This is a genomic window from Arthrobacter sp. NyZ413 (assembly GCF_049390645.1).
In the GTDB taxonomy this organism is placed as follows: Bacteria; Actinomycetota; Actinomycetes; order Actinomycetales; family Micrococcaceae; genus Arthrobacter.
The window spans coordinates 3,260,042-3,374,009 of the sequence record NZ_CP155434.1; the positions used below are offsets into that span (position 1 = coordinate 3,260,042).

The window sequence follows — 113,968 nt, forward strand, 5'->3', positions numbered from 1 at the left end:
GGCCTGGGTGATATCCGCCGCCGTGTCTTCGCCAAGCGGGCAGTACCCCTTGGTGATGGACGTCAGGCTCCAGTCGTTCTTCGCGGCCATGGTCAGGAGCGGCGTATTCAGCACGTGGGCGTGCGAACTGCCGATCACCACCACGTTCTTCTTTCCGTTCTTGATCCCGTTGGTGCAGATGTTGACGAACTCCTGCGGATCCTTTGCGGTTGTGCAAGGCGTCGGGAACATCGGCCAGTCGGCGTCGATGGCGGTCATGGCCGGAACCAAGGGAACGCTCCGATCCGGGGTGTAGACGTACTGCCCGCCGACAGCCGCCGCGCCCGGGTTGCGGGCATCCATGTTTGCGAGCAAGGTCCGGTTGGTCTGCTCGATCTGCAGCGGCCATCCGGTCAGCGGCAGGAGCGCCACGGTTCCGACGGCGACCAAGGAGACCAGGCTCCGGCGCCGGTTGGCCTCAGGCCACTTCCACTCACGCCACGGCTTCTCGATGAACCGCGTAGTCAGGACAGCCATGATCATGGCGGCAATGATGATTGCGGTTCCGGACAGCCAGCCCGCGTGGGTCTTTCCCGACCACGCCAGGTAGATGACCAGCATGGGCCAGTGCCAAAGGTACAGCGCGTACGAGTTATTGCCCATGCGGACCAATGGCTTCGAGCTCAGGAACCGGTCCACCCCGAACCGGCTCCCGGTCTGGCCCGCGGTAATCAGGCAGGCGGCCGCAAGGGTGGGCCAGAGGGCCACCCAGCCTGGAAACACGCCTTCGACATTCAGGATGAGCCCGCAGCTGAGCATGGCCACGATCCCGACCCAGCCGAGGACGATCCTGACGGTCCGGGAAAACTTCAGTGAAGGCAGGAAGAGTGCCAGCAATGTTCCAAGGGCGAATTCCCACAGCCGTGCCAACGTCGAGAAGTACGCGGAAGCCTGATCGGAAGCGGTGAATACCACGGAATACACGAGCGACGCGAGGAAGATCAGCCCGAAAATGTAGCGAAGAAGGGGTATGTAGGCGAGCTTGAAGCGGCGCGCGAGCCACGCAACTCCCACAAAGATGATGGGCCAGATGATGAACACTTGCCCTTGGATGGAGAGCGACCAGAAGTGCTCCAACGGGCTGGCCGAGCTGTGGTCAGACGCGTAGTAGTTGACGGCCTGGGACTGCAGCAGGAAGTTCTCTACATAGAAGAGCGAAGCCCAGCCTTGTTGGATGGTGTCCATCCAACGGGTGGCCGGCATGAAAAGGTAAGTCGCCGCGAGGGTTCCAATGATGACCGTGACGGCTGCTGGCAAGAGCCGGCGGAAATGGTGCAGGTAGTGCATCAGCAAGGCTGTATTTTGCCCGGCGGCGTACCGCCGGGTGAACTGGCCAGCCATGAGGAATGCCGAGACGAGAAGGAAGATATCCACGCCACCGGAAACCCGGCCGAACCAGATGTGGTACGTGACAACCATGAGCACGGCGACGGATCGAAGTCCCTGGATCTCTGGTCGGAACGTTGATTTCGCCGTTGTTTTTGCCGTCCCGCTTTGGTGCCGGGCCGGCACCATTGCGCGCATGGTTGTCAAAGTCTTGCCTCCAGGGTCCTACACGAACCGTCAATGTTACTGATTCGTAATCTTCATCGTCAATTTACGCAGCTCTATTGGCCAACGACTCCCCATCCATTACGACACAGCTTTCTGGGAGCTTGCGGAACGTTCTCTGGGCCAAAGCCGGTAACGACGAAGGCCCGGCCCCGAAAAAATCGGGGCCGGGCCTCGTGTGCCTTGCGGCCGGGTTTAAGCCGGAATTAGTGGCTGTGGCCTGCGTGCTCGTCTTCCTCCGCGGCCTTCTCAACAACCAAGGTCTCGGTGGTGAGAACCAGGGCAGCGATGGACGCCGCATTGCGGAGTGCGGACCGGGTGACCTTGACGGGGTCGATCACGCCGGAACCGATCAAGTCCTCGTAGACCGCGGTCTTGGCGTTGAAACCGTGGTTGGCTTCAAGCTCGGCGACCTTGGCGACAACGACGTAGCCGTCGAAGCCGGCGTTCTGGGCGATCCAGCGCAGCGGCTGGGTCAGCGCGCGGCGGACAATGCCGACGGCGGCTGCGGCATCGCCTTCGAGGGCCTTGACGGCTGCGTCCTCGTCCAATGCCTTGAGGGCGTGGATGAGGGCCGAACCACCACCGGAAACGATGCCTTCTTCAAGGGCGGCACGGGTGGAGGACACGGCGTCCTCGATGCGGTGCTTCTTTTCCTTGAGTTCAACCTCGGTGGCGGCGCCAACCTTGATGACACCGATGCCGCCGGCCAGCTTGGCAAGCCGTTCCTGCAGCTTTTCCTTGTCCCAATCGGAGTCCGTGCGGGCAAGTTCAGCACGAAGCTGGGCCACGCGGGCTTCGACGTCCTCGGCAGTGCCGGCGCCGTCGACGATGGTGGTGTTGTCCTTGGTGACCGTGATGCGGCGGGCGGTACCGAGAACCTCCAGGCCGACCTGGTCCAGGGACAGGCCGAGCTCAGGGGAGACAACCTGTGCACCGGTCAGCGTGGCGATGTCCTGCAGCATCGCCTTGCGGCGGTCGCCGAAGCCCGGAGCCTTGACGGCAACGACGTTCAGGGTGCCGCGGATGCGGTTCACGATCAGCGTGGACAGGGCCTCGCCGTCGATGTCTTCAGCGATGATGAAGAGCGGCTTGGCTGCCTGCAGCGCCTTCTCCAGGAGCGGCAGGAATTCCTGCAGCGAGGAGATCTTGCCTTGGTTGATGAGGATCAGCGCGTCTTCCAGTACGGCTTCCTGGCGTTCCGCGTCGGTGACGAAGTACGGGGAAAGGTAGCCCTTGTCGAACTGCATGCCCTCGGTGAGGACCAGTTCGGTCTGCGTGGTGGAGGACTCTTCGATGGTGATGACACCATCCTTGCCGACCTTGCCGAAGGCCTCGGCGAGGAGTTCGCCGACCTCATCGCTCTGGGCCGAGATCGCGGCGACGCTGGCAACCTGGGTGCCTTCGACTTCGCGTGCGTTGCTCAGCAGGCGGGCTGCGACGGCCTCGACAGAGACCTCGATGCCACGCTTGATTTCGCCCGGAGCTGCTCCGGCGGCAACGTTGCGCAGGCCTTCCTTGACGAGGGCCTGGGCCAGGACGGTGGCGGTGGTGGTGCCGTCACCAGCGACGTCGTTGGTCTTGGTGGCGACTTCCTTGGCCAGCTGGGCGCCAAGGTTTTCGTAGGGGTCGTCGAGTTCGACTTCGCGGGCGATCGTCACGCCGTCGTTCGTGATGGTGGGGGCGCCCCACTTCTTGTCCAGAACGACATTGCGGCCGCGCGGGCCAAGGGTCACCTTGACGGTGTCGGCGAGCTTGTCAATGCCTGCCTCGAGCGAGCGACGCGCAGCGTCGTTGAACGCAAGCTGCTTAGCCATGGTTTTGTCCTTTCAAGACGGAAAACCCGCACCGCTGACCAGGCGGAAGAACTTCCGGCTCAATCTGCGGTGCGGGATCCAGGGAATTACTTAACGACGATCGCCAGGACGTCGCGGGCGGACAGGACGAGGTACTCGCTGCCGCCAGTCTTGACTTCGGTTCCGCCGTACTTGGAGTAGATAACAACGTCCCCAACGGTGACGTCTACAGGCACGCGGTTGCCGTTGTCGTCGAAGCGGCCGGGGCCGACTGCAACAACTTCGCCTTCCTGCGGCTTCTCCTGTGCGGTGTCCGGGATGACCAGGCCGGAAGCGGTGGTCTGCTCTGCTTCGAGCGGGCGGACAACGATGCGATCCTCGAGAGGCTTAATGGAGACCGACACTCGGATCTCTCCTTTACGTGAGGTAGTACGTGGACTATCAAACCAGGGGTGCCGTGGCGTGCTTACCGTCGTCGCGGTGCCGGTAAGTACCTTGCGGCATGATTAGCACCCGCCTAGGGAGAGTGCTAATCAAGACTCTATGTAAGCATTAGCACTCGGTCAAGGCGAGTGCCAGATTTTCGTCGTGGGTGAAAGCCGCGGGCGCCCCGCGAAGGCGAGCGGCACTCAAGCAGCTCAGCTGCCGGTGAGGTCGTCGAAGTCCACGTCTTCGCCGTCGTCGTACTCTTCTTCGCCACCTTTTCCGCGGTTCAGGTACAGCACCACAGCGCTGGCAAGGGCGACGACGCCGGACACCACGAGGCCCACAATCGTCCACACGCGGACACCGGAGTAGGTGTCCCGGATCTCGCGGGCTTCTTCGGTGGCGTCTTGGACGCTCTTGCCCGTCATGGAATACGCCGCGGCGTTGAAGGAATCCAGGAAGAAGATAATCACCAGCAGCGCGATGCAAATAACGGCGATCGCGGCTCCGGCAATGAGCGCTGGCCGGGCATACTTCGAAAGATTGCCGGCAGGGGGTCGTTTGTCGGGAACCGAGGGAGATCCATTGGCGTCGTCAGGCAGGCGTACTGGGTTGTCTTCCATGCAATCAACCCTATCGGCCTGAATCGCCCATGAACCGCCCACGCTCCATGTGACAGGCGGCCACTAGGCTTGTTTCCATGGCTGACACACCCCCGGACCAGATTGCCCCCTTGCTCACCACGGAAGGCTGGGAATTGCTGGCATCGCTGGGACCGTACAGTGACAGCGAAGCGTTCGCCCTCAACGCCCGGCTCCGCAAGGAAGGGCACTCCCCCGAACTCGTGGCCGCCGTCCTCACCCAGTCAAGGCTTCGCACGCGCGCCGAGGCCAAGTTCGGCGAGTTCGCCCGGCACATGCTCTTCACCCAGGCCGGGTTGGAACAGGCCACCCGGCTCAACGTCGCCGCGCGCCACGCCGAGCGGTTCGCCAAGGCCGGTTCGCGGCATATTGCCGACCTCGGTTGCGGGTTGGGGGCCGACTCGATGGCAATGGCTTCGATGGACCTCTCGGTAACGGCAGTGGAGCTGGACGAGACCACCGCGGCTTGCGCCACGATCAACCTCATGCCGTTCCCGCACGCTTCGGTGGTGCATTCCGATGCGACCTCGGTTCCGCTCGACGGCGTCGACGGCGTCTGGCTCGATCCCGCCCGGCGCACCACCTCGTCCTCGGGAACCAAGCGGATCTGGGATCCGGAAGAGTTCTCGCCGCCCTTTTCCTTCGTCGAGTCGCTGGCAGCCTCCGGCAAGTCCATCGGCGTCAAGATGGGTCCGGGCATGCCGCATGAATCGGTTCCCGCCGGCTGTGAGGCGCAGTGGGTCTCGGTGGGTGGAGATGTCACCGAAGTGACGCTGTGGTTCAACGACGTCGCGCGCCCCGGCGTCCGGCGCGCCGCTTTGGTCCTCGGCCCCCGGGGCGCTGCCGAAATCACCAGCGGCGAGGATTTCGACGGCGGCCCGGTGCCCGACGTCGGGCCTGTTGCGGGCTACCTCTACGAACCGGACGGGGCGGTCATCCGGGCGGGACTCGTGGCCGACGTCGCTCTCCGCCTGGGCGGGCACCTCGTGGATGAGCACATTGCCTACATCTGTGCGCCGGATCTCGTGGAAACGCCGTTCGCACGCGCCTACAAGGTGTTGGAAGTCATGCCGTATAACGTCAAGGCACTCAAAGCCTGGGTCAAGGACAACGGCATCGGCGTCTTGGACATCAAGAAGCGCGGAACGTCCGTCACTCCCGAGGAGCTGCGCAAGCAGCTCCTTCCAGGGGGAAAACCGGCCGGCAAGGCTTCGGCAAAAGCCCGCGGCAGCAAAACAGCCACCCTGGTCCTCACCAGGATCGGCGAGGAGCGGGTGGCTGTTGTGGTGGAACCGGTTGCCGCGGACTAAGCCCCGTCCTATTGGGCCCGGGTGAACTGCTCGGCGGCAGCTACTTGCTCAGGCGTCGGCGTCACGCCTGTGTAGAGGACGAACTGCTCAAGCGCCTGGATGGTTGCCACTTCGGCGCCGCTGATCACGGTCTTGCCCGCTGCACGCCCGGCCTTGACGAGCGGGGTCTCCGCAGGGAGCGCGACGACGTCGAACACCACGTTCGCGACCGCCACCGCTTCCTCGGTAAAGGAGAGCGAATCGGCCTCGGGGCCGCCCGCCATCCCGATCGGGGTGACGTTGACGAGAACGTCGGCGGTCGAGTCCCCTACCTCTGCCTGCCAGCCGAATCCGTAGAGTTCGGCCAACGACGCGCCGGACTCTTCATTGCGGGCAACAATGGTCACCCGCGAGAAGCCGGCGTCCCGGAAGGCCGCCGCAGTGGCCTTGGCCATGCCACCCGAACCGCGCACTAGAACCGATGATGCGGGATCGATGGCGTTGCGTTCGATCAGCTGGGCGATTGCCGTGTAGTCGGTGTTGTATGCCGTGAGTACCCCGGAATCGTTGACGATGGTGTTCACCGAGTCGATCGCGGAAGCCGAGGCGTCCATCCGGTCCACCAGGGCGATGACGTCTTCCTTGTAGGGCATTGAAACAGCGCAGCCCCGGATGCCCAGCCCGCGCACGCCGGCGATCGCATTCGCGAGGTCCGTGGGAGCGAAGGCTTTGTAGATCCAGTTCAGGCCCAGTTCCTCATAGAGGAAATTGTGGAAACGGGTTCCGTTGTTGCTTGGCCGGGCAGAAAGCGAGATGCAGAGCGTCATGTCTTTGTTGAGGATCGGCACGCCGGAGGCTCCTTCATGTAGCGGGTTCTCTGCCCAGCCTAGACGGGTCTAGCCTTGGCGCGCCTTGAAGCGGGGATTCGCCTTGTTGATGACAAAAGTGCGGCCTCGGCGGCGCACCACCTGGGCGCCCGGGATTTTCTTGAGGGCCCGCAACGAATTCCTGACTTTCATGGTTTCTCCTTCGATGGTGATTGGATGTGGATGGTCGGGGTTGGATGTGGATGGCCAGGGCAATAGCTATGGGGCCGCTTCAAGGCCGAACACATCGACAATGCCCGCGAAGCCGCGCCGCATCTCGTCGTCGGTCAAAGCGCACCCATCCAGCAAGGACTGGATCTCGGCGGCATCAACATCCTCTTCCCGGCCGGTGACGGCCAGTACGGTGCCGCGATCACCAAAACGGGGATGCCAGTCAAGGACGGCGTCGACGTCGTGCATCCCCTTTCCTGTTCGGGAACCCGTCTCGCCGCAAACCGGTTCAGCAGGGGCATCCGCGAGCCACTTGCCCGTATTTTCAAGCCAGACCCGCGGACCGATCCCTTGGACGGCGATCCGGCTCGTAGATGCCGAGGCGATCCACAAGCGCCCTCGCATCCAGTGGGAGCCTTGCGCAAGGCGGGGCAACGCCTCTTGGAAGCGCCCGGGATGAAGGGGGCGTTCGACCTTGTGTAGTTCGGTCCGGAAGCTGCCTGTTCCCTCCTCAAGCGGCACCCTCACGGTACCCGGACGGACCCGGGCGAGCGCCTCGGCGCCGTCGTAGCAGCCAGGCCGGAAGTCGCCGTCGCTCGCGCAAACAGCAGCGTGCGGCGCGAGTTGCCCAAGGAGTTCCAGCCCTTGGGCCCACGCCCCGCTCGAGTCCGGGTGCAGCCCCGAAAGTTCGGCTCCGAGACCGGGATGCACCATCACTGTGTCCGCATGGGCCAATTCGCCGATGAGGAATTCCCCGCTGGTGCGCTCGTCTTCCGGCATGGCCGTGAAGCCGGATTCGAACAATGTGTGCTTGTCCCAGATGTGCTCGTCCAATTCCGAGGCATCGATCGCGACTACGGCGTTGTCCACGACGACGGCCTGGCCCAGTTGGCGCTGAAGTTCGGCTATCGCTAAACCTGCGGAAACTCCGGGAGGCAAGCCGAGGACCATATGGTCGTGGCCAAACGAGGCAAGGCGTTCCGCCGTCGGCACCACGTCCAGGCGAACCGTACAACTAAGGCAGCCGTGCTCCAGGACAGCTTGCTCCTGCTCCAACAGTTCACCGTTGCGGAAAATCCGCCGAAGGACAATGGGCTCCGCCAGGAGGTCGTGCAGCACCACCACGGAATCACGATGGGTCCGTCCGAGCTTCACCGCAGCAGCCTCTCGGCAGTGGCTATCCAGGGAACTGACAACAGAAAAGTGCATGGCAACATCATAAATAAGAATGATTCTCATTTGCAAGCTGTGTAGTATGTCATCGCGCATCCTCCGCCCATGCTGTGCCACGACAACGCTGCATTAGACTTGAGCCAACCGCTGACGGCCCCACGGCGGGCACCGCTCAGGGCGTTGTGGCATAAACCGAGGGGACCTACGTGCAGATTGATTTCGCTCCATCCAAGCAGTCGACCTTGGGGGTGGAATGGGAACTGGCGCTCGTCAATGCCCGCACCGGCGAATTGGTCTCGGTCGCCAATGAGGTCCTGCGGGGCGTGGCTGCCCGGCACCCCGACCTGAACGAAGACGACGAACATCCCCATATCAAGCGGGAACTGCTCCTCAACACCGTGGAGCTCGTGACCGGGGTGTGCACCACTGTCAAGGAAGCCAAGGAAGACCTTGCGAGGTCACTACAGGCAGTCAGGGAAGTCACAGACCCCATGGGCGTCGAGCTCTTTTGCGCCGGAAGCCACCCCTTCAGCCCTCCGCAGCTCCAGCCGGTCACGGACAAAGAGCGCTACGCCAAACTCATTGACCGCACCCAATGGTGGGGACGGCAAATGGTCATTTACGGTGTGCATGTACACGTCGGGCTGGACAAGAAGGAAAAGGCCCTGCCCATCCTCGACGGCCTGGTCAACTACTTCCCCCACTTTCAGGCGTTGTCGGCGTCCAGCCCGTTCTGGGGTGGTGAGGACACCGGCTACGCGTCGCAGCGCGCACTCATGTTCCAGCAGCTCCCCACTGCGGGCCTGCCCTTCCAGTTCCCCAGTTGGACCGAATACGAGTCCTATGTGCAGGACATGTTCACCACGGGCGTCATCGACACTCTTTCGGAGATCCGTTGGGACATCCGGCCTGTCCCGACGTTGGGCACCATCGAGATGCGCATTTGCGACGGCCTGGCCACGCTTGAGGAAGTCGGTGCGATCGCGGCGCTGACCCAATGCCTCGTGGACGAGTTCTCCACCATCCTGGACAACGGCGGCAGCATTCCCACCATGCCGCCGTGGCACATCCAGGAGAACAAGTGGCGCGCTGCCCGCTATGGCATGGAGGCGATCATCATCCTTGACGCCGAGGGCAACGAGCAACTTGTCACCGATCACCTCAAGGAGACCCTGAAAAGGCTGGCTCCCGTTGCCGAAAAGCTCGGCTGCACGGAAGAGCTTGCCGACGTCGAAAAGATCATCGAGCGTGGCGCGGGCTATCAACGCCAACGCCGCATCGCCGCCCAGCACAACGGCGATCTTCAAGCGGTTGTCCTGGACCTCGTCCAGCAGATGCGGTCCGTCTCGCCGTAAACGCGCTACCCAAACCGCTCTGCCGCCGTCGGGGGCTATGCCGCGCCTAGACCGAAACGGTGGTGACCGGCAACGACGAATCAGGCGCGAAGGCGACGCCGCTCGGGTCGATTCCCGCCATGACGAGCTGGGCGCCCAAGGCCGCAACCATCGCGCCGTTATCCGTACACAAGGACAGGGGCGGCACGTGCAACGTGATTCCCGCGGCGTTGCAACGCTGGCCCGTCAGTTCCCGAAGCCGCGAATTGGCGGCAACGCCACCGCCCAGCAGCAGTTCCGTAATTCCGTTCTCCCGGCACGCAAGGATGGCCTTTGACGTAATGACGTCCACCACGGCTTCCTGGAACGCAGCCGCGATATCGGCCACCGGAACGTCCTCCCCTCGCGCCTCGAACTGTTCAACGCAGCGCGCTACGGCGGTCTTAAGCCCGCTGAAGGACCAGTCGTAACGGTGGGGGCCGGGTTCCTCTTCGGTTCCCATGTACTTGGGTTGCGTCAGTCCGCGCGGGAACCGGATGGCTTTGGCGTTTCCCTGCTTGGCGAGCTTGTCGATGGCGGGGCCGCCCGGATAGCCCAGGCCAAGGAGCCGAGCCACTTTGTCGTAGGCCTCGCCCGCGGCGTCGTCGATCGTGGAGCCCAGCATCTCGACGTCATCCGTGATGCGCCGGATGCGCAGGATTTCCGTGTGTCCGCCGGATACCAGGAGTGCGCCAAGGTTCTCCGGCAGGCGCCCGTCCGCGCCGAGCCCGGCAACGGCGAGCCCGTCCGCGCCGAGCCCGGCAACGGCGAGCCCGGCACCCGCGAGGCCGGCTGCGCCGCCGCCGGCGGGAGCACCGCCGTCGGGATTCCCTGCGGCGGGCTTGCCGTCAAGGAGTCCGACGCCGACGTGTGCGACGAGGTGGTTGATGGCGTACAGCGGCTTGCCGGTGGCGACGGCGAGCGCCTTCGCCGCGCAGACGCCCACCATGAGCGCTCCGGCCAGGCCCGGTCCGGACGTCACGGCAATGGCGTCGATGTCCTCCAAGGTCACCCCAGCCTCGTGCAAGGCTTCCTGGAGGGTCGGTACGAAAGCGTCAAGGTGCGCGCGGGAGGCGATTTCCGGAATCACTCCGCCGAAACGGACATGCTCATCCATCGAGGAAGACACCGTGTTGGTGAGCAAGGTGGTGCCTCGGACAATCCCGACGCCGGTCTCGTCGCACGAGGACTCGATACCCAACACGAGCGGCTGATGGATGTTGGGCTTGTTCACGCTGGGTTTCCTCCGGTCAATGTGAGCCGCATGATGAGGGCAGCGGCGCCGTCGCGGTAGTAGCGCGGCCGGACGTGGATCTGTTCGAATCCGAACCGCAAGTACAGGGACTGGGCCCGTGGGTTGTCGGCGCGAACCTCGAGGAGGACGTCCGCCGCGCCGCGCCGCCGTGCTTCCGCGATGAGTTCGCTGAGGATGGCCGAGCCGATTCCCTTGCCTTCGAATTCGGGTACGACGGCGATCGTCTGGATGTCCGCGATCGGCTCGATGCACATGAGACCGGCGTACGCCACGATGTGCCCGTCGACTTCGGCCACTACGTAGCGGCGGGTGTCTACCTGCGCGAGTTCATCGAAGAACATCTGCAGCGGCCACGCGTCGATCGGGAAAAGTTTGCGTTCCAGCAGGTCGACGGCGGCAACGTCCTCGGCGGTCATGTCCCGTAAGGTCACGCCGTCGAGTTTGGGATGGGACGATGCTGTCACAGTGCACGCTTCCTGGGGCCGGGTACTTGCGCGTCGGATTCACGAAGGTACAGCGGGGTGGAGTCCGGCAGGGTGTTTCCGGCTGCCAGGAGGGCCATTGCGAACTGCCCGAGGGAGGCCGCGTCCGGTTGGGTGGTGCTGAAATCCTCGTTCGCGTTCACGACGTCCGCGTAAATTCCCGCACCCGCCCCGAACACCGGGAGGTCCGGCAGTTCGGAGGCAAATCCGACGTGCGGACCATCGACGAGTTGCGGCAATTGACCTTGCTCGAGCGTGTAGCGCGCCCAGTAGACCTCCTTGCGGCGAGCATCGGTAGCCACGAGGAACTCGGCCTGCGCTTCGGTTGACTCGGCCACTTCCAAGGCGATCGCGTCCAGGCTGGTCAGTCCGAACAATGGCTTGTTCCAGGCAAAGGCCAGCGTGCGGGCGGTCGCGATGCCGGATCGAAGGCCCGTGAACGGTCCCGGGCCTACACCCGTCACGATCAGGTCAATGTCCGTTCCAGTCACGCCGGCATCGCTCAGCAGTTTCTCGATGCCCGGTGCCAGGACTTCTGCATGGCTTCGGGTGTCCTCCGTGGCGAAGGATTCCACGACGCCTTCCATGGCGTCGTCCGAAATGAGGGCCGCGCTTGCCACGGCCGAGGTGTCAATGGCCAAGATCAGCATCGAACATTCCTTCCAGGATGGCGGGCACGGTGCTCCATCGCGGGCCGAAGCCGCGGAAAACGATGGTGCGCGGTTCGTCGTCGTCATCGGGGTCGAAGTCGAGCACGGCGTCCGGCCCTGTCGGCCCTCCTGCCGTAGCCGAACCGCCCGGCCTCCTGTGCATTTCGATGTCCAGGCGGCTGTCCGAGAGGTGTTCCACCCGCTCGCGCCCCCACTCGACCACCGTGACGGAAGTGTCCATCGTGTTTTCGAGGTCGATGTCGTCGATTTCGGCGGCCGAAGCCAAACGGTAGGCATCGACGTGGACAAGGTCCGGGCCACCGGGCCTGGGTCCGTCAGGCAAGTTGGGATGGATGCGCACCAGGACGAAAGTCGGTGAAATGACGCCGGCACGGACACCAAGGCCCTCGCCGAGCCCCTGGGTGAAGGTGGTTTTCCCGGCCCCCAGTTCGCCCGTGAGCACCAGGAGGTCGCCCGAGGCGAGTACCCCGGCGAGCGCCGAGCCCAACGCGTGGGTTTCTTCCGCCGTCGCGACCCTGACTTCGCGTTCCCACAGGGCCCCGCTCACGGCCGGTCCGCTTCCGGTGCTTCGTTGGCGTAGATGCGCGGCACGCGCGGGCTGATGCGGGTGACGATCTCGTAGTTGTTGGTGCCGGCCGCCGCCGCCCAGTCGTCCGCCGTCGGACCGCCGTTGGTGCCGTCGCCGAACATGACTGCTTCAGCGCCGCGCAGGCCGGCTTCAGCCTGTCCCACACCGCCCAGGTCAATGACCATCTGGTCCATGGCGATCCGGCCCACTACGGGGTAGGTGATCTCGCCGACCTGCACGGGACCACCGGTGGCGACGCGCGGCACCCCGTCTGCGTAGCCGAGCGGAATCAGGCCAAGAGTGCTCGGCCTCGGCGTCCGGTAGTTCAATCCGTAGGAAACGCCTTGGCCTTCGGGGACCTGCTTGCAATTGGACACGAGGGTCCGCACGGTCATGGCCGGGCGCAGGCCCAATTCCGCGGAGTTTTGCCCTTCGAACGGAGACAAGCCATAGAGTCCAAGACCGACGCGGACCAGGTCGAAATGCGTATCCGGGCGGGACAGTGTGGCGGGTGTGTTCGCAAGGTGCCGGACTTCGGTATCGACGCCGGCGTCCTCGGCCACGGCGATGGCCTCCCGGAACGCTGCCAACTGCTCGTCGGTTTCCGGCCGGTGCGGCTCATCCGCAACCGCCAGGTGGGAGAAGATGCCGACGACGCGAAGGAGTCCCTCGTCCTGGTATTCCATGGCACGGCCCACCAGTTCGTCCCACTGGTCCATCGTGGCGCCGTTCCGGCCAAGGCCGGTGTCCACCTTCAGGTGGATCCGGGCGGGGCGTTCCTGCTCACGCGCGGCCGCAACCACGTCCTCCAATTCCCAGCCGGAAATACCGATGTCGACGCCGGCGGCGACTGCCGCTTGGAAGTTGCTTTCCGTGGTGTGCAGCCACGCCAGCAACGGGGCGTCGATACCTGCGGCACGAAGCGCCAAGGCTTCCGAAATATGCGCGACGCCGAGCCACCGGGCTCCCGCGTCAAGGGCTGCGCGGGCCACCTGGACGGCACCGTGCCCATAGGCATCCGCCTTGACGACGGCCATGACGTTGGCGGGAGAGGCGATCGCGACGAAATGGCGCACATTGTGCCGTACGGCATCCAGGTCGATGACGGCAGATCGTTCCAAGACCGTTGCCGAACCCGATGTCGTGGCGGGCTCGAAACTGGCTGCTGCTTCGTAAGTCACCCAACGATTCTAGTGCCGCGCCAACGTGCGAACTGACGGGAGGCACCTGGTACCGCCGCAGCCACGCACGCGGCTCACGCGCCTGGCTCACGCGTCGGAACTGTGGGCGATTGTCGCCGTCGCACGCCGCTGGGCGCCGGCGGGGATACTGCGCACGATGTCCTCAAGGAAAGCGAACCGCCTGAGCCACTGGCTGGACTTCCGCTCCGGCCTCGCGTTCGCACGGTGCCACCAATCCGCGATGTCGCCCCAGCCGGGGGCGGCCAGGGAGCCTCCCACCTCCTGCACCGCGAGCGAGGCGCAAAGGTTCGCGAATCGCAGCCGGTCCCCCAGCGGCCAGCCAGCGAGGGAACCGACGACGAACGCCGCACCGAAGCAGTCCCCTGCCCCGGTGGGATCATAGGCGGTCACCGGCAACGACGGCACCCATTCCTCTTCGCCGGTTTCTGAGTCCACCGCCATGGCACCCTGGGCGCCCAAGGTCACCACGGCAACGGGAACGCGGTCGGCGAGCGCATAGAGCGCGGACCACGGATTATCCATACCTGTGAAGGCCATCGCCTCCCGCTGGTTGGGCATGAACGCGTGGAAATTGCTGAGCTGTTCCAGCCGCCTCGGCGACCATTCCCCCGTCGGGTCCCATCCGGCGTCGCCGAACAACTTCACCCCGGCTTTCCGCGCTGCGAGCATCCACGGTTCGGGCTCCTCGCCGAGGTCCGCGACGGCGGCGAGCGCCTTGGGCGGTTCGCCGATCAGTTCCGAGGCGCTCATCGGGGCCGGATGGCCGTGAGTCACCATGGATCGGTCGTGGTCCACGCACATGGAGACGGTGACCGGGGAGTGCCAGCCTTCGAACCGGCGGGACAGGGAGAGGTCAACGTGCTCCTGGGTTTCGAGGATCCTCCAATTGAAGTCCCCATAGCCGTCGTCTCCGAACGCGGCTGCAAGGCTCGTCCGCAGCCCGAGGCGCGCCGCGGCTATGGCTTGGTTGGCCACCCCGCCCGGGCACGTACCCATACCTTGGCTCCAGACTTCAGTCCCCGGTTCCGGCCCATGGTCCAGCCCCGTGAAAATGATGTCCTGGAACACAGTTCCCGTCAGGAGCAGATCACAGCCACCGTCTTCGCCGTCGTTCGTTGCCGCGCGGACCGCGGCAAGGGGATCGAATCCAGGCCTGGGCATTGCGTCCATGCACGGCAGACTACGCCGAGGCCGCCCGTTTGGATAGGCGGCCATTGGGCCGTGTGCAGGAATGGTTGCTTAGTCTGCGGACCTGTTTCCCGAATTTTTTGGCCATACACGACAGCTGGCCTGCGACGGAACCGCGTCAACCGGAGATCCTCCACCGGGACGCCTCGAAAAGGATGAGTTTTGACTGTCCGTCGTCGGCCGTCACGCCACGGATCTCCGCGAATCGACCTCTTGGGCGGAAGCCCAGAGCCGCGTGCATTCTGATGGATGCCCTGTTTTGCTCGTTCGCGAAGTAATAGACGATAGGCGAACGATCCCAGACCCATTCCATCCTCGCCTTGGTAAGGGCCGAACCGGCTCCCCTTCGCCGCAACCCCGGCGTGACGACAATCCCTCCCAAGTAGTGGCCTGCAGGCGCATCGCCCTCAGGCTCACTGTGGAAGTGCGTCTTCGCCACGCCGACGATCTCGCCATGTTCGACCACGACCAGCACGATTCGGTCATTCATCGGGGCGAGCATCTCTTCGGTCCACCGCGGGCGATCACTGGCACCGCAGACAGTGTTCACGGCACCCAAATCATCGATGGTCGCCTCGCGAATCTGCATTCGAACAGTGTATTGACCGCACACCTCACGTCAGAGAGCCTAAGCGCATGGCAACTCGACTAATTCGAGCATCGCCGGCACGGCAGCCGTGATGGCGAATCGGAACCTCAGCGCGCACGAGACCTTTGAGTAGCGCGCCAACTGCTGGTCGACGGATCGGAGGACCCATGAATTGCTGTGTCGTCGGGGGTGGCCCCGCAGGCATGATGCTCGGCTACCTTTTGGCCAGGGCCGGGGTCGAGGTCACCGTGATCGAGAAGCACGCTGACTTCTTCCGCGATTTCCGGGGCGACACCATCCACCCGGCCACCACCGATCTGATGGCCGAACTCGGCCTCCTGGAGGAGTTCATGGCTCTCCCGCATACCGAGGTGCCGGAACTATCCATCGGCGTCGACGGCAAGGTTTACGGCCTTGTCGATTTCAGCCGGTTGCCGACGCGTTGCCGGTTCATGGCCTTCATGCCGCAGTGGGACTTCTTGAACTTCCTTGCCGAGAAGTCGAAGCAATATCCGAACTTCCGCCTCAGCATGAGCAGCGAAGCAACAGATCTGCTGTGGCGAGGCGGCACAGTGACAGGCGTGCGCCTCGGCGACCGCTGCATCACCGCCGATCTCACGGTTGCCTGCGACGGCCGCTTCTCCGTGCTGCGGGAGGCATCCGGGCTGCCGGTGCGGGAGTTCCCAATGCCCGTGGATGTGCTGTGGTTCCGTGTGCCCCGTCGCCTCGGGGCAGCTCCTACCCTCGGCTATCTCGGCGGCGGCCAGGTCGTGCTCACCATTGACCGGGGAGAGTACTGGCAGTGCGGGGCCATCATCGGCAAGGGAACGATCGGGCAGGTCAGGGATGCCGGACTGGATGCGTTCCGGAAAAGTATTGCCAGCGCCGCGCCTTTCCTTGCCGAACCCCTTGCGACGCTGCTCGACTGGGAGCAGGTCAAACTGCTCTCGGTCCGCGCCAACAGGCTGCGCCGCTGGTACTGCCCCGGCCTGCTGTGCATCGGTGACGCCGCGCACGCGATGGCACCAGTCGGTGCCGCCGGAGTGAACTACGCAATCGCCGACGCCGTGGCGACAGCCAACGCGCTCGTCCCACCGCTGCGCACCGGCACCCTGACCACGGCAGACCTGCACCGCGTGCAGCGCCGCCGGGCTCCGGCCGTACGCACCGCGCAAACGCTGCAACGCCAACAGACGGCGAACCTGGTCCGCCTGGCCGGACCACGTCCGCCCCTGGGGTTGATCCGCGCCATCGACAAACTGCCCCCGGTCAAACACCTCCTCGGGCGGTTGATCGGCCTCGGTATCCGCCGCGAGCACATCCGCTTCGACCAAGCATGACTGCGGGGCCCGACCATTGACGCCATCGCGGTTGGCCCCTGTTATTCGAACCATCCCTCACAGGACCCCGCCGGAGCGCTGACCCAGTGCTTTTACAGGAAGACGCGGCGACTCGCCTGCTCGGGACTCAGGGACAATTCTTACCAAACGCAACTTCGATAGTTAACCGCTTGGTGTTCATTTGCACGTTGAGCGGTTCGCGCCGGCTCCTTGAGGGAACGAGGGCCGCGTTATGGAGGCCAACAAGGTGAGTGCGATCATGAAGCGGTCTGTAGTTAGAAGCCATATCCGGTGTTCGGCTTCCGTCGCCATGGTCACCCTATTGGTCCGCGAAGCCGGCATTCCCACCGGCCCGTTCCGGGAGCCATTCGCGATGACGAGCGATGAGGCGGAACCGGATCTGGTCGCCCGGGGCCTTGAGCAATTTCGAGTTTCGCGTTTGCGCTGGGTGACCTTTGGCCGGATCTGTGCGGCTTTGGTGGTTCTGTTCGGCATTGAAGGCGTGCGCTCGGGCTCCGGCTGTGGCGCCGCCGATCTCAGGAGTAGTCTTTTCGCTGAGGTGTCACCGAAGTCGGGTTGCGCTGATTCATGGGTTCGAGGAGGTCGGTCGTGTCGTTGATCCGCCGCGTAGCTTTCCTTTCGCTCCACACCTCCCCCATGGAACAACCCGGTTCCGGCGATGCCGGCGGAATGAACGTGTACGTCCGCGCGCTGGCCATCGCCCTCGCCGACCTCGGAATAGAGGTAGAGATTTTCACGCGTTCGACGGCGGCCGGGCAGCCCGCCGTCGAACACCCGCACCCGGGGGTCTGCGTCCATAACGTTCTGGCCGGACCGCCCCGGAAGCTCCCGAAGGAAGAGCTTCCGGAGCTCCTGCACGCCATGGTCGCCGAAATAGAGCGGATCCGGCAGCGCCAGCCGCACGGACGCTACGACGCGATCCATTCGCACTACTGGGTATCCGGTGTTGCCGGCTTGGAGCTGTCCGCCCTGTGGAACGTCCCGCTGATCCACACCATGCACACCATGGCGAAAGTCAAGAACCTGGTGCTGGAATCCGGCGAGCAGCCCGAACCCCGGCGGCGCGAGGAAGGCGAGCAGCGGATCGTGAACGGGGCCGCACGCCTTGTCGCAAACACCCCGGCTGAGGCCCAGGAGCTCGTTTCGCATTATGACGCGGATTTCGACCACATCGATGTTGCTCCTCCGGGCGTTGACCTCTCGGTGTTCACCCCGGCGTTCCACGCACGGTCCCGCACCGAACTGGGAGTCCGCGCCGGAAGTTTCCATCTCCTGTTCGCAGGGCGGATCCAGCGGCTCAAGGGACCCCAGGTCTTCATCGCGGCGGCCGGCATCCTCCGCAAGCGCAGGCCGGACATCGACCTCGAACTCACCATCCTCGGAGCGTTGAGCGGCGCGAAGGACTTCGACCTGAAGTCCTTGATTTCCGATGCGGGGCTCGAAGACGTCGTGACCCACCGTGCGCCCGTCAAGGCACCGACCCTGGCTGGCTGGTTCCGCTCGGCAGACGTCGTGGTCATGCCCTCGTTCAGCGAATCGTTCGGTCTGGTTGCCCTGGAGGCCCAAGCCTGCGGGACTCCGGTGGTCGCCACCAACGTGGGCGGGCTGACCCGGGCCATCTCGAACGGACGGACCGGCATATTGGTGGATGGACATGATCCGTCACGCTGGGCGGACGCCATCGAGGCCCTCTACGACGATCCCCGCACCCGGGAGGACATGGGCCGCGCCGCCGCCGTGCACGCCGAGGCCTTCGGCTGGCAGCGGACCGCCGCCGTCGTCCTCGAGAGCTACCAAGCGGCCATCGGCCCCGTTCTCGTCCGCCACACCTGACCCCCGCTCACATCTCGCGCCCTTCACGGCAACGCCCGCGCACGTCTGGCGGCACGCCTGATAGATTGTCGCGCACAGTGTTCGGCACGAAGTTGAGGACAAGGATGTCTGAAAACAAGATCTTGAGCGACCTTGAAATTGCCCGCAACGCGGCCCTGCGTCCAATTGAGGAGATTGCTGAGCGTGCGGGGATCAATATCGATGCCCTCGACCGCTATGGTCGCTTCAAGGCGAAGATCGATCCCGCGAAACTTCGGCTCCCCCACGGCAAGGATCCCGGCAAAATTGTCCTCGTCTCGGCCATGTCCCCTACCCCGGCCGGCGAGGGGAAATCCACAACCACCGTGGGGCTCGCCGATTCGCTGGCGCGCGCCGGGCACCGCGTCATGATCGCCCTGCGCGAGCCGTCCTTGGGACCGATTCTCGGCATGAAAGGCGGAGCGACCGGCGGTGGCTACTCGCAGGTCCTGCCGATGGATGAAATCAACCTCCATTTCACAGGCGATTTCCACGCGATTACCTCGGCCAACAACGCGCTGATGGCCCTCGTCGACAATCACATTTTCCAGGGCAACGAACTCAATATCGACCCCCGACGCATGAGCTTCAAGCGCGTCCTGGACATGAACGATCGGTCCCTGCGGGAGGTCGTCATCGGTTTGGGCGGTCCGGCGCAAGGCGTTCCTCGACAGGACGGGTTCGATATAACCGTGGCGTCCGAGATCATGGCCGTCTTTTGCCTCGCCACGGACCTGAACGACCTTCGCGAGCGCCTGGGACGCATCACTTTCGGATACAACTACGACCGGCAACCGGTCATCGTTGCGGACCTCGGAGTCCAAGGGGCGCTGACCTTGCTCCTCAAGGAGGCGATCAAACCGAACCTCGTGCAGACCATCGCGGGAACTCCAGCATTGGTCCACGGAGGCCCGTTCGCCAACATCGCCCACGGCTGCAATTCGCTCATCGCCACCCGGACGGCGCAGCGGCTGGCTGACATCGTAGTCACGGAAGCCGGATTCGGGGCAGACCTCGGCGCCGAAAAGTACATGGATATCAAAGCCCGGATCGCGGACGTGGCTCCTTCCGCCGTCGTGGTCGTGGCGACCATCAGGGCACTGAAGATGCAAGGCGGCGTCCCCAAGGATCGTCTCAAGGAGCCGGACATCGAGGCGCTTGCCGCCGGAATCGAGAACCTCAAACGGCACGTTCACAACGTGGAGAAGTTCGGCGTCACACCGGTTGTCGCGATCAACAAATTCGCGACGGACACTCCTGAGGAACTCGACTGGCTGCTTGCGTGGTGCGCCCGCGAAGGGGTGCGCGCTGCGGTGGCGGATGTTTGGGGCCGGGGCGGAGGGGGCGACGGCGGCGACGAGCTCGCGGCGATGATCGCCGAAGTGGTGGCGGCAGCATCGCCGTCGGATTTCCGGCATTTGTATCCGCTCAGCCTGCCTGTGGAGGACAAGATCCGTACGATCGTGCAGGAAATTTATGGTGCCGACGGCGTCGAGTTCTCTGTTCCCGCGATCAGGCGCCTGGCAGACATCCGAAGGAACGGCTGGGACCGAATGCCGGTGTGCATGGCGAAAACGCAGTATTCCTTCACGGACGATGCCTCGCAGCTGGGCGCTCCCAAGGGATTCACGGTGCACGTTCGGGAGCTGATTCCCAAGACCGGGGCCGGCTTCATCGTCGCGCTGACCGGCGCCGTCATGACGATGCCAGGCCTTCCCAAGGAGCCGGCGGCGATGCGCATGGACGTCGATGAGCAAGGCAACCCGGTTGGCCTCTTCTGACGCCGCTCACGTGTTTCGGTAATTTCTCGAACGCCCGCTCACTTATGCCGGTAATATCCGGAACGCTCGCTCACCCGTAACACCTTTTGACCGGACGCTCGCTCACATGACCTGCCGCGCCCGGTTCCAGTCTGCGCGCACCAGCATTGGCCTGTGGATAACTTCTGCACGCAGCCAGCGGTTTGGGTAACAATGCGGGTATGCAGAAACCCTTTGCCCTTCCGCCCGAACTTCTGTCCGGACCGTTCACTCTGCTCGAAGCCCGGGCGCAAGGCGTCGGTCTCGACCAAATTCGTCGTGCCGGCGTCGCCGCTGTCAGCCGAGGCCTGTATCGTCCGGCAAACTGGGATTTCGATCTGGAGGGCGCTGCCCGCGCACTTTCGGCCGCGACGCCTGGCGCCTGGATCTCCCACGTGACGGCCGCCCGGCTTCGCTGTTCCATGCTCCCACCATGGCTCGCCGACTCGACTGAGCTTCACCTCAGCAAGCCCCGATCCCTGCCCGGTGTTCGCCGCAAAGGAGTGGTTGGGCACAGGCTAATCGTGGCCGAAGGCGAAGTCGAATCCGTGGACGAAATCCTTATGAGCACGCGATCACGCACCTGGCTGGACTTGGCGAAGATGCTGCCATTGAACGACCTCGTGTGCATGGGTGACGAACTGATTCGCGTGCCTCGGCCAGAATTCGAGGGCCGGGCTGTTCCATTCGCGACCATCGATGAACTCCGCGCCATGGTGGCCCGGCATCCAAATTTGCAGGGAGTCGTTCGTGCCCGCGAAGCGCTGGATTTGATGCGGGTGGGATCCGACTCCGGTCCCGAGACCCTGCTGCGCCTGGCAATGTTCGATGCAGGGATCCCCGAGCCCGAGCTTCAAATCAAGCTTCGAAAAGCCGACCCGTTCTCGCCCTCGGCCGACTTGGGGTTTCGGCAGCGACGCGTCGCCATTCAGTACGACGGCGCCCATCACCTCCGAGAGGCCCAGTCCCTCAGCGATCGACGCCGGGATAAGGCGTTCGAAGCGGCCGGATGGACCGTGCTCGTGTTCCGCAAGGACGATTTGGAAGACGGCTTCAAGGAAGCAACCAGGAAAATCAAGAAGACGCTGCGTTCTGCGTGGGTGGATCCCGCCGTCGCATCGGGTTTTGAACAGGCGGTCTAGTGATGCCGGACCTTGCCCCCTCGTCCGCCCTGACCGGGTCCGGTGATCAGCCGGTTTATTCCAGCATCAGGGATCAAACAGCGGACGCCCGCCCACTTTGGAAGTGAGCGGGCGTCTTAGAAAAACCCGACAACGTGAGCGGGCGTCTTAGAAAAACCCGACAAACGTGAGCGGGCGTCTGCAGGGGTTAGCGCTCGACGTCTCCACGGATGAAGGCCTCGACCTTTTCGCGGGCGAGGTCGTCGTTGAACTGCTCCGGCGGGGACTTCATGAAGTAGCTGGAAGCCGAGAGCAGCGGGCCGCCGATGCCACGGTCCAGGCCGATCTTCGCGGCACGGATCGCGTCGATGATCACGCCAGCGGAGTTCGGGGAGTCCCAGACCTCGAGCTTGTATTCGAGCGAAACCGGGGCGTCGCCGAAGTTACGGCCTTCGAGGCGGACGAAAGCCCACTTGCGGTCATCGAGCCAGGCGACGTAGTCGGACGGGCCGATGTGGACGTCGTCGGCGTGCAGTTCCGCCTCGACGTTGGAGGTCACTGCCTGGGTCTTGGAAATCTTCTTGGACTCGAGGCGGTCGCGCTCAAGCATGTTCTTGAAGTCCATGTTGCCGCCGACGTTCAGCTGGTAGGTACGGTCCAGCGTGACGCCGCGGTCTTCGAAAAGCTTGGCCATGACGCGGTGGGTGATGGTCGCGCCGATCTGGCTCTTGATGTCGTCGCCGACGATCGGCACACCGGCCGCGGTGAACTTGTCGGCCCATTCCTTGGTACCTGCGATGAACACCGGCAGGGCGTTGACGAACGCGACACCGGCGTCGATGGCGCACTGCGCGTAGAAATGGGCAGCGTCCTCGGAACCTACGGGCAGGTAGCACACCAGGACATCGGCCTTGGCTTCCTTCAATGCGGCAACAATGTCCACCGCTTCTTCGGGTGCTTCCACAATGGTCTCGCGGTAGTACCGGCCCAAGCCGTCCAAGGTGTGTCCGCGCTGGACCTTCACGCCGAGCTTGGGGACATCGGCGATCTTGATGGTGTTGTTCTCGCTGGCGCCGATCGCGTCCGCGAGGTCCAGGCCAACCTTCTTGCTGTCGACGTCGAACGCCGCGACAAACTGGACGTCGTTGACGTGATACTTGCCGAACTCGACGTGCATCAGACCTGGAATCGTGGCCTGGGGGTCGGCGTCGCGATAGTAATGGACACCTTGGACCAGCGAAGCGGCGCAGTTACCTACACCGACAATGGCCACACGAATCGGATGTGAAGACACGGAACTCCTTTGAGAACTAACCTCAGGTGCCTTGCGCGTCAGTACCTGAATGTACGACGGCGTCTTAAAGGCACAGCGCCATTCGGCGCTCCTTGCATTGTAACCAACCCGGGAGGGACCGGCTTTGTTCCCGGCCGGCCCTCCCGTCATTTAAGTTACGCGTCCTGCTTCTGGGCCCACAGATTGATGTCTGATTCGACGGCGAACTCGTCGATTGCCGTCAGTTCCTCAGCGGTGAACTCGAGGTTGTCGATGGCGGACAGAGTATCCTCCAACTGCGCGACGCTGGATGCGCCCACCAGCGCGGATGTCACGGGCGACCCCTTGGGCTGTTCGCGCAGGATCCACGCGATAGCCATTTGCGCCAGGGTTTGTCCGCGTCCGGCGGCGATGGCGTTCAAACCGCGTACCCGGTCCAGCTTCTCGTCAGTCAGGGCGGACTCTGAGAGGAAGCGGGACTTGGCCGCGCGGGAGTCCGCCGGTACGCCGTGCAGGTAGCGGTCGGTGAGCATGCCCTGTGCCAGCGGTGAGAACGCGATGGATCCCGCGCCCACTTGGTCGAGCGCCTCGTAGAGGTTCGGCGAACCATTTTCGGTCCAACGGTTGAGCATGGAGTAGCTCGGCTGGTGGATGAGCAGGGGGGTGCCCATTTCCTTCAGGATCCGGGCAGCCTCAAGCGTCTGTTCCGGGGTGTAGGACGAGATGCCGGCGTAGAGCGCCTTCCCCGAACGGACGGCGTGGTCCAGCGCGCCCATGGTCTCTTCGAGCGGGGTCTCGGGGTCTGGACGGTGGCTGTAGAAAATGTCGACATAATCGAGCCCCATGCGGCTCAGCGATTGATCCAGGCTGGAGAGCAGGTACTTGCGGGATCCCCATTCCCCGTACGGACCGGGCCACATGTAGTAGCCGGCCTTGGTGGAAATGATCAGTTCGTCGCGGTACGGCTTGAAGTCGTCCTGGAGGTGGCGTCCGAAGTTGGTTTCGGCGGAACCGTCCGGCGGACCGTAGTTGTTGGCGAGGTCGAAGTGGTTCACGCCAAGGTCGAAGGCACGGCGCAGGATGGCGCGCTGCTCGTCGAATCGCTTGTCGTCGCCGAAGTTGTGCCAAAGTCCCAGTGAGATGGCAGGGAGCTTGAGACCGCTGCGTCCGATGCGGCGGTAGGGCATGGTTTCATAGCGGTTTTCCGCAGCCGAATAAGTCATACCCACCATCCTGCCACCGCCACCGAAGCGATCCGTTCAATGTCCGTCATGTGGGCACCGTCACGTGAGGCGTACGACGGCGGCGCTCTCGCCCGGGAGGGTCAGCGTCGCATTCACGACGGCGGCAGCAGGGTCCGTGGCGAGCAAGAGTTCGGCACTCATTGCCCGTTCGAGAGGGGCCGTGCCGAAGTTGTAGGCCACCTTCACGTCACCGCGGGTCAAGACCAGCCATTTGTCCTCTTCGCTGAAGGCGACATGGGTGTCGGTGAATCCGCCTTCGGCGAGTTCCGGCGTCGAACGCCTTAAGGCAGTGAGGTCGCGGTACAGCTCAAGAAGCCGGGCGTGGTTGCCGTCCTGGATTTCCTCCCACTTGAGCTTCGAGCGGAGGAAAGTCTCCGGATCCTGCGGGTTCGGCACCTTGGCGGGATCCCAGCCCATCCGTTCGAATTCCTTGAGCCGGCCCTCGGCCGTCGCTTCAGCCAACCAAGGCTCGGGATGCGATGTGAAGAACTGCCACGGCGTCGAGGCACCGAATTCTTCCCCCATGAAAAGCATCGGAGTGAACGGGGAAGTCAGTGTCAGTACGGCAGCCAGCGCGAGCCTGCTATAGGACAACGTGGCGCTGAGGCGGTCACCCGCGGCCCGGTTGCCGATCTGGTCATGGTTCTGGTTGCAGACAACGAGCGCGGCCGGGTGCGCCAAGCCCGTACGGATCGGACGTCCGTGGTGGCGTCCGCGGAAGCTCGAGTAGCTTCCGTCATGGAAGAACCCGTGTTCCAGTACCTTGGCCAGCGCGGCCACCGTGTCGAAGTCCGCGTAGTAGCCGGCGGTTTCGCCTGTGAGGTTGACGTGCACGGCGTGGTGGAAATCGTCGCTCCACTGTCCTTCAAGCCCGTAACCGTTGACGTCGCGACGATAGAACATGCGCGGATTGTTCAGGTCCGACTCGGCAACCAGCGTCCTGGTGATGCCTGTTTCGGCCTCAATGCCGTCCGCGAGGGCTGCCAGGTCTTCCAGGATGTGGACGGCCCGCTCGTCACGGAGTGCGTGCACGGCGTCGAGTCGCAGGCCGTCGACGTGGAAATCGTCCAACCACATGGCGGCGTTATCCAGGATGTACTGCCTGACTTCGTCGGAGCCCGGGCCGTCCAGGTTGATCGAATCGCCCCAGGTGTTGCCCTCTCCGGACTTGAGGTAGGGCCCGAATTTCGGCAGGTAGTTTCCGCTCGGTCCCAGGTGGTTGTACACGACGTCCTGGATCACTCCAAGGCCGGCAGCGTGGGCAGCGTCGACGAATCGTTGATACGCTTCCGGTCCCCCGTAGGCTTCGTGGACAGCGAACCAAAGCACGCCGTCGTACCCCCAGTTGTGAGTGCCGTTGAAGGCATTCACCGGAAGCAGCTCCACGAAGTCGATCCCGAGTTCGGCGAGGTAATCCAGCTTCCCGGCGGCCGCGTCAAGCGTTCCCGCGGGAGTGAAGGTACCGATGTGGAGCTCATAGATGACTGCGCCACCAAGCCCGCGCCCAGGCCACTGTGAGTCTTTCCAGGAGTAGGCGGCGGGGTCGAAGGTGCGGGACAGCCCGTGCACCCCGTCCGGTTGGCGCTGCGATCGTGGATCGGCAAACGGACCCTCGCCGTTCACGAAGTAGCCGTAATCCGTACCCTCGGTCCGCGGAACATCGGCCACCCACCAACCCGAGGCGCGTTCCTCATCCGGCCGCATGTCATGTTGCTGACCCTCCGCTAGCAGCGAGACGGTCTCTGCCTGCGGCGCCCATACCTCGAACGCCCTGCCTGTGTTGGTTTTCTGGGCCATCGCTCCCTCAATCGTCTGGTCCGGTCATTCGCATGGTCTGGTCGATAGCGTGGTCTGGTCGATCGCGTGGTTTGGGCTTCGCCCCGGCCGCTAGGGCTTACCCGGCTGGTTCGTCGGCACCAACAAGGCCACCGGATAACTCCGGAGGAGTTTTTCGACCGGCAATTTGCCCGCGGGATAGCTGTTACCCGTGAATTCGTCCCGGGCATCGTGTGCAAGGTTGATGTAAGTGTCTTGCCACCCGCCGCTTTGTTCGAGCTTCCGCGGCAGCCTGGTGGCAACCGTAATGGCGCCGCCCAAACCGCCTGCTGCCCCTCGTTCAAAGGCGATCACGTGATCAGCCGCTTGCCCCTCGGCCTCGACGGGACTGTAGCCGCCGAAAAGCTCCGGGCGGTCACGGCGCAGGCGCAGTGCCCGGGACGTGACCAGGAGCTTGGCCATCTCATTCCGCGTTTCGGTCTCCGCACCGGCGTCGAGCGCGGCAAGCGCAGTCCTCCGCCGTTCGAAGTCCACCGGGCGTCGATTGTCCGGGTCCGTGAGAGAACGGTCCCAGAACTCCGTCCCTTGGTAGACGTCCGGCACGCCGGGCATCGTCAGTTGGACAAGCTTTGCGGAGAGCGAGTTGGACGCACCGTAAGGGTCCAAGAGGGCAACGAACGTCTCCAGCCGGGCGGTGGCCTCCGGCACGTCGAACACGGCGTCGACGGCGGAGATCAGCTTCGTTTCGAACGTCGCGTCGGGCTCGGTCCAGTTGGTGGAGTTGCCGGCTTCCCGCGCTGCCTTGATGACGTAGCCGTGCAGGCGTTCCCGGCTGGCGGGCCAAGCACCTGCGACAGCCTGCCATACGAGGACGGCGAGTGGCCCGTCAGGGATCGGTGCCAAGGCCTGCATGTAGTCCAGGAACGCTTCCCATTCCGGGACGGACTCGGCGATGGCTGAGATCCTGGCGCGCGTGTCTTCGCTGCGCTTGGTGTCGTGCGTCGTCAAGGTGGTCATCGACAGGGGCAACCGCTCTTGGCGATGGGCCATCCGCTCGTGGAAACCCCGGACCGGAAGCGCGAATTCGGTGGGATCCGCTCCGACCTCGGTCAGTGTGCCAAGACGGGTGTAACGGAAGAACGCGGTGTCTTCCACCCCTTTGGCCATGACCATGCCGGAGGTTTGCTGAAAGCGGCGGCCAAGTTCACGCTCGGCATCAAGCAGCAACGGGAGCAGGCCCTTTAGGACCGGTTCCAGTTCCGGCCTGGCCTCGGCAGCGTGTTCGACTGCCTCCACCAGGACGTCCTTGCCGTACGGCAGGTAGCTCCGATAAACGGTGAAGCAAGCGATGATTTCGGAAAGTGCTTCAGCAACCTCCGGCCGTGGCAGTTCCACGGACTCCGGGACGAGCCGGGCGAGCCGCAGGATCTCCGAGTGCAAGATCCCGTCCGTGATGCGCCGCTTGGTGCCGTGGATCATTTCGGAATAGTCGGCCGCCGTGCTGGTGCCGCGGAGCCGCGCGTCCAAGGCATCAAGCTGGGCTTCGGCGTCGGGATCCACGAAAAGGCGGTCGACGTCGGCGAGCGCGTCATAGCCGGTGGTGCCTTCGCAATCGAAGGCCTCCGGGAGTTGCTCGCCGGGCTCGAGGATCTTCTCCACGAGGACATAGGATCCGCCGCTCGTGTCCTTGAGGCGCGCGAGGTAGCCCTCCGGATCGGCGAGCCCGTCCGGGTGGTCAATCCTCAACCCATCCACAAGTCCTTCGCTGAACCAACGGGCAATTTCCGCGTGGGCTTCGCCGAACACTTCAGGGATCTCCACCCGGATTCCAGCCAAAGTGCTGACCGCGAAGAAGCGCCGGTAGTTCAATTCCGAGTCGGCGCGGCGCCAATCCACGAGTTCGTAGTGCTGGCGCGCATGGACGTCACGCGGGTCGTCACCCTCGGTGAAGGTGCCTTCGGCGAGCGGGAACCGGTGATCGTAGTAGCGCAATTCGCCGTCGACTACTTTGAGCTGGTCAACGTCTTCCGCACTGCCAAGGACGGGAATCCGGATCTTTCCGCCACCAAAGTCCCAGTCGACGTCGAACGCCTCCGCGTAGCGGGACGACTGGCCATCCTTCAGGAGGGACCACCACCACGCGTTTTGCGGAGGCGAGGCCACGCCCATGTGGTTGGGAACAATGTCGACCAGCACGCCCAGTCCGGCGTCCCGGGCCGCCCGGGACAACACGGCCAGGCCTTCGGCTCCTCCGCGGGATGCGTCAACCGTGGAAGGATCCGTGACGTCGTACCCATGGTCCGAGCCTTCCTCCGCGGTGAGGATGGGCGACAAGTACACCCAATCCACCCCGAGGTCCCGGAGATAACCCGTGAGTGCCGCCGCTTCCTGAAGGGTGAACGATGGCCGGATCTGGAGCCGGTAGGTGGAGGCCGGTGTCTTCATGCTCCCCCGTTCTTCGGCGTCCGCGGTTTTTTGGTCCGCTTCGGAGCGGCGGCAGGCTTGGATTTCGGCTCGAGCTTGGACTCGCCTTCGGCCGCGGCCCCACCTTCCGGCTCGTCCTTAGCTTCGGCCGCGGCCCCACCTTCCGGCTCGGGCTTGGCTTCCGGCTCAGGCTTGGCTTCCGGCTGCGGCTTCGAGCGGGCTGCCTGCGTGGACGCTGCCGGTGTGGCGGGCGCCGGGATGGTTGGCGCCGTCAACGATGCCGTTTCGGGAGTGGTTGATTGCGTCAACGCGGCAACGGACGCGGCAACCGAGTGGTCCGGTTCGATGTCCGGAGCCGTATGCGCCCGTAGGACAACGAGGGACTTGGCTCCAACACCAAGCACGCTCTCAGCCGGAACGGGCTCGGTATTGGCCCCCTCGCCGGCGGTGTCGATGATGATGTCCCACGCCGGTGCATACTCATCCGAGGGAACCTTGAAGCCAACTTCGTCGTCATGCGCATTGAAGTACAGGAGGAAGTTGACGTCCGTGATGCGGCGGCCTTGGCTGTCGCGCCCGCGGATGCCGTCGCCGTTCAGGAACACGCCCACGGAGCGGCCGAACCCGCTATCCCAGTCCGACGGCGTCATAGTGGTTCCGTCGACATCGAGCCAGACGATGTCCGGAAGCCTCTCACCCTCGCCACGCAGTACAGGGCGCCCGTCAAAGAAGCGGCTGCGGCGGAAAGTGGGGTGCTTTGCCCGCAACGCGCTGACTGCAGCCGTGAACTCCACGAGGGGTTGGTCCACGTTTTCCCAATTGATCCAGGTCAGTTCGGAGTCCTGGCAGTAGCCGTTGTTGTTGCCGCGCTGCGTCCGTCCGAGCTCGTCGCCGTGCAGCAACATGGGGACGCCTTGCGAGAGCAACATGGACGCGATGAAGTTCCGCTGTTGGCGGGCTCGGAGGGAAAGGACCGACGGGTCCTCGGTGGGACCCTCCACGCCGCAGTTCCATGAGCGGTTGTGGGATTCGCCGTCGTTGTTGTCTTCGCCGTTCGCCTCGTTGTGTTTCTCGTTGTAGGAGACGAGGTCGGACAGCGTGAAACCGTCGTGGGCCGTGACGAAGTTGATCGATGCCACCGGGCGGCGTCCCGAGTGTTCGTAGAGGTCTGCCGAACCGGTCAGGCGGGAAGCGAACTCGCCCAGCGTCGACGGTTCGCCGCGCCAGAAATCGCGCACGGTATCGCGGTACTTACCGTTCCATTCGGTCCATTGCGGCGGAAAGTTGCCTACCTGGTAGCCGCCGGGCCCGACGTCCCACGGCTCAGCGATCAGTTTGACCTGCGACACCACCGGGTCCTGCTGAATGAGTTCGAAGAAAGTGGACAGTTTGTCCACGTCATAGAACTCGCGTGCAAGCGTCGAGGCGAGGTCGAAGCGGAACCCGTCAACGTGCATCTCGGTGACCCAGTAGCGCAACGAGTCCATCAGCAACTGGAGCGAATGCGGACTGCGGACGTTGAGGGAGTTACCGGTGCCCGTGTAGTCCATGTAGTGCTTGAGGTCGCCCTCCACCAAGCGATAGTAGGCCGAGTTGTCGATTCCCTTGAAGGACAGCGTGGGGCCGAGGTGGTTGCCTTCGGCGGTGTGGTTGTACACGACGTCGAGGATGACTTCGATGCCCGCAGTGTGCAAGGACCGCACCATGGCCTTGAAGTCCTGGACCTGCTGGCCGGTGTCCCCTTTGGAGCTGTAGCTGTTGTGCGGGGCGAAAAAGCCGATGGTGTTGTAGCCCCAGTAATTGTTCAGGCCTTTGTCCTGGAGGATGCCGTCATTGGTGAACTGGTGGACGGGCATCAGTTCAATGGCCGTGACACCAAGCTTCTTGAGGTGCGCGATGACGGCAGGGTGCGCCACCCCGGCATAGGTGCCGCGCTGTTCTTCCGGAACTTCCGGGTGCATCTGGGTGAGGCCCTTGACGTGGGCTTCGTAGATGACCGATCGGTGGTACGGAATCCGGAGTTGCTGGTCGCCGGCCCAGTCGAAGAAGGGGTTGATGACGACGCCCATCATCATGTGTGGCGCGGAATCCTTGTCGTTTCGGGAGTCCGGGTCCCCCATGTTGTAGGAAAAGAGCGCCGGATCCCAGTCGATCTGCCGGTGGATTGCCTTGGCATAAGGGTCCAGGAGGAGCTTGTTGGGGTTGAAGCGTTGGCCGGCGGCGGGATCGTACGGTCCGTGAACACGGTATCCGTATTTCTGCCCCGGCTGGACGTGTGGCAGGTAGCAATGCCATACGTACCCGTCGACTTCGGTGAGCGTGAAGCTCATTTCGTCCCCATCGTCGTCAAAGAGACACAACTCCACCTTTTCCGCCTTCTCGCTGAAGAGCGCGAAGTTGGTTCCCGTGCCATCGAAGGTGGCCCCCAACGGGTACGCGGTTCCTGGCCATATGTCCATGTGTTCTCCTTCACTTGACGGATAACTTGCTCACAGCCTAGCGAGCTACTACGACATTTGGAGAAACGCGGTGGACTATGTGGACACGTAACCGTGGATAACCCGGAAGATTCCCGGAACCTCGCGGGCAACGGCGGCAGCGGTTGTCGGACCGTCCCCCGAGGCCGCATTTCCGGCCATCCCATGGATGCTTGCACCGACGGCGGCAACAGCGGCCCAGCGCTCCTCGGGGCCGATTCCGAGGCCGGCGAACGGGCCATCGTCGTCAAGTCCGGACGCCGCGTAGGAGGCCGCAAGAGCCCCGAGGATCCCGCCGAGGACGTCTCCGCTACCGGCCGTTGACAGCCACGGACTACCTTCCGACTGAGTGAAAACCGGGCCGGACGGCGAAGCGATGAGCGTCGTGGCGCCTTTGAGCAAGACCACGGCACCGGTGTGTTCGGCCGCGAGCCGGACAAAGTGCAGGGTCCGGGATTCGACGTCGTCACGCGTCACCCGCACTTCGCTGCGCCCTAGGAGCGAAGTGAGCTCGCCTGCGTGCGGGGTCAGTATCCAGTTGGGCGGGCAGCGTTCCGGAAGCAATTCGAGGGCTCCGGCGTCGACGACGGCGGGCTGGCCGCCGTCGTACGCGGCCTGCAGCGCGTCCTTGGCGCGCTGCAATTGATCGGGACCGTCCAGCCCTGGACCAAGGAGCCAGGCCTGAACCCTGCCGGGCTCGTCAGGCTCCCAAATGACCTCCGGGGTCCTGGCCAGCACTTGCCGGGCGACAGTTTCCGGGCCAAGGTACCGCACCATTCCGGGTCCGGACACCGACGCGGCTTGGACAGAAAGCGCGGCCGCGCCCGTATACCGGGCTGAGCCGGCCACAACGCCTACCACTCCCCTCGTGTATTTCTGGGCCCGGCGTCCGGGAAGCGGCAACAGTTTGGCGAGATCGTCAACCGTGAGCCGCCGCAGGGCCGGAGATGGAAGGTGGTCTTCAATGCCGATCTGCACAACGTGTACCCGGCCGGAACAGCCTTCGCCGGGGTCCGCCAGCAATCCGGCTTTGGCTCCTCCGAAAGTCACAGTGAGCCTTGCGGTCAGGACAGGCCAATGGACCTCGCCTGTATCTGCATCCACCCCGCTCGGAACATCACACGCCACCACGAGCGCCGGATGGAGTTCCTGCAACGCCGCCACCAGTTCCGCCGCGGGACCGTTGAGGCCGCCCCGCGCCCCCGTACCGAGGATGGCGTCGATAACCACAGCGTCACCGGCGGTGGCCACTGCGAGCTCTTCGATATTCGCGTCATCCAGGTGCTGGACCCGGCCGCCGGCGGCCTTGAAAGCAGCCAAGGCGTCGGGGTGGGCCGAGCCCGCGGTGAGTACCGCCGTCGTACGCATTCCGCGGCGCGCCAGCATTGCGGCGGCAAAAAGGCCGTCACCGCCGTTGTTGCCCTTGCCCGTGAGTACCGTGACGCTTGAGCCGTAAATTCGGCGACCGTCCGCGCGGAGTTCGCGGACAACGGCGTTTGCCAGCCCGTGCGCGGCCCGCTGCATGAGAACAGCGCCCGCACCGGCACCAAGAAGCGGTTTCTCCGCTGTCCTGACCTGTGTACCGGTGTAGGCGCTGATCATGGTGGCTAGTCTTCGGCGATGACCATGGCCGTGGCGATTCCGCCGTCATGGCTCATGGAGACATGCCAGCGCTTCACGCCTTTCGCGTCTGCGACGGCCAAAACGGTGCCCTTGACCTGGATGGTCGGCCCGTTCTGGTCCAGGCCGATCCAGCAGTCCTGCCAATTCATGCCCGCTGGAGCCCCCAGGACCTTGGCCACGGCTTCCTTGGCGGCGAAGCGCGCAGCCAAGGAACGCGTATTAAGCTCACGCTCGGCCGGAACGAACAAGCGATCCCGGAGTCCCGGAGTGCGCTCGAGTTGGCGCCCGAAGCGCTCAATGTCTACGACGTCTACGCCAATGCCAACAATCATGCGGCTATTCTACGGTCACGCTCTTGGCCAGGTTGCGAGGCTGGTCCACGTCGTATCCCTTGGCCTTGGCCAGTTCCGCCGCAAAGATCTGCAACGGGACCGTGGTAAGCAGCGGCATCAACAAGGTGGGCGTCTGCGGAACATAGAACACGTGCTCCGAGTAAGCCCGTACCGCTTCGTCGCCCTCTTCAGCGATGACCAGGGTCCGTGCGCCCCGGGCGCGGATTTCCTGGATGTTGCTGACCACTTTCGCGTGCAGGGAGTCGCGGCCACGAGGCGAGGGAACAACCACGAAAACGGGCTGCCCTTCATCGATGAGGGCGATCGGGCCGTGCTTCAGCTCGCCTGCGGCGAAGCCCTCAGCGTGGATGTACGCGATTTCCTTGAGTTTCAAAGCGCCTTCGAGTGCCACCGGGAAGCCCACATGGCGGCCCAGGAACAGCACGGATTTCTCGTCCTTCATGCTGCGGGCCAGTTCGCGAAGCGGGCCGGCGCCGTCGAGGATCTCCTGGATCTTGGCCGGAACCTTGCCGAGGTCCGCGAGGACGTCCTTGATCTGGCCGCTGAAGATGTTTCCGCGCAGCTGGGCGAGGTAGAGGCCGAGCAAGTAGGCTGCCGTGATCTGGGCGAGGAAAGCCTTGGTGGAGGCAACCGCGATCTCCGGACCGGCGTGGGTGTAGAGCACCGCATCCGATTCGCGGGGAATGGTGGAGCCGTTCGTGTTGCAGATGGAGATCGTCTTGGCGCCCTGCTCCCGGGCATAGCGGACAGCCATCAGCGTGTCCATGGTCTCGCCGGACTGGCTGATGGAGACCACGAGGGTTTTCGCGTCAACGATGGGATCCCGGTAGCGGAACTCATGCGCGAGCTCAACTTCCGTGGGAATCCGGCACCAGTTCTCGATGGCGTACTTTGCCACCAGGCCGGCGTAAGCGGCGGTTCCGCAGGCCAGCACGATGATCTTGTCCACCTGCTTGAGCAGCTCGGGGTCGATCCGGAGCTCGCTCAGGGTGAGCTGGCCGTTGAGGTCCGAGCGGCCGAGGAGGGTCTGTGCCACGGCGTCGGGCTGGTCGTGGATTTCCTTCTCCATGAAGGAGCTGAAGCCACCCTTTTCGGCCGACGCCGGATCCCAGTCAACGTGGTATTCCTTGCCCTGGGCGGGGGCGCCGAAGAAGTCCGTGATCTCCACGGAATCGGCGGTGATGGTGACGATCTGGTCCTGGCCCAGCTCCACGGCGCGGCGGGTGTGGTCGATGAAGCCGGAAACGTCCGAGCCGAGGAAGTTCTCGCCCTCGCCAAGGCCCACCACGAGGGGGGAATTGCGGCGGGCGGCCACAACGACGTCGGGCTGGTCGGCGTGCACTGCGAGAAGGGTGAATGCGCCCTCGAGCCGCTGGCACGCGAGCTGCATGGCCTTGGTGAGGTTGGATGATTCACCGTTGAGCTGGTTGCGGAAAATGTCGCCCAGGAGCGCCGCGGCCACTTCGGTATCGGTTTCCGAGGTGAAGGTGACGCCCTTTTCAAGGAGTTCCTGCTTGAGTTCGGCGAAGTTTTCGATGATCCCGTTGTGGATCATCGCCAAGCGACCGCCGTCAGCCAAGTGCGGGTGCGCGTTCTGGTCCGTGGGACCACCATGCGTTGCCCACCGGGTGTGTCCGATGCCCGTGAGCGAGGTGGGGAGGGGATTGCCGTCGAGCTCCTCCAGCAGATTGGTGAGTTTCCCGGATTTCTTCCGGGCCGCGATGGTTCCGTCCGCCACCACGGCAACACCGGCGGAATCATAGCCGCGGTATTCCAGGCGACGAAGTCCTTCAAGTACTACGTCGAGAGCCGAATGCCCGGCGTCTGCCCGGCGGGATGAATTGCCAACGTAACCAACGATTCCACACATGCCTACAAGACTAGCGGGTGCCCTGCGGATTGGACGTAGGATATCCCTTTCCGCGAACAGGCCATCCCGCGGAACCGGCAGGAGGGCAGAGCCGCCAATGGAGGGCATGCTCACATAAACTCTCCCGGCCGTTAACGCCGCATTTCCAGATCGGCCAAGTGGAGGGCAGAATCATGAAAGTGACTTTGCAACGCAACGAAGCGAACGGCGACACCTCCTCACCGTTCGTGGAGCTGGACAGGCAGACGTGGTCCCGGCTGGCTGCCCAGATGGAGCAGCCGCTCAACGAAGAGGACATCATCCGGCTTCGCGGCCTCGGCGATCCCTTGGATATGAAGGAAATACGCGAGGTCTACCTTCCTCTTTCGCGTTTGCTGCACCTCTACGTCCAGGCGTCCCAACAGCTCCACTCCGCTACCACGACGTTCCTTGGCGAGCAGACCCAGCGCACGCCGTTCGTCATCGGCGTCGCAGGTTCGGTGGCTGTCGGCAAGTCCACGATTGCCCGCGTTCTCCGCGAAATGCTCCGCCGCTGGCCCGGGACACCCAACGTGGAACTCATCACCACTGACGGGTTCCTCTACCCCCTCGCAGAACTGAAGCGCAGGCATTTGCTGGAACGAAAGGGGTTCCCGGAGTCCTACGACCGCCGTGCGCTGCTCCGCTTCGTCAGTGCGGTCAAGGGAGGGGCCGAGGAAGTACGCGCCCCGTGGTATTCGCACGTGACCTATGACATCGTGCCGGACAAGGAAGTTGTGGTGCACCGGCCCGATGTCCTGATCGTCGAAGGCCTCAACGTCCTTGCCCCCGCCCGGCCACGACAGGATGGGCGGCAAGGACTGGCCTTGAGCGACTTCTTCGATTTCTCGATCTACGTGGACGCCAAGACCTCCTATATCGAAGATTGGTACGTGGACCGTTTCAGGAAGCTCAGGAGCACGGCGTTCGCCCAGCCGGAGTCGTACTTCCACCGTTACGCAACACTCTCCGATGTCGAAGCGGAAGCAACCGCCCGCGGCATCTGGAAGCGAATCAACGAGCCGAACCTCGAAGAAAACGTCCTCCCCACCCGGGGACGTGCCCAACTCGTCCTCACCAAGGACGCCGACCATTCCATCCGACGAATGTTGCTCAGGAAGGTCTAGCACGCATGTGCCACACCGGTGGCCTGAGCCGCAGATCGTTCGCCGCACTCGTGGCGGCGGGCGTCGGAACGGCCACGTTGGCAGCGTGCACCCCCGGTTTCCCGGCCGCTTCGCCGACTCCGGCCCCTTCCGTTTCCGGTCCCGGCACACCGTCACCGTTGCCGCCCGCGGCAAGTACGACGGCGGAGCCCGCCTCCGGTTCGCCGGTTTCCCCGGTGAGCCACGCGCCTTTGGGCGTACCGCCGTCGAGCACTCTTCCTCAACAGCACTCGCTCACCGATCCCGCGAGCCAATGGGTCATCGTCAACAAACACCGCCCGCTCAGTCCGCTGCAATACGTCCCCGGCGACTTGGTGCAGCCGGACGTCCTGCTCGCGATCAGCGGCGAAGGGGCCCTCCTGAACAGCACCACAGCGGCGGCCGCTGAAAAGCTCTTCGCGGGGGCCGCTGCCGCGGGCGTGACCCTCACGCTCGCTTCCGGCTACCGTTCCTTCCGGACGCAAGCGGAAACCTACAACGGTTACGTCAATGCGAGCGGCCAAGACTCAGCGGACACCGCCTCTGCGCGGCCCGGATTCTCCGAGCACCAGACCGGTTGGGCGTTCGACATCGGCGACGGCGGGGGTGCCTGCAGTTTCGAACAGTGCTTCGATGAGCAGCCAGCCGCGGTATGGACGAAGGCAAACGCACAGACTTATGGGTTCGTGGTCCGGTACCCCTCGATGCGCGAGGACGTCACCGGTTACATCTATGAACCTTGGCATGTGCGTTTTATCGGCGTTGAAGCGGCCGTGGACATGGCCACGCGGGGAATTGGGACCCTCGAGGAGTATTTTGGCGTCGGCGCAGCCCCGGGCTACCTCTAGCGGTTGATTATCAAAAAAGTTTCCGGGCTCCGGCAAAGAATTGACCAGCTGCTCATTGCGTATTCACCGCCGTGGACTAGTTTGGTGCCATGTTGAGTGGATTTAGGAATTTCATTCTGAAGGGCAATGTCGTAGACCTTGCCGTAGCCGTCGTCATGGGTGCAGCTTTCGGCGCAGTTGTGGATGCACTCGTGAAGAACGTCCTCATGCCGCTGATTGCTGCCTTGGTTGGCTCCCCCAACTTTGACAGTTTCGCAAAAGTGACCATCAACGGAAATGACCTGCAGTTCGGCGTCCTGCTGACTGCCATTGTGAACTTCGTCCTCGTCGCGGCCGCCATCTATTTCGTGGTTGTTGCCCCAATGAACCATCTCATCGAACGCCGTAACGCGAAATTGGGTATTGCCGAAGAGGAACCCGCGGCAGATCCCGCGGTAACGCTCCTCACCGAGATCCGGGACAGCCTGGTTCAAAGATAACCCAGTTCAAAGATAAACTCTGTTTAAAGGTAGCCCAGTGACAATTGTGGCCCGCCTCCCTTGGGAGGCGGGCAACAATTGCGCGGATTGCTAAAGCGCCAGTTCGCGCGGAACCGTTAAACGGTCCTCGACGACGGCGGCGAGCTCCGTGCAGATGCGCGTAGCTGTCTCCATGTCGGCCGCTTCGACCATCACGCGTACCAACGCTTCGGTACCCGACGGGCGCAAGAGCACGCGGCCGGTGTCGCCCAGTTCGAGCTCCGCGGCTGCTACTGCCGCGGCCACGCCCTCGTCAGTTGCGGCGCGTGATTTGTCCACGCCCTTCACGTTGATCATGAGCTGCGGCAGTTTGGTCATGGATTTGGCGAGGTCCTGGAGCGTGCGGCCAGTCCGTGCCACTTGGGCAGCGAGCTGCAAGCCAGTGAGGAGGCCGTCACCGGTTGTGGCGTAGTCGGAGAAGATCACGTGGCCGGACTGTTCGCCGCCGAGGCTGAACCCGCCTGCCCGCATCTCTTCGAGCACATAGCGGTCGCCCACGGCGGTTTCCCGTATGGTAATTCCGGCTCCGCGCAAGGCGATCTTGAGCCCGAGGTTGCTCATCACGGTAGCGACGAGGACGTCGTCGTTCAACTTGCCGGATTCCTTGAGCGCGAGGGCGAGGATCGCCATGATCTGGTCCCCGTCAACCTCATTGCCTTCGTGGTCCACCGCAAGGCAGCGGTCGGCGTCGCCGTCGTGGGCAATACCGAGGTCCGCCCCATTCTTGATCACAGCGTTCTTGAGCTGGTCCAGATGGGTGGACCCGACGCCGTCGTTGATGTTCAGGCCGTCCGGGTCCGCTCCGATGACCACAATCTCGGCGCCGGCGCTGGCGAAGACCTGCGGGGAACAACCGCTGGCCGCACCGTGGGCGCAGTCCAGGACGATCTTGAGTCCTTCGAGGCGGTTCGGGAGAGTGCCGAGCAGGTGGACAATGTAGCGGTCCTCGGCGTCGGCGAAACGCTGGATGCGCCCGACGTCGCCGGCAACTGGACGGGCGGGCTCCTTGCCGAGCTGGGCCTCGATCGCGTCTTCCACCTCGTCCGGCAGCTTCTGCCCGCCGCGGGCGAAGAACTTGATGCCGTTGTCCGGCGCCGGGTTGTGGGACGCGGAAATCATCACGCCGAAATCGGCGTCGAGGTCCGCGATGAGGTACGCGGCTGCCGGGGTCGGGAGGACTCCGGCGTCGTACACGTCGATACCGGAGCTCGAAAGCCCCGCTTCCACAGCGGCGGCGAGAAACTCGCCGCTGGCGCGCGGATCCCGGGCGACGACGGCGCGTGGCCGGGCACCGCCTTCCGTGCGTTCATGCCCCAGGACCACCGCGGCAGCCTGGGCCAACTGAAGCGCGAGCTCCGCTGTGAGCAATCCATTGGCGAGACCACGCACGCCGTCTGTTCCAAATAATCTAGCCATCGCGTCCCAGTGTAGACGACGGGGCCCCAGGCCGAAGGCAGGATCGCTACGGGTGTACCCATAGCCCATCGGGGCTATCTTCACAAGAGTGCGGCTACCCGACTTGCGGAATTTGCTCCACTCTAGTAATGGACATTAACAAATCCCTACGATTGCCCCATGAAACCTAGCTCTGGGGGCTTGGCGATTGAAATAGTTGTCCCCGTTTTCAACGAGTCCGCCATACTCGAACGAAGCATCCGCCGGCTTGCCGAATACCTGTCCCAGGAATTCCTGTATAGCTGGAAAATCACGATAGCTGACAACGCGAGTACGGACACTACCGGCGCTATTTCGCGGAAGCTCGCCGAAGAGATCCCGAATGTTGGCTATCGGCGCCTTGAAACGAAGGGACGGGGCTACGCGCTCCGCGACACGTGGACATCTTCCGAGGCAAAAGTCCTCGCCTATATGGACGTGGATCTGTCGACGGACCTGGCAGCCTTGCACCCCCTTATTGCTCCGCTTCTTTCCGGCCACTCGGACATCAGCATCGGCACCCGGCTCGGCCGCACTTCCCGCGTGGTTCGCGGACCTAAACGGGAGTTCATTTCCCGCAGCTACAACTTGCTCCTCAAGCGGACCATGCAGGTTCAGTTCTCCGATGCCCAATGCGGTTTCAAAGCGATCCGGTCCGACGTCGCCCATCGTCTCCTGCCATTCGTTGAGGACAACCGGTGGTTCTTCGATACGGAGTTGCTGATATTGGCCGAGCGGGCAGGACTGCGGATCCATGAAATTCCTGTCGATTGGATCGACGACCCGGACAGCAGGGTGGATATCCGCCAAACGGCCATTGATGACGTCAAAGGCATCATTCGCGTAGCCGGCTCCATCATGAAAGGCGCAATCCCCTTGCAGGCGATATATGCCGAACTCGGACGCGGGCCAATCGCTGCACCGGCGCGTCCGAGCTTCTTCGGCCAAGTTGTCCGGTTTGGAATCATCGGGGCTTTTTCCACCCTCGCTTTTGCTTTGCTCTACCTGCTATTCCAAGGACCGTTTGGCGCGCAGCAAGGGAATTTCCTCGCGCTGCTGGTGACAGCCATTGCGAACACAGCGGCAAACCGCCGCTTCACTTTCAGAATCCACGGTCCCGAGCGGCTCTTCACTCAACAGATTCAAGGGCTCGTAGTCTTCATGGCAGCCTGGGGTATTACGTCTTCGTCCCTGCTTTTGCTTCACGCAATCCACCAGGATGCTTCACCTAGTAACGAGTTGCTGGTGCTGACCGGCGCGAATGTACTGGCAACGCTGCTGCGCTTCGTCCTCCTCCGGATCTGGGTGTTCCGGGTGCGGCGAAGTGAAGAGCGCAGGGGTGCGAGAACGCCAAAGCTGGCGGTATGAGCACGGGATCGAGCCGGCCTGCCGTGGCGGCCGCACCGAGCGGCTTCAAGGACCTACCATTTTCCGTTTTGCGTTGGTTTCGAGGAACTGATTCGGCGACGCCTGCTTGGGAACGGGCCGCGCTTGTTGGACTCTTGGCAGTCACGTCGGTTCTCTACTTGTGGGGACTCGATCGCAATGGATGGGCGAACTCTTTCTACTCTGCTGCGGTTATGTCTGGAGCCGACAATTGGACGGCGTTCTTCTACGGCTCCTCAGATCCCGGCAACGCCATTTCCGTCGACAAGCCCCCCATGTCCTTGTGGATTATGTCGGTCTCAGTGCGGCTATTCGGTCTGAATTCCTGGAGCATACTCGTTCCGCAAGCGCTAATGGGCGTCCTCAGCGTCTACCTGCTCTACCGCATGGTGCGAAAGCGTACCGATGCCGCAACCGGCTTGCTCGCGGGACTCTTCTTTGCGATAACACCTGTGGCCACAGTGATGTTCCGGTACAACAACCCGGATGCACTTCTAACGCTGCTCATGATCGGGGCCGCGTACTGTGCGCTAGAAGCAATAGACAGAAACAGGCTTCGATGGCTCATTGCTTCCGGAGCGATGGTGGGCGCAGGCTTCCTTACAAAGCAACTCCAAGTCGCGCTTATCTTGCCCGCGATCGCCATGGCTTATCTCTTTTTCTCCCGACAACCGATTTATCGAAGGTTTCTCCATTTGGCTGGAGGGCTGCTCGCCGCGATCGTGACGTTCGGCTGGTGGTTCGTGGTCGCCCAAACGGCCGATCCCGCTAAGAGGCCTTTCGTCGGCGGTTCGAGGTCCAATAGCTTCTGGGAACTGACGTTGGGGTACAACGGACTGGATCGCCTGACTGGTGAGGATGCCAGTCGCACAATGTCCGGGGCAAACGCATTTCTGAGCACAAAGCTCGATCCTGGGATAACCCGATTCCTTCAACCACAAATGTCCGGACAGTTCGGCTGGTTTCTTCCTCTCGCAATCGCCGGTCTTGTGATAGCGCTGCTTCTTCTCATCCGTTGTCGTGGTACATCCGCCCAACGAACCTTTCTGGTGTTATGTTCCACTTGGTTCGTTTGTTCAGCTACGGTCCTGGCCATGATGTCCGGTATCGTGCATCCCTACTACTCCATCTCCACCGTGCCGTCGCTTGCGTGTCTGGCGGCGTTTAGCACAACGTATTTTGCACGGCGTCTCAGCAGAGTATCGGTCCGCATTTTGGCTGGGCTAGTTTTAGCCGCGAGTCTGGTCATGGGTTACGTTTCAGCGTCAAGATCGATATCGGAATTCCCCTTACTTCCCCCAATTCTCCTAGTTTTCGGCGCCCTCTCTGTCGCTGTTGCCGTGCTTCCACCCATCAGCAAAAAATACGAAACCGGGGCACTCTTACTAGTTGGTGTGACGCTTTTCATCGGTCCGACCATATGGTCAGTGAACACAGTATTAAGCCCTCACGTTGGGGCTGGAGTGGTCGCAGGGCCAAGCATATTGGGCATTCGGACGGACGATCCAAGCCGTTCCACCCTGCCGCCAGGGACGCCACCAGCCTTTACCGAGGTCATGTTCGGCGACGTGCCAGCACCCGACATAATCGAGAAACTGAAGTCGCCCCCACCTTCCGCGCGCTGGGCCGGTGCTGTGGTTGGATCCGAGAGCGCCGCCAACTACCAACTCGACAGTTCCCAACCGGTCTTGGCGATAGGCGGATTCGACGGCACAGATCCTTTTCCCACGCTGGAACAGTTTCAGGGCATGGTCCGTTACGGGAAGGTGGGATTCTTTATTATCAAGACCCTTCCACCCTTGACCTCGGAAGGTAGAGGAGAGTCAGCGCGCATTGTGCACTGGGTCGAGGACAATTTCCACGCTGAAATTGTCGATGGAACATCCATTTACAGCCTTGCCCGTTAGATCCTCCCTACCGGCGGGTCAATCAGGGGATGCAAAAGGCCCGTCCCGCCAAACCGGCGGAACGGGCCTTCTCCAGGCGCTTGAAGCGTCCAGAAGCGTCTTTAGCGCTTGGAGTACTGCTGAGCCTTGCGTGCCTTCTTGAGACCGGCCTTCTTACGCTCGATGACGCGAGCGTCACGGGTCAGGTAGCCGGCCTTCTTCAGGGTTGCACGGTTGTTCTCGACGTCGATCTCGTTCAGCGAGCGAGCAATGCCGAGACGCAGGGCACCAGCCTGGCCGGAGGGGCCACCACCGTGGATGCGGGCGATGACGTCGTAAGCGCCTTCAAGGTCGAGGATCTTGAAGGGCTCGTTGACGTCCTGCTGGTGCAGCTTGTTCGGGAAGTAGTTCGACAGCTCGCGGCCGTTGATGATCCACTTGCCGGTACCGGGCACGACGCGAACGCGTGCAACGGCTTCCTTGCGGCGGCCTACAGCCGAACCGGAAACGGTCAGGGCAGGGCGCTCCTTCTTCGGCGCGGCTTCGGCAGCCGAGCTTTCAGACGTGTAGCTGGTGAGGTTTTCCTCAGCCTCGAAGGCTTCGGCGGTCAGTTCTTCGTTCTGAGCCACGATTCTCCTTGTATAAAAAAGTTGGTTGGTGGCCAGGACTACTGGGCGACCTGGGTGATTTCGAAAGTCTTCGGCTGCTGCGCAGCGTGGGGGTGCTCAGCGCCACGGTAGACCTTGAGCTTGCTCAACTGCTGGGCAGCAAGGGAGTTCTTCGGGAGCATGCCCTTGATGGCCTTCTCAACGGCGCGGACCGGGTTGGATTCCAACAGTTCCGCGTAGTTGACGGAGGTCAGGCCGCCCGGGTAGCCGGAGTGGCGGTAAGCGCGCTTCTGCTCCAGCTTGGCGCCGGTCAGGGCTACCTTCTCGGCGTTGATGATGATGACGAAGTCGCCCATGTCCATGTGGGACGCATAGGTCGGCTTGTGCTTTCCGCGCAGCAGTGTTGCGGTCTGGCTGGCAAGACGACCAAGGACAACATCGGTGGCGTCAATGACGTGCCACTGGCGGTTGATATCGCCGGGCTTCGGGGTGTACGTACGCACGGTTTTGCCTCGTTCTTGTTCTGGCGTTCATGTTTTAGGCACCACGCTAAAAGCGGGCTCCTACTAGGTATGCGCTACCGGAGCAGAGGTGAGGACTCTATGTACCAGTCATCCCGAGGTCCCGATATGCCTCTCGGGTTAACGATCCTGCAACTGGATCCCCAAGCGGGCATGTGTCATCGAGATAGGACACGCACAACGACTATCAAGAATAGCGCGAAGGGGTCACCCGGTCAAAATAGGCTGGCATACACCGGGATCAACCAGGCCCGCACCCGAACCGTAGGAGACAACGTGACGCTATCTGCCTCCCAGCCCTTCCTCGTAGCTGCATTCGGCCTCCTGGGACTGCTGCTGAGTCCTGTCTCCGAGTGGCTGATTGCACGGTTCATGCCCCGCCTCGGCGGCCTGCCCTCCCTTGCAGCCAGGATAACGACGGCGCTAGTCACGGCTGCTCTCTTCGTTCTGTTTGCGCTTCGCCTCGGATTTTCGCCGGACTTGCCGGCATACCTCCTCTTTGGGGTCCTTGCCGTGCAGCTTGCGCGCCTGGACATAACGCACCATTTGCTGCCAAATCCGCTCGTCCTTTTGCTGCTTGCCGCCGGCCTCGTCCTCCTAACCACATCCGCTGCGCTGGCTCCGGACTGGACCGGACTCCTCAGAGCGGCCTTGGGGGGCGTCTTTTTGTTCCTTGGCTACCTCATTCTTGGACTAATTTCTCCCGGAGCCCTCGGAATGGGCGACGTGAAGCTCGCAGCACCACTCGGAATGTACTTGGGCTACTTGGGCTGGAGCCATGTGTTCTACGGGGGCCTGCTGGGGTTCGTGGTGGGTGGGGTAGTGACGGTCGTCCTGTTGCGGGTGAAGCGCGGCATCAAGCCTTCAGAAGTGGCCCACGGCCCGTCGATGTTCGCCGCGGCAATTGGAGTGGTCCTGCTCTTCGCCTGACGCCCCAGGCTGATCTCAGTTTCATCCCGCACCCCAAGAACCACACGCGTATAGGTGTCTACGTAGTACTTAGCTAGAAAAACCGAGTACCCGAGCGAGCCTCTTCGAGTAGTTAGCACTGAGCCGTCTCGAAAAGACGAGTACCACTACGCATTGTTTGTTAACCCTCCCAGGGGCAATTCTTGTCATATCGAAAACCGAACCGCTAAACGGGATATAGAAGCGGACGGAGTTCGTAGACAAATTCACTTTATCTGGGAAGGGTTTTTCCAATGTCAGCTCTCATGGTTTCCGTCATTGCATTCGTCGCCGGCGTCAAGGACCGCATTACGTCTTCGGAGAAGGGTGCAACCGCTGTTGAATATGGCATGCTTGTCGCTCTGATCGCCGCAGTAATCGTCACTGTCGTCGCCGCTCTGGGTGGTCAAATCAACACGGCTTTCAACACCATCTCCGGCAAGCTCTAGCTCGACGATCTCCAACCCCGGGCCGGTCACGCCGAGGAATTCCTCAAGGCGAGGCCGGCCCGGACTATTTGTAAGGGGAAGCACGATGAACAAGTTATTCCAAAAGCTCCGGAAGTCTGAAGTTGGAGCAACTGCCGTCGAATACGGTCTGCTCGTCGCTTTGATCGCGGCGGTCATCATTGGAACCGTGGCCCTCCTTGGACCGCAAGTTCAGGCCGGATTCCAAACTGTCGTCGACAATCTGTAAAGCCGCTGGACATGCACTCCGAAAAGAAGTCAAGATCCGAGGCCGGTGCTGTCGCAGTCGAGTTCGCCTTGATCCTTCCGATTTTCCTAGTGCTGGTGCTCGGAATATTCGAATTTGGGCGGGGTTTCAATATCCAGGTCTCGTTGACTGAAGCTGCCCGTGAGGCTGCCCGGTACGCGTCAATCCACCAAACAGATGCCGGCTACAGCGTGACAGCCGCCCAAGATGCCGGAGTCGCTGCGGCTCCGTCGGTCCCTCTGTCAGAGTCGAACATCAGCGTCCAATCTGTCGGTTCGAACCCCTGCAATGTTGTCGTCACGGTGGCGTATAGCACTCCGTGGATGACGGGGTTCCCCGGACTTGTGCCGGGAATGCCATCCCAACTCAGCCTTCAAGGCAAAGGGGTTATGCGATGTGGCGGCTAAAGCAAGACGACCCCGAACGTGGCGTCGTCGCGCCCCTCACGGCGCTCCTCATGGTCGTACTCCTCGGCATGGCGGCTTTTGCGATTGATGTGGGTTCCATGTACTCGGAACATGCGCAGCTCCAAAACGGTGCTGACGCCGCAGCTCTGGGAATCGCCCAGGCCTGCGCCAAGGACGCAACATCGTCAGACTGTGCCGGCCCAGTTGCCGCTGCGACAACTTTGGCAGGAAACAACGCTTTGGACGGCGTCACCAACGTCCCCAGCGCCATTGTCAATCTGGGAGCTCGGACAGTGGACGTCACAACCCAGTCACGCGACACGTCAGGAAACAATCATTTTTCCCTGACGTTTGCTCGTGCACTCGGAATTCAAACCACCGACATCCAAGCTTCCGCCGAGGCCACGTGGAGTCCGCCAAGCAATGGCGGAGCGTTCCCGCTTGCATTTTCCGACAACTGTTGGGATTTGAGTGGATCCGCGCCCACTGGTGACCTGCAAAAGGTTTCCTGGAAGCCCGGAATCACTTGCACCAACGCTTCGGGTCACAGTATTCCCGGTGGGTGGGGATGGTTGACCCAAAGTTCTCCTTGCTACGCCACCACACAGGCCGGCAGCTCGAGCATCGGTTCAGACCCGGGCAACAACTTCCCAAGCGGATGCCAATCAGTCCTCCAAGGATGGGTCGACACGCTCAACGGGGGTGGAACCGTAAAAGTGCTATTCCCAGTGTTCGACACGGCAACCGGGAGCGGAAACACGGGAACGTTCCACATTATCGGCTACGCCACGTTCAATATCGTGGGCTGGAAATTTGGCAATAATGGCAGCCCCTACGCGTACCACAACACAACTTCCGACTTGGGCAATTCGAATTTGTCCTGCGGCAGCGGTAACGATCGCTGCATCATCGGACAATTCATCAAATACCAAACAATTGGCACCGCGGGTGGTGGAGGAGGATCCGGACAGGACCTCGGCACCTTAGACATCCACCTCTCCAAATAGAGATCCACTTCTGGGATCACACTCCATAGTCACACTAAGGGGAAAGTAAAGTGAAAACTCGCCTACTGGGAGGCATAGTTGCAATCGTCTTGGCAATTGCCGGCACATTGCTACTGGTTACGTACGTACAAGGATCGGAAGCACGGGCACAAAAAGACCTCCAACCCGTGGATGTTCTGGTCGTTCAAAGTCAGGTCCCGGCTGGGTCTGACCTGCAGAAAGTCAAAGACTCGGTCAAACTGACTTCGCTGCCCGCAGCATCGGTTCCAAACGGTGCGCTCAAGAACTTGGACGGGCTCGATGGCAAAGTGACAAGTGTCGCACTGCTTCCTGGGGAAGCCCTCCTGGGAGCCCGGATGGTGGATCCGACGAGCCTCGCTGCACCGGGCTCCGTTCCCGTTCCCGCCGGCTTGCAGGAAATCTCGTTGCACCTTGATGCCCAGCGCGTCGTAGGCGGAAGAATCGCTGCCGGAGACACAGTTGGCGTTGTCGTACTGCTCGATGATTCCGGCGCCCAAGGCTCAGCCGGCGGCACTGCACAGATGGTCTTCCACAAGGTACTAGTGACAAGTGTTCAACGGGCAGCTTCGCAGTCGAAATCGAGCACGCAAGGCCAGTCCGGCCAGGAACAAACGAACACACAGGTTCCGGACGGGGACTTCATCGTCACTCTGGCCCGGGATTCCGTGGACTCCACAAAGATCGCTTTTGGAGCCAAATACGGCGACATTTGGCTGACCAAGGAGTCGGCGAATTCGACCGACGATCAAACGGTGATGATCAAGAAAGCCCAGGTCATCCAATGAGCCGCTTCTTGGTAATCACTCCAAACGCTGATTTTGAACGGCGCGTCCGGCAAGCCACTGCCGGCATGCATGGTGAGGTTCAGTCCATCGCAGCCGACTACCTGCCGCCAAGCCCTGACGACGTCCTTCGGGTCCTCACCGGCGAGTTGCTGGAAGTGCTGATTCTCGGTCCCGGGCTGGCACTCGACGACGCCTTCCGATTGGCAAGCCTCTTCGATCTGCAGTACCCGGAGATCAGCGTTGTCCTTGTAGCTGACGACCAGACGCAAGTGGCGCTTCCGGCCATGCGGGCGGGAATCCGCGATTTGCTTCCTGCTGACTCGGGAGTTGACACGATCCGCATTCTGCTAGAGCGCGCGAGCCTCGCGGCAGCCGGTCGTCGACGCGGATTGGGGGCGACCGTTGAAGGAGAGCGTCCTGGTGGTCGGGTAATCGCTGTAATGTCCCCCAAAGGCGGAGTCGGGAAAACCACGATCTCCACAAATCTGGCCGTGGGACTTGGCAAACTCGCCGGTATGGGAGTGGTCATTGCCGACCTTGATCTGCAGTTCGGCGATGTCGCATCCGGCCTCCTGCTTGAACCGCAGAAGACAATTGCTGACGCTGTGACTGGTGCGGCCGTGCAGGACAGCATGGTCTTGAAGTCGTACCTCTCCGTCCACCCGGCAGGTGTCTACGCACTTTGCGCACCGCACAATCCGACCCAGATCGAGCACATCTCGGCCGATCAAGTTGGGCATCTCTTGGAGCAATTAGCCAACGAATTCCAGTACGTCGTTGTGGACACGGCACCCGGTCTCGGTGAACACGTGCTGGCCACGCTCGAACGCGCCTCCGATGTCGTCTGGGTATGCGGAATGGACATACCCAGCATCAAGGGACTGCGGACAGGCCTTGAAGTCCTCGACGAAATTGGGCTTCTGCCACGGAACCGTCACGTGGTGCTCAACTTCGCCGACCGGCGCAGCGGACTTTCTTTGGCTGACGTTGAAGCGACAATCGGGTGCCCCGTCGATGTCGCGCTCCCCCGTTCCAGGGCATTGCCGTTCTCAACGAACAAGGGTGTGCCGCTACTTCAGGACGGTTCCAAGGACGCCGCTGCCAAAGGCCTCCGAAAGTTGGTTGATCGGTTTAAGCCGGGCTGGGAAGCCCGGCCTCACAAGCAATTGCACCGAAGGGCGGTAGTCCAGTGAATCTCTCCAAGCGTCTCGACTCAGCACGCGGCGTCGAGCCCGTTGCCACCGCGACAAACCCTCTGAGTGATCCGTGGTCCCCCCCGAAAACAACCGCGGAACAGGTTCCATTTCAAAGTGATTCTGGACCTTCTTCGGATGAGACCAGTCAAGCGCTCACGGCAATCAAGGAACGCACCAGTGAAGCGCTGTACGAGCGCATGGGCGCACGCATTTCGGATACAAACATGGATGAGGCCGAGCTTCATCAATTCGTCAAGGACGAGCTCCGTGCCGTCATCGACGAGGACGAAATTCCCCTTAGCTCGGCAGAACGGCAAAGGCTTGTCCAGGAGATCGCCGATGACGTTTTGGGACTGGGACCGTTGCAACGCTTCCTTGACGATCAAGAAATCACTGAGATCATGGTCAACAGCGCGAACCGCATCTACGTGGAGAGTGGCGGAAAGCTCTACTTGACGGGCGCCCGCTTCACCTCGGAAGAGCACTTGCGCAAGATCATCGAGCGGATCGTGTCAAAGGTGGGCCGTCGAATCGACGAATCTTCGCCCTTGGTGGACGCCCGCCTCACCGATGGTTCACGCGTGAATGCAATTATCCCGCCCCTTGCCGTAAACGGTTCATCACTGACCATCCGAAAATTTGGAAGGGTACCGCTGACCGTCCAAAATCTCATAGGGCTCGGTACTCTGAGCCCTGAGATGGCGGAGCTGCTGCACGCATGTGTCCAGGCGCGACTGAACATCATCGTTTCCGGCGGTACTGGTACCGGAAAGACGACGCTGCTCAACGTTCTCTCATCGTTCTTGCCAGCCGACGAACGCATCGTCACGATCGAGGATGCTGTGGAACTCCAACTACAGCAAGAACATGTTGTCCGTTTGGAGAGCCGGCCGCGAAACATCGAAGGCAAAGGCGAAATCTCCATTCGTGACCTGGTGCGGAACTCACTTCGCATGCGGCCAGACCGGATTGTGGTTGGTGAGGTTCGCGGCGGGGAGTCCCTCGACATGCTTCAAGCAATGAACACCGGCCATGACGGTTCAATCTCCACCGTGCACGCCAACTCACCGCGAGATGCAATAGCGCGTTTGGAGACCCTTGTCCTGATGGCGGGGATGGACCTGCCCCTCCGGGCCATTCGTGAACAGATCTCGTCGGCCGTCAACTTGATAGTGCATATTTCCCGCTTGCGCGACGGGACCCGTCGCGTGACACATGTCACCGAAGTTCAAGGCATGGAAGGAGACATCGTTACTCTTCAGGACGCGTTCACCTTCGACTACTCAGCCGGACTTGACGCGAACGGCCGCTTCCTGGGACGTCCGGTTCCGACTGGAGTGCGGCCTCGTTTCGTCGACCACTTCGCCGATCTGGGGATCCAGATTTCGCCTGCCATCTTCGGTTCCCTGCAGATGGGCGGTGGAATAAGGTGAGTCCCACGAATCCCATGTTTCTCGCGCTAGGTGTCCTGTTCGCGTTCCTGGCCCTCTGCATCGTTGTTTTCGCATTCCTTGGTTCCCGGAATTCAGGCATTGCCCTGTCCCGGCGTCGTCCGGCGGATGCAGTCCAAACATCAGCACTCACCAAAGTCACAACATCGGCAGTCGCCTTCGTTGATAACGCTGTGGGGAAAACCCGCTCATCCGGTACCCGCATGACCTTGGAAAAAGCGGGCATCAAAATGAAGCCTGCTGACTACATATTGCTGGTCATTTGTTCCGCCTTCGTCGCCGGAATTGTCGGATTCATTCTCGGTGGAATACTCTTCGGTCTGCTCCTGCTCATTGCTGCACCCTTTGCCGCCAAATTGGTGGTTAGTGTGCTGACATCACGGCGTAGGGCAAAGTTCGAACTGCAACTGGGTGACACCCTTCAAATGCTCTCGGGTGGCATGCGCGCAGGCCACAGCCTGCTCCGTTCCATCGATGCTGTGGCGCAGGAAGCCGAAAGCCCCACCCGGGACGAATTCGCACGAATGGTCGCTGAAACACGTCTTGGTCGTGACTTGAAGGATTCGATGAGCGACGCCGCCAGTCGCCTGGACAGTGAAGACTTTGTTTGGACCGCCCAGGCTATCGAAATCCACCGGGAAGTCGGTGGCGACTTGGCAGACGTTCTCGACCATGTCGGGGAAACGATCCGTGAGCGGGCGCAGGTTAAAGGACAAGTACGCGCACTGAGCGCCGAAGGCCGGCTCTCAGCGTATATCCTCATTGCCTTGCCCGTCGGCATGTTTTTGTACCTCAGCGCGACAAATCCGAAATATATCGGATTGCTGTATTCCAACCTTCTGGGTTGGATCATGGTCGTCACAGCCGTCATCTTGCTAGGGCTTGGGGCCTTCTGGCTCAGCCGCGTCGTCAAGATCAAGTTCTAGGGAGCCGTCATGAGTCCTATCGCATGGCTTTTTGTTGTACTGATCGTCGTTCCTGTCGCGGGAATGGTTTGGTCTTTCATTTCGATAGACCGTGCCGGGCTGGCTACCGTCCGAACGAATTTGAGCCGGAGCGCCGGGCTTCAGCAGGCTGGGTCTGAGGCGCTGCGAATCCCCTTCAAGGAACTCGGGGGACGGATCACGCCCAAAGGCTACGTTGCCTGGTTGGACAAGCTACTTGCACGTGCAGGTCGTCCGGCCGGAATGCCGTTGGAACGCCTTTTGATTGCAAAGCCGGCACTTGCGCTTTTCGTCGGAATTCTCGGTCTCTTCTTTTTCCTCCGTGCACCAAGCGGCCCGGGCTTTCTGCTGTACCTGTTTGTCGTTGCGCTGTGCTACATGGTGCCCGATGTGATGATCCATAGCCGTGGCGCGAAGCGCCAGGAAGCCATTCAGTTGGAACTGCCGAACACGCTGGACCAGATGCTGATTTCAGTGGAGGCTGGCCTTGGATTCGAGGCCGCGATGTCGCGGGCAGGTCAGAATGGTTCCGGTCCGCTGGCCTCGGAAATCCTGCGCACGCTGCAGGACATGCAGGCCGGACGCAGCCGCAAGGAGGCCTACCAGGCTCTGGCAAACCGTGCGGATGTTCCGGAATTGCGAAGCTTTGTTCGGGCAGTCGTCCAAGCCGACACCTACGGAATCGCGATTGCCAACGTACTCAAGACGCAAGCCTCGCAGATGCGCGTCAAGCGTCGGCAGCGCGCTGAAGAAAGGGCCATGAAGCTTCCGATCAAGGTGCTCTTCCCCCTCATGTTGTGCATCCTCCCGGTGCTCTTCCTCGTGATCATGGGTCCGGCCGTAATCAACGTCATCAACAACTTTGTGGGCGCGTTCTAGCCGCTGTTTCCAAACCAAGCGCATCTGGGGCGCTACTGACCGACCTGCCGTGACACCCAGAATCGCGGCCGGTCACCAAGGCCCCCTCCGCGGTACCCAGAGCCGGGAGGGGGTCGTCCCGCGTCCGGGCCCGACGGCCCTGAGACCCGACGAGGGAGCCCCGGCCCGGAGCCCCGGCCCCGGCCCCGCGCCAAAAAACTACTCCCGCCGCGCCCGCGTCAGTTCGGCCCGGGCGTGCAGCTCGGCGTCGGACGGGTAGGCGACTTCCTCAAGGACCAAGGGATGCGGCGCTGCCAGCACCGACTTCGCGTCACGCACACCGAGCAATAAGCGCTCATGCAGCCACTCCGGACGCTCCAGCCCCTCCCCCACCCGCAACGCCGAACCAACCAGGGCTCGAACCATGTTGTGGCAGAAGGCGTCGGCCTGGACGGAAACAACGATCACACCATCGCTGCCCCGGGAGAATTCGAAGCGCTGCAACTCCCGGATTGTGGTAGCCCCTTCCCGAGGCTTGCAATAGGCCCGGAAATCCTGGAGCCCCAAAAGCGCAGCAGCCCCGGCGTTCATGGCCCGTTCATCCAGCGCCGCTTTGTGCCACAGCGTCAGCCTCCGCAGCACCGGATCCCAACGCTCTGCCCCGTCCGCGATCCGGTAACTGTAACGCCTCCACAACGCGGAGAAACGGGCGTCGAAACCGTCCGGCGCGAGTCCGGCGTCGTGCACTTCAATGGCGCCCGTCTCGTCGTGAAGCACCCGGCTCAGCGCCCCGCGCAGCCTCCTGACGAGGGTCGCCGAAGGGTCGAAGTCGCGGCCACGAGTGAGCCCGCTCCACTCGGCTTCGGACAAATCCACGTGCGCAACCTGGCCGCGGGCATGGACACCGGCGTCGGTGCGTCCGGCGACAGTGACGCGGACGGGACGGCGCACAATCAGCTCCAGCGCCTCCTCCAAGCAACCCTGCACGGTTCGAAGTCCAGGCTGCAGTGCCCACCCGCTGAACGGTCCGCCGTCGTACGAAAGATCCAGCCTGACACGCAAAAACCCGCCGCCCCCCAAAACGGGGGCAGCGGGTTCTTGTTCGTTCATAGACCCAAGTCTACTGTGAAGAATTCAGCGAATTACTTCGTTTCGTCAGCGGCGGGAGCCTCTTCAGCCTCGGCGTTTTCAGCTTCGGCAGCCTCTTCTTCAGCGGCTTCGGTTGCAACTTCGGCTTCGGTCTCAACAACCTCTTCCTCAGCGGCCGGAGCAGCTTCTTCAGCAGCCGGAGCAGCCTTCTCAGCAGCCTTGGTGGCTTCGGCAACGACGGCCTGCTTCGGGGAAACCGGCTCAAGAACCAGTTCGATGACAGCCATGGGAGCGTTGTCGCCCTTGCGGTTGCCGATCTTGGTGATGCGGGTGTAGCCACCTTCGCGGTTGGCAACGGCGCCGGCGATGTCGGTGAACAGCTCGTGGACGATGCCCTTGTCGCTGATCAGGCCGAGCACGCGACGGCGGGAGGACAGGTCGCCGCGCTTGGCGAAGGTCACGAGGCGCTCAGCGTACGGCTTCAGGCGCTTGGCCTTGGTGACCGTGGTGGTGATGCGCTTGTGCTCGAACAGCGATGCTGCCAGGTTCGCGAGCATCAGGCGCTCGTGAGCCGGACCGCCTCCGAGGCGCGGACCCTTAGTGGGGGTAGGCATAGTAATTTCTCCTGTTATGAAGGCCGGCCGGGTCCGAACGTGGACTCGGCGGCCAAGATCTGCTTGTTAGAGCTCGTCGTCGCTGAACGCGGCGTCGTCCTCTTCGATGGCTGCGGCGCGGGCTGCGAGGTCGAAACCGGGAGGGGAGTCCTTGAGGGACAGGCCCAGTTCAACCAGCTTTGCCTTGACCTCATCGATGGACTTCGCACCGAAGTTGCGGATGTCCATCAGGTCAGCCTCGGAGCGGGCAACGAGTTCACCCACGGTGTGGATGCCCTCACGCTTGAGGCAGTTGTAGGAACGGACGGTAAGGTCCAGGTCCTCGATCGGCAGTGCCATGTCCGCCGCCAAGGCAGCGTCCGTCGGCGACGGGCCGATCTCGATACCCTCAGCTGCGGTGTTCAGCTCACGTGCAAGACCGAACAGTTCCACCAGGGTGGTGCCTGCGGAAGCAACGGCGTCGCGCGGGGCGATTGCCTGCTTGGTCTCGACGTCGACAATCAGCTTGTCGAAGTCGGTGCGCTGCTCAACACGGGTGGCTTCCACGCGGAAGGTCACCTTCATGACCGGCGAGTAGATCGAGTCGACCGGGATACGGCCGATCTCGGAGTCGCCGGACTTGTTCTGAGCTGCCGAAACGTAGCCGCGGCCGCGTTCGATGGTCAGTTCGAGTTCGAACTTGCCCTTCGAGTTCAGCGTGGCAATGTGCAGATCCGGGTTGTGGAACTCGACGCCGGCCGGCGGAGCGATGTCCGCGGCGGTGACGACTCCGGGGCCCTGCTTGCGCAGGTAAGCAACAACCGGCTCGTCGTGCTCGGAGGACACGGACAGGTTCTTGATGTTCAGGATGATCTCAGTGACATCTTCCTTGACACCGGGAACCGTGGTGAACTCGTGCAGCACGCCATCGATCCGGATGCTGGTGACAGCGGCGCCGGGGATGGAGGAGAGCAGGGTACGGCGGAGGGAGTTTCCGAGGGTGTAGCCGAAGCCCGGTTCCAGCGGTTCGATGATGAAACGCGAGCGGTTCTCGGATACTACTTCTTCAGACAGAGTGGGGCGCTGTGCAATAAGCACTTAGGTTTCCTTTCGGCGAGCATCCGCTATATGACGCAACACAGGTGGTGGAAATCGGCTTGGTTCCGGCCAGACCGGCCGGGCCCGGTTCGCAGTTCGACTGCTTCGCGGACCCGGCCGGCACTGGCCGGGGAAACCAGTTAGACGCGGCGGCGCTTCGGCGGGCGGCATCCGTTGTGGGCGCTGGGGGTGACGTCCTGGATGGAGCCAACCTCGAGGCCAGCGGCCTGCAGCGAACGGATTGCGGTCTCGCGTCCGGATCCCGGTCCCTTGACGAAAACGTCAACCTTGCGCAGGCCGTGCTCCTGGGCGCGCTTTGCAGCAGCTTCGGCAGCCATCTGGGCGGCGAACGGGGTGGACTTACGGGAGCCCTTGAATCCGACCTCACCGGCAGAAGCCCAGGAGATCACAGCACCGGTCGGGTCCGTGATGGACACGATGGTGTTGTTAAAAGTGCTCTTGATGTGCGCTTGGCCAAGCGCGATATTCTTCTTGTCCTTCTTACGCGGCTTGCGTACGGCGCCACGAGTCTTCGGGGGCATTGTTTCTCCTACAGAAAGTTGTTCGGGGAAAGCTGGAGGCTATTTCTAGCGTCCGGCCTTCTTCTTGCCGGCGACGGTGCGCTTCGGGCCCTTGCGGGTACGAGCGTTGGTCTTCGTACGCTGACCGCGTACGGGCAGGCCCTTGCGGTGACGCAGGCCTTCGTAGCTGCCGATTTCGACCTTGCGGCGGATATCTGCTGCTACTTCGCGGCGAAGGTCACCCTCAACCTTGTAGTTGCCTTCAATGTAGTCACGCAGCTGGACCAGTTCGGCGTCAGTCAGGTCCTTGACGCGAACGTCAGCGCTGATGCCGGTGGCAGCCAGGGTTTCGTGTGCACGGGTCTTCCCCACGCCGTAGATGTAAGTAAGCGCAATTTCCAGCCGCTTTTCGCGGGGAATGTCTACGCCAGCGAGACGAGCCATAGTGGCGGTACTCCTTGATAAACCGGAGGTCGTAGGCAGTACACCCGCACTTTCAGTGCGGCCCCAGCCTCCGACCGGGGGTTAGCTGTCCAGGCCCATACGTCCCAGTTCAGCTTGTGCTGCCTTTATTTACTTGCGTGGGTTAGCAACCCAGGTTGCCCTCGCGGGCGCTACTTCCCGTGAGGGAATTAGCCCTGGCGCTGCTTGTGGCGCGGGTTCTCGCAGATCACCATGACCCGGCCATTACGGCGGATCACTTTGCACTTGTCGCAGATCTGCTTGACGCTCGGCTTGACCTTCATGGCGTTCCTTTGCGTGTTGCAGGTGGTCGGCTAGAGCGGCCCTTGTTGCCAAGATGCCGCCCAGCAATTACTTGTAGCGGTAGACGATACGACCACGAGTGAGGTCGTAAGGGCTCAACTCCACCACTACGCGGTCCTCAGGGAGAATCCTGATGTAGTGCTGGCGCATCTTCCCCGAGATGTGTGCGAGAACGATGTGCTTGTTGGTGAGCTCAACACGAAACATCGCGTTGGGCAGCGCCTCGGTCACAACGCCCTCGATCTCAATGACCCCGTCCTTCTTGGCCATATCCTCCGCTAACTGTTGTTTGCCGCAGTCCCAGTTGGGCACCGGAAATCCGCGGACGTTTTTTGGTTTTTTGGCAGTCCGAAACGCGCTACTCCATCGGGCAGGTCAAAGCGACTTGTTAAATGGGCGTGGCAATGCAGACAACCAACAGACAACACTACGCCAATGCGGCGCGAATGTTAAATCCGCTCATGCTAACGCAGACCACCGCCCGGTGTCATCCTCCGGGCACCGGGGACGGCACCGAGGACGCACCGGATCACGGCTGGACGGGACCGTAGGCAGGGAAGGTACCGGCCGGCGTCGTGATCGGACCGGCGGAGGCGACGCCGTTGAGGACGGCCAGCCGAACGGCTTCTGCCGCCGCGCTTTGGAGGGTGATGAGCGAGACTTGCCGGGCTTGTTCGGAACTGCGGTCAAGCCCGACGGCGCCCGTCGCCAGCGCGAAGACGGTGTCGCCATCGGCGAGTGTATGGGAAGGGCTCAGCGCCCTGGCGAGGCCGGCGTGCGCCGCGCTTGCGGTCCGCTTGCACTCGGCCGGGTCGAGGACTGCGTTGGTGGCGACGACGGCGAGGGTAGTGTTCAGGGCGGTAGGCCCGGCCGGAAGATCGGGCGGCAGGACTTCCGCGTTGTCGCCCGGCGAGACGGGTTTGCCGAGTGCGTTCACCACGGCGAGCGCCCCGACCACAACTCCTCCATCCAGCGGAATCGAAGCCGTGCCCACTCCCCCTTTGAAGGCGCCGCGGGCAATCACGGCGCCGGTTCCGGCACCCACGGTTCCGCGTCCGACGTCGGCCCTCTCGCCTGAGGCGGCAGCGGCGGCTGCCGCTTCGTAGCCCATTGCTTCGTCCGGCCGGGCGGCGAAGTCGCCTCCGCGCCCCAGGTCGAAGATGGCGGCGGCGGGGACGATGGGCACGACTCCCCCGGGAACCGCGAAGCCCCGCCCATGTTCTTCGCACCAACGCTGGACACCGCGGCTCGTGACCAAACCGAAGGCGCTCCCGCCGGTGAGAACCACCGCGTCAACAGTAGGCACCAGCGTGGTGGGGTCGAGGGCGTCCGTCTCGTGCGTACCGGGCCCGCCGCCCCGCACGTCCACCGAGCCAACGGTGCCGGGCGGCGGGAGGACCACCGTCACTCCGCTTAGCCAGCCGTCGCCGATCCGCTGGACATGTCCCACGCGGATTCCCGGCACATCAGTGATCTTGGACGCCATGTGCCTATTGTGCCCCTCCCCGCCCGGCTGTGGGTTGGCCGGCCGGGCGAGGTGGGGCCCATCAGGGCTAGGGCTAGACCGTGGCGCCGATCCGGGACAGCGCATCCCTCAGGGCCGCCGCAGAGACGTCGATAAAGTGTGCGCCATCGTATGGTGTTGCCCGCACGGCGTCGAGGCTTGGGGCTTCGCCGCGTTCAACGCGTTCGGCGTATTCCGCTGCCATCTCGCGGATCCTCGCCACCTCTTGGGGGTCCAGGTCCGGGTGCTTGGCAATCCATTCGGGATCGTCGAGGCCGATCGGCAAGTGCAACGTGGGTCCGGCGTTCTCGATGGAGAGGGGCAGGTCCGGGTTTTCCGCATACAGGATGCCAAGGACGGCATCCCAATCGATCGACCCCTGCCCGATCGGCGCGAAGACCCTTCCGAAAACGCCGTCCTGCTCGCCGAGGACGAAGTCCCGCAAGTGCGTGGCGCGGGTGTACGGCGCCACCCGGCGGGCCGCGGCCACCGGGTCTTCGCCCCGTACCACCACGTTGGCGGTATCGAACGTCACGCCAAGGACGTCGTCGCCCACTGCTTCGATGAGCCGCACGATTTCGTAGCTCGTGATTTCTTCGTGGGTCTCGATGTTCAAATGGACGCCATGGTCCCGGGCCACCGGCGCGAGGAGCCGCAGGAACTTCTCGATGGCCACGAGCTGGTCGGCCCAGGGCGCGTCGGTCCGGAAGCGGTCGAAGACGTAGTAGCCCGGCAATCCGCGCTGGTAGTTGGCGCAGGCCACCCAGAGGTCGGTCACGCCGGCGGCTTCGTGTGCGGCTTCGATCATCTTGACCATTCCGCGCGTGTAGTCGCCGTCGCCGAGCCGGCGGACGTGGGGAGCTTCCGACGCAGCATAGGGATTGACCTTGGCAAGGCCCATCTGGAGGTAGAGATCGAGGGATTCCGCGCATTCGCGGACCTCGGTCAGGTAGCCGCGGTCCAGGGTCGGGGAAACATCCACGACGCTGCGGAAGTACACGCCTTCCATTCCCATCCCGTGGGCCCGCTCAAGGATACGGATCGCCGAGTCGTCCGCCTCGTGGGGAATTTTGCTCCCGTCAACACCAATTCGCATTTTCATGTCCTTCGTTGGTTCTTCGTGATTATGGTGGTCACCCGTGGCGCGCTTGTTGCCAGGGGTCGGATGTTCAGCGTCCCCAGTTGTAGAAAGTGGTGGACGAGGAGTAGTCGAAGTCCTTCACCGAGGGCGCGAGCACGGCGGTGAATTGCGCCCGGTAGAGGATGATCGTGGGTGAATTGGCCCGCCAGGCGTCCACGAGGGCGTTGATGTAGGGCTGCTGTGCCTGCAGGTCCGATGCCGCGTCGAGCTTCTTCATGAGCTCGGGCGTCCCCGGGATGCAGATGTGTTGGTTGTTGAAGCTGCTGCCGCATGTCATCTTCTTCCGGAGCTCGTAGGCGGCAACCGCTCCGGCGCTCTCGAACAGCAACGCCGATTGGTATTTGCCCGTGTTGAACTTCGTGGCAAAAGCGGTGGGCGTCTGGGAGTCGATGTTGACCGTCACCCCGATCTCCTGCCACGAGGCCTTGAGGATCGTGGCGAGGGTGGAGACTCCGGGCGACGACGGGTTGATCATGAGGTCGATCTGCGGATTCACCAGGCCTGATTCCTTCACCAAGGCCCGGGCGTGATCAAGGTCGAGGGGACGGGCGGCCGACCGTTGCGGGTCGAATCCCGGGGTGCCGGGGACGAACGGCCCGTAGTAGGTATCCGCGTAGCCGTAGGCCACGCTTGCCTTGATCTGGTCGTACGGAACCGCGTAGCTCAGCGCTTCCCGCAGCTTCGGGTTGGACGTGACCCCGGACGAGTTGTCGAACGAAACGGTCACCGGGGCGAAGGCCGGCGCCGACGTCACCTTGCAGCAATCGTCTTGGCTCAGCTCATGGACCACATACGGCGGCAGCCCCAGCGTCACATCGGATTCCCCGCGCCGTGCCTGCAGCATAAGGGTGGGAATGGAGGTGATGAAGTTGACGCGGACCACCGGTTCCTTGGCGGCCTTGCCGTAGTAGTTGGGGTTCCGCTTCAGCACCGCATAGTTGTTGGCCACATATTCATCCAGGACGTAGGGCCCGCTGCTGCTCGCGGTGTGTGCGGCGAGCCACTGGTTCGGCACGCCCTTCTTGTCTTCGCCGTGTTCCTTGATGACCTTGGGGTCGTAGATCGATCCGCGGCTCTGGGCAAGCGTGACCAGGATGGCCGGGTAGGCGCGGGACAAATCGAGCCGCACCGTCTGGGCATCAACCACTACGACGCCCTTGATCAAGGGCGGGTCCGTCAAGCCGATTTGCAGGCCCAAAGAACCGCATCCGCCGATGGTCAGGTTGCGCATGATCGAGTACTGGACGGCCGCGGCATCGAGCGGGTCACCGTTCGCGAACTTGGCTCCGGGATGCAGGGAGAAGGTGTAGGACTTTCCGTCCGGAGATACCGTCCATGACGTAGCCAAGTCCCCTTTCACCCGGCCCGGATCCGTGTTGGCCACGTACGTTCCGTCGGCTTGCCGGTCTTCGTCGAGCGCCACAAGACGGGCGTAGAAGTTGCTCGCGAAGCTGTTCTCGTTGCCGGCGCAAACGAAGGCGGGGTCGATATTGGTGAGCGTCGTCGCCCAGTTCACGGTGAACGGCCGGTTCGACGCGGCCGCCGAATTGCCCGGACCGGCACAACCAGTCAAGGCGAGCAGGCCGATCGCGGCGAGTACCGCCGTCGTGCGCTTTATCACGGCGCGCGGAGTGGGTAGCTTCCTCATCTCACTTTCCTTCCGTGGCGAGGGCGGGCGCGGCAGCCGCGAGGGACGCGGCCCGGCGGCGAGCGCCCGGAACCGCATCCAGCAGCGCGCGGGTATAGGGATGGCTGGTGTTGTCGAAAACGTCCGCCGATGTCCCGGCCTCGACAATGCGGCCGGCGTTCATGACGGCGATGTTGTGGCTCATGAGGCGCGCTACCGCGAGGTCGTGGACGATGAACAAGTAGGTCAAGCCGAGCTCGTCCTGGAGGTCGCTGAGGAGGTTGAGGACTTGGGCCTGGATGGACACGTCCAAAGCGCTGACCGGTTCGTCCAGGACCACGAGGTCCGGGTTCAGGACGAGTGCCCTCGCGATCGCGATCCGTTGGCGCTGGCCGCCGGAAAACGCGAACGGGAAGCGTTGGGCTTGCTTGACCGTGATCCCGACGCGGTCCAGCACTTGGGCGACACGGCGGGCGCGCTCGGTCGCATCCGTAACGCCGTGGATGATCAGCGGTTCCTCAACGAGGTCGGCCACAGTGAACCGGGGGTCGAGGGAGCCGTTGGGATCCTGGAACACCATCTGGATGCGTTTGCGCATGCGCCGCATTTCCGGTTTCGAGAGCGCGGTGAGGTTGACGCCGTCGAACTCGATCAACCCGCTGTCCACCCCGGTGAGGCCCATGACGCACGCGGCCGTGGTCGACTTACCGCTGCCGGACTCGCCGACGAGGCCGAGGGTCTGCCCCCGGCGCAGTTCGAAGGAGACGTCCCGCAGGATCTGGACCCGGTGACGGGAACCGACGCCTTTGCCGTAGGACTTGTTCAGGTTTTCTACCCGCAAGAGCGGGGCCGTGGCTGGGTTGCTCATGCTTCATCTCCTGGAATGTCGCTGGCGAAGTGGCAGCGTACGACGGCGCCACTCGCCAGGGCGCGTGACTCCGGGCGTTCCGTTGCGCACCGCGGTTCGTCCCGGCCGATCGGGCACCGCGCGGCAAAGGGGCACCCGGGTTCGTCGATGGACAGATCCGGTGGCGAGCCAGGAATGGCCGGCAACGCACCGCGCTTGGTGGTGGCGGGGTCGATGACGCAGTCCAGGAGCGCCTTGGAGTAGGGGTGGGCCGCTGACTCGAAGAGTGCCCGGGCGCTGGTGGACTCGACGAAGCGTCCGGCGTACATGACGTTGACGCTGTCGCAGAGTTCCTCGACGATCCCGAGGTTGTGCGTGATCATCACCAAGGCGTTGCCGCGTTCGTCGCAGATCTTCGCGAGGAGGTCGAGCACCTGTGCCTGGGTGGTGACGTCCAAGGCCGTGGTGGGTTCGTCGGCAATAACTACCGAGGGGTCGTTGGCGATGGCCATCGCAATTAGGACGCGCTGCCTCATGCCGCCGGAATATTGGTGCGGGTAGTCGGCAATGCGGCGTTTGGCATCCGTGACGCCTACTTCGCCGAGGAGGTCACAGGCCAACTTTCGTGCCGCCTTGACGGAAACGTCCTGGTGTACCCGGATGATTTCCACGAACTGGCTCCCGATGGTTTTCAAGGGATCCAGCGCGGCCATCGGGTCCTGGAAGACCAGGCCGATGTCCTTGCCGCGGATCCTGGAGATCCCGGCGTCGTCGAGGCCGACCATTTCGGTCCCGTTGAGTTTGACGCTCCCGCCGGAAACCCGGCCTGGCTGCGGGACGAGCCCCACAAGCGACATGGCCAGGGCGGACTTTCCGGATCCGGATTCGCCGACGATCGCCATCCGCTGGCGCTTGTGGAGGTCGAAGGAAACGTCCCGTACAGCGTGGACGGTTCCCGATGCCGTGTGGAAATCCGTGACCAGTCCCTTGACCTGCAGGACAACGCCGCGGTCTTGGCTCACGCCGGTGGCCGTGCCCGGTGCCGTGCTGGTTGAGGGATTCGGAGAAGGAAAGGAAAGTGCGTTGGTGTGCGACATCAGCGGGCTCCTACTCGGGTTCGGGGATCTGCCGCGGTCATGATGAGGTCTGCCGCGAGGCTGACCACCACGTAGAGGATGGCGGCCAGCAGGAGCACTGCCTGGACCACGGCGAAGTCCTTCTGGATGATGGCGTCGGCTGTCATCGAGCCGATTCCCGGCCATCCGAACACCTTCTCCACCAGCAGGCTGCCGGCAAGGAGGTCGGCGAACAGCAGGGAAGCCGCGGGAAGCAGTGACAGCAAACCGTGCGGGGCTACGTGCCGGGCGTACACGGGGAACCTGCGCAGGCCGTGGCTTTGGGCCACAGTGACGAAGGTTTCCCGCAGCGTTCCGCGAAGCTGATTGCGGTACAGCCTGCTGAGGAAAGCGAAAGGACCGAGCGCGACGACGATCGCGGGGAGGATCAGGTGCCATGCGGCGTTGACGAAGGTTCCCCATTGTCCGGCGATCACGGCGTCCACGGTGAACATTCCGGTGACGTTCGGTGGACGGAGGACGCCGGGCGAAAGGCGGCCTTCGGGACCGGGGAAGATGCCGAGCTGGATCGAGAGGACCAGGAGGGCGAGCAGGGCGATCCAGAACGGCGGCGAGCCCATTGCCAGCGACGAGCTGATGCGGAGGAACCTGTCCGGCCACCGGCGTCGGGAGTAGACGGCGATGCTTGAGGCAATGACTGCTCCCGCAATCGCGAACACCACAGACAGCAAGCCAAGCTCGAGCGTGGCAGGCAAGCGCTGGGCCAGGAGGGTGCCCACGCTGTTGCCCGTGCTGTAGGAGAAACCGAAGTCGCCGCGGAACAGCGATCCTACGTAGTTCCCGTACTGGACGAAGATGTTGTCGTCGAGGCCCATTGACTTTCGCAATGCTGCGATGGCTTCGTCGGTGGCGCCGTCGCCGGCGATTGCGCGTGCCGGATCGCCGGGAACCTTGCGGAGGAGCACGAAGGCAAAGACCGAGGCTCCGAAGACCGTGGCCAGTGCCACGCCAAGTCGCTTGAGGATGTTGCGGATCATCGACGTTCCCTCACTTCGCCTGGACGAATTCGCCGCGGCGGTCCAGGACTTCCCGGGCCCGGTCCGCGATCAGGGTGGTCAGGCTGACGGCGAGGAGCAGGCCCAGGCCGGGGAAGCCCGCGATCCACCATTGGCCGGTCAGGAAGAACTGCTGGCCGTCCGTGATCATTTCTCCCCATTCGGCGGTGGGAGGTTGCGCTCCCAGGCCGAGGTAGCCCAAAGCCGCCAGGGACAGAACGGCGGCACCGAAGACGGCGGCCATCTGCAGAATCATGATCGGAATGAGGTGCGGGAAGACGTGGCGGAACAGGACGCGCGCGGGGTGCGCGCCCAATGCCGTGGTCGACCGGATGAAGTCCTGGCCGTACAGGCGCATTACTTCTCCACGCAGCGTGCGCATGTACCAAGGGAAGGAGTGCAGCGAGAGCCCGATGACCACTGCGGTGACGCCCGGCTGCAGGGCCATTGCCATGGCCATCGCAAGGAGGATGGCCGGGAAGCAGAGGATGGAGTTGGTCAGCCAGGTGAAGAGGGTGTCCACCCATCCGCGCATGGATCCCGCCAGGAGCGCAGCGACACATCCAACAACCGCACCGATCAATGCGATGGTCAGGCCTGCGAGGATCGAGGTCCGTCCACCGGCCAGGACGCGGGCAAGCACGTCGCGACCGGTATCGTCAGTGCCCATCGGGTGCCCCCAACTGGGGCTCTGGAGAACGGCTCCGAGGTTGATGGCATCGGGCTGGATCCGCCAGACCAAGGGACCCAGCAGGGTCGCCACAATGAGTCCGGCCAGCAGCGCGAGGGTCAGGGTCAAGGTCCGGTCCCGCCGGAGGAAACTGCTGAAGGTCTTGCGCTTCGCCGGGGCAACGATCTGTGGGGCAGCAACAGCTGTCATGGAAGTCTTTCCTCTCCTGGTTGAGTCGGAGCCGGTTCGTTCGCACCGGCGCGGATCGATGTGAGGAGCCTCCGCAGGGTGGAGGCACTGTGGAGCAATTGGCGACGGCGTTCGGCCGCGCCGGGTTCTTCGTCCCAGTCGGCGAGCGCCGGGAAACGGCCGCGCGCCACGCCGTCGTGCGTCGCCACGCCGAGCCGGGCCACCTGCGCCAGGCCCGCCGCGTTGAGATGCGGCTCGTGGTCGAACCATGAGCGGTCGAAGACCGGGGTATCGAACTTCCCCCTGTGTTGTTCGAGGGTGAAGTCGCGCACCCCGGCGTCGAGCAAGTTCCGGAGGATCCCGTCCCAATCAAAGACGCCTTCGCCGATTGCCCTCAGGCGGCGGCGGTAGCCTTCCTCCACCGGGAACAGGACAGCGTCCTCCAAGTGGGTCATCCTGACGTGCGTCCCAAGCGCGCGGGCCACATCGACGGGATCTTCACCGCGGACCACGAGGTTGGCCACGTCGAGCCCGATCCCGAAGACTGCGGGATCCAGCTCACGGACCAGGGCCAGGACTTCCGGGGACGCAAGGTCTTCGTGGGTCTTCACGTTGATGCGCACCTTCGCGCTTAGCGCGGCTGAAGCCAGTGCCTCGAGGTTCGCCCGGATGAGCCGGAGTTGCGCCGGGTGGTCAAGGAACCGTCCTTCTTCTTCCGCGCCTTCGCGGACGGACCGGGTGTAGACGAAGAATTCCTTGATCCCGAGTTCCGTGCCGCAAAGCAGGGCTTCAAGGAGGCTTTCCCGCACCGTCGCGGGGTCGCCGAACGGTCCGGCGCAGCCGAGGCCTAGCTGGAGTTCGACGCCGGCCTGCCGCGCCGCGTCCGCGACGTCCCGCAGGTCTGTGGTGGCCCCCGCCGAAAGTTCCGCAGCGATGCTGTTGAGGACCACGAGGGTGAAGCCGTCGTCGACGGCGGCCCGGAACGAATCCTGCAGCGGGCGGTCTTCGTAGCCGGGGTATCGGGTGAATTGGACCCCGAGGCGAGTCGCCGGCAGATCGCCGGTGCCCGGGAGCCGCGTATCAGGGAGCAGCTGTGTGATCTGGGTCATGGTGGTAAAGATACACTCGTAAGACGTCTTACGAAAGGGTGGATTTTCCCGATCGGATGTGAGACGCTTCATAAACGCCAGCGGAAGGGTCACCGGACACTGACGGGTCCAGAATGATGCGGTAAAGAGTTGGGGCGGACCCATCTCGGGCTCGCCCGGGACAGGTCCGGCATGTTCAGAAATGAGGACACCATGGCGGTGAACGGCCGACGCAGCGTGGTCGACGACGCAATTGACGACATCCGGCTGCGGATTCGACAAGGCGAATGGGGCCTCGGAGACCGGATTCCTCCCGAGCCCGAACTCGGGAAAGCGCTGGGCCTCAGCCGGGCTCCGCTCAGGGAAGCCCTCCGCGCCTTGGTGCACGCCGGACTCCTCGTGACCCGGCAAGGCGACGGCACCTTCGTTGCCGCCGTCGACGAACAGGAAGTCGCCCTGCGCAAAGGCTTCCAAGGCGCAGACCCGTTCGAAGCGATCGAAGTCCGACGCAGCCTCGACGTGCCGGCCGCCGCGCTGGCCGCCCAGCGCCGGGACCAAGCCGACCTCGACAAGCTCCAGGACGCACTCGACCGTCGCCGCGCCGCGGCGGAAGCGAATGACGACGACGGCTTCCGTGAGGCGGACATCGACTTCCACCGCGCCGTGGTGGAGGCCGCCCACAACCAACTCCTGGCCGGCATCTACGGCTCGCTCGCTGCCACGATCGACGGGTCATGGACCTCCACCGCAGGCCTTCACCGGGCCGCGGAATCGGAGCACGACAGCCACGACGACCTCTTCGAGGCCATCCGCGACAACGCCGCCCAGGAAGCGATGCTCGTCGCGGGCGCCATCCTCGACAACCAGGCGTCGGACCTGGAGGACAATCCCGCGCACTCCCCCGGCGCATAACAAGGAGCCCCCGTGATCACGCGCATCAAAGCCGCCTTCGTCATTGGCTACGCCGAAGGCGACCACTGCATCCTGCCGGACGCGGAACTTGTCCACGACGACGGAACCATCGTCTTCGTCGGCAGGGACTACCCCGGCGTCGTCGATACCGAAATCAACGCCGGGGAAGCCATCCTGTCGCCCGGTTTCATTGACTTGAACGCCTTGGCGGACATCGACCACGCCCTCTTCGACTCGTGGCCCGACGCAACCCGACGCCTGGGCCTCGTCTGGTCCGAGGACTACCTCAAGGGCCGGACCGCTGTTTTCACGCGGAAAGAGGCACGGTTCAGGCGGGAGTTCGCCCTGTCCCAACTAGTCCGCAACGGCATCACGACCCTCATGCCCATCGCGTCGGAGAGCTACCACGAATGGTGCGAGGACTATGAAGACCTCGCCGACACCGCCGCAGCAGTCGAGGCCCTCGGCGTGCGGGCGTACCTGGGGCCAAGCTATCGCACAGCCGTGCCCTACACGGACGGAAAGCGGGTCTTCCTCCACGAGGACGAACGACTCGGACTCGAAGGCCTCGAAGAAGCGATCCGTTTCGCCCAGGACTACGACGGCCGGGCGGACGGACTCATCCGGACGGCTTTGTTGCCCGCACGAATCGAGACGCAAACCGAGAAGACCCTTCGCCTGACCCGGCAAGCCGCAGACGAACTCAAGCTGCCAGTACGCCTGCACGCAGCCCAGGGCCTCTTCGAAGTCGAAACCATCCTTGCCCGTACAGGACTGCGCCCCCTCCCCTACTTGGCGGACCTCGGTTTCCTCACTGAAAGAACCTATATCCCCCACGCCTGGACGGTCCCGGGGCACCCCAACATGCCCGAAGCGTTCGGATCGGGAGACGACGTCGCACTGCTTGCCGATTCCGGGTCGACAGTCCTCCTCTGCCCCATCCCCATGGCCCACTACGGCGGGATGCTCGACAACTACGACTCCTACCGCGAAAAGGGCGTCCGGATTGTGCTCGGGACCGACTCCGCGCCGCCGAACATGATCCGCGCCATGGACCTTGCGATGGGCATGACCAAAACCCTCACCGCAGACCGGTCGAGCGCCCAAGCCGCGGATCTATTCCGCTCCGCGACCTTGGACCCCGCTGACTCGCTGGGCCGCCCAGACCTCGGCCGACTGGCACCCGGGGCGCAGGCCGACTACTTCGTCCTGGATTTGACCGGAAGCCACATCGGTCCGCACGCGGACCCCATCCGCACCCTGATCATGAATGGAGACGGCCGGGACATCACCCGGGTTGTCGTCGCCGGCCGGACCATCGTGGACAACGGCGAAATCATCACAGTGGACACGAATGACTACCGGGAACGTGCCCAGGAGTTCCTGGACCGTTACATCTCCTCGCTCACCGCGTCCGACTACGCGCGGCGGCCCACCCACGAACTCCTTCCGCCGAGTTTCCCAATCCGCTGAATTTGCCAGTCCACTAACGGAAGACGACGACGGCGACCCCCGCACACGCGGTCGGGTCGCCGTCGTCGTCTCCGGCGTTTCTCGAAAACCCCGCACAAGTGGTAGTCCTGCCTCGAATATGAACGAGGCCCCACCCGTCACAAAACGTCAAGTAAACGAGCGCGAAAGGCTTGTCCAACAATTCCGGCGACGGCCCTTTTCTTGACTTGACAGCGCTTTCGGTGTGGTGAGGTGTTTCTAGCAGCCCCCCTCGACCCAACATTTTCGAGCCCGGCGCGCACCCGTCATCTGCAAACCGTTAGAGACCCCCATGACTCCACAACTCACGCAAAGTCGGCCTGCCCAGCAGGCCGCAGCGTCCCTGCCGCAGCGCCGTTCACGCTGGACCGGCCGGACGCGGAGGGACTTCTTCGTCTTCCTCGCGCTCGCGCTGCCGAACCTCATCTTGATCGCGGTGTTCACCTACTGGCCGCTGATCAACAACGTCTACTACTCCACCCTCGACTGGACCCTGGGCGCCACCTCGGCAACCGTGGTTGGCCTGGACAACTATGTCGCGTTCTTCTCAAGTGACGACGCCGGCAGGGTCCTTGGCACCACCGCCGTCTTCACTGTGGTAACCGTCGGCGGATCCATGCTGCTGGGCCTGCTCGTTTCGCTCGCGCTGAACTCGAAAGTCCGCGGGACAACCTTCGCCCGCTCAGCCGTTTTCGCCCCGTACGTTCTGTCCGGCGTCGGCGTCGGCCTGGTGTGGCTCTTCATCTTCGACCCCGGCTACGGAGTGCTCGCGTGGATCCTCCGCGGACTCGGACAGCAAAGCCCGCAGTGGATCAACGACCCCCAGCTCGCACTCGTGATGGTCATCATCGTCTACGTCTGGAAGAACCTCGGGTACTGCGCGGTGGTCTATCTGGCCGGACTGCAATCGTTGCCCAAGGACGTCATGGAAGCGGCATCCTTGGACGGCGCCAACGGCTTCCGACGATTCCTGAACGTCTCGCTCCCGCTCTTGTCCCCCACAACCTTCTTCCTGCTGATCACCACCATGCTCAGCTCTTTGCAGGCATTCGACCTGATCCGAATCATGACGCCTTTGGGCAACGGCACCAGCACCCTGATCTACGAGGCCTACCTCCAGGCATTCGGCGCCTATAACCGCGCCGGCTATTCGGCGACAGTCTCGGTGATCCTCTTCGCCATCCTGCTGATCATCACCGTGGTCCAGTTGCGGTTCGTAGAACGGAAGGTGCACTACTCATGAGCATGGCAGCCGAGCGCGCGCGCCCCTTCTCCCGTTCCAACCTCGTCAAGACGGTCGCGGGAGGCTACCTGCCCCTCATCGCCGCCACCGTGATCGTGGTTCTGCCCCTGCTGTGGATGGTGCTCAGCTCCTTCAAGCAACCTGGCGAGATCGTCACCACCGACCTGAAGGTCCTCCCGCAGGGCCTGAACCTGGACACCTACCAAACGGCAATGACCACTGTGCCGTTTGGCAGGTTCTTCCTCAACAGCCTCATCGTCACAGTAGTGGGCGCCACGGTGAAGGTAATCCTGGCCATCCTCACCGCCTACGCACTAGTCTTCGTGCGCTTTCCCTTCAAGAACGTGATCTTCGTGGTCATCTTGGTGGCCCTGATGGTTCCAGCCCAGGTTTCCATCCTGCCCAACTACATACTCATTGCAGGCATGGGCGGCAAAAACACACTGTGGGGAATCATCCTTCCGGGCCTCGGAACCGCGTTCGGAACCTTCCTCCTCCGCCAACACTTCCTCACCCTCCCGGGATCGATCCTCGAAGCCGCCGAGATTGACGGCGCGGGCCACTGGCGCCGGATGTGGCAAATCATCGTTCCGGTTTCGATTCCATCCATCGCCACGGTCGCCCTAGTCACCGTGGTCAGCGAATGGAACGACTACATCTGGCCACTGATCATCACGGACAGGCCCGAATCCATGACCCTGCCCGTAGGGCTGACCCTGCTCCAGAACTCTGAAAGCAACGGCGCCGGGTGGGGAATCCTCATGGCAGGCGCTGTGCTCGTCATCATTCCCATCCTGCTGGTTTTCGCCGCCTTGCAAAGGTACATCGTCGCTGGACTGACCCAAGGCAGCGTCACCGGCTAATCAGCCACACCCGTGGTTTGGCCGGACTTGGCCAAGCCGCAACCTTCCAAGAACATCTCGCAACCCTTGAATCCCTGAGAGGACCACCATGCCAACGAATTTTGACCGCCGGAGTTTCCTGGGGCTCGCCGGACTAGGAGTCGGCGCAGCCGCCCTGGCAGCGTGCGGCGGCCCCTCCACGGCAAACCCCGGCTCGTCAAGCGCACCCGCCGACCTCGACTTCAGCGGCGTGAAGCCCGCCGCGTCGATCGACTTCTGGACCAACCACCCCGGCCAGTCGCAGGATGTCGAGAAGTCCATCATCGACAAGTTCCAGGCCAAGTTCCCGGGTATCAAGGTCAACCTCGTCACTGCCGGCGCGAATTACGAAGAAATCGCCCAGAAGTTCCAGACCACCCAGGCCGCAAAAACCGGGCTCCCTGCCCTCGTTGTCCTGTCCGACGTCTGGTGGTTCCGCTACTTCTCCAACGGCAACATCATTCCGCTCGACGGCCTCGTAAAGCAGCTCGACATCAAGATTGATGACTTCCAAAAGTCCTTGGTGAGCGATTACCAGTACGGCGGCAAGCAGTGGGCGCTCCCCTACGGCCGCTCCACCCCGCTGTTCTACTACAACAAGGACCACTTCAAGGCGGCCGGCCTTCCGGACCGGGCACCGTCCACGTGGGAAGAATTCGCCGAATGGGCTCCCAAGCTCAAAGCCGCGTCGGGCGCCCAGTATGCGTACATGTACCCCGCTTTGGCCGGTTACGCGGGATGGACCCTCCAGAACAACCTTTGGGGCTGGGGCGGCGGCTGGTCCAAGGATTGGGACATCACCTGCGACTCCACCGAATCCGTGACGGCCCTCCAGTGGGTCCAGGACTCCATCTACAAGGACAAGTGGGCCGGCGTTTCCTCCAAGGATGCCGGCGACGACTTTGCCGCCGGCATCGCGTCCGCCACCATCTCTTCGACCGGTTCCTTGCTGGGCATCCTCAAGTCCGCGAAGTTCAACGTGGGCGTCGGCTTCCTGCCCGGCGGCCCCATGGTGACCAGCGGTGTCTGCCCCACCGGCGGTGCGGGCCTCGGCATCCCGAGCGGCATCAGCAAGGAAGAGCAACTCGCCGCGGCCACGTTCCTGAAGTTCATGACCGAACCTGAAAACACGGCAGCGTTCTCCGCGGCAACCGGTTACATGCCCACCCGGGTTTCGGCGGACATGACGGCCGTCCTCGCGAAGACCCCGCAGATCAAGACGGCCATGGACCAGTTGGCCGTCACAAGGGTGCAGGACAACGCGCGCGTGTTCCTTCCGGGTGCGGACCAAGAAATGGCCAAGGCCGCCGCCAAGATCATGACCCAGCAGGGTGACGTGAAAGCGACCATGACCGACCTCAAGAAGACTCTTGACGGAATCTACACGAAGGACGTCAAGCCGAAGCTCAAGAGCTAATCCGGTTGGAAATAGGAAATCCCTGGCGACGCCGCAGAGGCGCCGCCAGGGATTTTCTGTTTCTGCGATTATTTTCCGGGCGGACTGCTTTACCGGCCCCGTCCCGTTACGGGATCGGTACGGGTACGACGCCGAGAGGCGCCAACTGCGCGGCCCCGCCATCGGGGGCGGACAGTACCCAGATGCCCTTTTCGTGGACGGCGACCGAGTGCTCCCACTGGCACGAACGCTTCCCGTCAGTGGTAACCACTGTCCAGTCGTCGTCGAGGGTTGCCGTTTCGATACCACCCCGGACAAGCATGGGCTCAATCGCCAGGCAGAGGCCCGGGCGGACCTTCGCTCCACGATGCTTGGTGCGGTAGTTCAAGACGTCCGGAGCCATGTGCATCTCGGATCCGATGCCGTGGCCTACGTAGTCCTCGAGGATGCCCAGCGTCTTCCCGGGGACGGAAGAAACGTAGTCATCAATGGCATTTCCGATGTCGCCGACGAACCTGCCCTTCGCCAGGGCAGCGATCCCGTGCCACATCGCGGCCTCCGTGACGTCCGAGAGCCGCTGGTCTTCAGGGTCCGCGGTACCAACGATCACCGTGCGGGCCGAATCGGAGTGCCAGCCATCCACAATAGCTCCGCCGTCGATCGAAATTATGTCCCCGTCCTGCAGGACACGGTCTCCCGGGATGCCGTGGACCACTTCCTCGTTCACGGACGTACAGATAGTGGCAGGGAACCCGTGGTATCCGAGGAAATTCGACTTCGCGCCTGCGTCGTTCAGGATCGAGGCAAAGACAGCATCGATCTCCTTGGTGGTGACTCCGGGCTTGGCTGCCGCGACAGCTGCGTCGAGGGCGCGGCTGAGGACCACCCCGGCTTCCTGCATCTTGCGCATTTGCTCGTTGGTCTTGTATTCGATGCGGGGCTGGCCGAACGCCATGGTCTCCTCTTGCGGGTGTTTGTGCCTGCTGTTGTCCTTCTACGGATGCAGGCCGGTCTCGGGTCTCCATCTATTTTCGCGCATCCTCTGCGATGCCCGAAACCGGGAGAGGGGTGCGGAGGCAAGCAAAAGGGGTGTCCCGCGCATTTACCTGCGCGCGACACCCCTTGTGGTTGCCTTCAGTCCAGGACGGGACTTAGACGGCCTTGGCTGCTTCAATGGCCAGCAGGACCCGGTCCGTGACCTCGTCGATGGCGCCAATGCCATCGACGCGGGTCAGGATGCCGCGTTCTGCGTACTTGGCCACCACAGCTTCAGTCTGCTCGTGGTAAAGGTCCAGGCGGTGGCGGATGACGGTTTCGTTGTCGTCCGAGCGCCCGGTCTCCTTGGCACGTCCCAGCAAGCGCGCAACAAGTTCCTCGTCGTCGGCCGTCAGCTGAAGCACGACGTCGAGCTTCTCTTCGGTCTTGGCGAGGATCTCGTCCAGGTATTCAACCTGCGCGGTCGTGCGCGGGTAGCCGTCGAGCAGGAAGCCGTTTTCGACGTCGTCCTCGCTCAGGCGGTCGCGCACCATCTTGTTGGTGACGCTGTCCGGAACGAAGTCGCCGGCGTCCATGTACTTCTTGGCCTCGATGCCCAGGGGGGTTTCGCCCTTGACGTTTGCACGGAAGATATCGCCCGTGGAAATGGCGACTACGCCCAGGCGCTCGGAAATCCGCTCTGCCTGGGTTCCCTTGCCCGAACCCGGAGGTCCAATGATCAGCATTCTCGTCATCGCAAAAGCCCTTCGTAGTGACGTTGTTGTAGCTGCGCATCAATCTGCTTGACGGTTTCCAGGCCAACACCCACCATGATCAGGATTGACGTACCACCGAACGGGAAGTTCTGGTTGGCGTTGATCAGGACGAGTGCGACCAGCGGGATCAGCGCCACGATGCCCAAGTAGAGGGCGCCGGGGAGGGTGATCCTGGAAAGCACGTACTGCAGGTAATCCGCGGTCGGTTTACCCGCCCGGATGCCCGGAATGAACCCGCCGTACTTCTTCATGTTGTCCGAGACCTCTTCAGGGTTGAAGGTGATCGCGACATAGAAGTAGGTGAAGAACACGATCATGACGAAGTACAACGCCATGTAGATAGGGTGGTCGCCGCGCGTGAGGTTGTTGTTGATCCACTCAACCCAAGGGGCGATCGTCTCTCCGGCCTTCGGCTGATTGAACTGCGCAATCAGGCCGGGCAGGTAGAGCATGGAGGAAGCGAAGATGACGGGCACGACGCCGGCCATGTTCACCTTGATGGGGATGTAGGTGCTGGTGCCGCCCACGGTCCGCCGTCCGATCATGCGCTTGGCGTACTGGACGGGAATGCGCCGCTGGGACTGTTCGACGAACACTACGAGCGCAACGGTCACCAAGCCGATGGCCACCACCGTGAAGAAAGTTCCCGGACCCTTGGAGTTCCAGATGGCGCCCAGCGAGGTGGGGAAGCCCGCGGCGATCGAGGTGAAAATGAGCAAGGACATGCCATTGCCCACACCCTTCTCGGTAACGAGTTCACCCATCCACATGATGAGGCCGGTTCCGGCCGTAAGGGTGATCACCACGAGGATGGTGGCGATGATGCTGGTATCCGGGATGATTGGCAGCTGGCAGTTGGGCAGCAGCTGGCCGGAACGCGCCAAGGAGACCAAGGTGGTGGCGTTCAGCAAGCCCAAGGCGATAGTGAGGTACCGAGTGTATTGGGTCAGTTTCCCCTGCCCCGACGCACCTTCTTCGTACAGTTGCTGGAACCGCGGAATGACCACGCGGAGCAACTGCACGATGATGCTGGACGTGATGTACGGCATGATACCCAGCGCGAAAACCGAGACCTGCAGCAGTGCCCCGCCGCTGAACAGGTTGACGAGCTGGTAGAGGCCGCCCGTGTCCTGATTGGCTGACAAGCATTGCTGAACATTTTGGTAGCTCACACCCGGCGAAGGGATAAAAGCGCCCAAACGGAAGATCGCGATGATTCCTAGCGTGAACAACAACTTGCGACGCAGATCAGGCGTCCGAAATGCCCGGGCGAATGCGCTTAGCAAGCGTCCTCCTGAGTTAAAGGTCCAAGGGTGTTGTCGGGGTCGATGAAACCCAACACCCGAGTCTAACGGTTTCATGCGTCATGCGAACAATCGAGAGTCCTGCGCCATATGAAAAAACTCCCGGTGCGGGAGGCCGAAGCCCCCCGCACCGGGAGTCTGTCAACAGCTGGTGGTTACACCCCGGCCCCTAGAGGGTGGTGGTGGATCCGCCTGCTGCCGCGATCTTTTCAGCTGCGCTGGAAGAGAAAGCGTGGGCGGTGACGTCAACCTTGACGGTGATGTCGCCGGTGCCCAGCACCTTGACGGGCTGGTTCTTGCGAACGGCACCCTTCTCAACCAAGGACTCGACGGTCACAGCGCCGCCTTCCGGGAACAGCTCGTTGAGCCGGTCCAGGTTCACAACCTGGAACTCAACCCGGAACGGGTTCTTGAAGCCACGGAGCTTCGGCAGGCGCATGTGCAGCGGCAACTGGCCGCCAGCAAAGCCGGCCTTGACCTGGTAGCGGGCCTTCGTACCCTTGGTACCGCGACCAGCGGTCTTACCCTTGGAGCCTTCACCACGACCAACACGGGTCTTGGCGGTCTTGGCACCCGGAGCGGGACGCAGGTGGTGGACCTTCAGAGTGCTCTGCTTCTCAGCAGCCTCTGCGGCGGTCTTGTTCTCGGCCATTACTTCGCCTCCTCTACATTCACGAGGTGCGGAACCGTGTTGATCATTCCAACGGTCACGGCGTCAGCGGTGCGGACAACGGTGTGTCCGATGCGCTTGAGGCCGAGGGACCGCAGGGTCTCACGCTGGTTCTGCTTGGCGCCGACGACGCCCTTGATCTGGGTGATCTCCAACTGAGCGTCGGAGGGAGTCAGGTTCTTAGCCATGACTAAACACCTGCCTTCTGGTTCTGGAGCGCGCGCACCAGAGCGTTCGGAGCAACCTCGTCCAGCGGCAGGCCACGGCGGGCTGCCACGGAAGCGGGCTCTTCCAGTCGCTTAAGGGCGTCGACAGTCGCGTGAACGATGTTGATGGCGTTCGAGGAACCGAGCGACTTGGAGAGGACGTCGTGGATACCGACGCATTCCAGTACCGCGCGGACCGGACCACCGGCGATAACACCGGTACCCGGGGAAGCCGGACGCAGCATGACAACGCCTGCCGCGGCCTCACCCTGCACACGGTGCGGGATGCTGTTGCCAACGCGAGGAACGCGGAAGAAGGACTTCTTGGCCTCTTCGACGCCCTTCGCGATAGCGGCGGGAACTTCCTTTGCCTTGCCGTAGCCAACGCCGACCAAGCCGTTGCCGTCACCGACGACCACAAGGGCGGTGAAGCTGAAGCGACGACCACCCTTGACGACCTTGGCGACGCGGTTGATGGTCACAACGCGCTCGACGAACTGGCTCTTCTCGGCCTCGCGACCGCCGTCGCGGCCACCACGGCCACCACGGTCGCCGCGGCCCTGGCCACGGTCACCACGCTCGCCACGACGACCGCCGCGGCGGTCTTCGGTGGCAGCAGTGGTCTCAGTTGCCTCAGCAGCTGCAGCTTCAGTCACCTGAATGTCCTTTTCGTTATTCTCAACGGTCACAGTGCCAGCCCACCTTCGCGAGCACCGTCTGCGACGGCGGCGATGCGGCCGTGGTACTTGTTACCACCGCGGTCGAAGACAACTGCTTCGATGCCTGCAGCCTTCGCGCGCTCGGCGACGAGCTCGCCAACGCGCTTGGCCTTGGCAGTCTTGTCACCGTCGAATGCACGAAGGTCGGCTTCCAGGGTGGAAGCGTAAGCCACGGTTACACCCTTGGAGTCGTCGACAACCTGGACGAAGATGTGGCGGGCAGAACGGTTGACGACCAAGCGAGGACGTACAGCCGTACCGGTGATGCGCTTGCGGATACGAAGCTGGCGACGGCTGCGTGCAGCAGCCTTGCTCTTGTTCGTGCGCTTCTTGTTAATTGCGATGGCCATGGTTTACTTACCAGCCTTTCCGACCTTGCGGCGGATGACTTCGCCGGCGTAACGGACACCCTTGCCCTTGTAGGGGTCAGGCTTGCGCAGCTTGCGAATGTTGGCAGCAACCTCGCCGACCTGCTGCTTGGAGATACCCGCGACGGAGAACTTGGTCGGACCCTCCACCGTGAAGGTGATGCCTTCCGGAGCGGAGACGTTGACCGGGTGGCTGAAGCCGAGAGCGAACTCAAGGTCAGAACCCTTGGCCTGAACGCGGTAACCGGTACCGACGATTTCAAGCTTCTTCTCGTAGCCCTTGGTGACACCCTCGATCATGTTGGCGATCAGGGTGCGGGTCAGGCCGTGCAGGGAACGCGAGGCGCGCTCGTCGTTCGGGCGGGTGACGGTCAAGGTGGTGTCGTCCAAGTTGACCTCGATCGGGCTGGCCACAGTGTGGGTCAGCTCGCCCTTGGTGCCCTTGACGCTGATGACGGAGCCATCAACCTTGACTTCGACGCCGGCAGGAACGGTGATGGGGAGACGTCCAATACGTGACATTATTCTCTTCCTTTCCCGTTACCAGACGTACGCGAGGACTTCGCCGCCCACGCCCTTCTTGCCGGCCTGCTTGTCAGTCAGGAGGCCGGAAGAGGTGGACAGGATTGCGATACCCAGGCCACCCAGCACGTGAGGCAGGTTGGTGGACTTCGCGTAAACGCGGAGGCCAGGCTTGGAAATACGGCGGACACCAGCGATCGAACGCTCGCGGTTCGGACCGAACTTGAGGTCGATGGTCAGCTTCTTGCCGACTTCGGCTTCCTCTTCCTTCCAGGCGGCGATGTAGCCTTCCGCCTTCAGGATGTCGGCAACGCGTGCCTTGAGCTTGCTGTACGGCATGCTCACGGAGTCGTGGTAAGCCGAGTTAGCGTTGCGCAGACGCGTCAGCATGTCTGCGACAGGATCTGTCATAGTCATTTGGGCTCTAGCCCTTCCTCGTAACGGTTTCCGCTTTGGCCGCAAAAGCGGCCTCGGCCGGACCTACTACGTAGTTATTAGTCTTCGGATTTGAACGGGAAGCCAAGTGCCTTGAGCAGCGCACGGCCTTCGTCATCGGTCTTGGCAGTGGTGACGACCGTGATGTCCATACCGCGGACGCGGTCGATGGAGTCCTGGTCGATCTCGTGGAACATAACCTGCTCGGTCAGACCGAAGGTGTAGTTGCCGTTGCCGTCGAACTGCTTGCCGTTGAGGCCGCGGAAGTCGCGGATACGGGGCAGGGCGAGGGTCACGAGGCGGTCCACGAATTCCCACATGCGGTCGCCACGCAGGGTTGCGTGAGCACCGATGGGCATGCCTTCGCGCAGCTTGAACTGGGCGATGGACTTGCGGGCCTTGGTTACCTGCGGCTTCTGGCCGGTGATCAGGGTGAGGTCGCGGACAGCGCCGTCGATCAGCTTGGAGTCCTTGGCGGCATCTCCAACACCCATGTTCACAACAACCTTCACCAGGCGGGGAACCTGGTTCACGTTCGGGTACTTGAATTCATCAACCAGTGCCTGCTTGATGGAATCTGCGTACTTCGTCTTCAGACGCGGAACGATCTTCGTCACTGCGGCGGTCTCAGACAGTGTTTCGCTCATTAGATGTCCTTCCCGGTTGCCTTGGACACGCGGATGCGGACGGTCTTGGAGACGCCGTCCTTCTCAACGGTCTCGAGACGGAAACCAACACGGGTCGGCTTCTTGGTCGAGGGGTCGACAAGAGCAACGTTGGAGACGTGGATCGGGGCTTCGACAACCTCGATGCCACCGGTCTTGGTGCCGCGCTGCGACTGACCGACCTTGGTGTGCTTGGTGACGCGGTTGATGCCTTCCACCAGGACGCGGTTGGCATCCGGGTAGACGCGCAGGACCTTGCCCTGCTTGCCGCGGTCGCCGCCACGTTCCTGCTTCGCGCCGGTGATGACCTGAACGAGGTCACCCTTCTTGATCTTAGCCATGGACTAGAGCACCTCCGGGGCCAGGGAAACGATCTTCATGAACTTCTTGTCACGGAGCTCACGGCCAACCGGGCCGAAGATACGGGTACCGCGGGGGTCGCCGTCGTTCTTCAGGATCACAGCTGCGTTCTCGTCAAACTTGATGTAGGAACCATCCGCACGGCGGCGTTCCTTCTTGGTGCGAACGATGACAGCCTTGACGACGTCACCCTTCTTTACGTTGCCGCCCGGGATGGCATCCTTGACGGTTGCGACGATGACGTCGCCAATGCCTGCGTAGCGACGGCCGGATCCACCGAGAACGCGAATGGTAAGGATTTCCTTAGCACCCGTGTTGTCGGCGACCTTGAGTCGCGACTCCTGCTGAATCAATTTTTACTCCTTGCGTCGCGCCGGTTCTCAGACCGAAATGGAGCATACGGAATGAGCCTTGCGGAACGGTTGATCGGGGTGTCTCTTGACCTGCCTGGATTTTGCCAGAGCAGGCCTAAACTCCCGTGCCGCCAGCATCAGCTTCCCTTGCGGAAATAACTGCGCGGGGCAGTATGCCGCGGCACGATTGTTTACGAGGTGGTTGCAGACGCGCAGATGGCGCCATACAAACTCAATATCCTAGCATGATTTGTGCTATGGACCGAAACGGGAGAAGGCCCGCATCCCTTTCGGAATGCGGGCCTTCCAATTAATCCATCATCGCTGCCGGGACGAAGCCCGGCGCGGGATTACTTGGCCTTTTCGAGGATCTCGACCAGGCGCCACCGCTTGGTAGCGGACAGCGGACGGGTCTCAGAGATCAGGACGAGGTCGCCGATGCCGGCAGTGTTCTGCTCGTCGTGAGCCTTGACCTTCGAGGTGCGGCGAATGACCTTGCCGTAAAGAGCGTGCTTCACGCGGTCTTCAACCTCGACAACGATGGTCTTTTCCATCTTGTCGGAGACAACGTAGCCGCGACGCGTCTTACGGTAACCGCGCTGCTTAGCGCTGGCTGCTGCTTCCGTCACAGTTTCCTTCTGTTCGCTCACTTGGCGTCCTCTCCAGCCTCAGCCTCGGCCTTGGCGGCCTTGGCTTCTGCCTTCTTGGACTTCTTTTCTTCCTTGGCTTCCACAACCGGTGCGGCAACCTCGGCACGAATGCCCAGCTCGCGCTCACGGAGAACGGTGTAGATGCGTGCGATGTCCTTCTTTACCGCGCGCAGACGACCGTGGTTCTCCAGCTGTCCGGTGGCGGACTGGAAACGCAGGTTGAACAGCTCTTCCTTGGACTTGCGGAGTTCTTCAACGAGACGCTCGTTGTCGAAACCGTCCAGCTGTGCGGGTGCGAGATCCTTCGACCCTACTGCCATTTCTATTCACCACCTTCGCGACGCACAATGCGTGCCTTCAACGGCAGCTTGTGGATTGCCAGGCGCAGTGCCTCGCGAGCTACCTCTTCATTGACACCGGCGAGTTCGAAAAGAACACGGCCCGGCTTGACGTTTGCGACCCACCATTCCGGAGAACCCTTACCGGAACCCATACGGGTTTCAGCAGGCTTCTTCGTCAGCGGACGGTCCGGGTAGATGTTGATCCAGACCTTACCGCCACGCTTGATGTGGCGGGTCATCGCGATACGGGCAGACTCGATCTGACGGTTCGTGACGTAAGCCGGGCTCAGGGCCTGGATGCCGAACTCACCGAAAGTGACCTTGGTGCCGCCCGTAGCAGCGCCGGAACGACCCGGGTGGTGCTGCTTACGGTGCTTGACTCGACGTGGGATAAGCATTTAAGCCTGTCCTCCTTCTGCTGCAGGAGCAGCAGCTTCTGCTGCCGGAGCTTCCGCAGCAGGAGCTGCGTCGGCTGCCGGACGGTCGTTACGACGACGGCGGTCACCACGGTCAGCGCCACCCGGACGGCCCGGACGGTCGCCGGAGCGGCCGCGGGACGGAGCGGAAGCGGCCTGTGCGGCCAGTTCCTTGGCGGTCACGTCGCCCTTGTAGATCCAGACCTTCACGCCGATGCGGCCGAAGGTGGTCTTGGCTTCGTAGAAGCCGTAGTCGATGTTCGCACGCAGGGTGTGCAGCGGCACACGGCCTTCGCGGTAGAACTCCGAGCGGGACATTTCAGCGCCACCCAGGCGGCCCGAGCAAGCGATACGGATACCCTTGGCACCGGCACGCTGTGCGGACTGCATGGCCTTCTTCATCGCACGGCGGAAAGCCACGCGGGAAGTCAGCTGCTCAGCAACGCCCTGGGCAACAAGCTGTGCTTCCATCTCGGGGTTCTTGACCTCGAGGATGTTCAGCTGGACCTGCTTGCCGGTCAGCTTTTCGAGCTCGCCGCGGATGCGGTCTGCTTCTGCGCCTCGGCGGCCGATGACGATGCCCGGACGAGCCGTGTGGATGTCCACGCGGACGCGGTCGCGGGTACGCTCGATTTCGACCTTGGCGATGCCGGCGCGCTCCATGCCCGTGGACATGAGCTGGCGGATGCGGATGTCTTCGCGAACGAAGTCCTTGTACCGCTGGCCCGACTTGGTGCTGTCAGCAAACCAGTGCGATACGTGATCGGTGGTGATGCCGAGTCGGAACCCGTGCGGGTTTACTTTCTGTCCCACTTAGCGAGCCTCCTCTTTCTCCGGGGTAGCGACTACCACGGTGATGTGGCTCGTGCGCTTCTTGATCTGAAATGCACGACCCTGGGCACGCGGCTGGAACCGCTTCATGGTCGGGCCTTCATCAACAAACGCTTCGCTGATGTAGAGGTCTCCTTCGTCAAAGGCAACGCCATCGCGGTCCGCGAGGACGCGGGCGTTTGCCACTGCCGACTGAACTACCTTGAATACCGGCTCCGAAGCCGCCTGCTGGGCGAACTTCAGAATTGCCAGAGCCTCATTCGCTTGCTTGCCACGAACAAGGTTGACGACGCGCCGGGCCTTCATAGGCGTTACGCGGATGTGCCGCGCAATAGCCTTGGCTTCCATTGCTTTCCTTCTCTCGTCTATGCCGTAAGAACGAGCGCCTAGCGGCGCTTGCCCTTGCGGTCGTCCTTGACATGGCCGCGGAATGTCCGCGTGGGAGCGAATTCGCCGAGCTTGTGCCCGACCATCGACTCAGTGACAAACACCGGGATGTGCTTGCGTCCGTCGTGAACGGCGATCGTGTGGCCCAGCATGTCCGGGATGATCATCGAACGACGGGACCAGGTCTTAATGACGTTCTTGGTGCCCTTTTCGTTTTCCTTGGCGACCTTCACAAAGAGGTGCTGGTCAACGAAAGGACCTTTTTTCAGGCTGCGTGGCATGTGTCCAGGCTCCTATCGCTTGTTCTTGCCAGTACGACGGCGACGAACAATAAGCTTGTCGCTCTCTTTGTTGGGGCGGCGGGTACGGCCCTCGGGCTTGCCGTTCGGGTTGACCGGGTGGCGACCACCGGAAGTCTTACCTTCACCACCACCGTGCGGGTGGTCAACCGGGTTCATGGCGACACCACGGACGGTCGGGCGGACGCCCTTCCAGCGCATACGGCCGGCCTTGCCCCAGTTGATGTTCGACTGCTCGGCGTTGCCGACCTCGCCGACGGTTGCGCGGCAGCGCACGTCAACGTTGCGGATTTCACCGGAGGGCAGGCGCAGCTGCGCGAAACGGCCTTCCTTGGCGACGAGCTGAACGGAAGCACCAGCGGAACGGGCCATCTTGGCGCCGCCACCCGGACGCAGTTCAACTGCGTGGATAACGGTACCGACGGGGATGTTGCGCAGGGGCAGGTTGTTGCCCGGCTTGATGTCGGCGTCGGGGCCGGCCTCGACGAAGTCGCCCTGGGCGAGCTTGTTCGGGGCGATGATGTAACGCTTGGTGCCATCAACGTAGTGCAGGAGGGCGATGCGCGCCGTACGGTTCGGATCGTACTCGATTTCGGCTACGCGGGCGTTGATGCCGTCCTTGTCGTGACGACGGAAGTCGATCAGACGGTACTGGCGCTTGTGCCCGCCACCCTTGTGACGGGTGGTGATCTTACCGGAGTTGTTACGGCCGCCGGTCTTGTGCAGCGGACGCAGCAGCGACTTTTCCGGAGTCGATCGCGTGATTTCAGCGAAGTCGGCTACGCTCGAGCCGCGGCGGCCCGGCGTAGTCGGCTTGTATTTACGGATTCCCATAATTCATTTCCTCGTTAAAGTGGTCTCCGCTACGCGAGCGGACCGCCGAAGATGTCGATTGTGCCTTCTTTGAGGGTGACAATTGCACGCTTGGTGCTCTTGCGCTGTCCCCAGCCGAATTTGGTGCGCTTGCGCTTACCGGCACGGTTGATGGTGTTGATCGTTTCGACCTTGACGGAGAAGATCTTCTCCACGGCCAGCTTGATCTCGGTCTTGTTCGAGCGGGGGTCCACCAGGAAGGTGTACTTGCCCTCGTCGATCAGGCCGTAGCTCTTTTCCGAAACGACAGGTGCGATGATGACGTCGCGGGGGTCTTTGATGGTGGCTGCACTCACTTGGCATCCTCCTCGTTCTTTGCCTTGTCAGCGATGAAAGCTTCGAAAGCCGCCTTGGTGAAGACCACGTCGTCGGAAACCAGCACGTCGTAGGTGTTCAGCTGGTCTGCGTAGAGAACGTGAACTTCCGCGAGGTTGCGCACGGACAGTGCTGCAACATCGTTGGCGCGCTCGATGACGACGAGCAGGTTCTTGCGCTCGGAAACCGAACGCAGCGACGCCAAGGCCTCCTTGGAGGACGGCTTGGTGCCGGCAACCAGTTCGGAGATGACGTGGATGCGGCCGTTGCGGGCGCGGTCAGACAGGGCGCCACGCAGGGCAGCAGCCTTCATCTTCTTGGGGGTGCGCTGGCTGTAGTCACGCGGGGTCGGGCCGTGGACAATGCCACCACCGGTCATGTGCGGAGCACGGATGGAACCCTGGCGGGCGCGACCGGTGCCCTTCTGCTTGAACGGCTTGCGGCCTGCACCGGAAACCTCGGCGCGGGTCTTGGTCTTGTGGGTACCCTGGCGAGCGGCAGCGAGCTGTGCGACGACGACCTGGTGCAGCAGCGGCACGTTGGTCTGGACGTCGAAGATCTCTGCAGGCAGGTCTACCTTGACAGTGCTAGTCATTGAACTAGGCTCCCTTCACGGCGGTGCGTACGAGGACGACCTGGCCGCGGGCACCGGGAACGGCACCCTTGATAAGGAGCAGCGACTTCTCGACGTCAACTGCGTGAACGGTGAGGTTCAGCGTGGTGTGACGTACTGCGCCCATGCGGCCGGCCATTTTCAGACCCTTGAAGACGCGGCTCGGGGTGGATGCGCCACCGATGGAACCGGGCTTGCGGTGGTTCTTGTGCGCACCGTGGGAGGCTCCTACACCGGAGAAGCCGTGGCGCTTCATGACACCGGCGAAGCCCTTACCCTTGCTGGTACCGACGACGTCGATCTTCTGGCCGGCTTCGAAGAGCTCAACAGAAAGCTCCTGGCCCAGCTCGTAGGACGCGGCGTCTGCGGTGCGCAGTTCGACGACGTGGCGGCGGGGGGTTACGCCAGCCTTTTCAAAGTGACCAGCCAGCGGCTTGGTGACCTTGCGGGGATCGATCTGGCCGTAGCCGATCTGGACGGCGACGTATCCGTCGGATTCTGCGTTGCGCAGCTGGGTGACGACGTTGGAGTCAGCCTGGACGACAGTGACGGGGATGAGCTTGTTGTTCTCGTCCCAGACCTGGGTCATGCCGAGCTTCGTGCCCAGCAGGCCCTTGACATTACGGGTTGCGGTCATAGTTATCTCAGCACCTCCCTTAGAGCTTGATTTCGATGTTCACGTCTGCCGGCAGGTCGAGACGCATGAGCGAGTCGACAGCCTTGGGCGTGGGGTCGATGATGTCGATCAGACGCTTGTGAGTACGCATTTCGAAGTGCTCACGGCTGTCCTTGTACTTGTGGGGAGAGCGGATAACGCAGTACACGTTCTTCTCCGTCGGAAGCGGGACGGGGCCCACTACCGTTGCGCCTGCGCGCGTGACCGTCTCAACGATCTTCCGCGCTGAAACATCAATGACCTCGTGGTCATATGACTTCAGCCGGATGCGGATTTTTTGTCCCGCCATGTCGCCTGACTCTCTTTCAGTCTTTGCTGCCCCCGGTTGAGGGCTGCCCTGTTCACTTGCATGTTGCATGTGGCTGCCGAAGCATTTGAAGTAGTACTACCACCCGCCGCACAAGCTGAATCCGGAAAATCCGGGTTCCTCAACCTGCCGGCGCCACCGACCCCCGCGGTCGGGCGTGTCGCGCATTCCACGCAAAATCGTCCGCATTCCTTTGGGGATCTGGGTTATGTTTGGGCTTCAGCTTGGACCCTGACACCCGGCATTATCCGGATCGGGACGCGAAGAAGCGCTTGAACAACTCACCTAGTATGCCGGAAATCGGCGGCAGACGCCAATCGAGCCCTTTCGGGGCATTGCCATGTGCCGCAACCGTCTGGATGATAGGTGAATGACCGTCCAAGATGCTGCCGAAGTGGAGGATCTTGCGGGCCGCATCCGTCCCGGCTTCACGTTGGGCGTCGCTGCGGCGGCCTTTCAAATCGAAGGCGCACTCACCGCGGACGGACGGGGTCCTTCCAGTTGGGATGCCTTCGCCGAGAAGCCCGGCGCGATCCTCGATGGCCATTCGCCCGCAATCGCTTGTGACCACTATAACCGCAGCGAGGAGGACATCGCCCTCATGCGGGAGCTCGGCGTCGATTCGTACCGGTTCTCGCTTTCCTGGCCGCGGATCCAGCCAGCCGGGAAGGGACCCGTCAACCAGCAGGGCCTTGACTTCTACGATCGCCTGGTGGACAAGCTGCTGAACGCCGGGATTTCGCCGATGGTAACCCTGTACCACTGGGACACTCCCCTGCCGTTGGAGCACGACGGCGGCTGGCTGATTCGGGCGACCGCCGAACGGTTCGCTGAGTACGCCGCTGCCGCAGCCGGACGGCTCGGGGATCGCGTTGCCCAATGGGTCACCTTGAACGAACCTGTCTCGGTTGCGCTGCAAGGATATGCCCTCGGCGTCCATGCTCCCGGCAGGCGCCTGCTCTTCGACGCCCTTCCCGCGGCCCACCACCAGCTCCTGGGGCATGGCCTGGCCGTCCAGGCCCTACGCGCCGCCAAGGTGGTGGGAACCATCGGCGTGGCGAACATGCACTCTCCGGTACGCCCGGCGAGCAAGCGGCTCAGGGATGGACTGATGGCGAAAGCCTTCGACCTCATCCTCAACCGGGTGTACGCCGATCCCATCCTTCTTGGCCGGTACCCCAAACCTCCGCTGCCTGTGAAACCGTGGTTCAGGGCCCTGGGCAAGGTCCCGGAGAAGGACCTCAAGACCATCCACCAGCCGCTGGACTTCTACGGAGTGAATTACTACTACCCTGCGAAGGTCGCCTCGGGCCAGGGTGACGGCACCACCTTGACTATCAACTCCGAGGTCATGGCCAAGCTGCCGTTCCACCTTGCGGACTTCCCCGAGTACGAAACCACGGGATTTGGCTGGCCTGTCGCGCCCGAGCATCTCGGCTTCCTGCTGAGGGAACTAAAGGACCGCTACGGGGAATCCTTGCCGCCGTTGTTCATCACTGAAAGCGGGGCGAGCTTTCCGGAGCCGGAACACGCCACGGGCCCGGTTCACGACCCCGACCGGATCAGCTACCTGGCTTCACACCTCGGCCAAGCGCTGCGGGCGACGGCTCCCGGCGGGATCGCACATGACGTGGAACTCCTGGGCTACTACGTCTGGACGCTGTTGGATAACTTCGAATGGGCCGCGGGGTACTCGCAGCGGTTCGGCTTGGTCCACGTGGACTTCGATACGCTCGAGAGAACGCCCAAGGATTCGTTCTACTGGTACCAATCGCTCAGCAGGGCTCGCCGAATTAGGCGCGATCGGGAACTGTGAGCTTCGGGTACCCGGCATCTTCGGAAGTCAGGCACCGTCAGTCAGGCACCGTCGGTTTGTAGACCGGCCGTGCTAAATCAGTTGTTCTTGTTTGCCCGATTGATTCTCTTGGCGCGTTCGATCTCGCGGCGGAAGTATTTCTTGCCCCACAGGACTGCCGCCACCACCACAACCGCGACAATGAGTAAAACCAACCACCCCATGACGTCACTCTCCTTCAAGAAGCAACGCTATCAGGGCGCGGTCCGGTTGAGCCGCCAGACGGCCAACACAATCAACGTCAGCGCGATCACCGCGAGCATCGCGAAGGCGTAAGAGCGGAGCGCCCACATGATGCTGAGGCCGACTCCCGCGGCTCCCCACCAGACGAACAGGCGCTCCGACGCCAAGAGTCCAGCCAACAGCATGGAGGCGAACCCGAGCAGGACCCAGAGTTGCGGCAACGCGGAGCCGGAGTATTCGGCGCCGGCGAGGAAGCCGGCCGAAGAAATTGGGCCCTGCAACATGGAATCGGGAACAATCAAATAGACGCTGCTGATAGACAGCAAACCGGCTGCGATGCCCCACCTGATTTTCCCGTACCGGGAGTTCCCCGCGAAATAGCGCACCCCTGCCAAAAAGGCCGCGAGAACAACCAACCATTGAATCACCCAGAACAACTCCGGCGTGGCTCCGTGCGCAAAAAGGAGTGCCCGTTGGGCGGCCGCGAGCACCATGGTCGAACCGATCTCGAAGCACGCCAGCTTCAGTCCGGGCGGAACCTCCCACTACCGCGACAACCACCGCTGCGGCAAGCAGAGCAGCGCCGGCGAGGGCGGTCTCGTCGTGCCGGAGTGCTGTGGCCGCGGCCAATGCCACTCCCCCGCCAGCCGTGATTGCGAGCGGCATCCTCCGCCATGGCTCCGTGCGGATGCCTTGGACCCGGGACCAACGCAGGCCATAAAGGACTGCGGCCGAGCCAACGCAACCGACCAGCCACGGGAGGAAAGCGCGCCACGGATCCAAAGCCTCCGGGAAGATCGAACGGGCGACGATCGTCGCGCCAATAGCTGCCGCGGGCGAAGCGATCGAATAGAAGCCCGGCATGCCCTCAAGATGGGAGGCGGCGAAACACACGACGGCCAGCACGAGACAAGCGATGCCTAGGACCCGATGCGATGCATCAACAGCGAGAAGCCCTCCGGCCATGGTCAACGAGAGCGCGGCTACCAGCCAGAACCATCGTTCGGGAATGGCACGTACATGCCGGACAAGCAGTCTGCAGGATGTCGCCAAAAGCGCCAAAGCCAGCAACACCAGCGGAACTTGGCTTTCGGTCAGAAGAGGCTCAGCCAGCCAGGTATGTGCGGGAAAGGCGAAAGCCGGACCGGCCGACATAACCATGCCAATCGCCGCGGGAACCGTGAAGTAAACGGCACCGCGGGCCGCGAACGCCCGCTGCGCCACGACTGCCGCTACCAGGAGCAGCGCAAACTCGAGCTGCGGGACCCAGCGCCCGCCGTCGTCGGAACCCTGCTGCGCAAGATAAGTGACCGGCAAAACAGCTTGCGCAGCAAGCGTCACCCACACTGCCGCCTGTTGGAACGGAAGCTCGTGGAGCCGCCTCCGGACGAGCCAACGGATGATGTGCTGTGCCACCAACACGCCGGCGAAGGTCAATGACGCCACGGTAGCGGAAGCGCCGAGATCGCGTACGGCCACCGCCACGAGGACTGTCGCGAGTACTCGGGCCGCGATGAAGTACGCGCCCCTCGCCATCCGTCCGGAAGCTGCGGCCGCCATAACGGCACTGAAAACCACGAAAACAGCGAGTACCCACTCGACGTCGTGGACCTGGCCGACGCGCATGACCACCAGGAGCGCCAACGCTGCCGGTGCGAAGGCCGCCGAAAGGCCTTCCGTCCGCAGTATGAAAGCGGAAACCGCGGTCGAAATCGCCAGGACAACGGACAGCGCAGCGCCCTGCCAGCTGCCTGCGGGGATGGCTCCGAAGAAGTCCTGCGCGATGCTCAGGCAGGCGAGCGTACCGGCCATGAACGGCAGCACCACTGCGGCTTCCACCGTGGCAAGTGCGCGGTCCGCGCCGCGGAGCGCGCCAATCAGCGGCACCACAAGCTGGAGGTTGAGGGCGGCGAAAACGACGACGGCGAGCTGGACCTTCTCGCCCGCGAGCACCACTCCTCCCCCGTCCTGGAGCAATTGCAGGTAGCCGGTTCCCGCAAGCACGGTTAACAGGAATCGCGCAGCCCACCAGTAGGCGCGGCGCTTCACGTCCCGCGGAAGCCGCAGCGCCTGGGCCGCGAAGTACAGCACCGCGACAAGGAGAACTGTGTTGCCCAGAGCCAGCCTGTCCGCGCGAAAGGAAAGCAGTACCGCCCATCCGAAGGCAAGCGGCGCAAGCAACTCGATCACTACCGCGGTGCGCGGTGAATTCGCAGAGCCTCGCGGGAAGAGCACCCAGGAAGCCGTTGCGGCCCCGAGAACCTGCACCAGAGTCCCCGCAGTTGCCATTGGTCGGCCCGGAATAGCTTCAATCAGGAAAAGGACAGGAAGAACCGCCATGCCCACGGCCGCAAAGACCGTGACGCAAATACCAGGTGCAATGGTCCTGACCCCGGCGCGGATTAGCCCCGCTTCCAAGAGCAGCTGCGACGTCGCGGCTGCGAGGAAGGCAAGAAGCACCGCGGTGCTGCGCGGCAGGGTTTCAGTGTCCGGCACGGCACCAGCCGCTATGGCCGGGACCGCGAAGGAAAGGGCGATGCGGCCGGCCAAGACGAAGGTCCTCGCTGTCGCTTCTTCGGACCACCACGCCCGGAGGAACGACGAGCCGCCCGCGAAGGCAAGCAAAGCCGCCGTGGTCCATCCTCCTAGTTCGTCAAGGAACGGAACGGCCACAGCGAAGGCCGGCACCGGTATCCATTCCGCGAACCCGCCGATCCTCCATCCAAGCAGCACGCCACACACCAAAGCCACAAAGACGGGCGCGCCAGGTGGCATTTCCGAATGGCGGGCGACGATAGCCCACACTGCGGCGAAGGAAACCACCAATTGCACGGCGAAGCAGACGAGCGCATCAACCCTCCAGCGCGAAAGCCCGGTCCGCCCTTCGGGCTCCGGGAACCAAACACTGAGGCGCTTGCCGTCGAAGGCAACCCAGAGCGACTGGAGTGCCAATATGACGACGGCGACCACCAGAACGTGCGGCAAGTCCAAACCTGAGTCAACGGCTGCCGCCAGCATTGCCAGCGTGAAGTAACCGCGTGCGGCATAGAACTGTTCACGCCGGAAGGAAGCACGCGGAAGGGCTGCCATCACCGCAAAGTAGATTCCACAGATCGCCATAAGGGCCGCGTACTCCCCCTTACCGAGGTGTTGGGGAACGAACGTGGCAGCCAAGGCGACAAACGGAACAGCGTAAGGATGCAGGACCATCAACGGCCGCACGTAGACGGGCGGCAGCCAACCGGGCCTGCGCAGGGCAACGAGCGTCAGCAGCGCGGCAAGTCCGATCAGCGAAGCGAAATACCACACCAGAGCGCCACCAAGCAGGGAGACACCGGACCATGCCGTGGACACCACAAAGCTCAGGGAAAGGAAAGCCAGAACCCGGCTGTCCAGGCGAACAGCGGCCACGGCGTATGCGAACGTACCCACCACCGAGGTCACCAGCCACGCGGCCGGACCATTGTGCAAAGCGAATTCGTACATCGCCAGGCCGGTCACAGGGATCAACGCCAAGCCAGTGCCGGCAAAAGCGATGGCGGCAGGTCGCAGCCGTGGAGCCTTTGCATGGAGAACGAAGCCTGCGCCATAGAAAGCTGCCGTGACAACCCAAACCGCCGCGAAACGTAGGACCGCGGGGAGGCTCGTAGCGATGAACAACGCCGAAGCCGCTACCAGGAGAAGGCTCGCGACATAGAGGGTGACATTGATGTTCTGCCGATCCCTCCGCTGCTTCCGGGCCGCGCGTTCTGCCTGGATCTGTTCCGGTGACACAGCGGGTTGATTGCTGGGGAGGCTCCCTCCCAGTGACATAGGGGACGCCGGCATGGACGGTACGGGCTGGGTAAGACGTGGCCGAGTAACGAGCGGCGGAGTCGGAATAGGAGTTCGCTGTTGCTGAGCCGGCGACGACGCTGGAGCCCCGGCCGATGGCGAACTCCCGGTCGACCCGGACCTTTCAGGCAAGTTGGCGCTACGGTAGCCGTCGGCCTGAAATCGACTGCCGCCGTCGTGCGACTGTTCGCCGGCATGGTACTGACCGCCGTCGGGGCGGCGTTCGGCGTCGCGCCACCCTGCCAGGTGACCCGCCAGAAAGCCCGAGCGGTACACGGCCGCACGATCAACTTCCAACGGCCCGCGCTGCATCTCCGCAAGAATCCAGCCTTTCGCCTTCCCTTGGGAGTAGCAGATGAGCCCGGTCACTACCGTCACGGCCAACGCGAGCATGATGCCAAGGAAGCCAACCATCGCAACCCTTCCGATCCACAAGCGGCCGTTCGAAGCGAAGTGCCTCGATCTTCCGATTTATCCATTCGATAGATAAACCATAGCAAAAAAGAACCCCGCCACAGAAGTGGCGGGGTTCTCTTTGGCTCTTGATCGGCTGCCAGGCAACCGATCCTTTGCCGATCTACAAGCAGAAACTACTTGATGATCTTGGTAACACGTCCCGAACCAACGGTGCGGCCACCTTCACGGATAGCGAAGCCGAGGCCCTCTTCCATAGCGATCGGCTGGATGAGCTCAACGGTCATCTCAGTGTTGTCGCCAGGCATAACCATTTCCGTGCCTTCCGGCAGGGTGATAACGCCGGTCACGTCCGTGGTACGGAAGTAGAACTGCGGGCGGTAGTTCGAGTAGAACGGGTTGTGGCGTCCGCCTTCGTCCTTGGACAGGATGTAGACGTTGGCTTCGAAGTCGGTGTGCGGGGTGATGGAACCCGGCTTGACGACAACCTGGCCACGCTCGACATCGTCGCGCTTCAGACCACGGAGCAGGAGGCCACAGTTCTCGCCGGCCCATGCTTCGTCGAGCTGCTTGTGGAACATCTCGATACCGGTAACGGTGGTCTTCTGGATCGGGCGGATACCAACGATCTCAACTTCGGAGTTGATCGCGAGGGTACCACGCTCGGCGCGGCCCGTAACAACGGTGCCACGGCCGGTGATGGTGAAGACGTCTTCGATCGGCATCAGGAACGGCTTGTCACGGTCACGTACGGGGTCCGGAACGGACTCGTCGACAGCTTCCATGAGGTCCTCAACGGACTTGACCCAGACGGGGTCGCCTTCGAGGGCCTTCAGGCCGGAAACGCGGACAACCGGAGCGTCGTCGCCATCGAAGCCCTGCGAGCTCAGGAGCTCACGAACTTCCATTTCAACGAGGTCGAGGAGCTCTTCGTCTTCAACCATGTCCGACTTGTTGAGGGCGACCAGCAGGTAGGGAACACCAACCTGGCGGGCGAGCAGAACGTGTTCGCGGGTCTGGGCCATCGGGCCGTCGGTGGCGGCAACAACGAGGATCGCGCCGTCCATCTGGGCAGCACCGGTGATCATGTTCTTGATGTAGTCAGCGTGACCCGGAGCGTCTACGTGTGCGTAGTGGCGCTTCTCGGTCTGGTATTCAACGTGGGAGATGTTGATGGTAATACCACGCTGGCGCTCTTCCGGAGCAGAGTCGATCGACGCGAAGTCGCGCTGCTCGTTGAGAGTGGGGTACTTGTCGTACAGCACCTTGGAAATGGCGGCAGTCAGCGTCGTCTTACCGTGGTCAACGTGACCAATGGTGCCGATGTTGACGTGCGGCTTAGTCCGCTCGAACTTTGCCTTTGCCACAGGTTCCTCCTAGAACGATTTCAAGTGAGTTGCTCCTCGGCCGCGCTTTTCGCGGCAGAAACTCAAGCAAGTCTACTTGGGGGCTTTGGTTTTGGTGAAATTGCAGATTCAGGAACCAATGCTAGTACCTGGAGTCTGTTCGCGCAGGGCCGGCCAGAGGCTTGGACCTCGGACCGGCGCCTGCACTGGATGCTCCCCCGGGCCCCGGGCAAACATCCTGGTTGTTCCGTCGGTGATTACTCGCCGCGGGTCTTCTGGATGATCTCGTCGGCAACAGCCTTCGGGACCTCGGCGTAGCTGTTGAACGTCATGGAGTAAACAGCGCGGCCCTGGGTCTTCGAACGCAGGTCACCGATGTAGCCGAACATGCCGGACAGCGGGACGTGCGCACGGATCACCTTGACGCCGGCGGCATCTTCCATGGACTGCATCTGGCCACGGCGGGCGTTCAGGTCACCAATAACGTCACCCATGTATTCCTCAGGGGTGCGGACCTCAACTTCCATCATCGGCTCAAGCAGGACCGGGTTCGCCTTGCGGGCAGCTTCCTTGAACGCCATGCGACCGGCGATCTTGAAGGCCATTTCCGAGGAGTCAACATCGTGGTACGCGCCGTCAATCAGCGTGGCCTTGATGCCGACAACCGGGTAACCGGCCAGAACGCCGTCGGTGAGCGCATCCTGGATACCCGCGTCAACGGACGGGATGTACTCGCGGGGCACGCGGCCACCGGTGACCTTGTTCTCGAATGCGTAGAGCTCGCCATCCGTGGTGTCCATCGGCTCGATCGCGATCTGGACCTTTGCGAACTGGCCCGAACCACCGGTCTGCTTCTTGTGCGTGTAGTCGTGACGCTCTACGGCACGCTTGATGGTTTCACGGTAGGCGACCTGCGGCTTGCCGACGTTTGCCTCGACCTTGAATTCGCGGCGCATGCGGTCCACCAGGATGTCCAGGTGGAGCTCGCCCATGCCGGCGATGATGGTCTGGCCGGTGTCTTCGTTGAGGGAGACCTGGAAGGTCGGGTCCTCAGCGGAGAGCTTCTGGATAGCCGTGGAGAGCTTCTCCTGGTCACCCTTGGTGTTCGGCTCGATGGCAACGGAGATCACGGGCTCCGGGAAGCTCATGGATTCCAGGACGATCTGCTCGGACGAGTCGCACAGGGTGTCGCCCGTGGTGGTGTCCTTGAGGCCGATGGCTGCGTAGATGTGGCCGGCGGTAGCGCCCTCGACGGGCATTTCCTTGTTGGCGTGCATCTGGAACAGCTTGCCGATGCGCTCCTTCTTGCCCTTGGTGGAGTTGACCACCTGGGCGCCTGCTTCCACGTGACCGGAGTACACGCGGATGAAGGTGAGCTGGCCGAAGAACGGGTGAGCCGCGATCTTGAACGCGAGGGCCGAGAACGGCTCTTCCGCGGAAGGCTTGCGGCTGAGTTCCTTGGATTCGTCGCGGGGGTCGTGGCCGATCATCGGCGGGACGTCCAGCGGGTTCGGCAGGTAGTCGACAACAGCATCCAGCATCGGCTGCACGCCACGGTTCTTGAACGCAGAACCGCAGAGGACCGGGTAGAGCTCGGAGTTGATGGTCATCTTGCGGATGCCGGCCTTGAGTTCCTCAAGGGTGAGTTCTTCACCTTCGAGGTACTTCTCCATGAGCTCTTCGGAAGACTCGGCTACAGTCTCAACGAGCTGTGCACGGTATTCCTCTGCCTTGGCCTGGAGATCGGCGGGGATCTCCTGGACCTCGTACTTGGCACCCATGGTGACGTCACCCTTGGCATCGCCCGGCCAGACCAGTGCGCGCATCTGGAGCAAGTCCACGACGCCGACGAAGTCGTTCTCGGAACCGATGGGCAGCTGGAGGACCAGCGGCTTGGCGCCGAGGCGGCTGATGATGGTGTCTACGGTGAAGTAGAAGTCGGCACCGAGCTTGTCCATCTTGTTGACGAAGCAGATACGCGGCACGTTGTACTTGTCGGCCTGGCGCCAGACAGTCTCGGACTGCGGCTCGACGCCTTCCTTGCCATCGAAGACAGCGACGGCGCCGTCGAGGACGCGCAGGGAGCGCTCAACCTCGACCGTGAAGTCCACGTGGCCCGGTGTGTCGATGATGTTGATCTGGTTCTTGTCCCAGAAGCAAGTCACGGCGGCGGACGTGATGGTGATGCCGCGTTCCTTTTCCTGTTCCATCCAGTCGGTCGTCGAAGCGCCGTCGTGCGTTTCGCCGATCTTGTGGTTCACACCTGTGTAGAACAGAATGCGCTCGGTGGTGGTGGTCTTGCCGGCATCGATGTGGGCCATGATGCCGATGTTGCGGACCTTGCTAAGGTCGGTAAGCACGTCCTGTGCCACGGGGTCTCCCTTTCGGATGGACTACGCGTTCGCCGCCGGCTCGGTCGAGTCGGCGGCGAACGGGAAGTTTTACCAGCGGTAGTGTGCGAAGGCCTTGTTCGACTCGGCCATCTTGTGGGTGTCTTCGCGACGCTTCACAGCGGCACCGAGACCGTTGGACGCATCCAGGATTTCGTTCTGGAGGCGCTCGGTCATCGTCTTCTCACGGCGGGCCTTGGAGTAGCCGACCAGCCAACGCAGGGCGAGGGCAGTGGAGCGGCCGGGCTTGACCTCAACCGGAACCTGGTAGGTTGCGCCACCGACACGGCGGGAGCGGACCTCAAGGGAAGGCTTGACGTTGTCCATTGCCTTCTTGAGGGCGGCGACGGGGTCGCCACCGGACTTGGCGCGGGCACCTTCGAGGGCGCCGTAAACGATGCGCTCAGCGGTGGACTTCTTGCCGTCGATGAGAACCTTGTTGATCAGCTGGGTGACCAACGGGGAACCGTAAACGGGATCGGAAACGAGCGGCCGCTTCGGGGCCGGACCCTTGCGAGGCATATTACTTCTTCTCCATCTTTGCGCCGTAGCGGCTGCGGGCCTGCTTGCGGTTCTTGACACCCTGGGTATCGAGGGCACCACGGACGATCTTGTAACGGACACCCGGGAGGTCCTTCACACGACCACCACGGACGAGCACGATGGAGTGCTCCTGGAGGTTGTGGCCAACACCGGGGATGTAGGCGGTAACTTCAACGCCACCGTTGAGGCGCACACGGGCAACCTTACGCAGAGCCGAGTTCGGCTTCTTCGGGGTGGTCGTGTAAACGCGGGTGCAAACACCGCGGCGCATCGGGCTGCCCTTAAGCGCGGGAGCCTTGGTCTTGGAGACCTTAGGCGTGCGGCCCTTGCGGACCAGCTGGTTAATCGTAGGCACTTTCGTGTTCTCCGTTGGTTTGATCTCTGCCCTCGCACCCAGGCGCCAGCCTGGGTTTAAGCGAAAGCTTTGGCGTTGTTCATGCGGCCGGGGATCCAAAGGGTCCGCGGGCGTGCAAAAGTGCGGCATTCGTTGCGCACGTTGCCCGCAACCCGGAAACAGGCTCCACCCGACATCATGAGAACAAAACCAAAATGATGCCGTGGCGGCCTTCATCCACTGCCACACAGAACAATTACGAAAATTCTAGCATGGCTTGATCTCCCGCCTTAATCGGGTGTAAGCGTACGACGCCGGTGCTGCCGCCCACTTGAGTGCCGCCCGACCGCCGTCGGGCACTCCCGAAACGGGAAGGACCCCGCACCCAGTGAGTGCGGGGTCCTTCCGTGATCGGTTCTCAGCGGAAGTCGTTGCCGAGATCGTAGTCGTCCAGCGGGATGGCGTGGAACTCGGGAGCTCCGTCGCCGCCCAGGGCGTCGTACGAGAAATCGGTGAAAGCGCTGGGGCCCGTGAACAGGCTTGCCTTCGCTTCTTCCGTCGGCTCCACCGTCACTTCGGTGTAGCGCGGCAGACCCGTACCAGCCGGGATCAGCTTACCGATGATGACGTTCTCCTTGAGGCCGAGCAGGGGGTCGCTCTTGCCTTCCATGGCCGCCTGCGTCAGGACGCGGGTGGTCTCCTGGAAGGAAGCGGCCGACAGCCAGGACTCGGTTGCCAAGGACGCCTTGGTGATACCCATGAGTTCCGGACGGCCCGAAGCCGGGGTACGGCCCTCGGACACCACGCGACGGTTCTCGTCCTCGAAGCGGCTGCGCTCGGCGAGCTCGCCCGGAAGCAGCTCGGAGTCGCCGGATTCGATGACGGTCACGCGGCGCAGCATCTGGCGGACGATGACTTCCACGTGCTTGTCGTGGATGCCGATGCCCTGGCTGCGGTAAACGCCCTGGACCTCGTCCACCAGGAACTTCTGGGCGGCACGCGGACCCATGATGCGCAGAACCTGCTTCGGGTCCACCGGACCGTTGATCAGCTTCTGGCCGACACTGACGTGCTGGCCATCCTCGATCAGGAGGCGGGAACGGCGCAGCACCGGGTAGGCGATCTCCTCGGAGCCATCGTCCGGGGTGATGATGAGGCGCATCTGGCGCTCGGACTCTTCGATGGTGATGCGTCCGGCTGCTTCCGCAATCGGTGCGACACCCTTCGGAGTACGCGCTTCGAAGAGCTCCTGGATACGGGGCAGACCCTGGGTGATGTCGTCGCCACCGCTGGCGGAAACAGCACCACCGGTGTGGAACGTACGCATGGTCAGCTGGGTACCGGGTTCACCGATCGACTGTGCGGCGATGATGCCGACGGCCTCTCCGATGTCCACGGTCTTGCCGGTGGCCAGCGAACGGCCGTAGCAAAGCGCACAGGTACCGACCTTGGACTCACACGTGAGCACGGAACGGACCTTGACCTCGGTGATGCCCGCCGCGAGCAGCTCGGCAATGACGACGTCGCCGCAGTCGGTGCCGGCAGCGGCGAGGACCGCACCATTGGCGTCGAGGACGTCGACGGCGAGGGTACGTGCGTAGGCACTGTTCTCGACGTTTTCGTCCAGGACCAGCTCACCGTTGGAGTCCGGCACGGCGATCGCGGTCATGAGGCCGCGCTCGGTGCCACAGTCCTCTTCGCGAACGATGACGTCCTGCGAAACGTCCACCAGACGACGGGTCAGGTAACCCGAGTTGGCGGTACGCAGAGCGGTATCGGCCAGGCCCTTACGGGCACCGTGCGTGGCGATGAAGTACTCCAGGACCGACAGGCCTTCGCGGTACGAAGACTTGATCGGACGCGGGATAATCTCACCCTTCGGGTTGGCCACGAGGCCACGGATACCCGCGATCTGGCGAACCTGCATCCAGTTACCACGTGCACCGGAGGACACCATGCGGTTGATGGTGTTCATCGGGGACAGGCTGTCACGCATCGCCTGGGCGATCTCGTTGGTGGCCTTGTTCCAGATCTCGATCAGTTCCTGGCGACGCTCGTCGTCGTCGATCAGGCCCTTGTCGTACTGGCCCTGGATCTTCGAAGCCATCGTCTCGTACCCGGCAAGGATGCCCGGCTTCGACGTGGGGACCTCGATGTCCGAGATTGCAACGGTCACGCCCGAGCGGGTTGCCCAGTAGAAACCGGCGTCCTTCAGGTTGTCCAGCGTCGCAGCCGTGACGACCTTCGGGTAACGCTCCGCGAGGTCGTTGACGATCCGCGAAAGCTCACCCTTGTCCGCAACGGCCTCAACCCACGGGTAGTCCTCGGGCAGGGTCTCATTGAAGATGACCTGGCCCAGGGAGGTCTGGACGAGCGCGGGCTGACCCGGCTCCCAGCCTTCCGGAGCTTCCCAGCCCGCGTAAGGAACAAAGCCCTCGAGGCGGATCTTGACCTGGGAGTTCAGGTGCAGCTCACGGGCGTCGTACGCCATGATGGCTTCCGAAACCGAGGAGAAGATCCGGCCTTCGCCTGCCGAACCAACACGCTTGGTGGTCAGGTGGTACAGGCCGATGATCATATCCTGCGAAGGCAGGGTCACCGGACGGCCATCCGACGGCTTCAGGATGTTGTTCGAGGACAGCATCAGGATGCGGGCTTCAGCCTGCGCTTCGGGGCTCAGCGGCAGGTGGACTGCCATCTGGTCGCCGTCGAAGTCGGCGTTGAAGGCGCCACAAACCAGCGGGTGGAGCTGGATTGCCTTGCCTTCGACAAGCTGCGGCTCGAATGCCTGGATACCGAGGCGGTGCAGGGTAGGTGCACGGTTGAGCAGCACCGGGTGTTCGGTGATGATCTCTTCCAGCACGTCCCAGACCTGCGGACGGTAACGCTCGACCATGCGCTTTGCCGACTTGATGTTCTGGGCGTGGTTGAGGTCAACCAGGCGCTTCATCACGAACGGCTTGAAGAGCTCCAGCGCCATCTGCTTGGGCAGGCCGCACTGGTGCAGCTTCAGCTGCGGGCCGACGACGATGACCGAACGGCCGGAGTAGTCGACGCGCTTGCCGAGCAGGTTCTGGCGGAAACGGCCTTGCTTGCCCTTGAGCATGTCGCTCAGGGACTTCAGCGGACGGTTGCCCGGACCGGTGACGGGGCGGCCGCGACGGCCGTTGTCGAAGAGGCTGTCAACAGCTTCCTGAAGCATGCGCTTCTCGTTGTTGACGATGATCTCCGGAGCACCGAGGTCAAGCAGGCGCTTGAGGCGGTTGTTGCGGTTGATCACGCGGCGGTAGAGGTCGTTGAGGTCGGAGGTCGCGAAGCGGCCACCGTCCAGCTGGACCATCGGGCGCAGTTCCGGCGGGATCACCGGGACGGCGTCCAGCACCATGCCGAGCGGGCTGTTGTTGGTGGTCAGGAACGCGTTGACCACCTTCAGGCGCTTGAGGGCGCGGGTCTTGCGCTGGCCCTTGCCGTTCTGGATGGTGTCGCGCAGGGCCTCTGCCTCTGCCACCATGTCGAAGTTCTCAAGGCGCTTCTTGATGGCTTCGGCACCCATGGAGCCTTCGAAGTACATGCCATAGCGGTCACGCAGTTCTCGGTACAGGCCCTCGTCACCTTCGAGGTCGGCGACCTTGAGGTTCTTGAAGCGGTCCCAGACCTGCTCGAGGCGCTCGATCTCGGCGTCCGCGCGCTTGCGGACGTTGGCCATCTGGCGGTCCGCGGAATCGCGGGCCTTCTTCTTGTCGGCAGCCTTCGCGCCTTCGCCTTCGAGGCGGGCAAGCTCGTCCTCGAGGTCGCGGGCGATCGTGGCGATATCGCTGTCGCGGGTGTCGATGAGCTGCTTCTTCTCGAGGTCGTGCTCAACCTGGAGGTTCGGCAGTTCCGCGTGGCGGTTCTCGGTGTCGACGCTGGTGATCATGTAGGCAGCGAAGTAGATGACCTTCTCGAGGTCCTTCGGCGCCAAGTCAAGGAGGTAGCCCAAACGGGAGGGAACACCCTTGAAGTACCAGATGTGGGTAACGGGAGCGGCGAGCTCGATGTGGCCCATGCGCTCGCGACGCACCTTGGCCCGGGTGACTTCGACGCCACAACGCTCACAAATGATGCCCTTGAAGCGCACGCGCTTGTACTTGCCGCAGTAGCATTCCCAGTCGCGGGACGGGCCGAAGATCTTCTCGCAGAAGAGGCCGTCCTTCTCGGGCTTGAGCGTGCGGTAGTTGATGGTTTCCGGCTTCTTGACCTCACCGTACGACCAGCCGCGGATGTCTTCCGCGGTGGCGAGGCCGATCTGCATGAGGCCGAAGGAGGATTCGCTGGACATATGGTCCCTGTTCTCTCTTGTTCTCTAAATTCTGAAGTCTTGGTTTACGGCAAAGAGGCAGCGCCCTGGGCTGACGGTCCGAGGACCGCCAGCCCGGCGGCTGTTAGACCTCTTCTACGGAGCTGGGCTCTGCGCGAGACAGATCAATGCCCAGTTCTTCCGCAGCCGTAAAGACTGCGTCATCAGAGTCACGCATTTCGATCGTCGTGCCATCCGTGGAGAGAACCTCCACGTTCAGGCACAGCGACTGCATTTCCTTGATCAAAACCTTGAAGGATTCCGGAACGCCGGGTTCGGGGATGTTCTCGCCCTTGACGATGGCTTCGTAAACCTTCACGCGGCCGTGGATGTCATCCGACTTGATCGTGAGCAGTTCCTGGAGGGTGTAGGCGGCGCCGTATGCCTCGAGCGCCCACACTTCCATTTCACCGAAACGCTGACCACCGAACTGTGCCTTACCACCCAGCGGCTGCTGCGTGATCATGGAGTACGGGCCGGTGGAGCGGGCGTGGATCTTGTCGTCCACCAAGTGGTGGAGCTTCAGGATGTACATGTAGCCCACGGAGATCGGGTCCGGGAACGGCTCGCCGGAGCGGCCGTCGAACAACCGGGTCTTGCCGGAGGAGTCGATCAGGCGGTCGCCGTCGCGGGTCACGTTCGTGGAATCCAGCAGGCCGGTGATTTCCTCTTCGCGCGCACCGTCGAACACCGGGGTGGCAACAGTCGTCTGGCCGGTTTCACGAGGCAGGTTCGGCAGGTTCTTGACCCACTCCGGCTCGCCTTCGATCTTCCAACCCGTCTTGGCAACCCAGCCGAGGTGGGTTTCCAGCACCTGGCCGACGTTCATGCGACCCGGAACACCAAGCGGGTTCAGGACGATGTCAACCGGCGTACCGTCCGCGAGGAACGGCATGTCTTCGACAGGCAGGATCTTGGAAATGACACCCTTGTTGCCGTGGCGGCCGGCGAGCTTGTCGCCGTCGGTGATCTTTCGCTTGGCAGCCACGTAGACGCGGACCAGCTGGTTGACGCCCGGCGGCAGTTCGTCGTCGTTGTCGCGGTCGAAGACGCGGACGCCGATAACCGTGCCGGATTCGCCGTGCGGAACCTTCAGGGAGGTGTCGCGCACTTCGCGGGACTTCTCGCCGAAGATCGCGCGGAGCAGGCGCTCTTCCGGAGTCAGCTCGGTTTCACCCTTCGGGGTGACCTTGCCCACCAGGATATCGCCGGCTTCAACCTCCGCACCGATGTGGATGATGCCGCGCTCGTCCAGTCCCGCAAGGACTTCCTCGGACACGTTCGGGATGTCACGGGTGATTTCCTCGGCACCAAGCTTGGTGTCGCGGGCATCGATCTCGTGCTCCTCGATGTGGATGGAGGAAAGGACGTCCTCGGCAACGATGCGCTGCGACAGGATGATGGCGTCCTCGAAGTTGTGGCCTTCCCAGGACATGAATGCCACGAGGAGGTTCTTTCCGAGGGCGAGCTCACCCTGGTCCGTCGCGGGGCCGTCAGCAATGATGCCGCCGACCTCGAGGCGCTGGCCTTCGTTGACCAGTACACGGTGGTTGTAGCAGTTGCCCTGGTTGGAGCGGGCGAACTTGTTGATGCGGTAGCTGGTTTCCGTGCCGTCGTCGTTGAGCATGGTGACGAGGTCCGCGGAAACTTCGTTGACCACACCGGCCTTCTTCGCGATGACAACGTCACCGGCGTCGACGGCAGCGGCGCGTTCCATGCCGGTACCCACGAAGGGAGCCTCGGAACGAACCAACGGCACAGCCTGGCGCTGCATGTTGGCACCCATGAGTGCGCGGTTTGCATCGTCATGTTCGAGGAACGGGATCAGCGCCGTAGCAACGGACACCATCTGGCGCGGGGAAACGTCCATGAACTGGACATCCTCTGCCGGAACGAGGACAGGCTCGCCTCCACCACCACGGGCACGGACAAGAACGGTCTCTTCGGCAAAACGCTTGTTCTCGTCGAGCGGAGCGTTGGCCTGGGCGATCAGGACCTCGGCTTCGTCGTCCGCCGTAAGGTACTGGACGTCGTCGGACACGACGCCGTCCTTCACCAGGCGGTACGGGGTCTCGATGAAACCGAACGGGTTGATCCGGCCGTAGGATGCCAGCGAACCGATGAGGCCGATGTTCGGACCTTCAGGGGTTTCGATCGGGCACATGCGTCCGTAGTGCGACGGGTGGACGTCTCGGACTTCCATGCCGGCGCGGTCACGGGACAGACCACCCGGGCCAAGGGCCGAGAGGCGGCGCTTGTGGGTCAGGCCGGACAACGGGTTGTTCTGGTCCATGAACTGGGACAGCTGGGAAGTTCCGAAGAACTCCTTGATCGCGGCCACCACGGGGCGGATGTTGATCAGGGTCTGCGGCGTGATCGCTTCGACGTCCTGCGTGGTCATGCGTTCGCGGACGACGCGCTCCATGCGGGACAGGCCGGTGCGGACCTGGTTCTCGATGAGCTCGCCGACGGCGCGGATGCGGCGGTTGCCGAAGTGGTCGATGTCGTCGATTTCCACGCGGAGTTCGTGTTCTTCGCCATCGCGCTTGCCCATGAGGGTCTTCTCGCCGGCGTGCAGCGCGACGAGGAACTTGATCATGGCCACGATGTCTTCGACGTGCAGGACCGAAGCTTCCTTGTCACCAAGGGAGCGGTCGATGCCGAGCTTCCGGTTGATCTTGTAACGGCCAACCTTGGCGAGGTCGTAGCGCTTCGGGTTGAAGTACAGGTTGTCCAGCAAGGACTGGGCAGCCTCGACGGTGGGCGGCTCGCCCGGACGCAGCTTGCGGTAGATGTCCAAGAGCGCGTCTTCGCGGGTTTCGGTGGCGTCCTTCTCCAGGGTTGCCCGCATGGAGTCGTACTGGCCGAACTCTTCGAGGATCTGGCCTTCGGTCCAGCCGAGGGCCTTCAGGAGAACGGTGACCGACTGCTTGCGCTTGCGGTCGAGGCGGACGCCGACTTGGTCGCGCTTGTCGATTTCCAGTTCAAACCATGCACCGCGGGAAGGGATGATCTTCGCGGTGAAAATGTCCTTGTCACTGGTCTTGTCAGCGGCGCGCTCGAAGTAGGCGCCCGGCGAACGGACCAGCTGGGAGACGACGACACGCTCGGTGCCGTTGACGACGAACGTTCCCTTTTCAGTCATGAGGGGGAAGTCGCCCATGAACACGGTCTGCTGCTTGATTTCGCCCGTGTTGTTGTTCATGAACTCGGCCTTGACATACAGGGGTGCCGAGTAAGTGGCGTCACGGTCTTTGCATTCGGCCATGGTGTACTTCGGATCAGCGAACTCCGGCTCGGAGAAGCTCAGGGACATGGTGCCCTGGAAGTCCTCGATGGGGGAGATCTCTTCGAAGATGTCAGCGAGTCCCGACGTGGTGGCGACGCTGAGGTCGCCTTCCTCGACAGCCTTCGCTACCCGCGCCTGCCAGCGTTCGTTTCCGACCAGCCAGTCAAAGCTGTCCGTCTGCAGGGCGAGTAGATTCGGAACGTCCAGTGGTTCGTGAATCTTTGCGAATGAGAGCCGGCGAGTCGCACCGTCGGTGCTTGCCGTGTTAGCGGTTTCGTTATTAGAGGTGCTCGAGGCGACCAAGAGGGATCCTTCCACAGACCTTCAGGCGTTTTCAGATCTCCCCCGCTTGCACGTTGCGGACTGAATCCGCAGCGTACCTTTCCGGTTCCGCTATATGACCCGGGACCCCGGCCGACCAAGGCCGCGCACGTACTAGACGGCACATCAATGGCACAGCTGAGGGGTGTAGCCCACCGCTATATGAAGGCTGAAGGTTAACAGGGAAGACGCAAATATCCACAATACGGCAAATCAACCCACCTGTCTACCCCACATTGCGTTCGAATGCAAGCACTGTTGCTGAAGGCACCTATAAGGTAAGGCGCGGCGGAATGTTGTTTCGGGCCCCATTGTTGAATGAAGAGGCATGGGTGCCGCGATAGCCTAGGCTCACCAACCTTGACCGGAAGAAGCAGAAATGAGCACTCCTTCAGACAAAAGTGACAACAACGACGTTGTCATCCTGGCCGCGACCCGAACCCCGCAGGGCCGGTTGAACGGCCAGCTCTCCGGGCTCACCGCCGTCGAACTCGGTGCGCACGCCATCACCGGCGCGCTGGCGGCGAGCGGGTTGACCGCCGACAAAGTGGACGCGGTGATCATGGGGCAAGTCCTGCAGGCCGGCGCCGGACAGAATCCTGCCCGGCAAAGCGCCATCGCCGCCGGCATCGGCTGGAACGTTCCGGCCGTCACCATCAACAAGGTTTGCCTCTCCGGCCTGACCGCCGTGATCGATGCGGCGCGCATGATCCGCGCCGGAGACGCCACCGTGGTGGTTGCCGGCGGGCAGGAATCCATGAGCCGGGCTCCCCACCTGCTCCCCGGTTCGCGCCAAGGGTGGAGCTACGGTGCGGTCCAGGCCCTCGACGTCGCCGCCCACGACGGCCTCACCGACGCCTTCGACGGCCAGTCGATGGGCCTGTCCACCGAGATCGGGAACCTTGCGCTTGGCATCGACCGCCGCTCCCAGGACCAAGTGGCCGTGGCCTCCCACCAGCGCGCCGCTGCCGCCGCGGAACAGGGAGTGTTCGACGGCGAAATCTCCCCCATCAGCGTCAAGCAGCGTAAGGGCGACCCCGTGGTACTGGCCAGCGACGAAGGCGTGCGTCCCCAGACGACACTCGAGACCCTCGCCCCGCTGAAGAGCGCTTTCGCCACGGACGGAACCATCACGGCGGGCAACTCCTCTCCCCTGTCCGACGGCGCCTCCGCACTCGTGCTGACCAGCCGCCGCTTTGCCGAGGAAAACGGCCTCGACTACCTCGCCCTGGTGGGGCGCCCCGGACAAGTGGCCGGTCCGGACAACGGCCTCCACTCCCAGCCCGCCAACGCCATACGTCGCGCCCTGGACCGTGCAGGATGGGCGACGTCGGACCTGGACTTCATCGAAATCAACGAAGCCTTCGGCTCGGTGGCCGTCCAGTCGCTCAAGGACTTGGAATACCCCTTGGAAAAGTGCAATATCCACGGCGGAGCGATTGCCCTCGGGCATCCGATCGGAGCGTCCGGGGCGCGGCTTGCCGGCCATGCGGCCCACGAGCTCAAGCGCCGCGGAACAGGCAAGGCAGCCGTGGCCCTGTGCGGCGGCGGTGGCCAGGGCGAGGCGCTGCTCCTCTACCGCGACTAAACCCCGACGGCGGGCGGCCAGTTGGGCTTGGCTGCGCGGATGGGCAGTTGGGCGGCTGGGCGGCTGAGCTGGCCGGCTGGGCAGTTGGGCGGCTGGGCTGGCCGAGGAACGGCCCGGGGAAACGGCCGGAATTGGTACGCATTGGTTGTAATTGGTGAGAAACACCGGGAAACGAGGAATGAATGCGAGGCACCGAACGGTTCCTGGCCGACGCAGCCACCCGCGGGCTCGAAGTACAGCTGGTGGAACGGGCCGCTGCCAACAGCCTGGAAGAGGCCGCCCGCATACTGGGGATCACGCCGTCGGACATTGTGAAGTCCCTCGTGGTCAAGCACCGGGACGGTTCATTCCTGTTCGCCCTGATCCCGGGCGACCGGCAGATTTCCTGGCCGAAGCTGCGCGCGCTCCTCGGCGCCAACAAGCTCTCCATGCCGTCAGCCGACGTCGCCTTCGAAGCCACCGGCTATGAGCGCGGCACCATCACTCCCCTGGGCAGCTCAAAGCCCTGGCCGGTCTACGCGGATGCCTCCATCACCGGCCGGCGGATCTCGATGGGCGCCGGTGAGCACGGCTACAGCGCGTTCGTCGAAGCCGATGAGCTCACTGGAGCCTTGGGCGCGATGGTAGCCGACATAAGCGATCCCATCTAGGCAACGCGGGGTCACTTACGGCCCATTTGAGGCACTCAAAGTCAACTGGTCGTTGCAACAATGGGGTTTAGGCTGCGGTGGCGATGAGTTGGCGCATGCGTTGCTTTGGGGTCTCGAGGTTCAGTGTTGGGCGGGGCCGGTTGTTGAGTTTCTCGGCGATGGTCTCGAGGTCGTCGGCGGTGAAAACCGAGAGGTCTGTGCCTTTCTCGAACCAGTGGCGCAGCAGCCGGTTGGTGTTCTCGTTGGTTCCGCGCTGCCAGGGTGAGTGCGGGTCGCAGAAGTACACCCCCGCGTCCAATGCCATCTGGATGCGGGGGTACTGGACCATTTCGGAGCCGCGGTCCCAGGTCACGGTTTTGATCAGCTGATCCGGGAGCCGGCGCATCTGGGCGATCATCGCATCGGCGACTTCCTGGGCGGTGTGCCGGCCGGGCAGGTGCAGCAGGATCGTGTACCGGGTGCTGCGTTCGACCAGGGTGCCAACGGCGCTGCGGCCGTCCTTGCCCACGATGAGGTCGCCTTCCCAGTGCCCGGGCACGGCACGGTCAGCGGCCTCGGCGGGGCGTTCGGAGATCTTCGGAGCATCCTTGTAGTGCTGGCCTGCGTTTCCGCGGGGTCGCTCACCGCGGGGCGTTCGTTTGCTCCGGCTGGTGCTCAGGCACCGGTAAAGATCCTTGCGCAGCTCGCCCCGGCCCTGGACGTAGAGGCTCTGATAGATCGTTTCGTGGCTGATCTGCATGCTCTCATCGTGACCGAAGGTCTCCCTCAGAACCAAGGAGACCAGCTTCGGGGACCAGCCATCATCCATCGCGTCCTCGACGTACTTGACCAGCTCCGGGTTCTGAAGCCGGAACGCCTTGGGGCGCCGGGCGCGCTGATGGGTGAGTATCTGCGCCACATCGGCCTGATACGACCCGTCAGCTCCCCGGTTCCGACGGATTTCCCGCCACACCACCGACCGGTCCCGGCCGATTTCCCGGGCGATCGCCGCGACCCTGGCGCCCCCGCGGACCCGGATCATGATCACCGCCCGGTCCACCAGATTGAGCCGGTTCGACCCGGCCCGGACAGCCGGCACCGGGCCCGCCTCAACACCGCCGTCAACACCCCTACGCATCCGCATGCCGCCAGTCTTGCCCAACCACCGCTGCGTATTACTGCGCCACACCCCAATCCGGGCAGAGGCTTCCTTGACCGACACCCCCTGCCGCAGAAGAGAAAAGAACTCATCCTTCAGCGCATCGGGCGCCCGATAACCACTCGGCATGGCAACCTCCAAAACTCAGAATGTTGCAACGACCGGGTTATAGGACAAAACGTGTGTATGGGAGGGGCTTGCTTCCCAGTGAGCGCGCGGGAAATTAGAGGTAGCTAAGCTTTTGAAGCCTAGTGTGGCTGGGGTGCTTGCATATCTCTGGAGTGTTTGATTTGTGGTCGTGCGCTGGTTCGGAACGGCAAGACAGCTGCCGGCAAGCAGCGATACCGGTGCCTGGAATGCGGGGCGAGCCGTTCGGGTGAACGTCCTGACGTGAGCCGGCGTGCGGAATTGGACGCGTTCCTGGACTGGCTGCTGGGCACGTCGAGCCAGTCGTCCGCGACCTCCTTCGGAACGGCAAGGTCCTTCCGGCGCCGCACCTCGTGGTGTTGGAACATCGCCCCGGAGATCCCGGTCACCGGCGAGATCCATGACCAGATCCAGGTCGACGGGATCTACGTGGGCTCGTGGTGCTGCCTGATCGCTGTCGCTGGGGATCACGTGCTCGGCTGGCAGTGGTGCGACACCGAAAAGAAGGCCGCGTGGGCTGCCCTGCTCGGCCGGTTCCCGGCCCCCACCGTCGTGATTACCGATGGTGGCTCCGGAATCGCAGCAGCCCTGTCCGAGTGCTGGAGTGAGACCGCGGTCCAACGCTGCTTGGTCCATGTCCAGCGCAATGTCCGCTCCTACCTGACTGGCCGGCCCCGGACCGACGCAGGCAAGGCATTGCTGCGGCTCGGGCGGGCATTGACGAGGATCACCACCGCGTCCGAAGCCGCCGCGTGGCTAGGAGGGCTCAATGACTGGCACCGGAGTTACGGGCACCTGGTCAAAGCCCGCACCTATCGAAACGGCACTGCCGTCGTGCCGGGATGGGTTAGGGCCAATCAGGCCTGGTGGTACACCCATGACAGGCTCCGCAAGGCATACCGGCTCCTGGAACGACTCAGCCAGGCCGGGACGCTGTTCACCTACCTGCGCACCGAGTTCGCAGGCCTTCAGATCGCCTCGACCACCAAACGCATTGAAGGCGGCACCAACGCCCAACTCCGGCTACTCCTCCGAGCACACCGCGGAATGAGCGAAGAGCACCGCAAACGCGCGATCGAATGGTACCTCTACCTCCACAGCGAGCAGCCGCTGCCACCGGCCAAACTCATCAAGACCAGTCATTACCGCCCCGCCAAGACCACACCCGCGGCCCCTACCGAACAGAACCCAGGCCCTGAGCTCTACAGCACCGGCCTCATCGCCGAAGAAGGCCTCTGGACCCGCAAAGGATGGGCAGGCCGCACATGACGCGCCCGGGAATTACACACGTTTTGTCCTATAACCCCAACGACCGTATGATTCTGCGGCACCAACGTGGGCCGTAAGTGACCCCGCGTTGCCTTAAAAGCAAGGAAGCCCCGCCCGGACGAATCCGGACGGGGCTTCCTTGGTAAAGCGAGTTACTTGATGGTAACGGTGGCGCCAGCTTCTTCGAGCTGAGCCTTGGCCTTCTCGGCAGCTTCCTTGTTCGCACCTTCGAGGACAGCCTTCGGAGCACCGTCAACCAGGTCCTTGGCTTCCTTGAGGCCGAGGGAGGTGATAGCGCGGACTTCCTTGATCACTGCGATCTTCTTGTCGCCAGCAGCTTCGAGGATGACGTCGAATTCGGTCTTCTCTTCAGCTTCTTCAGCAGCGCCGCCGGCAGCCGGGCCAGCAACTGCAACGGCAGCAGCGGTAACTTCGAAGGTCTCTTCGAAGAGCTTGACGAACTCGGAGAGCTCGATGATGGTCAGTTCCTTGAAAGCTTCAATGAGCTCTTCGTTGCTGAGCTTCGCCATGTTGGCGTCCTTCCTTTAGGTGGTGCTGCCGCGGAGCATGTCCGCTACCGCACCGGAGTTTTGATTTGGGGAGAACCTAGTTCTCTTCGGTTGCTGCTTCAGCGGCTTCAGCCGGAGCGGCAGCCTCTTCTGCAGCAGCCTCGGCGGGAGCCTCTTCGGCAGCCGGTGCTTCTTCAGCGGCCGGAGCAGGAGCGCCGCCCTCTTCTTCAAGCTTGAGGCGCAGGGCGTCGATGATGCGTGCAGCAGCAGCGGCAGGAGCCTTGAGGACGCCTGCAACCTTTGCGAGCTGCAGCTCACGGGACTCGAGGGCCGCCAGGGCGGCAACCTCTGCTGCGTTCAGTGCCTTGCCTTCGAAGTAGCCGGTCTTGATGATCAGCTGCTTGTTGGTCTTGGCAAAGTCCGTCAGGCTCTTGGCGGCAGCAACCGCGTCACCCTTGATGAATGCAATCGCAGTGGGGCCGGCGAGCTGACCGTCGAACGCATCGACACCAGCTTCCTTGGCTGCAATGGCGGTCAGGGTGTTCTTGACGACCGAGAACTTGGTGTCCAGGCCGAGAGAAACACGCAGCTGCTTGAGCTGTGCGACAGAGAGCCCGCGGTATTCGGTCAGGACAGCGGCGGTCGATTCCTTGAAATCGTTCGTGATCTCAGCTACTGCTGCGATCTTGTTGGGCGTTGCCATAACCCTCCTTCCGGGGAATAAAGCCGGTTTTCCGGGTCCCCGCTCAAAAAGAGCTACAACTAAAAACGCCCCGCGCAGATGCACGGGGCTTGGCTCGACACAATACAACGATCATGGAGACTTGCTTCGTTCACCTGCGCCGGCCGCCCTTGTCAGGGTCCTTCGTCAAGGAAGCCACTTGGTTCTTCCGCGCACGGCTACAGTCTTGAGCTGTGCCCGGAGGAGTGGATTCCCATCAACCGACGGTCTTTGGTGGTTCAAGCTTACGGGACGGGCCAACACATCGCCAAATCGCGGCGACTACTCAGGCGACTACTCAGACGACGTGACCTTTGGTCCCGTGCCCGGCAGTTCCTTCTGCCACAATCCCGTGACGCCGGCGGTCGTGAAGCCCAGCTGGCGGTTCACCGTCAGAAGGTAGCGGTTTTCGGGCGCGTTCCAGGTGTAGATCACCCGGGCATCCGGGAACTGCTCGCTCAGCCGCTGCATGTTGGCAACCTTGATCAGCAGCCCCAGCTTGTTTCCGCGGTGCTCCTGCAACACGATCGTGTCGTCCTGGAAAACGACGTCCTGGCGTTGCGCCAGGACACCGATGGTGGTCAGTCCCACAATGCGCCCGCTCGCAACGTGCTCGACGGCGGTGACCACCGTGCGGCGGCCCTGCGCGACGGCGGCGTCCTCCGCCTGACGCAACACACCGGCGTCGAACACCAGCTCCTCTTGCGCTCCCGCAGGAGCCTCGCCGCCCTCGGTGGCCAGCTCCCCTGCCGCGTTCTCCAGGGCAGCCACGGCCTCAAGCCACTGCTCCGGGCAACGGTCGGTCCAATGGTGGAGGCTGTACCGGCCCGCGTTCGTATCTTCGGCCTCAAGTTCGAGCTCGGCCACGAGTTTGGAGTCCAGCGGCAGGATGCACGAACTGAACTGTTCGATGTGCTGGAGCGTGTAGCCCATCCGCATGGCGAAATCGACCTCGCGGCTGGCCAAGGGGACGAAGCCCAGGCCGCTGCCGGGAACCAGCTGCTCATCCGCGTTGCCCCGCAACGATGAGGCGGGGTGGTTGGTGTCCACCAGGACGATGCTGCGGCCCTCGCTCCTGGCGAAGTGCTCGGCCGCCTCCAGCAACTGCTTGCCGATTCCCCGGCGCTGGAAGTCCGGGAGGATATCGAGCGTGAACTCGGCCAGGTCCATGTTGTCCGCGAGCGGGAGCGCGATATCCACCGTGCCGACGATCCGTCCATCAACACGCGCCACCAGGATGACCTGGCGCTCATAAGGATCCGACAACTCGAGGAGCTTCTCCAACGGCGTGTATGCGAGGTCGTCGCTGCCCCACACCTGCATCCGGACTTTGCGGCTGACCTCGACGGCGTCCAGGAAATCCTTAGCGTCCCTGCCGTCCAGGGAATCGGGAATCCAGAGCTGGCCGATCTCCACAGTGCTCGTCATTTGGTCCTCTTTTGCCGTTCGCCGTCGTGTCCCGCCGGTCGGAAGCCGAGCTGCGTCTTGATTGCCAGCATATGTTCGTTTTCCCCGGCATTAAAAGTCATGACGCGCCGGGCAACGGGACAAATCCAGACGTTGGTCAATCATGTCCCTAGCTTAATGAGCGGCCGCCAGAGGCGGTAGATGCGGCTTGGCGGGAACCCCGTTGGCGGGGCACCTACGACGGCGGGAGTCGCCGTCGGGAAACCCGGCACCCCGACGGGGGCCGCCGTCGGGAGCGAAAAAAGGACCGCCCGGCACTAGGCCGGACGGTCCTTCTCGATTCGATGCTCGCCAGGCTTACGCCTCGGTGAGAACCTTGGTGACGTTCGGGTCGACGGTGATGCCCGGGCCGAACGTGGTGGCAACGGTGGCCTTCTGGATGTAGCGGCCCTTCGAAGCCGACGGCTTCAAACGGAGGACCTCTTCCAGGGCGGCTGCGTAGTTCTCAGCCAGCTTGACGGCGTCGAAGGAAACCTTGCCGATGATGAAGTGCAGGTTCGAGTGCTTGTCGACACGGAAGTCGATCTTGCCACCCTTGATGTCGTTGACAGCCTTGGTGACATCCGGGGTCACGGTACCGGTCTTCGGGTTCGGCATGAGGTTACGCGGGCCGAGGACCTTACCGAGGCGGCCAACCTTACCCATGAGGTCAGGCGTGGCAACGGCTGCGTCGAAGTCGGTCCAACCGCCGGCGATCTTTTCGATCAGGTCATCGGAACCAACGAAATCGGCGCCGGCAGCGATTGCTGCTTCGGCCTTGTCACCGGTCGCGAAGACGAGGACGCGGGCGGTCTTGCCGGTGCCGTGGGGCAGGTTGACCGTGCCGCGGACCATCTGGTCGGCCTTACGGGGGTCAACGCCGAGGCGGAAAGCTACCTCAACCGTTGCGTCGAACTTGGACGGGTTGATTTCCTTCGCCAGGCTGATGGCCTCGAACGGGGCGTAAACCTTGTCCGCCTCGATCTTGGCCGCGGCTGCCTCATATGCTTTGCTGCGCTTTGCCATGCTGCTTATTTCTCCTTGTGCAGTTGTGGTCTGCGGACCGCGCCGGGCCCTGCCACAGTTGGAAATCCGGCGTGGATCTCCAACATTTTCAATAATTCATTGGTGTCGGTTTCCCGACGGTTGAGGGTTTTAGCCCTCTACGGTATTTATTTGCCGAAAGTCTCCGGGACTCACTTCCGGCGAGTGCCTCGTTCCTCAGCCCTCACCGTCCGTTCATTCCTCGACTATTCGACGGTGTTTACTTGTCGAAAGCCTCCGGGACTCACTTCCGGCGAGTGCCTCGTTCCTCAGCCCTCACCGTCCGTTCATTCCTCGACTATTCGACGGTGATGCCCATCGAACGAGCGGTGCCCGCGATGATCTTTGCGGCGCCTTCGAGGCTCGTGGCGTTGAGGTCTTCCATCTTGGTGCTGGCGATCTCGTTGACCTGGGCCTGGGTCAGCTTGGCAACCTTGACGGTGTGCGGGGTAGCCGAACCCTTGGCGACGCCTGCAGCCTTCTTGATGAGCTCTGCAGCCGGCGGGGTCTTGGTGATGAAGGTGAAGGAACGGTCTTCGTAGACCGTGATTTCAACCGGGATGACGTTTCCGCGCTGGGCTTCCGTCGCAGCGTTGTACGCCTTGCAGAATTCCATGATGTTGACACCGTGCTGGCCAAGCGCAGGACCGATCGGCGGGGCCGGGTTGGCGGCACCTGCCTGGATCTGCAGCTTGATGAGGCCGGTGACCTTCTTTTTGGGAGCCAATGTGGGTCCTTCTCTCAATAACTTCCTGGGACACAGGAGCGTGCCTCAGGTTTGTGGCCGCCATGGCAAGGCGGCCGGCCGCTCCGTGGCTGCTAAGCAGGCATCCGCGGAGCGAAACTTTGGGGTCAACTAGATCTTGGTGACCTGGTTGAATGCGAGCGTAACCGGAGTCTCTCGCTCGAAGATCGACACGAGGACCACGAGGGTCTGCGATTCGACCTTGATCTCGGAGATCGTGGCCGGAAGGGTTTCGAACGGGCCTTCCTTGACGATGACGGATTCCCCGACTTCGAAGTCCACGTTGACGGGCGCCTGGTTCTGCTTGTTGACCGGCTTGCCCTTTTCCTGCTGCTCTTCTTCGAAGACCGGAGCCAGCATGGAGAAGACCTCATCGAGGCGCAGCGGAACCGGGTTGTGCGCGTTGCCCACGAAGCCGGTGACGCCCGGGGTGTGGCGGACCGCACCCCAGGAAGCGTCGGTCAGGTCCATGCGGACCAGGACGTAGCCCGGGATGCGCACGCGGTTGATGATCTTGCGCTGGGCGTTCTTGATCTCGACGACCTCCTCCATGGGAACCTGGATCTCGAAGATGTAATCTTCCATGTCCAGGGTCTGGATTCGGGTTTCGAGGTTGGCCTTGACGCGGTTTTCGTAGCCTGCGTAGGAGTGGATGACGTACCAGTCACCTTCCTGGCGGCGGAGTTTGGCCTTGAACTCTTCGGCGGGATCAACGGGTGCCTTCGCGGCAGCGGAGGCGAGGGCGTCGTCGTTCGACTCTTCGGCGTCATCCGCCTCTTCGTAGTCGGTCTCTTCGTCGTCGGCCGCGTCAGCGTCCTCGGGATCGACGTCGGTCTCGTCGTCGACGTCGGCAGTTTCGGGTGCAGCGGATTCGACCTCGGACTCCTCCACGGCTTCAGCCGCGTTGCCTGCCGGGCCATCCAGCTCAGTCTCAGTTACCTCGAGCTCCTGCTCAGACACTTGGTCTCCTGCTTCCTCATTGCCTAACATGCCTATTTAAATGGCTCAATTCCGCAAACCCTGCCAAATCCCTTGAATTTGAAGGGAATTCAACACGGTTTGCGGAGTGATCCGCGCCTAGCTGTTCGTGACGCCTGTACCGCCGAAGATCCACTTGATTCCAGTGCCGAAGACCAAATCCAGCAGAGTGACGACAAGCATCATGATTGCCACGAATACCAGCACCACGAGCGTGTAATTGATCAGTTCCTTGCGGGTGGGGGCCACGACCTTCTTGAGTTCGCCGATAATCTGGCGGACGAAGAGTGCGATTCGAGCGAAGAAGCCGGAATCGGCCTTTTTGGCAGGACGGCCCTTCGAGCTGCTTGCAGCTGTTTCGGTCACCTGTTCCTCACTCATCTATGCAAACGTCGTTGACCCGGCCCTGATCAGAGCCATGGTTGCTGCGCTTGTTCAGGGGATAAACCCCGGAACAGCTTGCGCAGGGCAGACAGGACTCGAACCTGCAACCTGCGGTTTTGGAGACCGCTGCGCTACCAATTGCGCCACTACCCTATGGAACGAGCCCATATTTATTCGCGTTCCGGGCAGACCAAAGAACCCTCGACTCGAGAATCCCGGCCCAACCTGAGGCGCGAACCATTGTGATGTTTTTCAACACCGGTGAACCAGTCTACGCAACAACTTCGCGATAGTCGAACCGGGCCATTTTCGGAGTGTCCCGGCTGTCCGGTCCATGTGATCAGCCTCAACTGTCACTTTCCCGGTGTTAGCCCGATCGCTCCGCAGAACAGCATAAAGTAGATTCCGTCGAATCCCATCATCCAGCTCCTCAGCTGCCAGCGAAGAACGGTGCTAAATGTCTGCCGGAACACCTGCCGCCCGCATTTCACAGCGAATTTCCGCCATCGCCGAATCCGCCACCCTTGCCGTTGACGCCAAGGCGAAGGCCCTGAAGGCAGCGGGCCGCCCCGTGATCGGCTTCGGCGCAGGGGAACCCGACTTCCCGACCCCCGACTACATCGTCAAGGCCGCCGTCGAAGCCGCCGCCCAGCCCAAGTACCACCGTTACTCGCCCGCCGCCGGCCTTCCTGAACTCAAGCAGGCCATCGCGGACAAGACTTTCCGCGACTCCGGCTACAAGGTCGAGGCGTCCGAGGTTTTGGTCACCAACGGCGGCAAGCAGGCTGTCTACAACACGTTCGCAACCCTCGTTGATCCGGGCGACGAAGTAATCATTCCCACCCCGTTCTGGACGACGTACCCGGAAGCGATCCGCTTGGCCGGCGGCGTGCCGGTCGAGGTCTTCGCGGGTCCCGAACAGGGCTACCTCGTGACTGTCGAGCAGCTCGAAGCCGCCGTGACGGACAAGACGAAGATCCTCCTGTTCGTTTCCCCGTCCAACCCGACCGGCGCTGTCTACAGCGCCGAACAGGTCGCCGAGATCGGAAAATGGGCAGCGTCCAAGGGACTCTGGGTTGTCACGGACGAGATCTATGAGCACCTGACCTA

The 113,968-nt window shown here is 62.7% G+C and carries 110 protein-coding genes and 1 tRNA gene (2 of these 111 cut by a window edge); 31 read left to right on the plus strand and 80 right to left on the minus strand.

Annotated features, from left to right (window positions below; genetic code table 11):
* The 4 genes from ABCW42_RS15200 to ABCW42_RS15215 all read right to left on the minus strand — a co-directional run.
* A protein-coding gene (locus ABCW42_RS15200) for an acyltransferase family protein (RefSeq protein WP_423184914.1) crosses the window boundary here: on the minus strand, positions 1-1,563 show its 5' portion. Its footprint begins 483 nt before the window's first position; the window shows 1,563 of its 2,046 coding nt (coding positions 1-1,563); the start codon lies at positions 1,561-1,563; the stop codon falls past the left edge of the window.
* Positions 1,564-1,796: 233 nt separating this feature from the next.
* A complete protein-coding gene (groL, locus tag ABCW42_RS15205) occupies positions 1,797-3,407 on the minus strand; it encodes a chaperonin GroEL (protein WP_423182001.1) in 1,611 nt (536 codons plus the stop codon).
* 86 nt (positions 3,408-3,493) lie between these two features.
* Positions 3,494-3,790 carry a co-chaperone GroES gene (gene groES / locus ABCW42_RS15210; protein WP_133202308.1) on the minus strand — a complete coding sequence of 99 codons (297 nt, stop codon included), beginning with the start codon at positions 3,788-3,790 and terminating at the stop codon, positions 3,494-3,496.
* A 234-nt stretch (positions 3,791-4,024) separates the two neighbouring features.
* Positions 4,025-4,435 (minus strand): hypothetical protein, encoded by a 411-nt coding sequence (locus ABCW42_RS15215; RefSeq protein ID WP_423182002.1) that lies wholly within the window; start codon positions 4,433-4,435, stop codon positions 4,025-4,027.
* 77 nt (positions 4,436-4,512) lie between these two features.
* Between ABCW42_RS15215 and ABCW42_RS15220 the strand changes: the two genes are divergently transcribed.
* The gene (locus ABCW42_RS15220) at positions 4,513-5,763 is read left to right on the plus strand and encodes a THUMP-like domain-containing protein (protein ID WP_423182003.1); all 1,251 of its coding nucleotides are present in this window, start codon (positions 4,513-4,515) and stop codon (positions 5,761-5,763) included.
* 8 nt (positions 5,764-5,771) lie between these two features.
* Here ABCW42_RS15220 and ABCW42_RS15225 read toward each other — a convergent pair whose 3' ends face one another.
* The 3 genes from ABCW42_RS15225 to ABCW42_RS15235 all read right to left on the minus strand — a co-directional run bounded on the left by ABCW42_RS15225 (position 5,772) and on the right by ABCW42_RS15235 (position 7,988).
* A complete protein-coding gene (locus tag ABCW42_RS15225) occupies positions 5,772-6,569 on the minus strand; it encodes a shikimate 5-dehydrogenase (protein WP_423184915.1) in 798 nt (265 codons plus the stop codon).
* A 69-nt stretch (positions 6,570-6,638) separates the two neighbouring features.
* Complete coding sequence (gene ykgO, locus ABCW42_RS15230) at positions 6,639-6,761, minus strand: type B 50S ribosomal protein L36 (RefSeq protein ID WP_133202310.1); 123 nt, start codon at positions 6,759-6,761, stop codon at positions 6,639-6,641.
* A gap of 66 nt (positions 6,762-6,827) precedes the next feature.
* The gene (locus ABCW42_RS15235; protein ID WP_423182004.1) at positions 6,828-7,988 is read right to left on the minus strand and encodes a GTP-binding protein; all 1,161 of its coding nucleotides are present in this window, start codon (positions 7,986-7,988) and stop codon (positions 6,828-6,830) included.
* Positions 7,989-8,158: 170 nt separating this feature from the next.
* Here ABCW42_RS15235 and ABCW42_RS15240 point away from each other — a divergent pair, with 170 nt between their 5' ends.
* Positions 8,159-9,307 carry a glutamate--cysteine ligase gene (locus tag ABCW42_RS15240; protein WP_423182005.1) on the plus strand — a complete coding sequence of 383 codons (1,149 nt, stop codon included), beginning with the start codon at positions 8,159-8,161 and terminating at the stop codon, positions 9,305-9,307.
* Between the two features lie 46 nt (positions 9,308-9,353).
* Here ABCW42_RS15240 and ABCW42_RS15245 read toward each other — a convergent pair whose 3' ends face one another.
* The 7 genes from ABCW42_RS15245 to ABCW42_RS15275 all read right to left on the minus strand — a co-directional run bounded on the left by ABCW42_RS15245 (position 9,354) and on the right by ABCW42_RS15275 (position 15,280).
* Entirely contained in the window at positions 9,354-10,559 is a 1,206-nt protein-coding gene (locus tag ABCW42_RS15245; protein WP_423182006.1) for a tRNA (adenosine(37)-N6)-threonylcarbamoyltransferase complex transferase subunit TsaD, read from the minus strand.
* On the minus strand, positions 10,556-10,996 hold the full coding sequence (gene rimI, locus ABCW42_RS15250; RefSeq protein ID WP_423184916.1) for a ribosomal protein S18-alanine N-acetyltransferase: 441 nt from the start codon (positions 10,994-10,996) through the stop codon (positions 10,556-10,558). Before rimI ends, ABCW42_RS15245 begins: the two co-directional genes overlap by 4 nt.
* A gap of 44 nt (positions 10,997-11,040) precedes the next feature.
* Positions 11,041-11,712, minus strand: a complete 672-nt coding sequence (gene tsaB / locus ABCW42_RS15255; RefSeq protein WP_423182007.1) for a tRNA (adenosine(37)-N6)-threonylcarbamoyltransferase complex dimerization subunit type 1 TsaB — start codon at positions 11,710-11,712, stop codon at positions 11,041-11,043.
* Complete coding sequence (gene tsaE, locus ABCW42_RS15260; RefSeq protein ID WP_423182008.1) at positions 11,693-12,280, minus strand: tRNA (adenosine(37)-N6)-threonylcarbamoyltransferase complex ATPase subunit type 1 TsaE; 588 nt, start codon at positions 12,278-12,280, stop codon at positions 11,693-11,695. Before tsaE ends, tsaB begins: the two co-directional genes overlap by 20 nt.
* Positions 12,277-13,482: an alanine racemase gene (gene alr / locus ABCW42_RS15265; protein ID WP_423182009.1), complete on the minus strand. Its 1,206-nt coding sequence runs from the start codon at positions 13,480-13,482 to the stop codon at positions 12,277-12,279. The genes tsaE and alr overlap by 4 nt, the downstream gene beginning before the upstream one ends.
* Positions 13,483-13,569: 87 nt before the next feature.
* On the minus strand, positions 13,570-14,673 hold the full coding sequence (locus tag ABCW42_RS15270) for a carbohydrate kinase family protein (protein WP_423182010.1): 1,104 nt from the start codon (positions 14,671-14,673) through the stop codon (positions 13,570-13,572).
* Positions 14,674-14,809: 136 nt separating this feature from the next.
* On the minus strand, positions 14,810-15,280 hold the full coding sequence (locus tag ABCW42_RS15275) for a GNAT family N-acetyltransferase (protein ID WP_423182011.1): 471 nt from the start codon (positions 15,278-15,280) through the stop codon (positions 14,810-14,812).
* 167 nt (positions 15,281-15,447) lie between these two features.
* Here ABCW42_RS15275 and ABCW42_RS15280 point away from each other — a divergent pair, with 167 nt between their 5' ends.
* The 4 genes from ABCW42_RS15280 to ABCW42_RS15295 all read left to right on the plus strand — a co-directional run bounded on the left by ABCW42_RS15280 (position 15,448) and on the right by ABCW42_RS15295 (position 21,433).
* A complete protein-coding gene (locus ABCW42_RS15280; protein ID WP_423182012.1) occupies positions 15,448-16,620 on the plus strand; it encodes an FAD-dependent oxidoreductase in 1,173 nt (390 codons plus the stop codon).
* A 609-nt stretch (positions 16,621-17,229) separates the two neighbouring features.
* A complete protein-coding gene (gene mshA, locus ABCW42_RS15285) occupies positions 17,230-18,474 on the plus strand; it encodes a D-inositol-3-phosphate glycosyltransferase (RefSeq protein ID WP_423182013.1) in 1,245 nt (414 codons plus the stop codon).
* Between the two features lie 104 nt (positions 18,475-18,578).
* A complete protein-coding gene (locus ABCW42_RS15290; RefSeq protein WP_423182014.1) occupies positions 18,579-20,273 on the plus strand; it encodes a formate--tetrahydrofolate ligase in 1,695 nt (564 codons plus the stop codon).
* Positions 20,274-20,473: 200 nt separating this feature from the next.
* The gene (locus ABCW42_RS15295; RefSeq protein WP_423182015.1) at positions 20,474-21,433 is read left to right on the plus strand and encodes an endonuclease domain-containing protein; all 960 of its coding nucleotides are present in this window, start codon (positions 20,474-20,476) and stop codon (positions 21,431-21,433) included.
* 187 nt (positions 21,434-21,620) lie between these two features.
* Here the strand turns inward: ABCW42_RS15295 and ABCW42_RS15300 are convergent, their stop codons facing one another.
* The 8 genes from ABCW42_RS15300 to glmS all read right to left on the minus strand — a co-directional run bounded on the left by ABCW42_RS15300 (position 21,621) and on the right by glmS (position 34,452).
* The gene (locus ABCW42_RS15300) at positions 21,621-22,706 is read right to left on the minus strand and encodes an inositol-3-phosphate synthase (RefSeq protein ID WP_423182016.1); all 1,086 of its coding nucleotides are present in this window, start codon (positions 22,704-22,706) and stop codon (positions 21,621-21,623) included.
* 155 nt (positions 22,707-22,861) lie between these two features.
* Complete coding sequence (mgrA, locus tag ABCW42_RS15305) at positions 22,862-23,908, minus strand: L-glyceraldehyde 3-phosphate reductase (protein WP_423182017.1); 1,047 nt, start codon at positions 23,906-23,908, stop codon at positions 22,862-22,864.
* Between the two features lie 60 nt (positions 23,909-23,968).
* The gene (gene treZ / locus ABCW42_RS15310; protein WP_423182018.1) at positions 23,969-25,726 is read right to left on the minus strand and encodes a malto-oligosyltrehalose trehalohydrolase; all 1,758 of its coding nucleotides are present in this window, start codon (positions 25,724-25,726) and stop codon (positions 23,969-23,971) included.
* Positions 25,727-25,816: 90 nt separating this feature from the next.
* Entirely contained in the window at positions 25,817-28,150 is a 2,334-nt protein-coding gene (gene treY / locus ABCW42_RS15315; RefSeq protein ID WP_423182019.1) for a malto-oligosyltrehalose synthase, read from the minus strand.
* Entirely contained in the window at positions 28,147-30,588 is a 2,442-nt protein-coding gene (gene glgX, locus ABCW42_RS15320; protein ID WP_423182020.1) for a glycogen debranching protein GlgX, read from the minus strand. Before glgX ends, treY begins: the two co-directional genes overlap by 4 nt.
* A gap of 75 nt (positions 30,589-30,663) precedes the next feature.
* Positions 30,664-32,208 carry an NAD(P)H-hydrate epimerase gene (locus ABCW42_RS15325; protein ID WP_423182021.1) on the minus strand — a complete coding sequence of 515 codons (1,545 nt, stop codon included), beginning with the start codon at positions 32,206-32,208 and terminating at the stop codon, positions 30,664-30,666.
* Between the two features lie 5 nt (positions 32,209-32,213).
* Positions 32,214-32,561: a holo-ACP synthase gene (locus tag ABCW42_RS15330; protein WP_133202327.1), complete on the minus strand. Its 348-nt coding sequence runs from the start codon at positions 32,559-32,561 to the stop codon at positions 32,214-32,216.
* A gap of 4 nt (positions 32,562-32,565) precedes the next feature.
* Positions 32,566-34,452 carry a glutamine--fructose-6-phosphate transaminase (isomerizing) gene (gene glmS / locus ABCW42_RS15335; protein ID WP_423182022.1) on the minus strand — a complete coding sequence of 629 codons (1,887 nt, stop codon included), beginning with the start codon at positions 34,450-34,452 and terminating at the stop codon, positions 32,566-32,568.
* A gap of 173 nt (positions 34,453-34,625) precedes the next feature.
* On the opposite strand from glmS, the gene coaA reads away from it, so the two are divergent.
* The 3 genes from coaA (at position 34,626) to mscL (ending at position 36,942) form a co-directional block, all read left to right on the plus strand.
* Positions 34,626-35,597, plus strand: coding sequence for a type I pantothenate kinase (coaA, locus tag ABCW42_RS15340; protein ID WP_205754058.1), 972 nt, complete (start codon positions 34,626-34,628; stop codon positions 35,595-35,597).
* 5 nt (positions 35,598-35,602) lie between these two features.
* On the plus strand, positions 35,603-36,463 hold the full coding sequence (locus ABCW42_RS15345) for a D-alanyl-D-alanine carboxypeptidase family protein (protein WP_423182023.1): 861 nt from the start codon (positions 35,603-35,605) through the stop codon (positions 36,461-36,463).
* A gap of 89 nt (positions 36,464-36,552) precedes the next feature.
* Complete coding sequence (gene mscL / locus ABCW42_RS15350) at positions 36,553-36,942, plus strand: large conductance mechanosensitive channel protein MscL (protein WP_133202329.1); 390 nt, start codon at positions 36,553-36,555, stop codon at positions 36,940-36,942.
* A gap of 90 nt (positions 36,943-37,032) precedes the next feature.
* Here mscL and glmM read toward each other — a convergent pair whose 3' ends face one another.
* The gene (gene glmM / locus ABCW42_RS15355; RefSeq protein ID WP_423182024.1) at positions 37,033-38,397 is read right to left on the minus strand and encodes a phosphoglucosamine mutase; all 1,365 of its coding nucleotides are present in this window, start codon (positions 38,395-38,397) and stop codon (positions 37,033-37,035) included.
* A 159-nt stretch (positions 38,398-38,556) separates the two neighbouring features.
* On the opposite strand from glmM, the gene ABCW42_RS15360 reads away from it, so the two are divergent.
* Positions 38,557-39,783: a glycosyltransferase gene (locus ABCW42_RS15360; protein WP_423182025.1), complete on the plus strand. Its 1,227-nt coding sequence runs from the start codon at positions 38,557-38,559 to the stop codon at positions 39,781-39,783.
* Positions 39,780-41,708, plus strand: a complete 1,929-nt coding sequence (locus tag ABCW42_RS15365) for a glycosyltransferase family 39 protein (protein WP_423182026.1) — start codon at positions 39,780-39,782, stop codon at positions 41,706-41,708. The genes ABCW42_RS15360 and ABCW42_RS15365 overlap by 4 nt, the downstream gene beginning before the upstream one ends.
* A 101-nt stretch (positions 41,709-41,809) precedes the next feature.
* Here the strand turns inward: ABCW42_RS15365 and rpsI are convergent, their stop codons facing one another.
* Positions 41,810-42,316, minus strand: a complete 507-nt coding sequence (gene rpsI, locus ABCW42_RS15370; protein WP_423182027.1) for a 30S ribosomal protein S9 — start codon at positions 42,314-42,316, stop codon at positions 41,810-41,812.
* 38 nt (positions 42,317-42,354) lie between these two features.
* Entirely contained in the window at positions 42,355-42,798 is a 444-nt protein-coding gene (gene rplM, locus ABCW42_RS15375; protein ID WP_133202334.1) for a 50S ribosomal protein L13, read from the minus strand.
* 294 nt (positions 42,799-43,092) lie between these two features.
* On the opposite strand from rplM, the gene ABCW42_RS15380 reads away from it, so the two are divergent.
* The 10 genes from ABCW42_RS15380 (at position 43,093) to ABCW42_RS15425 (ending at position 51,168) form a co-directional block, all read left to right on the plus strand.
* The gene (locus ABCW42_RS15380; protein ID WP_423182028.1) at positions 43,093-43,746 is read left to right on the plus strand and encodes a prepilin peptidase; all 654 of its coding nucleotides are present in this window, start codon (positions 43,093-43,095) and stop codon (positions 43,744-43,746) included.
* Positions 43,747-44,018: 272 nt separating this feature from the next.
* Positions 44,019-44,213: a Flp family type IVb pilin gene (locus ABCW42_RS15385; protein ID WP_423182029.1), complete on the plus strand. Its 195-nt coding sequence runs from the start codon at positions 44,019-44,021 to the stop codon at positions 44,211-44,213.
* 85 nt (positions 44,214-44,298) lie between these two features.
* Complete coding sequence (locus ABCW42_RS15390) at positions 44,299-44,460, plus strand: Flp family type IVb pilin (RefSeq protein WP_423182030.1); 162 nt, start codon at positions 44,299-44,301, stop codon at positions 44,458-44,460.
* A gap of 11 nt (positions 44,461-44,471) precedes the next feature.
* On the plus strand, positions 44,472-44,885 hold the full coding sequence (locus ABCW42_RS15395; protein WP_423182031.1) for a TadE/TadG family type IV pilus assembly protein: 414 nt from the start codon (positions 44,472-44,474) through the stop codon (positions 44,883-44,885).
* A 50-nt stretch (positions 44,886-44,935) separates the two neighbouring features.
* Positions 44,936-45,892, plus strand: a complete 957-nt coding sequence (locus ABCW42_RS15400; RefSeq protein ID WP_423182032.1) for a pilus assembly protein TadG-related protein — start codon at positions 44,936-44,938, stop codon at positions 45,890-45,892.
* Positions 45,893-45,942: 50 nt separating this feature from the next.
* Positions 45,943-46,698, plus strand: coding sequence for a Flp pilus assembly protein CpaB (cpaB, locus tag ABCW42_RS15405; protein ID WP_423182033.1), 756 nt, complete (start codon positions 45,943-45,945; stop codon positions 46,696-46,698).
* Complete coding sequence (locus tag ABCW42_RS15410) at positions 46,695-47,891, plus strand: AAA family ATPase (protein WP_423182034.1); 1,197 nt, start codon at positions 46,695-46,697, stop codon at positions 47,889-47,891. Before cpaB ends, ABCW42_RS15410 begins: the two co-directional genes overlap by 4 nt.
* On the plus strand, positions 47,888-49,327 hold the full coding sequence (locus ABCW42_RS15415) for a CpaF family protein (protein ID WP_423182035.1): 1,440 nt from the start codon (positions 47,888-47,890) through the stop codon (positions 49,325-49,327). The genes ABCW42_RS15410 and ABCW42_RS15415 overlap by 4 nt, the downstream gene beginning before the upstream one ends.
* A 221-nt stretch (positions 49,328-49,548) precedes the next feature.
* Positions 49,549-50,271 (plus strand): type II secretion system F family protein, encoded by a 723-nt coding sequence (locus ABCW42_RS15420; protein ID WP_423182036.1) that lies wholly within the window; start codon positions 49,549-49,551, stop codon positions 50,269-50,271.
* A gap of 9 nt (positions 50,272-50,280) precedes the next feature.
* Positions 50,281-51,168, plus strand: coding sequence for a type II secretion system F family protein (locus ABCW42_RS15425; protein ID WP_423182037.1), 888 nt, complete (start codon positions 50,281-50,283; stop codon positions 51,166-51,168).
* A 198-nt stretch (positions 51,169-51,366) separates the two neighbouring features.
* On the opposite strand, the gene ABCW42_RS15430 is transcribed toward ABCW42_RS15425, so the two are convergent.
* From ABCW42_RS15430 to ABCW42_RS15500, 15 genes are all read right to left on the minus strand, one after another.
* Positions 51,367-52,257, minus strand: a complete 891-nt coding sequence (locus ABCW42_RS15430; RefSeq protein WP_423182038.1) for a tRNA pseudouridine synthase A — start codon at positions 52,255-52,257, stop codon at positions 51,367-51,369.
* A gap of 32 nt (positions 52,258-52,289) precedes the next feature.
* Positions 52,290-52,850 carry a 50S ribosomal protein L17 gene (gene rplQ / locus ABCW42_RS15435; protein ID WP_423182039.1) on the minus strand — a complete coding sequence of 187 codons (561 nt, stop codon included), beginning with the start codon at positions 52,848-52,850 and terminating at the stop codon, positions 52,290-52,292.
* 66 nt (positions 52,851-52,916) lie between these two features.
* Positions 52,917-53,927, minus strand: a complete 1,011-nt coding sequence (locus ABCW42_RS15440) for a DNA-directed RNA polymerase subunit alpha (RefSeq protein ID WP_011775567.1) — start codon at positions 53,925-53,927, stop codon at positions 52,917-52,919.
* Between the two features lie 140 nt (positions 53,928-54,067).
* Positions 54,068-54,469 (minus strand): 30S ribosomal protein S11, encoded by a 402-nt coding sequence (gene rpsK, locus ABCW42_RS15445; protein WP_133202346.1) that lies wholly within the window; start codon positions 54,467-54,469, stop codon positions 54,068-54,070.
* 45 nt (positions 54,470-54,514) lie between these two features.
* Positions 54,515-54,892: a 30S ribosomal protein S13 gene (gene rpsM / locus ABCW42_RS15450; protein ID WP_011775569.1), complete on the minus strand. Its 378-nt coding sequence runs from the start codon at positions 54,890-54,892 to the stop codon at positions 54,515-54,517.
* A gap of 188 nt (positions 54,893-55,080) precedes the next feature.
* Complete coding sequence (rpmJ, locus tag ABCW42_RS15455; RefSeq protein WP_011775570.1) at positions 55,081-55,194, minus strand: 50S ribosomal protein L36; 114 nt, start codon at positions 55,192-55,194, stop codon at positions 55,081-55,083.
* Positions 55,195-55,261: 67 nt separating this feature from the next.
* Positions 55,262-55,483: a translation initiation factor IF-1 gene (gene infA, locus ABCW42_RS15460; protein ID WP_009358723.1), complete on the minus strand. Its 222-nt coding sequence runs from the start codon at positions 55,481-55,483 to the stop codon at positions 55,262-55,264.
* 259 nt (positions 55,484-55,742) lie between these two features.
* Positions 55,743-56,699 carry a P1 family peptidase gene (locus ABCW42_RS15465; protein WP_423182040.1) on the minus strand — a complete coding sequence of 319 codons (957 nt, stop codon included), beginning with the start codon at positions 56,697-56,699 and terminating at the stop codon, positions 55,743-55,745.
* A gap of 73 nt (positions 56,700-56,772) precedes the next feature.
* Entirely contained in the window at positions 56,773-57,813 is a 1,041-nt protein-coding gene (locus tag ABCW42_RS15470) for a sugar phosphate isomerase/epimerase family protein (RefSeq protein ID WP_423182041.1), read from the minus strand.
* Between the two features lie 73 nt (positions 57,814-57,886).
* Positions 57,887-59,506, minus strand: a complete 1,620-nt coding sequence (locus ABCW42_RS15475; RefSeq protein ID WP_423182042.1) for an ABC transporter substrate-binding protein — start codon at positions 59,504-59,506, stop codon at positions 57,887-57,889.
* Between the two features lies 1 nt (position 59,507).
* Entirely contained in the window at positions 59,508-60,353 is an 846-nt protein-coding gene (locus ABCW42_RS15480; protein WP_423182043.1) for an ATP-binding cassette domain-containing protein, read from the minus strand.
* Entirely contained in the window at positions 60,350-61,429 is a 1,080-nt protein-coding gene (locus ABCW42_RS15485; RefSeq protein WP_423182044.1) for an ABC transporter ATP-binding protein, read from the minus strand. The genes ABCW42_RS15480 and ABCW42_RS15485 overlap by 4 nt, the downstream gene beginning before the upstream one ends.
* A complete protein-coding gene (locus ABCW42_RS15490) occupies positions 61,429-62,445 on the minus strand; it encodes an ABC transporter permease (protein WP_133202352.1) in 1,017 nt (338 codons plus the stop codon). Before ABCW42_RS15490 ends, ABCW42_RS15485 begins: the two co-directional genes overlap by 1 nt.
* Positions 62,446-62,455: 10 nt before the next feature.
* Complete coding sequence (locus ABCW42_RS15495) at positions 62,456-63,343, minus strand: ABC transporter permease (protein ID WP_423182045.1); 888 nt, start codon at positions 63,341-63,343, stop codon at positions 62,456-62,458.
* On the minus strand, positions 63,340-64,431 hold the full coding sequence (locus ABCW42_RS15500) for a sugar phosphate isomerase/epimerase family protein (protein ID WP_423182046.1): 1,092 nt from the start codon (positions 64,429-64,431) through the stop codon (positions 63,340-63,342). Before ABCW42_RS15500 ends, ABCW42_RS15495 begins: the two co-directional genes overlap by 4 nt.
* Positions 64,432-64,602: 171 nt before the next feature.
* On the opposite strand from ABCW42_RS15500, the gene ABCW42_RS15505 reads away from it, so the two are divergent.
* The 5 genes from ABCW42_RS15505 to ABCW42_RS15525 all read left to right on the plus strand — a co-directional run bounded on the left by ABCW42_RS15505 (position 64,603) and on the right by ABCW42_RS15525 (position 70,354).
* Positions 64,603-65,322, plus strand: coding sequence for a FadR/GntR family transcriptional regulator (locus ABCW42_RS15505; RefSeq protein WP_423182047.1), 720 nt, complete (start codon positions 64,603-64,605; stop codon positions 65,320-65,322).
* Positions 65,323-65,334: 12 nt separating this feature from the next.
* The gene (locus ABCW42_RS15510; RefSeq protein WP_423182048.1) at positions 65,335-66,795 is read left to right on the plus strand and encodes a chlorohydrolase family protein; all 1,461 of its coding nucleotides are present in this window, start codon (positions 65,335-65,337) and stop codon (positions 66,793-66,795) included.
* A 310-nt stretch (positions 66,796-67,105) separates the two neighbouring features.
* The gene (locus tag ABCW42_RS15515) at positions 67,106-68,056 is read left to right on the plus strand and encodes a carbohydrate ABC transporter permease (protein WP_423182049.1); all 951 of its coding nucleotides are present in this window, start codon (positions 67,106-67,108) and stop codon (positions 68,054-68,056) included.
* Entirely contained in the window at positions 68,053-68,919 is an 867-nt protein-coding gene (locus ABCW42_RS15520) for a carbohydrate ABC transporter permease (RefSeq protein ID WP_423182050.1), read from the plus strand. The genes ABCW42_RS15515 and ABCW42_RS15520 overlap by 4 nt, the downstream gene beginning before the upstream one ends.
* 88 nt (positions 68,920-69,007) lie before the next feature.
* Entirely contained in the window at positions 69,008-70,354 is a 1,347-nt protein-coding gene (locus ABCW42_RS15525) for an ABC transporter substrate-binding protein (protein WP_423182051.1), read from the plus strand.
* Between the two features lie 106 nt (positions 70,355-70,460).
* Here the strand turns inward: ABCW42_RS15525 and map are convergent, their stop codons facing one another.
* From map to rpsJ, 23 genes are all read right to left on the minus strand, one after another.
* Positions 70,461-71,288 carry a type I methionyl aminopeptidase gene (gene map / locus ABCW42_RS15530; RefSeq protein ID WP_423182052.1) on the minus strand — a complete coding sequence of 276 codons (828 nt, stop codon included), beginning with the start codon at positions 71,286-71,288 and terminating at the stop codon, positions 70,461-70,463.
* A 196-nt stretch (positions 71,289-71,484) separates the two neighbouring features.
* Entirely contained in the window at positions 71,485-72,054 is a 570-nt protein-coding gene (locus tag ABCW42_RS15535) for an adenylate kinase (RefSeq protein WP_205754059.1), read from the minus strand.
* Between the two features lie 5 nt (positions 72,055-72,059).
* Entirely contained in the window at positions 72,060-73,370 is a 1,311-nt protein-coding gene (secY, locus tag ABCW42_RS15540) for a preprotein translocase subunit SecY (protein WP_133202362.1), read from the minus strand.
* 187 nt (positions 73,371-73,557) lie between these two features.
* Positions 73,558-74,040 (minus strand): 50S ribosomal protein L15, encoded by a 483-nt coding sequence (gene rplO, locus ABCW42_RS15545; RefSeq protein ID WP_423182053.1) that lies wholly within the window; start codon positions 74,038-74,040, stop codon positions 73,558-73,560.
* Positions 74,040-74,246: a 50S ribosomal protein L30 gene (rpmD, locus tag ABCW42_RS15550; protein ID WP_133202364.1), complete on the minus strand. Its 207-nt coding sequence runs from the start codon at positions 74,244-74,246 to the stop codon at positions 74,040-74,042. The genes rplO and rpmD overlap by 1 nt, the downstream gene beginning before the upstream one ends.
* 2 nt (positions 74,247-74,248) lie before the next feature.
* Positions 74,249-74,920, minus strand: a complete 672-nt coding sequence (gene rpsE, locus ABCW42_RS15555; protein ID WP_423182054.1) for a 30S ribosomal protein S5 — start codon at positions 74,918-74,920, stop codon at positions 74,249-74,251.
* Between the two features lie 29 nt (positions 74,921-74,949).
* Positions 74,950-75,333, minus strand: a complete 384-nt coding sequence (gene rplR / locus ABCW42_RS15560; protein WP_423182055.1) for a 50S ribosomal protein L18 — start codon at positions 75,331-75,333, stop codon at positions 74,950-74,952.
* A gap of 3 nt (positions 75,334-75,336) precedes the next feature.
* Complete coding sequence (gene rplF, locus ABCW42_RS15565; protein ID WP_423182056.1) at positions 75,337-75,873, minus strand: 50S ribosomal protein L6; 537 nt, start codon at positions 75,871-75,873, stop codon at positions 75,337-75,339.
* An 18-nt stretch (positions 75,874-75,891) separates the two neighbouring features.
* A complete protein-coding gene (rpsH, locus tag ABCW42_RS15570; RefSeq protein WP_133202368.1) occupies positions 75,892-76,290 on the minus strand; it encodes a 30S ribosomal protein S8 in 399 nt (132 codons plus the stop codon).
* A 77-nt stretch (positions 76,291-76,367) separates the two neighbouring features.
* On the minus strand, positions 76,368-76,955 hold the full coding sequence (rplE, locus tag ABCW42_RS15575) for a 50S ribosomal protein L5 (protein ID WP_423182057.1): 588 nt from the start codon (positions 76,953-76,955) through the stop codon (positions 76,368-76,370).
* The gene (gene rplX / locus ABCW42_RS15580) at positions 76,955-77,314 is read right to left on the minus strand and encodes a 50S ribosomal protein L24 (RefSeq protein ID WP_133202370.1); all 360 of its coding nucleotides are present in this window, start codon (positions 77,312-77,314) and stop codon (positions 76,955-76,957) included. Before rplX ends, rplE begins: the two co-directional genes overlap by 1 nt.
* Positions 77,315-77,317: 3 nt before the next feature.
* Positions 77,318-77,686 carry a 50S ribosomal protein L14 gene (rplN, locus tag ABCW42_RS15585; RefSeq protein WP_003803789.1) on the minus strand — a complete coding sequence of 123 codons (369 nt, stop codon included), beginning with the start codon at positions 77,684-77,686 and terminating at the stop codon, positions 77,318-77,320.
* Positions 77,687-78,036: 350 nt separating this feature from the next.
* Positions 78,037-78,336 (minus strand): 30S ribosomal protein S17, encoded by a 300-nt coding sequence (gene rpsQ, locus ABCW42_RS15590; RefSeq protein WP_423182058.1) that lies wholly within the window; start codon positions 78,334-78,336, stop codon positions 78,037-78,039.
* Positions 78,333-78,656, minus strand: coding sequence for a 50S ribosomal protein L29 (gene rpmC / locus ABCW42_RS15595; RefSeq protein ID WP_423182059.1), 324 nt, complete (start codon positions 78,654-78,656; stop codon positions 78,333-78,335). The genes rpsQ and rpmC overlap by 4 nt, the downstream gene beginning before the upstream one ends.
* Before the next feature lie 2 nt (positions 78,657-78,658).
* Positions 78,659-79,075, minus strand: a complete 417-nt coding sequence (gene rplP / locus ABCW42_RS15600) for a 50S ribosomal protein L16 (RefSeq protein ID WP_133202373.1) — start codon at positions 79,073-79,075, stop codon at positions 78,659-78,661.
* Positions 79,076-79,906, minus strand: coding sequence for a 30S ribosomal protein S3 (gene rpsC, locus ABCW42_RS15605; RefSeq protein ID WP_133202374.1), 831 nt, complete (start codon positions 79,904-79,906; stop codon positions 79,076-79,078).
* Positions 79,907-80,272, minus strand: a complete 366-nt coding sequence (gene rplV, locus ABCW42_RS15610; RefSeq protein ID WP_133202375.1) for a 50S ribosomal protein L22 — start codon at positions 80,270-80,272, stop codon at positions 79,907-79,909.
* 38 nt (positions 80,273-80,310) lie between these two features.
* Positions 80,311-80,592: a 30S ribosomal protein S19 gene (gene rpsS / locus ABCW42_RS15615; RefSeq protein ID WP_070350362.1), complete on the minus strand. Its 282-nt coding sequence runs from the start codon at positions 80,590-80,592 to the stop codon at positions 80,311-80,313.
* 12 nt (positions 80,593-80,604) lie between these two features.
* A complete protein-coding gene (gene rplB / locus ABCW42_RS15620; RefSeq protein WP_133202376.1) occupies positions 80,605-81,444 on the minus strand; it encodes a 50S ribosomal protein L2 in 840 nt (279 codons plus the stop codon).
* Between the two features lie 29 nt (positions 81,445-81,473).
* The gene (gene rplW, locus ABCW42_RS15625; RefSeq protein WP_133202377.1) at positions 81,474-81,779 is read right to left on the minus strand and encodes a 50S ribosomal protein L23; all 306 of its coding nucleotides are present in this window, start codon (positions 81,777-81,779) and stop codon (positions 81,474-81,476) included.
* Positions 81,776-82,393, minus strand: coding sequence for a 50S ribosomal protein L4 (gene rplD / locus ABCW42_RS15630; protein ID WP_133202378.1), 618 nt, complete (start codon positions 82,391-82,393; stop codon positions 81,776-81,778). The genes rplW and rplD overlap by 4 nt, the downstream gene beginning before the upstream one ends.
* 4 nt (positions 82,394-82,397) lie before the next feature.
* On the minus strand, positions 82,398-83,048 hold the full coding sequence (gene rplC / locus ABCW42_RS15635) for a 50S ribosomal protein L3 (protein ID WP_133202379.1): 651 nt from the start codon (positions 83,046-83,048) through the stop codon (positions 82,398-82,400).
* Between the two features lie 19 nt (positions 83,049-83,067).
* The gene (gene rpsJ, locus ABCW42_RS15640; protein ID WP_003803825.1) at positions 83,068-83,376 is read right to left on the minus strand and encodes a 30S ribosomal protein S10; all 309 of its coding nucleotides are present in this window, start codon (positions 83,374-83,376) and stop codon (positions 83,068-83,070) included.
* Positions 83,377-83,764: 388 nt separating this feature from the next.
* On the opposite strand from rpsJ, the gene ABCW42_RS15645 reads away from it, so the two are divergent.
* Complete coding sequence (locus ABCW42_RS15645; protein WP_423182060.1) at positions 83,765-85,210, plus strand: GH1 family beta-glucosidase; 1,446 nt, start codon at positions 83,765-83,767, stop codon at positions 85,208-85,210.
* 77 nt (positions 85,211-85,287) lie between these two features.
* Here ABCW42_RS15645 and ABCW42_RS15650 read toward each other — a convergent pair whose 3' ends face one another.
* The 8 genes from ABCW42_RS15650 to rpoB all read right to left on the minus strand — a co-directional run bounded on the left by ABCW42_RS15650 (position 85,288) and on the right by rpoB (position 102,221).
* Positions 85,288-85,413, minus strand: coding sequence for a hypothetical protein (locus ABCW42_RS15650; RefSeq protein ID WP_268908652.1), 126 nt, complete (start codon positions 85,411-85,413; stop codon positions 85,288-85,290).
* Between the two features lie 4 nt (positions 85,414-85,417).
* Positions 85,418-89,206, minus strand: a complete 3,789-nt coding sequence (locus ABCW42_RS15655) for a hypothetical protein (RefSeq protein ID WP_423182061.1) — start codon at positions 89,204-89,206, stop codon at positions 85,418-85,420.
* Positions 89,207-89,856: 650 nt separating this feature from the next.
* Entirely contained in the window at positions 89,857-91,047 is a 1,191-nt protein-coding gene (tuf, locus tag ABCW42_RS15660) for an elongation factor Tu (protein ID WP_423182062.1), read from the minus strand.
* Positions 91,048-91,283: 236 nt separating this feature from the next.
* Entirely contained in the window at positions 91,284-93,398 is a 2,115-nt protein-coding gene (fusA, locus tag ABCW42_RS15665; RefSeq protein ID WP_423182063.1) for an elongation factor G, read from the minus strand.
* Between the two features lie 69 nt (positions 93,399-93,467).
* A complete protein-coding gene (rpsG, locus tag ABCW42_RS15670; RefSeq protein ID WP_059387355.1) occupies positions 93,468-93,938 on the minus strand; it encodes a 30S ribosomal protein S7 in 471 nt (156 codons plus the stop codon).
* A 1-nt stretch (position 93,939) separates the two neighbouring features.
* Complete coding sequence (rpsL, locus tag ABCW42_RS15675; protein ID WP_009358312.1) at positions 93,940-94,314, minus strand: 30S ribosomal protein S12; 375 nt, start codon at positions 94,312-94,314, stop codon at positions 93,940-93,942.
* Positions 94,315-94,711: 397 nt separating this feature from the next.
* A complete protein-coding gene (locus tag ABCW42_RS15680) occupies positions 94,712-98,611 on the minus strand; it encodes a DNA-directed RNA polymerase subunit beta' (protein WP_133202384.1) in 3,900 nt (1,299 codons plus the stop codon).
* A 103-nt stretch (positions 98,612-98,714) separates the two neighbouring features.
* A complete protein-coding gene (rpoB, locus tag ABCW42_RS15685) occupies positions 98,715-102,221 on the minus strand; it encodes a DNA-directed RNA polymerase subunit beta (RefSeq protein WP_133202385.1) in 3,507 nt (1,168 codons plus the stop codon).
* Between the two features lie 397 nt (positions 102,222-102,618).
* Between rpoB and ABCW42_RS15690 the strand changes: the two genes are divergently transcribed.
* Together ABCW42_RS15690 and ABCW42_RS15695 are read left to right on the plus strand one after the other, a co-directional pair.
* The gene (locus ABCW42_RS15690) at positions 102,619-103,827 is read left to right on the plus strand and encodes an acetyl-CoA C-acetyltransferase (protein ID WP_423182064.1); all 1,209 of its coding nucleotides are present in this window, start codon (positions 102,619-102,621) and stop codon (positions 103,825-103,827) included.
* 182 nt (positions 103,828-104,009) lie between these two features.
* Positions 104,010-104,477: an aminoacyl-tRNA deacylase gene (locus tag ABCW42_RS15695; RefSeq protein ID WP_423182065.1), complete on the plus strand. Its 468-nt coding sequence runs from the start codon at positions 104,010-104,012 to the stop codon at positions 104,475-104,477.
* 67 nt (positions 104,478-104,544) lie between these two features.
* Here ABCW42_RS15695 and ABCW42_RS15700 read toward each other — a convergent pair whose 3' ends face one another.
* Complete coding sequence (locus ABCW42_RS15700; protein ID WP_423181917.1) at positions 104,545-105,744, minus strand: IS30 family transposase; 1,200 nt, start codon at positions 105,742-105,744, stop codon at positions 104,545-104,547.
* 156 nt (positions 105,745-105,900) lie between these two features.
* Between ABCW42_RS15700 and ABCW42_RS15705 the strand changes: the two genes are divergently transcribed.
* Complete coding sequence (locus tag ABCW42_RS15705) at positions 105,901-107,031, plus strand: IS1249 family transposase (protein ID WP_423182066.1); 1,131 nt, start codon at positions 105,901-105,903, stop codon at positions 107,029-107,031.
* Positions 107,032-107,183: 152 nt separating this feature from the next.
* On the opposite strand, the gene rplL is transcribed toward ABCW42_RS15705, so the two are convergent.
* The 8 genes from rplL to ABCW42_RS15745 form a co-directional block, all read right to left on the minus strand.
* Positions 107,184-107,561, minus strand: coding sequence for a 50S ribosomal protein L7/L12 (gene rplL / locus ABCW42_RS15710; protein WP_133202388.1), 378 nt, complete (start codon positions 107,559-107,561; stop codon positions 107,184-107,186).
* A 76-nt stretch (positions 107,562-107,637) separates the two neighbouring features.
* Positions 107,638-108,243: a 50S ribosomal protein L10 gene (gene rplJ, locus ABCW42_RS15715; RefSeq protein ID WP_423182067.1), complete on the minus strand. Its 606-nt coding sequence runs from the start codon at positions 108,241-108,243 to the stop codon at positions 107,638-107,640.
* Positions 108,244-108,555: 312 nt separating this feature from the next.
* On the minus strand, positions 108,556-109,689 hold the full coding sequence (locus ABCW42_RS15720; protein ID WP_423182068.1) for a GNAT family N-acetyltransferase: 1,134 nt from the start codon (positions 109,687-109,689) through the stop codon (positions 108,556-108,558).
* 336 nt (positions 109,690-110,025) lie between these two features.
* A complete protein-coding gene (gene rplA, locus ABCW42_RS15725; RefSeq protein ID WP_133202391.1) occupies positions 110,026-110,733 on the minus strand; it encodes a 50S ribosomal protein L1 in 708 nt (235 codons plus the stop codon).
* A 316-nt stretch (positions 110,734-111,049) separates the two neighbouring features.
* The gene (gene rplK / locus ABCW42_RS15730) at positions 111,050-111,478 is read right to left on the minus strand and encodes a 50S ribosomal protein L11 (protein ID WP_043483056.1); all 429 of its coding nucleotides are present in this window, start codon (positions 111,476-111,478) and stop codon (positions 111,050-111,052) included.
* Positions 111,479-111,607: 129 nt separating this feature from the next.
* Positions 111,608-112,456: a transcription termination/antitermination protein NusG gene (gene nusG, locus ABCW42_RS15735; RefSeq protein ID WP_423182069.1), complete on the minus strand. Its 849-nt coding sequence runs from the start codon at positions 112,454-112,456 to the stop codon at positions 111,608-111,610.
* 117 nt (positions 112,457-112,573) lie between these two features.
* Positions 112,574-112,855, minus strand: a complete 282-nt coding sequence (secE, locus tag ABCW42_RS15740; protein WP_133202393.1) for a preprotein translocase subunit SecE — start codon at positions 112,853-112,855, stop codon at positions 112,574-112,576.
* An 83-nt stretch (positions 112,856-112,938) separates the two neighbouring features.
* Positions 112,939-113,011: transfer RNA gene (locus ABCW42_RS15745), tRNA-Trp, on the minus strand.
* A gap of 304 nt (positions 113,012-113,315) precedes the next feature.
* Here ABCW42_RS15745 and ABCW42_RS15750 point away from each other — a divergent pair.
* Positions 113,316-113,968 carry the 5' portion of a pyridoxal phosphate-dependent aminotransferase gene (locus ABCW42_RS15750; RefSeq protein WP_423182070.1) on the plus strand. The gene runs 577 nt beyond the window's last position, so only the first 653 of its 1,230 coding nucleotides appear in the window; it begins with the start codon at positions 113,316-113,318; the stop codon falls past the right edge of the window.

Excerpts from the sequence above, each read along its gene's own strand:
- groL (WP_423182001.1), bottom strand. The coding sequence starts at position 3,407 with ATGGCTAAGCAGCTTGCGTTCAACGACGCTGCGCGTCGCTCGCTCGAG.
- ABCW42_RS15215 (WP_423182002.1), bottom strand. The coding sequence starts at position 4,435 with ATGGAAGACAACCCAGTACGCCTGCCTGACGACGCCAATGGATCTCCC.
- ABCW42_RS15220 (WP_423182003.1), top strand. The coding sequence starts at position 4,513 with ATGGCTGACACACCCCCGGACCAGATTGCCCCCTTGCTCACCACGGAA.
- ABCW42_RS15225 (WP_423184915.1), bottom strand. The coding sequence starts at position 6,569 with ATGACGCTCTGCATCTCGCTTTCTGCCCGGCCAAGCAACAACGGAACC.
- ykgO (WP_133202310.1), bottom strand. The coding sequence starts at position 6,761 with ATGAAAGTCAGGAATTCGTTGCGGGCCCTCAAGAAAATCCCGGGCGCC.
- ABCW42_RS15235 (WP_423182004.1), bottom strand. The coding sequence starts at position 7,988 with ATGCACTTTTCTGTTGTCAGTTCCCTGGATAGCCACTGCCGAGAGGCT.
- rimI (WP_423184916.1), bottom strand. The coding sequence starts at position 10,996 with ATGACCGCCGAGGACGTTGCCGCCGTCGACCTGCTGGAACGCAAACTT.
- tsaB (WP_423182007.1), bottom strand. The coding sequence starts at position 11,712 with ATGCTGATCTTGGCCATTGACACCTCGGCCGTGGCAAGCGCGGCCCTC.
- ABCW42_RS15270 (WP_423182010.1), bottom strand. The coding sequence starts at position 14,673 with ATGGACGCAATGCCCAGGCCTGGATTCGATCCCCTTGCCGCGGTCCGC.
- ABCW42_RS15275 (WP_423182011.1), bottom strand. The coding sequence starts at position 15,280 with ATGCAGATTCGCGAGGCGACCATCGATGATTTGGGTGCCGTGAACACT.
- ABCW42_RS15280 (WP_423182012.1), top strand. The coding sequence starts at position 15,448 with ATGAATTGCTGTGTCGTCGGGGGTGGCCCCGCAGGCATGATGCTCGGC.
- ABCW42_RS15290 (WP_423182014.1), top strand. The coding sequence starts at position 18,579 with ATGTCTGAAAACAAGATCTTGAGCGACCTTGAAATTGCCCGCAACGCG.
- ABCW42_RS15295 (WP_423182015.1), top strand. The coding sequence starts at position 20,474 with ATGCAGAAACCCTTTGCCCTTCCGCCCGAACTTCTGTCCGGACCGTTC.
- mgrA (WP_423182017.1), bottom strand. The coding sequence starts at position 23,908 with ATGACTTATTCGGCTGCGGAAAACCGCTATGAAACCATGCCCTACCGC.
- treZ (WP_423182018.1), bottom strand. The coding sequence starts at position 25,726 with ATGGCCCAGAAAACCAACACAGGCAGGGCGTTCGAGGTATGGGCGCCG.
- treY (WP_423182019.1), bottom strand. The coding sequence starts at position 28,150 with ATGAAGACACCGGCCTCCACCTACCGGCTCCAGATCCGGCCATCGTTC.
- glgX (WP_423182020.1), bottom strand. The coding sequence starts at position 30,588 with ATGGACATATGGCCAGGAACCGCGTACCCGTTGGGGGCCACCTTCGAT.
- ABCW42_RS15325 (WP_423182021.1), bottom strand. The coding sequence starts at position 32,208 with ATGATCAGCGCCTACACCGGTACACAGGTCAGGACAGCGGAGAAACCG.
- ABCW42_RS15330 (WP_133202327.1), bottom strand. The coding sequence starts at position 32,561 with ATGATTGTTGGCATTGGCGTAGACGTCGTAGACATTGAGCGCTTCGGG.
- glmS (WP_423182022.1), bottom strand. The coding sequence starts at position 34,452 with ATGTGTGGAATCGTTGGTTACGTTGGCAATTCATCCCGCCGGGCAGAC.
- coaA (WP_205754058.1), top strand. The coding sequence starts at position 34,626 with ATGAAAGTGACTTTGCAACGCAACGAAGCGAACGGCGACACCTCCTCA.
- ABCW42_RS15345 (WP_423182023.1), top strand. The coding sequence starts at position 35,603 with ATGTGCCACACCGGTGGCCTGAGCCGCAGATCGTTCGCCGCACTCGTG.
- mscL (WP_133202329.1), top strand. The coding sequence starts at position 36,553 with ATGTTGAGTGGATTTAGGAATTTCATTCTGAAGGGCAATGTCGTAGAC.
- glmM (WP_423182024.1), bottom strand. The coding sequence starts at position 38,397 with ATGGCTAGATTATTTGGAACAGACGGCGTGCGTGGTCTCGCCAATGGA.
- ABCW42_RS15360 (WP_423182025.1), top strand. The coding sequence starts at position 38,557 with ATGAAACCTAGCTCTGGGGGCTTGGCGATTGAAATAGTTGTCCCCGTT.
- ABCW42_RS15365 (WP_423182026.1), top strand. The coding sequence starts at position 39,780 with ATGAGCACGGGATCGAGCCGGCCTGCCGTGGCGGCCGCACCGAGCGGC.
- ABCW42_RS15385 (WP_423182029.1), top strand. The coding sequence starts at position 44,019 with ATGTCAGCTCTCATGGTTTCCGTCATTGCATTCGTCGCCGGCGTCAAG.
- ABCW42_RS15390 (WP_423182030.1), top strand. The coding sequence starts at position 44,299 with ATGAACAAGTTATTCCAAAAGCTCCGGAAGTCTGAAGTTGGAGCAACT.
- ABCW42_RS15395 (WP_423182031.1), top strand. The coding sequence starts at position 44,472 with ATGCACTCCGAAAAGAAGTCAAGATCCGAGGCCGGTGCTGTCGCAGTC.
- ABCW42_RS15400 (WP_423182032.1), top strand. The coding sequence starts at position 44,936 with ATGGTCGTACTCCTCGGCATGGCGGCTTTTGCGATTGATGTGGGTTCC.
- ABCW42_RS15410 (WP_423182034.1), top strand. The coding sequence starts at position 46,695 with ATGAGCCGCTTCTTGGTAATCACTCCAAACGCTGATTTTGAACGGCGC.
- ABCW42_RS15420 (WP_423182036.1), top strand. The coding sequence starts at position 49,549 with ATGACCTTGGAAAAAGCGGGCATCAAAATGAAGCCTGCTGACTACATA.
- ABCW42_RS15425 (WP_423182037.1), top strand. The coding sequence starts at position 50,281 with ATGAGTCCTATCGCATGGCTTTTTGTTGTACTGATCGTCGTTCCTGTC.
- ABCW42_RS15430 (WP_423182038.1), bottom strand. The coding sequence starts at position 52,257 with ATGAACGAACAAGAACCCGCTGCCCCCGTTTTGGGGGGCGGCGGGTTT.
- rplQ (WP_423182039.1), bottom strand. The coding sequence starts at position 52,850 with ATGCCTACCCCCACTAAGGGTCCGCGCCTCGGAGGCGGTCCGGCTCAC.
- rpsK (WP_133202346.1), bottom strand. The coding sequence starts at position 54,469 with ATGCCCCCGAAGACTCGTGGCGCCGTACGCAAGCCGCGTAAGAAGGAC.
- rpsM (WP_011775569.1), bottom strand. The coding sequence starts at position 54,892 with ATGGCTCGTCTCGCTGGCGTAGACATTCCCCGCGAAAAGCGGCTGGAA.
- rpmJ (WP_011775570.1), bottom strand. The coding sequence starts at position 55,194 with ATGAAGGTCAAGCCGAGCGTCAAGCAGATCTGCGACAAGTGCAAAGTG.
- infA (WP_009358723.1), bottom strand. The coding sequence starts at position 55,483 with ATGGCCAAGAAGGACGGGGTCATTGAGATCGAGGGCGTTGTGACCGAG.
- ABCW42_RS15465 (WP_423182040.1), bottom strand. The coding sequence starts at position 56,699 with ATGGCGTCCAAGATCACTGATGTGCCGGGAATCCGCGTGGGACATGTC.
- ABCW42_RS15470 (WP_423182041.1), bottom strand. The coding sequence starts at position 57,813 with ATGCGAATTGGTGTTGACGGGAGCAAAATTCCCCACGAGGCGGACGAC.
- ABCW42_RS15475 (WP_423182042.1), bottom strand. The coding sequence starts at position 59,506 with ATGAGGAAGCTACCCACTCCGCGCGCCGTGATAAAGCGCACGACGGCG.
- ABCW42_RS15480 (WP_423182043.1), bottom strand. The coding sequence starts at position 60,353 with ATGAGCAACCCAGCCACGGCCCCGCTCTTGCGGGTAGAAAACCTGAAC.
- ABCW42_RS15485 (WP_423182044.1), bottom strand. The coding sequence starts at position 61,429 with ATGTCGCACACCAACGCACTTTCCTTTCCTTCTCCGAATCCCTCAACC.
- ABCW42_RS15490 (WP_133202352.1), bottom strand. The coding sequence starts at position 62,445 with ATGATCCGCAACATCCTCAAGCGACTTGGCGTGGCACTGGCCACGGTC.
- ABCW42_RS15495 (WP_423182045.1), bottom strand. The coding sequence starts at position 63,343 with ATGACAGCTGTTGCTGCCCCACAGATCGTTGCCCCGGCGAAGCGCAAG.
- ABCW42_RS15500 (WP_423182046.1), bottom strand. The coding sequence starts at position 64,431 with ATGACCCAGATCACACAGCTGCTCCCTGATACGCGGCTCCCGGGCACC.
- ABCW42_RS15505 (WP_423182047.1), top strand. The coding sequence starts at position 64,603 with ATGTTCAGAAATGAGGACACCATGGCGGTGAACGGCCGACGCAGCGTG.
- ABCW42_RS15515 (WP_423182049.1), top strand. The coding sequence starts at position 67,106 with ATGACTCCACAACTCACGCAAAGTCGGCCTGCCCAGCAGGCCGCAGCG.
- ABCW42_RS15520 (WP_423182050.1), top strand. The coding sequence starts at position 68,053 with ATGAGCATGGCAGCCGAGCGCGCGCGCCCCTTCTCCCGTTCCAACCTC.
- ABCW42_RS15525 (WP_423182051.1), top strand. The coding sequence starts at position 69,008 with ATGCCAACGAATTTTGACCGCCGGAGTTTCCTGGGGCTCGCCGGACTA.
- map (WP_423182052.1), bottom strand. The coding sequence starts at position 71,288 with ATGGCGTTCGGCCAGCCCCGCATCGAATACAAGACCAACGAGCAAATG.
- ABCW42_RS15535 (WP_205754059.1), bottom strand. The coding sequence starts at position 72,054 with ATGCTGATCATTGGACCTCCGGGTTCGGGCAAGGGAACCCAGGCAGAG.
- rplO (WP_423182053.1), bottom strand. The coding sequence starts at position 74,040 with ATGGCCGAGAACAAGACCGCCGCAGAGGCTGCTGAGAAGCAGAGCACT.
- rpmD (WP_133202364.1), bottom strand. The coding sequence starts at position 74,246 with ATGGCTAAGAACCTGACTCCCTCCGACGCTCAGTTGGAGATCACCCAG.
- rplR (WP_423182055.1), bottom strand. The coding sequence starts at position 75,333 with ATGGCCATCGCAATTAACAAGAAGCGCACGAACAAGAGCAAGGCTGCT.
- rplF (WP_423182056.1), bottom strand. The coding sequence starts at position 75,873 with ATGTCACGTATTGGACGTCTCCCCATCACCGTTCCTGCCGGCGTCGAA.
- rpsH (WP_133202368.1), bottom strand. The coding sequence starts at position 76,290 with ATGACTATGACAGATCCTGTCGCAGACATGCTGACGCGTCTGCGCAAC.
- rplE (WP_423182057.1), bottom strand. The coding sequence starts at position 76,955 with ATGAGCGAAACACTGTCTGAGACCGCCGCAGTGACGAAGATCGTTCCG.
- rplX (WP_133202370.1), bottom strand. The coding sequence starts at position 77,314 with ATGGCTAAGATCAAGAAGGGTGACCTCGTTCAGGTCATCACCGGCGCG.
- rpmC (WP_423182059.1), bottom strand. The coding sequence starts at position 78,656 with ATGGCAGTAGGGTCGAAGGATCTCGCACCCGCACAGCTGGACGGTTTC.
- rplP (WP_133202373.1), bottom strand. The coding sequence starts at position 79,075 with ATGCTTATCCCACGTCGAGTCAAGCACCGTAAGCAGCACCACCCGGGT.
- rplV (WP_133202375.1), bottom strand. The coding sequence starts at position 80,272 with ATGGAAGCCAAGGCTATTGCGCGGCACATCCGCGTAACGCCTATGAAG.
- rpsS (WP_070350362.1), bottom strand. The coding sequence starts at position 80,592 with ATGCCACGCAGCCTGAAAAAAGGTCCTTTCGTTGACCAGCACCTCTTT.
- rplB (WP_133202376.1), bottom strand. The coding sequence starts at position 81,444 with ATGGGAATCCGTAAATACAAGCCGACTACGCCGGGCCGCCGCGGCTCG.
- rplD (WP_133202378.1), bottom strand. The coding sequence starts at position 82,393 with ATGACTAGCACTGTCAAGGTAGACCTGCCTGCAGAGATCTTCGACGTC.
- rplC (WP_133202379.1), bottom strand. The coding sequence starts at position 83,048 with ATGACCGCAACCCGTAATGTCAAGGGCCTGCTGGGCACGAAGCTCGGC.
- rpsJ (WP_003803825.1), bottom strand. The coding sequence starts at position 83,376 with ATGGCGGGACAAAAAATCCGCATCCGGCTGAAGTCATATGACCACGAG.
- ABCW42_RS15645 (WP_423182060.1), top strand. The coding sequence starts at position 83,765 with ATGACCGTCCAAGATGCTGCCGAAGTGGAGGATCTTGCGGGCCGCATC.
- ABCW42_RS15650 (WP_268908652.1), bottom strand. The coding sequence starts at position 85,413 with ATGGGGTGGTTGGTTTTACTCATTGTCGCGGTTGTGGTGGTGGCGGCA.
- rpsG (WP_059387355.1), bottom strand. The coding sequence starts at position 93,938 with ATGCCTCGCAAGGGTCCGGCCCCGAAGCGGCCGCTCGTTTCCGATCCC.
- ABCW42_RS15680 (WP_133202384.1), bottom strand. The coding sequence starts at position 98,611 with ATGTCCAGCGAATCCTCCTTCGGCCTCATGCAGATCGGCCTCGCCACC.
- ABCW42_RS15690 (WP_423182064.1), top strand. The coding sequence starts at position 102,619 with ATGAGCACTCCTTCAGACAAAAGTGACAACAACGACGTTGTCATCCTG.
- ABCW42_RS15695 (WP_423182065.1), top strand. The coding sequence starts at position 104,010 with ATGCGAGGCACCGAACGGTTCCTGGCCGACGCAGCCACCCGCGGGCTC.
- ABCW42_RS15700 (WP_423181917.1), bottom strand. The coding sequence starts at position 105,744 with ATGCCGAGTGGTTATCGGGCGCCCGATGCGCTGAAGGATGAGTTCTTT.
- rplL (WP_133202388.1), bottom strand. The coding sequence starts at position 107,561 with ATGGCGAAGCTCAGCAACGAAGAGCTCATTGAAGCTTTCAAGGAACTG.
- rplJ (WP_423182067.1), bottom strand. The coding sequence starts at position 108,243 with ATGGCAACGCCCAACAAGATCGCAGCAGTAGCTGAGATCACGAACGAT.
- ABCW42_RS15720 (WP_423182068.1), bottom strand. The coding sequence starts at position 109,689 with ATGACGAGCACTGTGGAGATCGGCCAGCTCTGGATTCCCGATTCCCTG.
- rplA (WP_133202391.1), bottom strand. The coding sequence starts at position 110,733 with ATGGCAAAGCGCAGCAAAGCATATGAGGCAGCCGCGGCCAAGATCGAG.
- secE (WP_133202393.1), bottom strand. The coding sequence starts at position 112,855 with ATGAGTGAGGAACAGGTGACCGAAACAGCTGCAAGCAGCTCGAAGGGC.